This is a genomic window from Actinocorallia herbida, assembly GCF_003751225.1.
GTDB lineage: Bacteria > Actinomycetota > Actinomycetes > Streptosporangiales > Streptosporangiaceae > Actinocorallia > Actinocorallia herbida.
The window spans coordinates 6351681-6466506 of sequence record NZ_RJKE01000001.1 but is presented as its reverse complement, the minus strand read 5'-3'; the positions used below and the strand labels follow the sequence as shown (position 1 = coordinate 6466506).

Below are 114826 nucleotides of genomic sequence, written 5' to 3'. Positions count from 1 at the left end.
CTCAACGTCTTCTGCCTCGTCGCGTCCGCCGGCACCACCTCGATGGGAGCCTTCGACCCGCTCGCCGAGCTCGCCGAGCTCACCCGTCCGCGCGGGATCTGGCTGCACGTGGACGGCGCGCACGGCGCGAGCCTCCTGGTGTCGCCCGCGCACCGCCGAAGGCTGGACGGCATAGCCGAGGCCGACTCCCTCACCTGGGACGCCCACAAGATGCTCTTCGTCCCGGCCCCCTGCACCCTCCTGTTCTACCGGGACGGCACCGCCGCGCGCGGCGCGTTCCGCCAGCGCGCGAGCTACGTGTTCGACGAGGAACCCGACATCTACAGCGCGTTCGACAGTGGCGACAAGAACCTCGAGTGCACCAAGCGGCCGATGATCATGCCGCTCTGGACGCTCTGGTCGGTCTACGGCCCCGCCCTGTTCGCGCGCAAGATCGACCACCTGTGCGCGCTCACGGCGGAGGCCCACCGGATGCTGGCCGCCGAGCCGGACTTCACCGTCCTGCACGAACCCGAGGCCAACATCCTCTGCTTCCGCTTCACCCCGGAGAGCCTGGCGGACGGGGACCTGCACCGGCTTCAGCTCGCCATCCGCAACCGGATCCGCGCCGACGGGCGCTTCTTCATCTCCAAGGTCGACATCGCCGGCGTCGCCGCGCTCCGGGTGGTCCTCATGAACCACCGGATCGACGCCGGGCACCTCGCCCTGCTCATCGCCGAGATCAGGACGACCGGACACCAGGTGCTGCGCGACGGCGCGGCCCGCGACGACAAGGACGGCATCCAGCCATGACCATCACCCAGCCCCGTGCGGCGTCGAAGAGGACGTCCGCCGCGCCCACCGACCTCGCCGCCCGGCTGATCCCCGACGACGAGCTGAACCCGAGGTCGGTCGCGCAGGTCGCCGCGCTGCCCTCGTTCGCCGGCAAGCTCGAAGAGTGCGCCCGCCTCGTCGGCGCGCCCTACTGCGAGGCGCCCCACGACGTCCAGGACGCGCTGGTGCTGCGGCGGCTCCAGCAGATCGTCAACACCGTCCTGCTGAACCCGCTGTGGCGCGAACGGCTGCACTACTACGGCGTCACGTCCGCGCCCGCCGACCTGGCGGAGTGGGAGCGCATCCCGCTGTCGGACAAGGCGGTGCAGCGCGACATGTTCATGGGGCCGCGCGCGGGCATGGTCGTGCCCATCGAGCACGGCGGCTTCGAGATCGTCGCCAGCGGCGGCACCAGCGACGGGCTGCCGCTGGAGATCGTCTACTCGTTGCGCGAGCTGCGCGACACCTACCGGATCTCCGGAGCCTTCATGGGCGCCTACCAGCTCAGCGGGTACTTCCGCGCGCCGGGCCCGCGCTGGCTGTACACCACGCTCGCCGACTACCAGATGTGGAGCAGCGGCACGATGGTCGGCGGCGTGCTCGCCGCGGTGCCCGGCGTCAACTACATCGGGGCGGGGCCGGTCACCGCGCCGGTGCTGGAGCACATGTTCTCCTACCCGGGTGCGAAGGCGCTGATGGGCATCTCCGCGGGCATCGGCTACCTCGCCGAACTCGGCGCGGGCATGCCCGCGCACGCCCGCGAGAGCTTCCGCGTCGCGATGTACGGCAGCGGCCTGCTCCCGCAGACGAAGCGGGAGGAACTTCACGCGGTCTACCCGAACGTGTCGATCCTCAGCTACTTCGCGGCGACCCAGGCCGAATGCATCGGGCTCCAGCTGGACCACGAGCAGCCGGAACTCGCCGCGGTCCCCGGGCTGCACCTCGTCGAGATCGTCGACGAGAACGGCAGGGCCGTCGCCGAGGGGGAGGAGGGCGAGCTCGTCGTCACCCGCCTGCACGCGCACGAGACGCCCCTGCTGCGGCTCAAGCTCGGCGACCGGATGGTCCGCAGGTCGCCCCTTGACGGCGCCGGCCTGCGGACCGGGCGCTTCGAGTTCGCCGGGCGCAGCGGCGACATGCTCCACCTCGGCGACAGCCAGTACTCCGCCCTCCTCGCCCAGGCCGCCCTCCGGGTGGAGCTGCTGCGCGCCACCGGGATCGACCTCGACCGGGTCGCGCTCGACGTCCAGTTCGTCAACCACCGCACGGCCAAGGCGCTGACCGTGCTCGTCGCCGCCGACGACGCCGAAGGGCTCGCCGCGCAGGCGGCGGCCTCCCTCGGCAGGTCCGGGTGGCGCGGCGTGTTCGCCGCGGCCCTTCCGCGCTCGCTATCGCTGTTCAACGACCGCGAAGCGACCCCGGAGTCCATCGAGGCCTCCGGCTACGACTTCCGGCTGGCGTTCGTCCCCCGGGCCTCGCCCGAGATCGAGCGGACGCCCGTCGGCAAGGTCCCGCTGGTCAGGGACCGCATCTGACCCTTCCCGACCCCGCAGAACCCATGATGGGAGAACGAGTGAAACCGAAGGTCAGCATTGTGCTGCTGGTGGACGCCGTCGGCGCGCTGTCGGACCGCACCCTCCACCAGGGCAACCTCGCCCTGGTCGACGACAGCCCCTACGGCAGCCGCAACGGAGGGACCCCCGAGCTGGTGACGGCGGTCCTGCCGGGCCAGGTCGTCCAGTGGACCGCGATCCACGTGGACGTCCAGACACCCGTCGAGATCGAGCAGATCGCGTTCCTCGGACCGGGGGAGGGCGCCGAGCCCGTCACCGGCGCGGCGACGCCCGTCACCCGGCCCGACCCCGGCTACGCGGCCGTGCCCGCCTACGCGTCGGGCGTCCTGCTCGCCGAGCCGGAGGCCCCCGCCTCCCCCTACACCGCCGCGCCGCCCAGCCCTCTGGCCTCCAACGGGCTGGAGAACCACGACCTCCTCGTCTGGGAGGGGATCGTGCCCTTCACCATGGCGCCCGGCGTGCCCTACCGGTACCGGCTCTCGATCCGGCTCCATGAGGGCCCCAACAGCGTCCTGCACGTCGACACGCCCGCGCTGCTGCGCGTGTGAACCCCCGTTAAGCCGCAGGAAGGCAGGCAGATGGCACAGCAGCACGGCATCATCGTCCTCGTCGACGTCGACAACGCGCTCACCGACCGCACCCTCGACGGCAACGCGTTCTGGTTCGACAACATGAAGTTCCTCGGCTCGACCGGGGAGGGCACCGAGCACCTGGTGACCATCGTCCCCGGCACCTACTACAGCGACGGCTCCCAGGCCACCGAGCAGGTGCTCAACTGGCTGCCGGCCTCGCTCGGCGCCGTTCCGCCGACGGTCCCGCGCAACTACCTCGCCGAACAGGCGCTGCAGACCGACCGGGACGCGCTCGCCGACCTCGCCGCCGTCGGCAGCGGCGACGAGGCGGGGATCGGCCGGATCAAGGACCAGGTCGGGGTGAACGCCAAGCAGAGCCGCGCGGCCAAGGGCGTCACCACCGCGAAGGTCCTCGATGCGACGGGCCGGGTCGCCGGGCAGAACGCCGCGGCGACCTACAACTACCCGGCCCCGGTCATCACGGACATCACGGGCCCGGCCGTCGAGCAGCAGATCATGTACCCGGCGCAGTACGGCTCGCCCGACATGATCTACGACGGCTGGTACTGGGCGGCCACGGTCGACACCAGCCGTCCCGGGATCTACTCCTACACGATGCACATCCAGCTCCACGAGCTGATCGAGCGCGAGGACGGCCTCGTCTGGCAGCCGGTGGACCTCACCTGCACGTCCGCCCTGGAGATCATCTCCGACCCCAAGCGCAACGCCTTCACCGGCGCGGGCCTGGGCGTCCTCCCGATCCCCGACCTGCCGCCCGCGCCGTGACCGCCGAGCCCGTCGCGGCGGCCCCGCAGACCCCGGTCCCGCCGAACGCGGGAGAAGAGCCAAGGAGGACCATGCCCCCCAAGCCCCCGTCCCTCGCCGTGCGGCCGGTGACGATCACCGCGGTGATCGACCCCGTCGCGGCGCTCGCCACCGGCGACCTGGACGAGAACCTGTACCTGTACGACACGAACCGCAAGGCCGGGTCGGCCGGCTTCGGCACCCCCGGGCTGCGGACCCGGGTCCGCAAGGGCGACACCCTGCTCTGGAACGTCATCCCGCTGGAGTGCGAGACGTTCGTCGCGCTCTCCGGGATCGAGATCGACCGGCGCGTCGCCGACCCCGTCCGCAAGTTCTACCCCGGCACCGACATCGCGTTCTGGACGGCCACCGTCAAGCGCGACATCGTCAAGCCGGTCTCCTACCGGCTGTCGTTCCTGCTCGGCGGCGTCGCCGACCCGTTCACCGTCGCGGCCGAGCAGGCGCTCCTCGGCGCGGACAAGGAGGCGTGATGACCGTCCAGACCGACCAGCAGTACCAGGCCGCCGACTTCAAGGACCGCGGCCAGCTCAACTCGGTGCAGCTCAACGTCGTCACGCTCGTCGACATGGAGAAGGCCGTCGCGCAGGAGTCCCTCGACGGCTGCCTCACCATGATGGACAACAGCATCGGCGGCGTCGGCCAGGGCACCGACCACCTGGAGACCGTCTGCAAGCAGGGCCAGGTGATCAACTGGATCATCCGCCCCATCGACATGCACCGCCGCCCCGACGGCACCTGGCCCCCCATGCCGAAGATCAACAACCTGGTCTTCCTCGACATCGAGGAGGGCGACGAGGACGACCCCGCCGAGCGCCGCATGATGACCGAGCTCAAGGTCTACGGCGGGCCCGACCGCATGCGCCACAAGTACACCGCCGTCTACTACTACTGGGCCGGCGCCGTCATGACCACCGCCCGCCCCGGTCTCTACCGCTACCGCTTCGTCATCGAGCTGGAGAAGGAGCACTCCACCGAGAAGCTCTACCTCAACTCCCCCCACCACCCCGCCCTCCGCGTCCTCCCCGTCCTCTAACCCCCGAACCGGCGGTGCCGCGGACGCCCCCCTCGCCTCCCGGCACCGCCGCCTTCCCCCATCCGGGCGGCACCCCGAACGGGTCAGAGCCCGATGAGCCGACTGTGGATGTCATCGTCGAGCTCCGCCACGAACGGTGCGGTGCGCCGAGGCCGGAGGCCGAGACGGACCTGGCGGAGCCGTTGAGCGGGGACGCGGCCACGTGCGGCGGCGACGAGGTCGACGCATTCGTGCAGGATGTCCGCGCTGCTCTCGGCCGCGCCGGGGCCCCGGGTGTTCGGCCGCGCCGGCGGGAAGGCACCCGCGGCCGGGTCCCCGGCGGTGTCCTGGTCGAGAGCGTGCCGGGCAAGACCGGCAGTGTGCGGAGACCGGAACCGGGCCCGAGCTCTCCGTCGAGGTCCGGGCGCAGGCGTGCGCGAGGAGGACCTGGTTCTGCCGGCCGGATGCGCAGGCGACGCTCTCCCGGCCGTTCGGCTGGTCCGCGAGTGTCGCGGGAACCACCACCACGAGGCGTGCTCCGGTCTTCTCGGCCGACCGGCGGAGAGCCAGGGCGTCGATGCCGACGGCACCGCTCAGATGGAACGTCGCCGGCGGTCCGGCGAACGGCGGAACGAACTCCCGGAACAGATCGGCGTAGTACTCGGGCGGTGGCGCCCCGTGTCTCGGGTGCCCGTGATCGTCGCGATATGAGACCTCGCGGAGTCGTCAGAGGTTTGTGAGCGGGGGCGTGAAGTGAGCGGTTTGTTCAAGACCGGGGCGGTCTGGGCGGGTGAGGGTGGGGGCATGACGGAGCGGAGTTTCACACCTGCGGCGGGGCGGTTCGCGCCTGCCGGGTTCTACGATCCGGTGGTCGCGTTGACGCGGGAGCGGCTTTGGCGGGCGCTGCTGGCCATGTACGCGGCGCCGCGGGACGGGGACGTGATCGTCGATGTGGGGTGCGGGACCGGGTCGACCTCGCTGCTGCTGAGCCGGATCGAACCCGGGGCCCGGATCGTCGGGGTCGATCCGGACGCCGACGTGCTGGACACCGCCCGGCGCAAGGCCGGAGGCGCCGGTGCGGGGCCGGAGTGGCGGGTCGGGATGGGCGACGCGCTCGAAGAGGTCGTGGGGGCGGGGGAGGCGGACGCCGTGGTGTCCAGCCTCGTTCTGCACCAGTGCCCGGTCGCGATGAAACGGGGGATCCTCGCGTCGATGCACGCGGTGCTACGGCCCGGCGGGCGGCTCGTGATCGCCGACTACGGGCTCCAGCGGACGCGGCTGATGCGGCTCGCGTTCCGCCTCGTGCAGATCGCGGACGGCAAAGCCGACACGCAGCCCAATGCCGACGGAATCCTGCCGGAACTCATCACGGAGACGGGGTTCCTTGACGTGCGGGAGGCCGAGGTCGTCTCAACGGTCACCGGGTCGATCTCGGTGCTCGTCGCGCGGCGCGGCTGACGGGCGCAGGATCGGCAGCACCGAAGACGGGGTCGATCCCATCATGTCGCGCATCTGTCGGGTGAAATGCGCCTGATCGGCGAATCCTCCGGCGATCGGTGCCTCGGCGAGCGACCGGCCCTCCCGCAGCGCCTCGGCCGCGCGGACCAGACGGCGCCAGATGCGCCAGCGCGCGAGCGGCATGCCGAGCTGCTCGCGCGCCAGCGCGCGCAGGCGCTGCGGTGAGAGACCGACCAGGGCGGCGACCTCGGGCATCGCGATCGCCCCGCCGGCCAGCGCGTCCATGGCCTCCAGCAGGCGCCCGTCGAGTTCGCGGGACGGGTGAGTGCCGCCGATCCCGTCCTCGGTGAGGCCGTGCAGCTCCGGTGCCGCGGTGACGCCGGGACCGTAGCGTTCGCGCAGTCCATCGGCGAACGCGCAGTGCGGTTCGACGAAGAAGATCAGCAGATCGGGTGACGCGAGGATCCGGTGCCGCACCATCGGCGGCACGACCAGCGCCTCGGCCCGATGACGGCTCCCGGCCGAGTCCACCATCGCCACCTCGCCCCGCACGGCGATCGCGATCTGGAACGCCGCGTGCGCGTGGGACGAACCGTCCGTCACGAGGCCGCGATAGAGCGCGTACCCCTCCCGGATCGCGAACCTCGGCGCCTCCGCCTCTCTGTCCCGCACCCGTCCGATGGTGCCAGCGCGCGCTGTCGGGGACGAGCCGGGGCCGCCCGCGGAAGTTATCCACAAGCGGGAAACGCGGGGTGGCGTGGGGAGCGCTAAGGTCTGCGCAGGATCGGAAAACGGGCCCCGCGGACAGGGCGGGGCGTGGCATCGGGGGTGTGCGATGGAAGGGAAGAACGTCATGACAGAGGCACAGGCACGCGAGCTGTTCCCCGTGGTGGACACCAACGGGGACGGGCAGATCTCGCGGGTGGAGCTGGCGCGGCTGTACGAGCGTAACGGGACGCCGATCACCGTCGAGGAGAGCGACGCGATCTTCGGCAAGGCCGACACCGACGACGACGGCCTCATCTCCCTGGAGGAGTTCGTCGAGTTCCTGGGTTGAAGAAGGGCCGCCTGCGGTCAAGGGACGGCGTTGCGGCTGGTCAGGGCGTCGGGTGGCGGCTTCCCTCTGAGGAGTGCGGAGACTTCTCGTGGGCGCGGCGGCGGTACTGGCGCTCACCGTGGCGGTGGTGAACACCGTGTTCGGGGCGCCCATCCTGTGGGGGTTGTGGCAGCGGGAGGCGGGTGCGCAGACGGCGCTCCTGGTCTTCCTTCCCTCGGTCTGCTACCTGTGGGCCGTCGCGGCGGCCCTGTGGCGGTGTGTCTCCGGCTCGGGGTGGGGGCGCTGCGGCTGGTTCGCCGGAGCCGCCTACGCCGGGCTCCTGGTCCTCGGGCTGCACACCCGGCAGGAGGGCTTCGGCAGCCCGATCGTCCTCGACGTCGTCTGCGCCTACCTCAGCTCGGTGCCGTTCCAGATCGCCTGCGCGCTGCGGCGCGCCGCCCCGGGGCCGCGGGTCCCGCGGCCCCGGAACGCGCCTCAGCACAGCCGGTCGGCCACCAGGCTCGCCGCCGGGGTCCCGCCGACCGGGTGGAAGTCGGCCTGGAAGCGCCGGTACGCCGCGGCGTGCGCGCTCGTCGTGCCCGCCAGGTCGCCCAGGGCGTCCAGCACCTCGTCCGACGTCATGAGCAGCGGCCCCGGGGCACGCTCCTCGAAGTCGAAGTAGAAGCCCCGCAGCGTGTCGCGGTAGGTCTCCAGGTCGTAGGTGAAGAACAGCATCGGCCGCCCGGTGCCCGCGAAGTCGAACATCGCCGAAGAGTAGTCGGTGATGAGCACGTCACTGATCAGATACAGGTCGGTGATGTCTGGGTAGGCGCTGACATTGATCACGAAGTCGCCATAGGACGGGTCGTACAGGTCGTCGGCGATGAGGTGGTGTCCGCGCACGAGGAACACGTGGTCCTCGCCCATCTCCTTGCGCGCCCGCAGCAGGTCGAGGCGCTGGTCGAACCGGTACCGGCCGCCGCCGTAGAACTGGTCGTCGCGCCACGTCGGCGCGTACAGCACCACCTTCTTGCCCTCGCCGATGCCCAGGCGGGCCCGTACCCGCGCGGCGACCAGCGGCGCGGTGGGGGAGTGCAGCAGGTCGTTGCGCGGGTACCCCGTCTCCAGCATCTCGCCGGTGAACCGGAACGCCTCGCGCAGGATCGGGGTGCTGAACGGGTTCGGCGAGAGCATGACGTCCCACTTGGAGACGTCCTTCTCCAGGTGCTCCAGGTAGGCGTTGCCGCTGGCGAACCGCACCTGCCCGATGTCGAAGCCGATCTTCTTCAGCGGGGTGCCGTGCCAGGTCTGCACGTAGGTCTGGCCGTCACGCTTGACGTAGGAGGAGGGCATGTCGTCGTTGGCGACGACGTACTTGGAGCGGGCGAGCGCCCGGTAGTAGTCCCGGCTCCACTGCCGCACGACTGTCGCCCCGGGCGGTGCCTCGAGGGAGGTGTCGCGCACGACCCAGATGTGCTCGCGGTCGTCTCCGCGTCGGCGCAGCTCGTCGGCGATGGCCCGCGGGTTGTCCGAGCACTGCTTGCCCTTCCAGCTGACGAACACCAGCTGGTCCCGCATGCGCAGGTCCCGGTGCAGCGGGTAGTACCGCTCCTGGAGCTGCCGCTGGGCGTAGGCGCCGCGCTCGTCGGGGCGCGAGTCCGCCTCGACCTCGATGACGGGCGTGTCGTACTGCGAGCACAGGAACCGCAGCCGCTTGCCGTCGAGCACCACGGGCTTCTCGGCGAGGTTGGGCAGGTGCCCGTGGTCGAACTTGGTGTAGATGAGGCGGTCCTCGTGCGGGGCCCCCTCGCGCACCGTGATGTCCCACGTGCCGTCCAGCAGCGGGGCGCGCCGCCCGAACGCCTCGGCCTCGCGCAGCGCCAGCCGCACCTCGAAGCGGACGCCGTCCTGGACGAAGGGGAAGGTGTGCAGGTCTCCAGTGCCGCGCCGGCGCAGCACCGCCTCGAGAGGGCCGGGGCCGCGGTAGGAGCCGCGCAGCACCAGCACCCCCTCGGAGGTCCACTCCTCGGTCTCGATGACGGGCCGGAACGTCCGCTCGGCGATCGAGAGGTTGCCGTCGCGGGTGTGCAGCACCGCTACCTCGCGCAGCCGGTGGGTGAACCGCTCCTCCGCCAGCAGCGCGGTCGCGGCGATCCGGATGGGTTCGCCTCCGTCGAGCCGCAGGTAGGTCTCCCACGAGGCGTAGTCGTCGGCGCTGTCGCTGTCCACGAGGAGGTCGAGCGGCACTCGTGCGGAGCAGACCCCGGCCACGACGGCCGCGGGCAGCTCGTGCGCGGTCGCGCCCCGCTTCACCAGCAGTTCCGCCGACTCCACCGGGCCGGAAAGGCGCGTCGTCAGCTCGAGGTCGTCGCCGTCGAGGCGGAAGCCCGTGGCGATGACCCGCAGCGGCTGCACCGACAGGCAGAGCTGGTCGCCCGACCACCGCGTCACCATGCGCACGTCCCGGCCCAGCTCGGCGTAAGGCGGACGCTGCGGGCGCCCCCGCACGGGCACCGTCAGCGGCGCCGAGCGCACCAGGCCGTGCCCGCGCACGATCACATGGCAGCGCCAGTCCCCCGCCAGCCGCCCCGGGTTCACCGCGCAGGAGAATCCCGACCAGTCGTAGACATAGCGGTCCTGGCCGGAGCGCGCCGTGGCCTCGGCGTGCAGTTCGCTGCGCATCCGCACCACGCGCGGGAGCCTTCCGGGCGCGCGCAGCACGAGGAACTTGGAGGTGTGCCGCCGGTCGTCCAGGTCGCGGTAGGGCACGTAGGCGCGCCCGGCCAGGCGCAGCCTGCCGTCGCGCCAGGAGACCTCGTCGACGCGTGTCACCGGGCGGGTCTCGGCCGAGGTGAGCCGGAAGACGCGCGCGGGGATCGCCTTGTCGCCACGGAAGGGGAGGTCCGCGTACAGGCGCAGGCGCTCGCGCACGACGGGCAGCGCGCCGGGCTTGGCGGCCCGCTGCCAGGCGAGCAGGTCGAGCAGTTCCGGCATCCGGCCCCGCCGGGCGAGGTGGAACCGCAGCTTCTCGCCTGAGGGCAGCGCCCGGTAGGCGCGCCGCGGGACCCGGTCGAGGTAGGCGTTCACCCTGTCGAGGAACAGCGTGCGGTAGTCGTCGTCGACCCTGTGCAGCTCCTTGAAGTACAGGGGCAGGTCGTTGGTGAGCGCCTTGTGGTGGTGGGCGCGGCGCAGCCTGCGCGGCGCGTGCGCGGCGAGGAAGGAGTCGATGTTCAGCAGGGCCGAGATCCGGTCGCGCAGGTTCTCCGGCGCGTCCCGCTTCTGGGTGATCGACGGGTTCCCGCCCGACCGCTCGCGCCACAGGTAGATGGGCTCGGTGATGACGTCGACGCGGCGCGCCAGGCAGTGCAGCCGCACGGCGAGCTGGATGTCCTCGTACAGGACGCCCTCGGGGAAGGAGAGCGTGTGCTCGTCCCAAAGGCTCCGGCGGATCACCTTGTTCCACATGGTGACGTCGTAGAGGAGGCTCGGTGTCTTGGTGATGTGGGTGCGGAGGCGTTCGCCGAGGATCGCGCGGCCGTGCAGGTGGGACGGCTTCGTGCCGAACGTCCCGATCCGCTGGACCCCGCCGGAGACGAGGTCGGAGCCGGTGCGCTCCAGCGTGCGCAGCATCAGGTCGTAGGCGTCCGGCGGCACGACGTCGTCGCCGTCGGCGAAGGCGAGGAACGCGCCCCGCGCGCGGGCCACCCCGGTGTTGCGCGCGGCGCCCGGTCCGCCGTGCTCGCGCCGTATCAGGCGGAAACGTTCATCTCGAACCGTCCACGACTCGGCGATGCGCGCGCCGTCGTCGGTGGAGCCGTCGTCGACCATTATCACTTCCAGATCCGTAACGGTCTGGGCGGCGAGTGAGGAAAGGCAGGAATCGAGGTATTCGGCCACATTGTGAAAGGGCACGACGACACTCAGGATCGGCACAGAAGGAACACCTCTCGTCAAGGCACGCCAAAAGGGGGGGCGGTGTGGCGAGAGGGTGGGTTCAGGCCGATGACCTGCTGCTGACCGCTTACCGTGATCTTATGCCCGGCGACCCTGGTCGAGAAGAACCGTTCGAATCTCGGTTCCGTTGCATTTACCGGCCGTTTGTTACAGGGAGGTAAGGGGCGGGAGGCGGTCACCCCTTCCGCGACGCGACCGCCTCCACCCTTGCTGACGTCCTCACCACCGGCCACCCTGTTCACACTTGTTTTCCCGACCGGATCGTTCCAGCGGTCCCTTCCCTGCCTCCGGTCAGCCCGACATTTCCCCGTACGCCGGTTGAAACCTGAGCGCAACGCGGAGTAACTTTGCTCTTTCCCGGTCCCGAGAGGAGACGTGACGCGTGGGGCTGCTCCAGGGGGTCTTGGACTACGGGGCCTACAAGGAGACGTTCACCCGCCTCGCCGACACCTATCGGCCCGAGCTGGACACGATCGCCGACGAGGGCGTCGCCGAGATCGAGAAGTCGATCCCCGACTACGTGCGGCCGCACGACCCGCGGTACTCGGGCGTCGTGCGCACCGCCGTCGAGTACGCGATCCGGCACTGGTTCGACATGCTCATCGACCCCGACCTGGACTCCGGCGAGACCATCTCCTTCTTCCGTGCCCTCGGGGTCGGCGAAGCCCGCGAGGCGCGCAGCATGGAGTCCTGGCAGAGCGCGGCCAGGATCGGCACCCGCGCGACCATCGACTACATCACGCGGCGCAACACCGAGCGCGGCGAGGACCTGCCCGGGGCGGTCGTCGGCCAGCTCACCAACTCGGTCCTCGTCTACATCGACATCCTCGCCGAAGCCGTCGCCGCCGGGCACGCCGAGGCGGGCGCGCGCGAGGTCGGTGAGTTCCAGGGGCGCCGCCGCAGGATGCTGGAGCTCCTCCTGGACGGGGGCGAGCGGGCCTTCAAGGAGGTCAGGGAACTCGCCGCCAAGACGGGCTGGACCCTCCCGCAGACCGTCGCGGTCGTCGCGGTGCACGAACGGGACGCCGAACCGGCGCGCCGGCCCGCGCTCCCGTCGGAGGTGCTCGTCGGGCTGCACCTGGCCGAGCCGTGCCTCCTCGTGCCCGACCCCGGCGGCCCCGGCCGCCGCCGGATGCTGGAGCACGGCCTGCGCGGCTGGTTCGCCGCGCTCGGCCCGTCGGTGCCGCTGGCTGAGGCGGCCCGCTCCCAGGAATGGGCGAACCGGGCGCTCGACCTCGCCCGGCGCGGCCACCTGCCCGACGACGACCTGGTCATCGCCGAAGAGCACCTGCCGACCCTTTTCATCGTGCCGCACGCCGACCTCGTCGAGCGGGTCGCCGAACGCAGACTCGGCCCCCTGCTGGAACTGCGCCCCAGGCAGCGCCGCGTGCTCGCCGAGACCCTCCTGGCCTGCCTGGAGTCCGGCTTCAACGCCACAGAGGTCGCCCAGCGCCTCCACATGCACGCCCAGACCATCCGCTACCGCGTCCGCCAGCTGGAAGGCCTCCTGGGCGACGAGATCTACCACCCCGCCCAGCGCCTGGAGCTCCACATGGTCCTCCACGGCTGGCTGGCCCTCAACCCCACCCACACCGACGACCCCTCCTGACCCGGCTCCCCGGTGTGGGCGCTCCTTCCTGACCCGGCTCCCCGGTGTGGGCGACCCCGGCCCCACGCGGGTGGCCCCGGCCTTCGTGTGGTTCCTCCGGGGGCGGAGGTACCGAGTCGCGTCCTGTAACGGTGCCCGGGTTCTGCGTGGTGGTGCGCCTGCGTTCGGGTGGGTGACGAGGTCTTCCACGAGCCCGTGCCTCCTGCCCGCGTGCGGCGGGTTGCCCCGTCGTGCGCACGCCATGCGGCGCCCGTCCCGCCCTGCCGCAGAAGGGCCACGACCGATACCGGTCGGCGACGATCTCCGCTCCTTCGGTCAAAGCGTCGTATCAGACCGCATCGCGGTGGGTTCCGGTCGGCGCGATCAAGATCGTGACGGTTTTGATTCCCCGCTCCGTCCCGTGCTGGGCCTCCACATATAGACAGTTATGTCTATATGCTAGCCCGGTCTTGCGGCGCAGGTCGTCGGACGAAGGTTCACGCGGGAGCCGGTGCCGGGTCGGGGACGGGACGCGCTCGGTTCGGCAGGTGCTCCCACCGCGCAGGTGACCAGGAGGAGCTGAACGGCATGGAGCAAGGGGCTGGAGCCGAGGGGCGGTCGCCGTACGCGGGGGATCCGCGGGTGGCCGAGGCGGCGCGCACGGCGGGGCTCGTGGCAGGGGTGTGGGCGGCGGCGGGGGCTGCCCTCGCGTTCGTGATGGTCGTCCAGGCGGTGCTCATCGACGACGGGATGCTGCGCGGGGTGATCCTCATCGGGGCGGCGATCCCGGGGATTCTCGCGGTCGCGATGGGCACGTCGGCGCTGCGGACCTACCGGTGCGAGGCCCACGGGGCGCTGCGGGCCGCGTATGCGCTGCGGCTGTTCCTGGGCCTGCTCGGCCTCATCGTCGTCGGTGCGCTGTCGGACGGGGAGTGGGGATGGGGCCTCGGCGCGCTGGCTCTGGGGGCCGCCGCGCTCGGCACCCAGAGGCTGCTCGCCCAGACCGAGCAGAAGCTGCGGACCGGGAGCTGACGCCCGCCGCTACGCCGGGCGGCCATGGGCGCGCCATTCGATGGCCGGGCACCGGTCCATCACGACGTCGAGGCCCGCGGCGTAGGCGCGTTCCGCGGCCGCCTCGTCGATGACGTCCAGGGGCAGCCACACCGCCTTGGCACCGACCAGGATCGCCTCGTCGACGACCGCGCCCGCGGCGGCCGCGCGCCGGTAGACGCCGACGACGTCGATGGGCTCGGGCACGTCGGCGAGGGAGCGGTGGACCTCCTCGCCGAGGACCTTCTCGGCCGTCGGGTGCACGGGGAAGATCCGCTTCCCGCGCTCCTGGAGCCGCCTGGCCTGGTCGTAGACCGTCCGGTGGGGGTCGTCGCTCAGTCCGACGAACGCCCAGGTCTCGGACTCCCACAGCAGCCGGCGGATGGTCGCGGAGTCGGCGTAGCGGTCCTCGGAACTCATGTCTCCGCCAACTCCCGCGGGCCGCGCGTTATTTCACGGGGTGACGCCGGGGTGGTGCCACGGCAGCGCGACGGGAGCGGCGGGCATCCGGCCTGCGAGGAGGCCGGGGAGCAGCCCCGCGAGCCCCCAGGGCACGACGGACGGCGGCGCGTCGGCGATCTCGGCGGGAGTCCACCAGCGGTGCTCCTGGACGGTCTCGCGCTCGTAGTCGGTGAACCCGCTCGTGTCGGGGGTGAAATGGGCGGTCCGCACGAAGAAGTAGGTGTCGGTGGCCGAGCGGATGACCCCGTCCCAGTCGGCGAGGTAGTAGCCCGACGTGGTCGCGACGACCGCGCCGAGGGAGTCCGGCGCGACGATGAGGCCGGTCTCCTCGCGCAGTTCCCGCAGCGCGGCCTCCTCGACGGTCTCGCCCGGGTCGATCCCGCCGCCGGGGGTGAGCCAGAACTTCTCCTTCAGTCCGTCCAGGAAGAGCAGCAGCCGGTCCTGCTCGTCGACCAGGAGGACGCGGGCGCTCGGGCGGTGCGGAGTGCTCATCGGATGATCGTAGTACTTTTCAAGATCATTCTGGATAGACTCACCCGTGGGGCATGCCGACGTGGGGGGACGGTGCCCGTCGATCAAAATGTGAGATTCCCGTCAGCCGTGCCGGATGGGAACACCCCGGATCGCCTCCGCCGTTTTTCCTGAGTCGGCAAGGAGACTGGAGGCCAGGTGCGGGTGCGGATTCCCAAGAGTGTGGACAAGGCGTGGGACTGGGCGGAGCGCAGGGGGAAGGTGCTGGGCGCGGTCCTTCTGCTCCTCGTCGCCGGGGTGGGCGCCCTGTGGCTGCCCGCGCTGGGCGCCCTGGCCGTGGGAATCCTCGTCGGCGCCCTCGTGGCGCTGTGGCGCACCCGTCGGACCGTGGCTTCGCTGCGCGCCGACAATGACCAGCTCCTGCGGGAGAACGGCGCCATGCGGCACGCCCTGGCGGCGCTGGAGCACGGGGTCAGGCGGCAGGGGTCGGTGGAGACTCAGGTGCTGCCGTTCATCCCGGCCGAGGAGGACTGACGCAGCCCGTCCAGGACGGCCGCGGAGATTTCGGCCAGGGCCTCGACCTGCTCAGGGGTGAGCGCGTCGAACAGGTGCCGCCGGACACTCGCGACGTGCTCGGGCGCGGCGGCGGTGATCACCGTCAGTCCGTCCGGGGTGATCTCGGCGAAGGCGCCGCGGGCGTCCTCCGGGCATTCGGTGCGCACGACGAGCCCGCGCTTCTCCATCCTCGAGAGCTGGTGGGAGAGCCTGCTGCGCTCCCATCGGATCGTCTGGGCCAGCTCGGTCACCCGCTGGCGGCGGCCGGGCGCCTCGCTCAGGCACGCCAGGATGGCGTAGTCGCCTTGGGAGAGCCCGGAGTTGGCCTGGAGATCGCGGGCGACGGCGGACCAGAGTTCGGCGTGCAGGTCCATGAGACCGCGCCAGGCGCGTTGTTCCTGGTCGGAGAGCCATCGAGTCATGGTCTCGAGTTTACTTGACATGTCACCAAAGATGCGTATTCTAAGAGTTGAAAGTTCAACTTCTTCCGAGTCCGAACGAAGACAAGAGGAGCCAAAGATGTCCGACCTCTCCGAGCTCACCGGTACCTACACCCTCGACCCGGCCCACACCCGGATCGGTTTCTCCGCCCGGCACGCCATGGTCACCAAGGTCCGGGGCGCCTTCAACGAGTTCACCGGCACCGCCCAGGTGAACGGCTCGGACCCGTCCGTCTCGTCCGTCGAGCTGGCGATCGCCACCGGCAGCATCGACACCCGCAACGAGCAGCGTGACGGCCACCTGCGCACCAACGACTTCCTCGAGGTCGAGAAGTTCCCGGAGATCACCTTCAAGTCCACCTCTGTGGAGCAGGTGAAGGACGACGTCTTCCGCGTCACCGGCGACCTGACGATCAAGGACGTCACCAAGTCGGTCACCGTGGACTTCGAGTACCACGGCGCGGCCAAGGACCCGTTCGGCAACTCCCGGATCGGCTTCGAGGGTTCGACCACCATCAACCGCAGCGACTACGGCGTGAACTTCAACGCCGCGCTGGAGACCGGCGGCGTGCTGGTCAGCGAGAAGATCAACCTGGAGTTCGAGGTCTCGGCGATCAAGAACGCCTGACCCACGGCTCCGCGCGCCGGACGGGCGGCGACCCCTGTACGGGGCGCCGCCCGTCGGCGTTTCCGCAGGTGGACAAGGTGAGGTGGGCACCTTTCCGCGGTGCCTAGAATGCAGCGGTGCGTCACATTGTGTGGGACTGGAACGGAACCCTCTTCGACGACCTGGACATCGTCCTCGGCGCGAGCGCCGCGGCGTTCCTGGGGACGGAGGCCGAGGGGATCAGCGGCCATGAGATCCGCGCGGCCTACACCCGGCCGATCTGGGTCGCCTACGAGAAACTGCTCGGCCGCCCCCTCCGCGAGGGCGAGTGGGAGCGGATGGACGAGGCCTTCCACGTCAGCTACGAGCAGCTCCTGCCGGCCGCGCCGCTGACCGCCGACGCCCTCACGGCCCTCGACCACGTCACGGGCGCCGGGCGCAGCCAGTCGATCCTGTCGATGGCCAGGCACGACCAGCTCACGGGGCTCGTCGAGGGCTTCGGGATCACCCGCTACTTCACCCGCGTCGACGGGCTCGTCGGCGCGCCGGGCGGCGGCAAGGCCGAGCACCTGGTTCGCCATGCCGCGGCCCTCGGCATCGCCCCCGCCGACCTCACCGTCATCGGCGACGCCGCAGACGACGCACTCGCCGCGGCCCACATCGGCGCCCAGGCCGTCCTCTACACCGGCGGCATGCAGCGCCGCACCGAGCTGGAATCCACCGGCGCCCCCGTGGTGGACACCCTCCTGACCGCCCTCACCCTCGCGGGCCTCTGACCCCCTCCTGAGCGACCACCCGGCCACCACGGCTCCCGAACGAGCCGCCGCGGGCCTCCAACCCCGCAAGGAGGCTGGGAAGCGTCCTACCGGTGGGTGCCCGGCCGGTCTGGCCCGCTACCGCCCCCGGGGCGGGCGGGCGAAATCGCGGGCCTGCCGGCAGCGCTGGTCGCTGCTCCCCCTCCCGGCCTCTCAAGGGAGGCCGGGAGCCGCGCTGGTGTAGGGCGGTCTCACCGTTCTGGCCCGGCTTCGGATGGCCCGGGGAAGCGTTCTGGCGGTGGGCGGCTCCGCCGTCTTGGCCGGCCTCCGATCCCTTCAGGGAGGTCGGGAAGGCGTTCTGGCGGTGGGCGGTCTCGCCGTGCCGGCCCAGCTCCCGACGCCTCAGGGGAGGCCGGGGAAGCCTGTGCGGTAGGCCCAGGCGGCGGCTTGGGTGCGGTCTCGGGCGCCGATCTTGAGCAGGACCGCTTTGACGTGGGTCTTCACCGTCTCCAGGGAGACGCCCAGGGCGTCGGCGATCTCGGGGTTGGACAGGCCGCGGGCGAGTTCGCGGAGGACGGCCGATTCCCGCTCGGTGAGGGGGACCGGTAGAGGGTCGGGTTTGGGCCGGGCGGCGAGATCGCGCAGCAGGCGGCGGGTGACCTGGGGCGACAGGACGGCGTCGCCGCGGGCCACCGAGCGCACCGCCGCGACGATCTCCTCGGGGGTGGCGCGCTTGAGCAGGAACCCGTCGGCTCCGGCGGCGATCGCCCCGTCCACGATCTCGTCGAGGTCGAAGGTGGTGAGGACCAGGATGCGCGGGTGCGGTGAGGGCTGGGCGAGGATCTCTCGGGTCGCCTGCACCCCGTCGGGGCCCGGCATCCGCACGTCCATGAGCACCACGTCGGGGCGGGTCGCCCGCACGCCTTCGACCGCGCGGTAGGCACTCGCCGCCTCGCCGACGACGGTCATGTCGGGTTCGGCCGAGAGCAGCGCCCGGAGGGTGGCGCGGACGAGCGGATCGTCATCGGCGAGGAAGACGCGGATCATGCCGCCTCCGGCAGGACGACGCGGACGGCGAAGCCCTCGGAGGTGGCGCCCGCGTGGAACTCCCCGCCCGCCTCGGTCGCCCGCCGCCGCATCCCGGCCATGCCGCGGCCGGGCTCGGGGTCGGCGAATCCGGTGCCCTCGTTCACGACGTCGAGCCGCACCCGGCCGCCGTCGCGGGCGAGCCCGATCCGGATGCGGCCGGACGCCGAGTGCCGCAGCGCGTTCGTCACCGCCTCCTGGACGATCCGGTGAAGAGCGCGGGCGGTCTCCGCGCCGAGCACCGCGTCGCCGAGGTCGACCTCGAGATCCAGATCCCGCCCGGCGGCTCGCACCCGCTCGGCCAGCGCCGCGAGATCCGGTGGGCCGGATGGCGCGCCGTCGAGCGCGCGCAGCACCTGGTCGAGTTCCTCCAGCGCGCCGCGGCCGAGGGTCTCGATGTGCCGCAGCGCCTCCCGGCCGAACTCGGGGTTGCTCGCGAACACCTTGCGGCCGACCGACGCCTGCATCACCATCACCGTGACGGCGTGGCCGAGCGCGTCGTGCAGCTCCCGGGCGAGCCGGGAGCGCTCCTCCAGCAGCAGTCTGGCCTCGGCCTCTTCGGCGTACGCGCGGCGGCTGCGCAGCGCGTCGCCGCCGACCGTGGCGATGAGGAATCCGACCGCGATGCCCGAGAGCGTCTCACTCGGCTCCCTGTCGAAGGCGAGGAACCCGGCCAGCCCCGCCAGGAACACGCCGACCGCGGCGGCCCGCCGCCGTGGGTCGCCGTACCGCGAGAAGCAGGCGCACAGCGCGATCCACAGCGGCCAGTGCACGAACGTGGCCGGAAACCCCGCCGCGGCGTTCGCGACGAGGACCGAGCAGGTCGCGGCGAACGCGCCCAGCGGAGAGGCCCGCAGCGCCACGAGGGCGAGCATCGAGATCGCGAACAGGACCCAGCCCAGGGGATCGGGTTCACGGTACGGCGGTTCGGCCGGGGCGAGGATGCCCGCGACGACCGCGAGCGTCGCGACACCGAGCCCGGCCGCGATGGGGATGCGCATAGCGGCATCCTGCACCGGAGATCGTGCCCCCGCATCACTCACGTGAGGGAGGCGCGGGCGCCGACGGATTTTCTACCGTGCCGGCATGACGACAGCACATCCGCCCGCGACGCGGGCACGCACCACCGGTTGGTGGTGGTTCGCACTGACCGCGGCGGCGATCGCGGTGTACGCGCCCCTGCCGTATCTCACCGCGTCGCTGGAAACTCTCGCGCGCGACGATGTGGGCCTCGCCGCGCACTATGCGGCGCAGCCCGCCTGGGTGCGCGCCGCGCTCCTCGTCCACGCGGTCGGCGGAGGGGTGGCGCTGCTGCTCGGCCCACTCCAGTTCGCCGCGCGCCTGCGCGAGCGCGCGCCCCGCCTTCACCGGGCGACGGGCCGGATCGTGCTCACCGCGATCGCCGTCGGCGGCGCCGCGGGCCTGCTCCTCGCACCGTTCTCCTTCGCCGGTCCGATGGGCACCGCCGGATTCGGCTCGCTGGCTCTGCTGTGGATGCTCTGCGCGCTCGCGGCCTACCGCACGATCCGCCGGGGAAACGTGGCGGCGCACCGCAGATGGGCGACCCGCCTGTTCGCCCTGACCTACGCGGGCGTCACCCTGCGCCTGTGGGTGCTCGTGCTCATGCCGGTCCTCGCCCGGACAGGAGTGCCCGAGGAGGATCTCTTCGAGCGGGCCTATGCCCTCGTTCCCTTCCTGTCCTGGGTCCCGAACCTCCTCATCGCCGAACTCCTCCTCCGCCGTCCGTCACCCGGCGCCGCCCGGCCTCGAACACCGCGCCCGTCCCACCCTGAACCAGCTCCCCGCACAAGGAACACTCCATTCCTCTGAGACTCCGCACGCCTCGGTCCGGAACCCGCCGGCGATCCCGGGCGAACTCCCCACCAGACGATCGGCCTCCCCCGGCGGACGGGCCCCTCCACCGGCGGATCCCGCGCGGGGATGCGGCCGGTGGCGAATGCCGCGCCCTGCGAGCGCCGCGTCGGGGTGGGTGTCGCGTCGGGCGGGTGTCGCGCGCGATAGCGGGTGCCGTGTCCGCCGGGTATCGGAGTCAGGCGGGTGCTACGTGTGCCGGTGCCGAGTGCGGCTGGGCGCCGGCTCCGGTGGGGGCGGGACCTGAAGTGCGGTCGCCTGAGGGCGGGATCGCGCGAGTGGCGCCGTGCGCGGGCGGAGGGGAGGGGCCGTACGGGAGGGGACCGAGTGGTCGGTCGGGCGCTGGGCAGCGGTGCTGCTCGGAGGCTCGCGGCCGGGCTGCGCGGGCGGTGCGCGGTGCCGGGTCAGGCGCGACGGTAGGTCCAGGTGGCCTTGAGGGTGCCGGAGGAGGTGGTGTCGGTCTGGTGGAGCTTGAGGGAGGTGGTGGAGCAGGTGATCTTGGCGTTGTCAGGGACGCCGGTGAACTCGCCGGCTTTGAGGAGGGCGGCGAGGTTGCGGGGGGCGGGGTCGAGTGAGAGGGGGGCGGTCTGGCGGAGCTTGAGGGTGGCGTTCCCGGAGGCGGAGGAGATGGTGCCGACCAGGCGGGAGCCGGTGATCTTGGCCTTCATCCGCAGGGTGCCGCGGTAGCGCAGCCAGCCGGTGACCGCGGCGCCGCCGGAGGTGCCGGTCTCGGTGAGCCGGGCGGAGCCCGCGTAGCGATGGACCGCCCTGCCGCCCCCGAGAGTGAGGGTCGCGCCCTTGCCTCCCACGATCCGCAGGCGCGTGGTGGACTGCCGGACGGTCAGGTCGGCCTTGGTGAGGCGCCAGGTGCCCGTCGTGCACGGGGCTGCCGCGGCGGCGGGAACGGCGAAGACCGTGCCCGCGAGAGCGAGCACGGTCGTGACGAGCGCCACGTTCCCCTTCAAGGAGATCAGGTGAACTTCAGCAGCACCAGGGCGACGAGATGCGCCGCCAGGGTGATCGAGATCAGGGCGACGAAGACGAACTTCGCAGGCCCGTGCTCGAAGTGCTTGCCCTCGGTCAGCGGTGGCCGTTTGGCCTGCCGGTACGCGATCTCCTCGTCGAGGGAACGACGGTGGAACATGGCTTCGTCAGAGCTTCGGCGGGACGGCGACGACGACGTCGGCCATGATCCGGAAGACGACTCCGAGCACGGCGGCGACGGCCATGACGGCGAAACCGGCGCCGAACATGACCCAGTTGCCGAGCGGCAGGCCGAACCCGGCGATGATGGAGCCGACGAGGGCCACGGCCACGACGACCCAGGACTTGGCCTCTCCAGCGTGCGAACCACCAGCGGACATGTGTTGTGCCTCTTTCGTCATGGTCACGTAAATCTCTTTCAGTGTACCGGCGAGGTTCGGTGTCACCGACTTGACCCACCGGGTGTGCGGCCCTCTAATTGGCAATATGTCCAACAAAATCGTCAAGGGTGACGGCGTCGATCTGGCGGTCCAGGTCCAGGGGAACCCCGAGGGCCCGACGGTCCTCCTCGTGCACGGCTATCCCGACACGCACGCCGTCTGGGACGGGGTCGCCGCCCGCCTCGCCGACCGGTACCGGGTCGTCACCTACGACGTGCGCGGCGCGGGCGCGTCGAGCCGGCCGAAGGGGCGCGAGGCCTACCGGTTCGCCCACCTGATGAACGACCTGCGGGCCGTGGTCGAGGAGGTCGGCCAGGACGGCCCCGTGCACCTCGTCGGCCACGACTGGGGGTCGATCCAGGGCTGGGAGGCGGTGACGACCATGCCTGAGCTGTTCGCGTCCTACACCTCGATCTCCGGGCCGTGCCTCGATCACGCGGGCCGCTGGAACAGGGCGTTCGCGGGGACCGCCAAGGGCCTGCGGCAGGCGCTGCGCTCCTGGTACATCGCGTTCTTCCATCTGCCGGTGCTGCCCGTCCTGGGCTGGCGGACCGGCTTCGCCGCCAAGGTCGTCGCACGCGCCGAGGGGATGCGCACCCCGCATTTCGGCCCGACGATCGCCCTCGACGGCGAGTACGGCGTGCAGCTCTACCGGGCGAACATCCTGCCCAGGATGCGGCACCCCCAGGAGCGGCGTACGGACGTACCGGTGCAACTGGTCATCCCCGAGCACGACGCCTTCGTGACGCCCGCGCTCGCCGCCTCGGCGCTGCCCTTCGCGTCGCGGATCACCCGGGTGCCCCTCAAGGCGGGCCACTGGGCGCCGGTGAGCCGTCCGGCGGAGATCGCCGACCTCGTCGACAGGCACATCGGCACGGTCTGAGACCCTGGCGGAATGAGCGATCTTCCGGCCGACCTGCTCGCCGACTACGCCCACCCCGACGGGCCCTGGCTGCGCGCCAACATGATCGCCAGCGCCGACGGCGCGGCGACGCGCGAGGGCCTGTCGGGCGGTCTCGGCAATGAGACGGACAGGCTGCTGTTCCAGGCTCTGCGCGGGTTCGCCGACGCGATCGTGGTCGGCGCCCAGACCGTCCGGGCCGAGGGGTACGGGCGCGCGCCGGTGCCGATCGCGGTCGTGTCGCGCTCGCTCGATCTCGACTTCGCCTCGCCCCTGTTCGAGGGCCGGACGATCCTGGTCACCGTGGCCGACGCGCCCCGGCTCGCCGAGGCGCGCGAGCACGCCGAGGTGATCGTCGCGGGGGAGGGATCGGTGGACTTCGCCGCCGCCGTCACCGCGCTGCACGGCCTCGGGTTGACCAGACTGCTCTGTGAGGGAGGCCCGACGATCCTCGGCGGGATCGCCGCCGCGGGCCTGCTCGACGAGCTGTGCCTGACCCTCTCGCCGCGCCTCGTCGGCGGGGCCGCGCCGCGGGTCGTGCGGGGCCCGGCGCTCGACGAGGGGATGACGCTCGCGGCGGTAAGGCAGGATGGAGACCATCTCTTCCTGAGATACCGCAGGTCGCGGTGACCGCGGTGACCGCGGAGATGAGGAGATGAGGGGAGTCGGCCGCATGGACGCGCTTCACCCGCCCAGCCTCGTCGAGCTGGTGATGCAGAGGGTCCGGGCCGACATCCTCGCCGGCGCGCTGGCGCCGGGCGAGCGCCTGATCGAGGAGCAGCTCACCGCCCGGTTCGGGATCAGCAGGGCCCCGCTGCGCGAGGCGCTGCGGCTGCTCGGCCAGCAGGGCCTGGTGGAGCACCTGCCCCGGCGCGGCGTGCGGGTGGCGGAGCTGTCGGCCGCGGACGTGGACGAGCTGTTCGGGCTGCGCGACGTGCTGGAGAGGTACGCGGTCGAGATCGCGCTGCCGGGTCCGGTGGTGCTCGCCGACCTGGCCTCGGCGCTGGAGAGCATGGACGCGGCCGCGCGCGCGGGCGATCTGCTCGCCGAGAACGACGCGCACCACAGGTTCCATCTCGCGGTGGTCTCCCTCTCCGGGCACCGCCAGCTCCTGCTGGCCTACGAGCCGGTGATCCTCAAACTCCAGCTGCACATGGCCGCCAACCTGCGGCTGGAGGCCGCGGCGCTGAGCGCTCCGGAGGAGGGCGTCGCGCGGCACCGCCGCCTGTTCGAGGCGATCGCGAGCGGCGACCCCGTCCTCGCGCTGGCCGGCCTGGTCTCCCACGGGGCGCGCACCTACGCCGGCTGACGGCCGGATCCGGCCTGCGGAACCCCTTTAACCCCGACGTAACGGACGACGTCCGTCGCCGACATGTGATTGTCGACAATCGACGATCAGTGGTCCTCGGGGGAGAGAGGAACTGCCCATGAACGCATCAGTAGAGGCCGAGCCCTATGCCTACCGGTTCGACCTCGCCACCACCGCACTGCTGATCATCGACATGCAACGCGACTTCGTCGAGCCCGGCGGCTTCGGCGAGACCCTCGGCAACGACGTCGCCATGCTGCGCCGGGTCATCCCGCCGCTGCGCGAGGTCCTCGACGCCGCCCGCACCCACGGGATGACGGTGATCCACACCAGGGAGGGCCATCTGCCCGACCTGTCGGACTGCCCTCCGGCCAAGCTCAATCGAGGGGAGCCGTCCCTGCGCATCGGGGATCCGGGGCCGAAGGGCCGCATCCTCATTCGCGGTGAGTACGGCCACGACATCATCGACGAACTCAAGCCCCTCCCGGACGAGACGGTCATCGACAAACCGGGCAAAGGCTCGTTCTACGCCACCGGCCTTCAGGACCTCCTGACGGCCAAGGGCATCACGAGCCTCGTCGTGACGGGGGTGACCACCGAAGTGTGCGTCCACACCACCGTCCGGGAGGCCAACGACCGGGGCTACGAATGCCTCGTCCTGTCCGATTGCGTCGGCTCCTACTTCGCGGAGTTCCAGGACGCAGGACTCGCCATGTTCTCCGCGCAGGGCGGCATCTTCGGCTGGACCGCCCCCGCCAAGCAGTTCCTGGAGGCACTGCGATGAGCACCGACACCAAGCCCGCCGAGCCGGCGGAGACCCCCGCGCCGTTCAAACTGCCGTTCTGGGTCGGCGGCGACACCAACGCCTTCTTCGGCCTCGGCTTCAACGTCATGGTCAACGTCCTGGTGCTCACCGGGCTGTGCCTCGGCGTGGTCAACATCCCCGGCAGCGACGTCTACGGGGTGATCCTCCCGGCCCTCGGCATCCAGATGCTGATCGGCAACGTCTACTACACCTACCTCGCCCGTCGTCTGGCGGCCAAGGAAGGCCGCACCGACGTCTGCGCGATGCCGTACGGTCCGTCCGTCCCGCACATGTTCATCGTCACCTTCGTGATCATGCTGCCGATCTACCTGGCCACCAAGGACCCGCTCGCCGCGTGGGCGGCGGGCCTGGCCTGGTCGTTCATCATCGGCCTCATCGTCATCCTCGGCGCGTTCGTCGGCCCGTACATCAGGAAGTACACGCCGCAGGCGGCGATGCTCGGCACCCTGGCGGGCATCTCGATCGCGTTCATCTCCATGCGGCCGACCGGGCAGATGTTCGAGGCGGCCTGGATCGCCCTGCCCGTCCTCATCATCCTGCTCATCGGGTTCTTCACCGACCTGAAGCTGCCGTTCGGCCTGCCCGTCGGGCTCGTCGCGCTGCTCGTCGGCTCGGCCATCGGCTGGATCGGCGGCTACATGGAGCCGGCCGACGTCACCGCGGCCGCCAAGGACATCGCGATCGGCCTCCCGACGCTCCAGATCGACCTGCTGATCGACGGGCTCAAGGAGGTGTCGCCGCTGCTCGCGACGGCCATCCCCCTCGGCATCTACAACTTCACTGAGGGCATGACCAACGTCGAGAGCGCGGCGGTCGCGGGCGACGAGTACAACCTGCGCGCGGTCCTGTTCGCCGACGGTCTCGGCGCGGTCGTCGGAGCCGGACTCGGCTCCCCGTTCCCGCCCGCCGTGTACATCGGGCACCCCGGCTGGAAGGCCGCGGGCGGCCGCACCGCGTACTCGCTGGCCACCGGCGTCGTCATCGCGCTGTTCTGCTTCCTCGGGTTCTTCGCGGTGCTCGGCGCGCTCCTCCCGACGCCCGCGATCGTGCCGATCCTGCTGTACATCGGCCTGCTCATCGGCGCTCAGGCGTTCCAAGAGGTGCCGAAGGCGCACGCCATCGCGGTCGTCATGGCGATCATTCCGAACGTCGCCTCGTGGGCGGTCGGGCAGATGGACAACGTCCTGTCGGCGGCCGGGACCTCCGCCGCGGAGCTGGGCGAGGACGCGCTGGCCGGCGCCGGCGTCGTCTATCACGGCCTCAAGCTGCTGGGCGGCGGCGCGATCCTCGCCGGGCTGGTGCTGGGCGCGATCGTCGCGTTCATCATCGACCGCAGGTTCGTGTGGGCCGCGGGCTACGCCGCGGCGGGCGCGGTCCTGTCGTTCATCGGCCTGGTGCACGCCGAGAAGGTCGAGTGGAACGCCGAGGGCCAGGTCGCGCTCGGTTACCTGCTCGCCGGAGCCGTCCTCCTCCTCTTCGCCTTCCTCGACGGCAGGCGCAAGGCGGAGACCGCGCCGCAACCGGCGCTCGCCGAACCAGAACCCGCCGCTGACGCGGAAGTTACGGCGGCGAAATGAGCGCTCAGTACGGTCCAGTGATGGCGCAGCCTTACGCCTGGCCCTACGACGGGACGTTCACGCCGGACAGGACCGCGGTCATCTGCATCGACTGGCAGGTGGACTTCTGCGGCAAGGGCGGGTACGTCGACACCATGGGCTACGACCTGGAGCTCACCCGCGCGGGCCTGGAGCCCACGGCCCGGGTGCTGGACGCGGTGCGGCCGCTCGGCTTCACCGTCGTGCACACCCGCGAAGGGCACCGGCCCGACCTCGCGGACTGCCCGCCGAACAAGCTCTGGCGGTCCAAGGGCATCGGCGCGGGCATCGGCGACGAGGGCCCGCAGGGCCGCATCCTGGTCCGGGGCGAGCCCGGCTGGGAGATCGTCCCCGAGGTCGCGCCGGTCGACGGCGAACTCGTCATCGACAAGCCGGGCAAGGGCTCGTTCTACGCCACCGACCTCGACCTGCTCCTGCGGACGCGCGGCATCACGCACCTCATCCTCACCGGCATCACCACGGACGTGTGCGTGCACACGACCATGCGCGACGCCAACGACCGGGGATACGAGTGCCTGCTGCTCACCGACTGCACGGGCGCGACGGACGTCGGCAACTATGAGGCGGCGCTGAAGATGATCACCATGCAGGGCGGCGTGTTCGGCGCGATAGCGCCCTCGTCCGCCCTGCTCGAAACCTTGGGAGGCCCATGACCGGCTCGCTGTCGGTGGCGGAGCTGTCCCGGCGCTACGGCGCCGGGACGGCCCGGCCGGAGGACATCGCAGGCGAGATCTACGACCGGATCGAGGCACGGGGCGACGACCACGTCTGGATCACGCTGCGGCCGCGCGCGGAGGTGCTCGCCGAGGCGGCGGCGCTCCCCGACGGGCCGCTCTACGGCATCCCGTACGCGGTCAAGGACAACATCGACGTGGCGGGCCTGCCGACGACCGCCGGGTGCCCCGAGTTCGCTTACACGCCCGGCAAGTCCGCACCCATCGTGGAGCGCCTGCGCGCGGCGGGGGCGCTGCTCATCGGCAAGACCAACCTCGACCAGTTCGCGACGGGCCTGTCGGGCACCCGCAGCCCGTACGGGGCGTGCGAGTCGCCGCTCGTGCCCGGCCTCATCTCCGGCGGGTCGAGCTCCGGCTCGGCGGTCGCGGTCGGCGCGGGCCTCGTGTCGTTCGCGCTCGGCACCGACACCGCGGGCTCAGGCAGGGTCCCCGCGGCGTTCACCGGAACCGTGGGGCTGAAGCCGTCGCGAGGGCTGGTCTCGACCCTCGGCATGGTCCCGGCCTGCGCGTCGCTCGACTGCGCGAGCGTCTTCGCCGGGTCCGTCGCCGACGCCTGGACGGTCCTGTCGGCGGTCGCCGGACCCGTCCCGGGCGATCCGTGGTCGCGCGGCCTGCCCGTCGGGGCGCTGACCCCGTCCGGGCCGTTGCGGATCGGGGTGCCGCGCAGGCTCGAGTTCTTCGGCGACGGGGCCGCCGCCGTCGCCTTCAAGCAGGTGCTCGCCCGGCTGCGCGACCTCGGGCACACCCTCGTGCAGGTCGACTTCACGCCGTTCCTCCAGGCGGGCAAGCTGCTGTACGGGGGCGCGTGGGTGGCCGAGCGGCTCACCGCGATCGGCCCGTTCACCGCCCGCAACCCGCAGGCCGTCCACCCCGTGACGCGGCGGGTCCTGCGGCCCGGGACGTCGATGTCGGCGGCGGACGCCTTCGCCGACGCGCACCGGCTCCAGGAGCTGAGGGCCGAGACCCGCACGGTGTGGAAGCGGATCGACGCGCTCGCCGTGCCGACGGTCCCGACCACGTTCACGCACAAGGAGATGCACGAGGATCCGATCGGCAGGAACAGGACCCTCGGGCACTACAGCACCTTCGCCAACCTCCTCGACCTCGCCGGGATCGCGGTCCCGGGCGGCATGACGCCCGCGGGCCGTCCGCACGGGCTCACCCTGCTCGCGCCCGCGGGCAAGGACGCGCTGCTGGCATCGGCCGCCGCGGCGTTCGGCGGGGAGGCGGTCGCCGGCGCGGAGCCCGACGGGCCGCTGCTCGCCGTCGTCGGCGCGCACCGCGCGGGCCAGCCGCTGCACGGCAGGCTCACCGCGCTGGGCGCCCGCCCGCGCGGCACGGCGCGCACCGCGCCGGTCTACCGGCTGTTCGCGCTGCCCGGAGGGGACGTCCCCCGGCCCGGCCTCGTCCGGACCGGTGACGGCGGCACGGACGTCGAGGTCGAGCTGTACACGCTCTCGGCGGCCGCGCTCGGGCACCTGCTGACCGAGACCGCACCGCCGCTCGGCCTCGGCACCGTCGACCTCGCCGACGGACGGTCCGTGCACGGGTTCCTCTGCGAGGCGTACGCGACGGGCGGCGCGCCGGACATCAGCGGCCACGGAAGCTGGCCCGCCTACCTGGAGGGCGCGCATGCGCAGCAGTGAGCTCAGACGGGGCCGGACCTTCGGCGTCGTCTTCGATCCGGGCGAGGACTTCTTCACCGCCCTCGCCGACTTCTGCAAGGCCAACGAGGTGCGTCAGGGCTACATCCCGATGTTCCTCGGCGCGTTCTCCTCGGTGGACGTCATCGGGACGTGCGAGCGGGTCGCGGACCCGATGGCCCCGGTCTGGACGAAGGTCAACGCGACGAACGTCGAGGCGATCGGCTGCGGGACGCTCGCGTGGGATCCGGCGCAGGACCGGGCGGTGCCGCACGTGCACATCTCGGTCGGGCTGAAGGAGCGGTCGGCGCAGGCGCACACCAGTCACCTGCTCGGCGCGACGGTCCAGTTCGTCGCGGAGCTGCTGGTCGTGGAGGTGGCAGGGCCGGAGATCCGGCGTCCGCCGAACCCCGACATGTACGACGTGCCTCTGCTGGAGTTCCGCGACTGACCCAAAGCGGTCCCAGCACCGATTCAATCAGTGATTGACGCGCCCGGCGCGCCGTGGTCCACTCGGGGGCATGACGATCGCGGACGCGCCGGACCGGCTGCTCGACGCCGCCGGCCTGCTCTTCGCCGAGCACGGGTACGACGCGGTCTCGGTGCGCGCCGTCAACAAGGCGGCGGGCATGAACCCGGCGGCCGTGCACTACCACTTCGGGTCCAAGGAGGCCCTGGCCACCGCGGTGCTGGAACGCGGCCTCGGTGACCTGTGGGGCGGGCGGCTCGCCGAACTCGACACGCTGCTGGCCGGGCCGGGCCCGGTGCGCGGCGAGCGGCTCGCGGCGCTGCTCGTGGAACCCCTCGCCACGCTCGCCCACGACCCCGGGCGGCGCTGGCTGGCGCGGCTGCTCACCAGGATCGTCGCCGCGGGGCATCCGCTGCCCTGGCATTCGGCCTGGTCCTTCCCCGAACCGTGGACCGCGCTCCTCGCCCGTGCCGTCCCCGCGCTACCGCCCGAGGAGGCCGCGCTGCGGTTCCGGCTCGCCCGCGATCTCGTCTTGCACACCTACGGCGACTCAGCCGGCCCCCCGCCGCCCGCGGCGAGCGTGACCGCGTTCGTCGCCGCAGGGCTCACCGCCCCGTTCCCACCCCCCGATGGAGCGCCCCCATGTCCGACGTCCCCGAGGTCTTCGCCCCCGCCCGGCTAGGCCCGCTCACCCTCCGGAACCGCATCGTCAAGGCCGCCACGTTCGAGGGCCGCACCCCCAAGGCCCTGGTCTCCGACGAACTCATCGACTTCCACCGCCGGATCGCGGCGGGCGGCGTCGGCATGACGACCGTCGCGTACTGCGCGGTCGCGCCCGAGGGCCGCACCGAACGCCGCCAGATCCACATGCGCCCCGAGGCCGCCGAAGGGCTGACCCGGCTCGCCGAGGCCGTCCACGCCGAAGGCGCCAAGATCTCCGCGCAGGTCGGGCACGCCGGACCCGTCGCGGACGCCAGATCGAACCGGCTGCCCGCGCTGTCGGCGTCCAAGCGGCTCAGTCCGCTGTCGTTCCAGTTCATCCAGGAGGCGACCGAGGACGACCTCGCCCGCGTCACCCGCGCGCACGCCGACGCCGCCGAACTCGCCGCGGACTGCGGTTTCGACGCCGTCGAGCTGCACTTCGGGCACAACTACCTGGCCAGCTCGTTCCTGTCCCCACTGCTGAACAAGCGCAGGGACGGCAGGGGCGGCTCGCTCGTCAACCGGGCGAGCGTCGCGCGGGGCCTCGCCGAGGCGGTGAAGGCCAGGGTCGGCGATCGGATCGCCGTGCTCGCCAAGCTCAACATGACCGACGGGGTGCGGGGCGGCATGACCGAGGAGGACGGCCTCGCCGTGGCCCGCCTCCTGGAGTCCGACGGCCACCTCGACGCCCTGGAGCTGACGGCCGGGAGCTCCCTGCTCAACCCGATGTTCCTGTTCCGGGGCGGGGCGCCGGTGAAGGAGTTCGCGAACTCGTTCCGGCAGCCGGTGAAGGCGGGCCTGCGGGTCTTCGGCCGCTTCTTCCTGCACGCCTACCCCTACGAGCCCGCCTACCTGCTGCCCATGGCCCGCCGCTTCCGCGCCGAACTCTCGATGCCGCTCATCCTCCTCGGCGGCGTCACCGACATGCCGTCGCTGAACCTCGCCATGTCCGAGGGCTTTCAGTTCGCCGCCATGGGCCGCGCCCTCCTCATGGAGCCCGACCTCCCGAACCGCCTGGCCAAGGACGCCACCACCACCTCGTCGTGCATCCACTGCAACCGCTGCATGCCCACCATCTACCGCGGCACCCACTGTCCCCTTTCCGACACCTTCCAGCCCATGCCCCGCTGACCCCGAGGCCGCGCCGGCACGCGGCCTGCCGAACCTCCGGGCGCCTTCTTCCCGACGCCGCAGCACGGCGGCGTCAGGAAGAAGGCACGTCGCCGAAGACCTCGCCGACCGAGGTCGCGGTGACGCTCTCATCGAGCCAGTGGTGGAGTCGTTCGAGGTCGGTGCAGCCGAGGATGCGCTCTCGGGCGGCGTCGTCGACGGGAACGCCGCGCTTCGCGAGCACCGTGAAGATGGCCTCGGCTTCGGTCCTCTGCCGGACCTCGGCTTCGATCCGGGGGCGGACCTCGGCTTCGATCCGAGGGCGGGCGTCGGCGATGATCTTGGCGGAGAGGGGGAATTCGAGCGTGTCGTCCATGAGGAACTCCAGGGTGGGTCGGATGGCGATCGGGGAAATGTTCCAGCAGGAGTTAGCGTACGCCGTCACCTTTTCCTCGGGAAACGTCTTGAGGGCCTCGACGAAGGCGGAGATGGTTTTTGGGTGGGTTTGTCCGTGGGCTCGGACGCTGAACATGGCGAGTTCGATATGTGCGGCGGCTTCGGCCGGGTCGGTGATGATCGGGACGGTGGCGGGTCCGATGGAGTGCGCGGTGAAGGTGTAGCCGGGCAGGTCGGTCTGGACGGGGGTCGCGTAGTAGCCGGCGGTCTTGTCGTCGGAGGTGAAGACCATGACGTGCACGGGGCGCCGGATCTGGAGCCACATCGAGGCCGCGTAGCGCGCGAGCTGCATGCGCTTGGATTCGACGCGGTTCTGCTGGACCTCGATGATGATGCCGTGGCGGGGCTCCTGGGGCGGCCCCACGGTGATGACGGTGTCGGGGGTGAAGTCCTCGGACGGTCTGGTGTTGAAGTCGTTGGACTCCACCCGGGAGAGGGTGTGCGGTGAGATCGGCACGCCGCACAGGTCGTGCAGTATTTCCTGGGCCAATGCCGGGCGGCTCCGGAAAATGCTGTTCAGGGAGTCGTGGTGCGGAGAAGGCATGGGAGTGAAGTTACCGGTGGTGCGGGGGGCTCACTGGCGCTTTATGGAATTCAGCGGAAAGGTCGGTGCTATGAAATATGTACCATTAGTCCATTCGTCCGGGTGGGAAGTGCGGTCGGGGGCCTGGTGCGGAGGTGGATCGCCATGTGGGCGAGGAAGATGAGGGCCGCGACGAGGTAGGCGTTGGCCCCGATGGTGAGGAGGCCGTGGAGGCCGTACTGGGCGGGGCCTCCGTCATGCGGGGTGAGCCAGGGAGGAGCCAGGAGGAACAGGCAGGCGGCGAAGGCGGCCAGGCGAGGGCCCGTCCGGGCCAGGACGACGAGGGCGGGCAGCGCCCAGACCCAGTGGTGCGTCCAGGAGATGGGGGAGACGAGCAGGCCGGCCACCCCGGTGACGGCTGCGGCGGCGAGCCAGTCACCGCGGCGCGCCCAGGCGACGGCGACGGCCACCCCGGCGACCCCGAGCACGAGGGGGAGGAATCGGTAGGCGTCGGGGATCTCCGCGACCCCGCCGAGGATCCGGGCGGCGGCCCCGATCGGCGACTGGTTGCTGATGTAAGGGACGCCCACCCGGGAGGTGTCGAAGAAGGTCTCCAGCCAGTACGTCCTGGAGGCGTCGGGGGCGACCAGATAGGCGGCGCCCGTGCAGATCAGGAACGCGGCCCCGGCCGTCACCGCGGCCTTGACGCGGCCGGCCGCCAGCAGCAGCACGATGAAGATCCCCGGCGTCAGTTTCACCGCCGCCGCGATCCCCACCCCGATCCCGGCGGGCCGCCCCTCCGCCACGCGCCGCAGATCGGCGAGGACCAGCGCGATGAGGAACAGGTTGACCTGCCCCAGGAACAGGGTGTGCCACACCGGCTCCAGCAGCAGCCCGAGCGCGACGGCCGCGGCGAGGACGGGGCGGGACGGCCGCCGCCCGGCGAGGCGCAGCGCCGAGTCGCAGGCCCACGCGAACGCCGCGACGGACCCGAGCTGCCAGAGCACCCGCGCGACGGTCAGCGGCAGCAGCGACGCGGGCGCGAACAGCAGCGCCATGAAGGGCGTGTTGGTGAACCACAGTCCCGCGTGCCGCGCGGTGTACAGGGCGGTCCCGTCGGTCAGCGCGCCGCCGCCGAGCCAGTAGATGTGATGGTCCAGCGACGGGTAGGCCAGCGCGAACACCAGCACTCCGACGACCTCGACGGCCACACCCGCGTACGCGACCTTCTGCCATGTCTTCCGCACATCGGTACCTCTCGGGAGAACGGCTCGGAACGTCCTCCACGCTGTCCCGAGGGCACCTCCGCGCACATCGGCCCGCGGGCGGCACTCGGCGCGCCCTGGCCTGCCGCCCGACGTACGCCCGCGGGCCACCCCGTGCCTCCGCGGCCCCGGAAGCGCGGGGAGCCCCGTCTTCGGCGGGCGGGGAAAAGGCGGCCAGAACAGCCTCGGGACCGCAGGAACAAGGGCGGTCCATGAATTGCCGGACCTTTTCGAACGATCCGCGGGAAATCGGCAGGCCCCGAAGCCCGGGTCTTCCCTGACGTGTCAGGTGATTCGCCCCGCGAGGCCATCCGAAGTCGGGTACCGGCGGCGACGTGCAAGGGGAGGCCGGCAGGCCCGGAGCGGCGCCTCGCAGGTCCTTCCCGGCACTGTCCGGGGCCGTCCGAGCGCGTCGGTCCGCGTTCCGTTGCAGCGCGCGGGCGGTTCGTCCGCGGAGGGGGGCGGGATCGTGTTCTCCGTCACAGAACACCAGGTCAGGCACCGGTCCGGGGCGTTGTCCGCGGCTTCGACCAGTGCCTTCGCCCGCGGGACCGGCACCGCGCCGGCCTCGGCGGCGGAGGGCCGGGCGCCCGCTCCTGTGATCTTCCTCATCCGGGCCGCGGCGCACGAGTACCGGGCAAGCCGGAACCCACCCGTCCGGCGGCCGCCAAAAGGGTGACGCGGCCTGTTCTCTGTTTCCTTCCGTGTTTCCTTTCTGGCGGGGCCGTCATCGGTTTTCGGACGCGATCTCCCTCATTCCTCAGGCCATGACCGAAAAGTGAGACAGGCGGAAGTCGTGTTCGCCTTCCTGGGGTGAACGGATGTTTCCGCAGATCAGTGCCTGAAACTACCCGTCCGGACTGTCCGGTCTGCCCCGTCCTGGGGGTCGTCGACCGGGGAGGAGTTTCCGGTGTGTTACCGACATGGTGAATTTCGGTCAACCCATTGACCTGTCCCATGGATCCTGCATAGTGTCCCGCTCAAGCGAACGCCGTATCGCTGAACGGAACGATCGACACGAAGGAGGGACGAGTGGGTAGCGCGAGCCGGACACGGACCTTGTGGGAGCCGTTCATCCTGGGCGGGGTGCCCGTGCGCAACCGGGTGTTCGTCCCCGGCCACACCACGAACTTCGGGGCCGACAACAACCCCACCCGACGGCACGCCGCCTACCACGCGGAGCGTGCGCGGGGCGGCGCGGGTCTGATCATCACCGAGGCGATCCGGGTCCACCCGGCCAGCGCCGGACGGCACATCAGCCTCGGCAGCTTCGACGACTCCTCGATCGCCGCCTACGCGGAGATGACCGAGGCCGTCCACGTCGAGGGCGCGCGCATGTTCGCCCAGCTCATGCACGCGGGACGGCAGGCCAGCGGCGAGGCGACCCGCACCGCGGCCTGGGCGCCCGGAGACACCCCGTGGTCGGGATCGGCGCACACCCCGCACGCGATGGGCCCGAGCGACATCGCGGTGATCGTCACCGCGTTCGGGGCGGCGGCCCGCCGGATGGACGCCGCGGGGTTCGACGGCGCCGAGGTCCATCTCGGCCACGGCCACCTGCTCCAGCAGTTCCTCTCTCCGTTCTCCAACACCCGCGCCGACGGCTACGGGGGCGACCTCGACGGCAGGATGCGGCTCACCCGCGAGGTCCTCACCGAGATCCGCGTGAAGGCGCCCCACCTGCCGATCGGCCTGCGCGTCAGCGCCGACGAGTTCCTGCCGGGCGGGCTCACCCCGCCGGACGTCGTGGAGATCGTGGCCCGCCTGCGCGAAGACTTCCCGATCGCGTACGTCCACGTGAGCCACTCCGCCTACCACGGCAGCTACTCCCTGGCCACACAGATGGCCGACATGAGCTTCGGCCACGCGCCGTTCCGGCACAACGCGGCCCTGTTCAAGAAGGAGTTCCCCGACCTGCCCGTCCTCGCGGTCTGCCGGCTGGACTCCCTCGCCGACGCGGCCGACCTCGTCGCGTCCGGGGAAGCCGACCTCGTCGGGCTGGCCCGCCCGCACATCGCCGACCCGCACCTCGTGCGCAAGGCGATGGCGGGGGAGGACCCCGCGGTGTCGTGCCTCGCCTGCAACCAGGGGTGCGTCGGCCGCCTGGAGGCCAGCCTGCCGATCGCCTGCGTGGTCAACCCCGAGGCCGGCGCGGAGGCCGAGTGGGCGGCGGTCTGGGCAGGGCCGCGGGCCGAGCGGCGCGCCGTCCTCGTGGTCGGCGGCGGCCCGGCCGGGGTCGAGGCGGCGCTCGCCGCCCACCGGGCGGGCCACCGCGTCACCCTCGCCGAGGCGGGCGGGGCCCTCGGCGGCCAGATCGCGCGGGCCGCCCACGTCGCGGGCCGCGAGCGCCTCGCGCTGCTCGCCGAGGAGCCCGCCGCGCGGCTCGCCGCCGCGGGCGTCCCGGTCCTGCTCGGCCGCACCGTCACGCCCGAAGACCTGCTGCCCGGCGGCGATCTCGCGGGCTTCGACGAGGTCATCGTCGCGACCGGCTCGCGGCCCGCCCGCCGGGAACTGCCCGGCGGCCCCCCGGTCTACGACCTGTGGGAGGCGGTCGCGGCCCTCGAGGACCCCGACGGCGAGAGTTGCGCCCCGCTGCGCGGCACCGTCGTCATCCGCGACGACGAGGGCGGCTGGCCGGCCGCCTCCGTCGCCGAACACCTGGGCCGCCTCGGCGCCCGGGTCCACCTGGTCACGCCGACGGCCTCGCTGGCGGCGCGGATCACCACCTACTCCAAGCTGGCACTCACCCACCGGCTTGGCGAACTCGGAGTGAAGGCACGGCCGCTCCGCACCGTCGAAGGCGCAGAAGGCGACCGCGTCCTGCTCCGCGACACCCTCAACGGGGACGTCGAGGAGCTGGCCGGGGTCACCGCCGTCGTCGACGCGGGACGGCCGATCGCGGTGGACGAGATCTACCGGGCGCTCGATGGCCTGCCCGACGCACCCACGGTGCTCGTGGCGGGCGACGCCAACGCTCCGCGGACCGCACTGGAGGCCGTCTACGAAGGACGGCTCACCGGGGTGTTCCTCACCGATCCCGTGGACGGCGCCGCGGCGCTGGCCCGGACGGTCTGAGACCCACTCGTCTCTTGAATTGGGAGAGCAATGATCGACATTGAGGACAGGCTGACGCTCGACGAGCAGTCCGCGGTCGACTTCATCCTCACGCTGCGCAAGCGCTGGGCGGACACCGTCTACCCGACGATGGTCGAGGAGTACCAGGCGGGCGGCGCCCCCGAGGAGTCGGTGGAGGCGGCGGCCGAGCGGCTGCGCGACCTCGAGCTGTACCCCTGGTACAGCCACATGGAGCGGGTGCAGCAGAAGATGCTGTGGAAGACCGCCGCCGACGCGGTCATCAGCAGGCGCGAGAGCCTGCTCGCCCAGTACGAGGAGGGCGGCAACGCGGCGGGCACGCTCACGCTCGACGCGTCGCTGGAGCTGCCGACCTGGTACACCGACTACGACATCCACGTCCAGCCGGGCAGCTTCTTCTCCGACGACCTGTCGGCCTACGTGTACGAGTTCGGCGCGCGCATCGTCATGCTGCGCGACAACGACGGCTACAAGTTCCACCGGCTGTTCACCGAGACCGCCCTGCCGGAGACCGCGGCCGCCACCCGCGTCGTCGACCTCGGCTGCGGGTTCGGCAAGAGCACCCGTCCCCTGGCACTGCGCTACCCCGGCGCCGAGGTCATCGGCATCGACCTCGCCGCGCCCGGCCTCCGGCTGGCGCACGCCGAGGCCGAGGCCGAGGGTGTCAAGATCGACTACCGCCAGGCCGACGCCCGCGCGACCGGCCTGGAGGAGGCGAGCTGCGACGTCGTCACCGGGACGATGACGCTGCACGAGATGCCTTCGGAGGCGGTCAAGGAGACCATCGCCGAGGCGGCCCGCGTCCTCAAGCCCGGCGGCACCATGGCGTTCCTGGAGTTCCAGCCGACCGGCGACCCGTTCCGCGACGCGACGATCTTCGAGCACGCCGAGCGCAACAACGAGCCGTTCTTCCACGACCTGTTCGGCACCGACCTGCTCGCGGCCTGCCGCGAGGCGGGCCTCGTCGAGCCCTCCTGGACCCCCTTCGACGAGCGCGCGAACGGCATGAGCCCGCAGGGCTGGGGCGAGCGGCGCGAGTGGCACTTCCCGTGGGCGGTCCTGTCCGCCAAGAAGCCGGAGGCATGATGACCAGCGAGTTCGACTACTTCAAGGACCGGGTCGACGGCAAGCTGTTCGACCTGATCCTCCAGCTCGGCAGCGACCTGCACGTCGCGAGCCAGCGGGTGCACTCCCTGGAGGCGCTGCTGGTCCGCAAGGGCGTCCTCACCGCGGGCGAGCTCGACGCGCTGCGCCCGACCGCCGAGGAGCGTACGGTCCTCGACGCCCGGCGCGACGCGCTGATCGGCCGGATGCTGCGCGTCATCACCGAGGACGGCCCCGCCGAGCACCCGCTGCGCGAGCAGTGGGAGGCGTCGCTGCGCGCCAAGAGCCCGGCGCAGGGGCACTGATGGACGCCTCGCCCGCCGCGCTCGTCGACCGCTACCTGCAACTGTGCGAGGACCGCGCGCTGGACGAGGCCACGGCCCTGCTCGCCCCGGGAGCACGCATCGTGTTCCCGGGCGGGCGGGTGCACACCTCGCTCCACCAGATGGCCGGCGCCGCCTCCGGGCACTACACGTGGGTCCGCAAGCACCGTGAGCGCTACTTCGAGGGGACGGGCGCGGACGGCGCCGTTGTCGTCACCTCGCTCGGCTCGCTCTACGGCGAGGACCTGGACGGCGCGCCGTTCTCCGGGATCCGCTACGCCGACGTGTTCGTGCTGCGCGACGGCCTGATCGTCGAGCAGAACGTCTTCAACGACCTTCCGGAGGCCGGGATCATCCGGATCCCCTCGGCCGGCGGCGCGTCCGCCTGAACCGCCCCGCCCTCTCCCCATCCCCCTGCGCAAGAACGAGGTAGTTCCATGAAGTTCCCCCTGCGCGCCGGCGCCTTGGCGCTCGCCCTCACCACGACACTCGCGGTCTCCGCCTGCGGCTCCGACTCCGAGGGGTCCTCCGGCGGCTCGAACGAGCTGACGTTCGCCGTGGCGTCGGCGGTCATCGGCCCCAAGGAAGAGGTCGCCACCTACGCCGTGGCCGAGGACCAGGGCTTCTTCGCCGAAGAGGACCTGAAGGTCTCCACCATCAACGCCGACGGATCGGTCGCGGCCCTCCAGGCCGTCGCCTCCGGCAGCGCCGACATCACCGCCGCCGACGCGGGCTCGATCCTCGCCGCCCGCGAGAAGGGCCTGAAGATCAAGGCGGTCGGCGGCCTGGTGCAGAACTGGCCGTGGAAGATGGCGGTGGCCAAGGGCAGCCCGATCAAGTCCGCCGCCGACCTGAGGGGCAAGAAGGTCGGCGTCATCAGCCTCGCGTCCGGTTCCGCGCCGTACGCCCGCGCCTTCGTCGCCCAGGCGGGCCTCGACCCGGCCAAGGACGTCGAACTGCTGCCGGTCGGCGTCGGGGCGCAGGCCGCGGCGGCGATGGCCGACGGCAAGATCGACGCGCTCGCCCTGTACGGCCAGGCATACCAGGTCATCGCCAACGCGGGCACGACCTACGACTACCTGGAGAACCCGGACATGTTCCAGGGGATCCGGTCCATCACCTTCGCCGTCCGGGAGGACTCCCTCGCCGACGACAAGGACGCCGTCACCCGCTACCTGCGCGCCGCCTACAAGGGCATGCTCTTCTCCTCCGCGAACCCCGAGGCCGCCATGCGGATCGGCTACAAGGTCTTCCCGGCGATCCTCGCGGGCAAGAACGGCGACGACCAGATCGCGGCGGACACCAAGACCCTCCAGGCCTGGATCGACTCCGCCACCCCGCTGACCGGCGAGCCCGACTCCTTCAAGGACTGGGGCGCCATCGGCGAGGAGGAGTGGACCAAGACCCGCGCCTACACCAAGGGCGCCGGCCAGATCACCTCGGACGTGGACATCGCCGGGGTCTGGGACGCGAGCCTGCTGACCGAGGCCAACGCCTTCGACGCCGCCGCGGTCCTCACCAAGGCCGACGGCTACACCGCGGGCTAGCCGCCCTGCCGGAATCACCGCACCACCGGCACCAGTAGAGAGAAGGAGGGCCTCATGGCCAACAGAACGCTCGGCCGGCCGCGGGCCGCGGCGCAGTCCGCCCCCGTCGACGAGGGATCCTGGATCGAGATCGGCGACCTGCAGAAGGTCTACCGGCCCCGCCGGTCGGCGCCCACCCAGGCGCTCGCCGACATCGACTTCACCGTCAAGCGCGGGGAGTTCGTCTCGGTCGTGGGGCCCTCCGGCTGCGGCAAGACCACCCTGCTGAAGATCCTCGCCGGGCTCATCCCCAGGACCGAGGGCACGGTCCGGATCGCGGGACGGGACGTGCTGAAGCCCATCCCCGAGGTCGGCATGGTCTTCCAGGCGGCGACGCTGCTGCCCTGGCGCACGATCCTGCAGAACATCATGGTCCCGATCGAGGTCCAGGGCCTGGACGCCAAGGCGGGCCGGGCCAGGGCGCGGGAGCTCATCGAGCTCGTCGGCCTCACCGGGTTCGAGGACAAGTACCCCAGCGAGCTGTCGGGCGGCATGCAGCAGCGGGCCGGCATCTGCCGGGCGCTGGTGCACGACCCCGCGGTGCTGCTCATGGACGAGCCGTTCGGGGCGCTCGACGCGATGACCCGCGAGCACATGAACGTGGAGCTGCTGCGGATCTGGCGGGAGAGCGGGCAGACGGTCGTCTTCGTCACCCACTCGATCCCCGAGGCGGTCTTCCTGTCCGACCGGGTCGTCGTGCTGAGCAGCCGCCCCGGCCGGATCGCCGAGATCATCCCGATCGAGCTGGAGCGCCCGCGCGACATCGGCATCGTGTCCTCCGACGCCGCGGGCGTCTACGTGGACCGGATCCGCAAGTACTTCAACGGCGCCGGCGCCATCGACTGACGAGGACGGACCATGACAACGATCGAGAACCCCAAGGTGAAGGCCCCGTCGCCCGCGCCGCAGGGCACCCCCCGCAAGCCGCGGGTGGACCTGCGGGAGCGGCCGGAGATCGTGCTCGTCCCGGCGGTCTTCGTCGTCGTGCTGCTCGGGTGGGAGTTCCTGCTGGAGCCGCTCGGCGTGGAGGAGTTCGTCCTGCCGCGGCCGTCGCAGATCTACGCCTCGCTGGTCACCCAGATGTCCGACGCGATGTTCTGGACGCACCTGTGGGTGACGCTCAAGGAATCCCTGCTCGGCTACGCCATCGGTGTCGCGCTGGCGATGGTGCTGGGCATGCTGATCTCCCAGATCAGGCTGGTCGAGCGCACCCTCATGCCCTACATCGTGGCCTTCCAGACGGTGCCGAAGGTGGCGCTCGCGCCGCTGTTCGTCGTCTGGTTCGGCTTCGGGCTGACGAGCAAGGTCGTGATGGCCGCGGTCATCTCGTTCTTCCCGATGCTGGTGAACGTCATCGAGGGCCTGCGCTCGGCCGACCCGGACCGGATCCAGATGCTCAAGGTGTTCGGCGCGAGCCGGATGCAGGTGTTCCGGATGGTCCGGCTGCCCACCGCGCTGCCGTTCATCTTCGCCGGCCTCGACATCGGCATCGTCTTCGCCATCCTCGGCGCGGTCGTCGGCGAGTTCATCGGCGCCAAGGAGGGCCTGGGCTACCTGCTCCTCCAGACCAACTACAACTTCGACATGCCGGGCATGTTCGCGGTGCTCGTCGTGCTGTCGGTGATGGGCCTCATCGCGCACTTCATCATCCGGCTGATCCAGAAGAAGGTCGCCTTCTGGGCCGACGACAACCAGGTGATCGGCGCGTGAGCGGGATGACGAAGACCGACCCGACCCGCTTCGACGGCAAGGTGGCCCTGGTGACGGGCGCGGGACGCGGCATCGGCGCGGCCATCGCCGCGGTGCTCGCGGGCCGCGGCGCCACCGTGGCCCTCGCCGACCTGGCGCCGCCGGAGTCCTGGGAGGTGCCCCCGCTCGTGGGCGCCCACACCGCCCACCGGGTGGACGTCCGGTCGCTGGAGTCGTGCCGAGCGCTCATTGCCGAGGTCACCGCCGCGCACGGGCGGCTGGACCACCTGGTGAACAACGCGGGCGTCGTCAAGCGCGGACCGGCCGCCACGATGGCCGAGGCGGACTTCGCGGGAGTCCTCGACGTCAACCTGACGGGCACGTTCCGGATGTCGCAGTCGGCCTACCCGGCACTGCGCGACTCCGGATCGGCCAGCATCGTCAACATCGGCTCGACCAACGGGCACATCGCGGTGCTCAACACCCTCGGCTACTGCGTCAGCAAGGCCGGCGTGATGCACATGGCCCGGGTGCTCGCCCTGGAGTGGGCGCCCGACGGCATCCGCGTCAACGCGGTCGGCCCGACCATCGTGCCGACCGCGATGACCGGCGACGTGCGCGCCGACACGTCCTACATGACGGACAAGATGGCGACCATCCCGCTCGGCCGGATGGCCGAGCGCGACGACGTCGCCCAGGCCGTCGCGTTCCTGCTCAGCCCGGCCGCCTCCATGATCACCGGCCAGACCGTCTTCGTCGACGGCGGCGTCACCATCCAGTGACGCGGCCTCCCTCCCACGAATGAGGAACCGCACGTGACATCCCCGATCGACGTCTCCGCCGCGCTCGCCGCGGTGGACGAGCACTTCGACACGTTCGTCACCGAGCTCCAGGAGCTGTGCCGCATCCGCAGCCGGCGTCAGGAGCCGGACCAGATGGCGGCCACCGCCGAGTTCATCGCCGCGTCCGTCCAGCGGTGGGGCGGCACCGCCGAGATCATCCCCTGGGAGCACTCGCACCCGTACGTGCTGGGCGAGATGCCCGGCGGCGACCGCAGGCTGCTGCACTTCACGCACTACGACGTCGAGGTCGAGCCGACCGGCGACGAGGACGCGTGGATCAGCCCGCCCTACGCGGCCGAGATCCACGACGGGCGGCTGTACGCCCGGGGCGTCGCCGACGACAAGGGCGCGCTCATGTCGCGGATCCACGCCGCCGCGGCGTTCGCGCTGGCCGGGCTGCCCGCGCCGGTGACCAGCCGCTACATCTTCGAGGGCAAGGTGCGGCTGCACAGCCCCGGCCTCGGCTCGTTCACCCGCGCCCACGCCGACCGGCTCGCCGCCGACGCGGCGCTGTGGGAGAACTCCTGGCTGGACGCCGCGGACCGGCCGCTGCTGAAGCTGTCGGAGAAGGGCGTGCTGTACCTGCGGCTCGTCGCGACCACGTTGAGCCGCGAGCTGACCAGCCAGAACACGGCGCTGCTGCCGTCGGCGACGGCCCGGCTCGCCGCCGCGCTCGCCTGTCTCCAGGACCCGGACGGCACCGTGCTGGTCCCGGGCTTCGCCGACGACGCCAGGACCCCCACCGACGAGGAGCGGGCCCTGCTGGAGGCGCTGCACTTCGACGGGGAGTTCCTGAAGAACCGCGCGGGCGTGGAGCGTTTCGTCGGCGACCTGGACGACGTGCAGGCCGCGGTGGAGATCCGCACCCGGCCGACCCTGACCGTCACCGGGTTCACCGGCGGCGACAACCGCGACGACGTCACGCTCGGCATCCCCGCGACGGCCTCGGCCAAGCTGGAGATCCGGCTCGTGGCCGGGCAGGACCCCGAGCGGGTGCGCGACGCGGTCGTCAAGCACCTCGCCGACCGGGGCTTCGGCGACCTCGCGCTGGAGACCATGGCGATGAGCCGCCCGCACCTGACCGACCACCGCGACCCGTTCGTCGCGCTCGTCGGCGACGCGGCCCGCCGCGTCTACGGGGTCGAGCCGGTGGTGGAGCCGTACACGCAGTGGATCGGCAACCAGGGCGCGCTGGCCGGCATCCCGATCGTCGGGGTCGGGGTCTCCCGCTTCGACTCGGGGGTCGACGGGCCCAACGAGAACATCCTCCTCGAGGACTACCGCAAGGGCATCAAGCACGTCATCGAGGTCATGGCCGCGATGGCGGGACAGGAGAACGCCCGATGACCTTCGTGACGCACATGAAGGGGGCCTCCGAGCGCGGTTACCTGACGCTGCCCTGGGGCCAGGTCCACTACCGGCACGCCGGGGACCCGTCCGCGCCGCCGCTGGTGCTGCTGCACCAGTCGCCGCTGTCGTCGGCGACGTTCGAGCCCGCGCTCGCGGCGCTCGCCGCGCGCGGCGTGTACGCGGTGGCCGTCGACACCCCCGGGTTCGGCATGTCGGACGCCGCCCCGCGGCAGTGGTCGATCCCCGAGTACGCCGAGGCGGTCTGGCAGATCGTCGACGCGCTCGGCCTGGACCGGGTGCACCTGCTCGGCCAGCACACCGGCGCGATCGTCGCGGCCGAGGCGGCGCTCCAGCGGCGCGACCGCGTGCGCGGCCTGATCCACCAGGGCATTCCGCTGTACAGCGACGCCGAGCGCGCCGAGAAGATCGCCTCCTACGCCCCGGGCTACACCGTTTCGCCGGACGGCGAGCACTTCAAGGTGATCTGGGACCGGGTGCGCTGGCTCTACCCGACGATCTCGGGTGAGTCCGCGAGCCGCCAGGTGGGCGAGTACCTGGCCGTCGGCGAGGACTACGCCGTCGCCTACCGCGCGGTCTTCGACCACAAGCTCGACGTGCCCGCACTCGACGGGATCCCGACCCTGCTCCTGCACGGCGACCAGGACGTGCTGAACCGGATGAACGACGTCGTCACCGCGGCGTTCCCGAAGGCCCCGCTGGTCACGATCCCGGGCGGCACCGACTTCGTGCCCGAGGAGCAGCCCGAGGCGTTCGCCGCGGCCGCGGCCGAGCACGTGCTCGCCCACGCGGAGGCCGCGGCGCCGGGCTTCAAGCCGCTCTACACCGCCTCGGTCGAGGTGACGGGCGGGCGCGGCGGTTCGGCGAGGTCGCTCACCGGCAAGCTGGCGACGCCGCTGGTCCGGCCGGCCGAGCGCAGGCCCGAGGACGAGGGCACGGATCCCGAGGAGCTGTTCGCCGCGGGCTACGCCGCCTGCTTCGACAGCGCGCTCGCGGTGGTGTCCCGCAGGGAGAAGGCGGACCCGGGACCGGTCTCGGTGACGGCCTCGGTGACGCTGGGCGTGCGCCGCGGCGGGGCGTACGGCCTCCAGGTCGTGCTGGAGGTCGCCGCGCCGGAGTGCCCGCAGGCCGAGCTGGAACGCCTGGCCGCCCTGGCCGATCTGACCTGCCCCTACTCCAACGCGGTCCGCGGCAACGTGACGGTCACGATTGAGGCGCACGGCCAGGGCGCTTGACTTGGCAGAGGGCCTGCCTTGACCATGTGACGACGTTGTCGTTTCGCTGTGCGGATCAGCGTTTCCCTTTGAGAGGCCTGCATGGAAATCCTCGACCTGACTCAGGATCTGGCCGATGAGCAGGGCCCGCCCAGATCGGGCATCGCCCGGGTGCTCGCGGTGATGCGGACCATCGCCGACTCCGGCCAGCCCCAGGGCGTGTCGGGGATCGCCAGGGAGACGGGCCTTTCCAAGGCCGTCGCGTACCGGATCCTACGGGAGCTGGTAGGCGGGGAGTTCCTGCGCTTCGACGACGACACCAAGGTCTACCGGCTGGGCTCCGGCGCGCTCGACATCGGGCTCGCCGCGCTGCGGGAGCTCGACGTGCCCGCGGTCGCCCACCGGCACCTGGCGGCGCTGAGCCGCCGCGCCGGGGAGACCGCGACGCTGTCGCTGCGCCAAGGCTGGTCGCGGGTCTACGTCGACCAGGTCCTCGCCGAGCACGAGATCCGCATGGCCGTCGCGCTGGGGACCCGGCACCCGCTGCACGCCGGGTCTTCCTCCAAGGCGATCCTCGCCGCGCTGCCCGACACCGAGGTGGCCGACTACATCGAGCACCACAGGCTCGAGGGCGTCACCGACGCCACGATCACCTCCGCGGCCACCCTGCGCGAGGAGATCGGCCGGATCCGCACCCTCGGATACGCCACGAGCGAGGGGGAGCGGCAGTCCGGCGCGGCGAGCGTGGCCGCCGCGGTGTTCGGCGCGATGGGGCAGGTGCTCGGCTCGGTCTCGCTCTGCGGCCCCCAGGACATGTTCGTCCGGCGCAGGACGGACGAGCTGGCCGGCTGGGTCACCGCGGCCGCCGCGGACGTCTCGGCGGATCTCGGGCACCGCGCCCCGCGCGGCTGACCGGCGCACGCGGATGACAACGAACGACACGACAGAACGGGGAGAGACCATGCAGGACGGACCCCTCGCAGGACTGCGGGTCCTGGACGTCTCGACGATCCTCGCCGGGCCGCTCTGCGCCCAGATCCTCGGCGACTTCGGCGCGGACGTCCTCAAGATCGAGCACGCCGTGAAGGTCGACGGCATGCGCGGGCACGGCAAGTCCAAGGACGGCCACGCCCTGTGGTGGAAGGAGGTCTCCCGCAACAAGCGGACGATCGGCCTGACCCTGTCCGAGCCGGAGGGCGCGGAGATCCTGCTGCGGCTCGCCGAGACCGCCGACGTGCTCGTCGAGAACTTCCGGCCCGGCACCTTCGAGCGCTGGGGGCTCGGCCCCGAGCGGCTGCACGAGGTGAACCCGCGGCTGGTGATCGTGCGCGTCACCGGGTTCGGCCAGACCGGCCCGTACGCGGCCCGCGCGGGCTTCGGCACCCTCGCCGAGGCGATGAGCGGCTTCGCGCACCTGACCGGCGACCCCGCCGGCCCGCCGACCCTCCCGGCCTTCGGCCTCGCCGACTCCGTCTGCGGCATCGCGGCGTCGTCGGCGGTGATGATGGCGCTGTACCACCGCGAGCGGTCGGGTGCGGGCCAGGTCATCGACATGAGCCTGCTGGCGCCGCTGATGACCGCGGTCGGCCCCTCGCCGACGGTCTATCAGCAGCTCGGCGTGGTGGAGCACCGGCACGGCAACCGCTCCACCAACAACGCGCCGCGCAACACCTACGAGACCTCCGACGGGTACTGGCTGGCCATCTCCACCAGCGCCCAGGCCATCGCCGAGCGGGTCATGCACCTCATCGGCAGGCCCGACCTCATCGAGGAGCCGTGGTTCGCCACCGGCCGGGGCCGGGTCGAGCACGTCGAACTGCTCGACGAGCTCGTCGGCGGCTGGATCGGCGCGCGAACCCGGGACGAGGCGGTCACCGCCTTCACCGAGGCGGGCGCGGCCGTCGCCCCCGTCTACACCGCCAAGGACCTCGTGGAGGACCCGCACGTGCGAGAGACGGGGATGCTCACCGAGGTCCCCGACCCGGACCTCGGGCCGCTCCTCCAGCACGACGTGATGTGGCGGATGTCGGAGACCCCGGGCCGGATCCGGTTCACCGGCCGGTCCCACGGCGCGGACACCGACGCCGTCCTGACGGACGAGCTGGGCCTCACCGCCGACGAGGTCGCCGCGCTGCGCGAAAGGAAGATCGTGACCTGACCGGGCTCGGTCGGGGAAGCATCGGAAAGAAGTGAGACGACGACGTGACGCTTGACACCACCACCCTCGGCACCGCCGACCCGCTGCTCAAGGCGGTCCTCGGCGGGGTGACCGTGTACGACCTCGGCCGCACCCTGTACCAGGGCATGCCGCAGTCGCCCAACCACCCCGCGTACACCCACTCGCTGCCGCGCAGGCACGGCGACCGGATGCGCCCGGACGGCGGGTCCGCCGCCAACGACATCGTCGTCATGGGCACCCACGTGGGCACCCACATCGACGCGCTCGCCCACGTCTCCCAGGACGGCCGCCTCTACGGAGGGGTGGACGCCGACGAGGCGCTGCAGGACGGGCGCTACCCCGAGCACGGCGTGCACACCATCGCCCCGATGGTCCGCCGCGGCGTCCTGCTGGACGTGCCGCGCGCCCTGGGCGAGGAGTACTGCGCCGCCGGATACGAGATCACCACCGCCGATCTGGAACGCGCCGAGCAACTCCAGGGCACCCCCGTCCGCGCGGGCGACGTGGTGCTGATCCGCAGCGGCTGGGGCCGCCACTTCGACGACCCGGACCGGAACGTCTACATCGGCGCGGCCTCCGGCGTCCCCGGCGTCGGCGAGGCGGGAGCCAAGTGGCTCGCCGCGCGCGGCGCGCACGCGGTCGGCGCGGACACCATCGCCTTCGAGTGCCTGCCGCCCGGCAAGGGCCACAGCGTGCTGCCCGCCCACCGGGTGCTGCTCGTGGAGCGCGGCGTCTACATCATCGAGGCGCTGGCGCTGGAAGAGGCCGCCGCCGCCGGGGCGCACGAGTTCACCTTCATCCTGTCGCCGCTGCCCCTGCTCGGCGCCACAGGCTCGCCGGTCCGCCCGCTCGCCGTCATCGGGCGGTCCTGATGGCAGAGCCCACCCTCGGCCGCACGCTCGCCGAGTTCGCCACGGCGACCCGCCACCTGCCCCCCGAGGTCGAGACCAGCGTCCGGCAGCGGATCCTGGACGTGCTCGGCCTCTGCGTCGCCGCGCACCGGCTGGAGACCAGCGCCGCCATCGTCGGCTACGTCCGCGACCAGGGCGGCGCGCCGCAGGCCACCGTCATCGGCGGCGGACCTGACAAGGTGCCCGCGCCGCTCGCCGCGCTCGCCAACGGCGTCCTCGCCCACTCCCTGGACTACGACGACACCCACCTGCCATCGGTGCTGCACCCGAGCGCCTCGGTCGTGCCCGCCGCCCTGGCCGCCGCCGAACTCGCGGGCGCGACCGGCGCGGAGACCGTCCGGGCCGTCGCGGTCGGCCTGGAGATCTGCGTCCGGCTCGGCATGGCCGGCTACGACGCCGAGGCGGGGAACTCGGTCTTCTTCGAGCACGGCCAGCACGCCACGTCCATCTGCGGCGCCCTCGGCGGCGCGGTCGCGGCGGGCCTGCTCTTCGGCCTGGACTCCGAAGGGCTGCTCGACTGCCTCGGCGTCACCGCCTCCATGGCGGCGGGGCTCATCGAGGCCAACCGCACCGGTGGCACCGTCAAGCGGCTGCACTGCGGCTGGGCGGCGCATTCGGCCGTCACCGCCGCCGACCTCGTCCGGCGCGGCTTCACCGGACCGCCGACCGTCCTGGAGGGCCGGTTCGGGTTCTTCCAGGCGTTCCTGCGCGGCGAGTACTTCCCCGAGGAGATCACCCGCGGGCTCGGCGACGCATGGGCCGTCCCCGGCATCTTCTTCAAGCCCTACCCCGCCAACCACTTCACCCACACCGCCGTCGACGCCGCCGCGCGGCTGCGCGCCGAGGGCCTCGACCCGGACCGGGTGGAGCGCCTCGTGCTGGGCGTGCCCGCCCCCGTCATCCGGACGATCGGCGAGCCCATCGAGGTCAAGCGGGCGCCCGACACCGGCTACCAGGCCCAGTTCAGCGGCCCCTACGCGGTCGCCACCGGCCTGCTCGGCGGCGGCGGCCTGGGCGCCGGGCTCGACGACTACACCGACGCACTGGCCCGCGACCCGCTGCGCCGGGCGCTCATGGCCAAGGTCGAGGTGGTCGCCGACCCGCAGGCCACCGCGATCTTCCCCGCCCAGTTCCCCGCGATCCTCACCGCGGTCGACTCCGGCGGCCGCACCTGGCGCGCCGAGGTCCTGGCCAACCGCGGCGGCCCCGCCCGCCCGCTGTCCGAGGCCGAACTGGGCCGCAAGTTCCGCGACAACACCGCAGGGCGGCTGACCGAGGAGGCCGCCGCCCTGGTCACCGAGGGCGTCGCCGGGCTGTCCGGCCTCGCGCGCGTCAGCGACCTGCTCCGCCCGCTGGCGGAGTTCCCGACCCCCGCAGCATCGATAGGAGAAGCACGTTGAGTGAGTTCGATCTGGTCGTGAAGAACGTCGCGGTCGTCAGCCATGACCGGGACGAGCCGATTTCCGCGGACATCGCGGTGCGCGACGGGAAGATCGTCGAGGTGGCCCCCGGCATCGACACCGCGGGCGCGCGCCAGGTCGTGGACGGCGGCGGGAAGCTCGCGTTCCCCGGCGTGGTCGACGCCCACCAGCACTGGGGCATCTACAACCCGCTCGCCGACGACACCGTGACCGAGTCCCGCGCCAGCGCGCAGGGCGGCGTGACGACCGCGCTGACGTACATGCGCACGGGCCAGTACTACCTGAACAAGGGCGGGCCCTACACCGACTTCTTCCCCGAGGTCCTGGCCGCCTCCCAGGGCCGCGCGCACGTGGACTACGCCTTCCACCTCGCGCCCATGAGCAAGCAGCACATCACCGAGATCCCCGACCTCGTCGAGAAGTTCGGCGTGACCTCGTTCAAGATCTTCATGTTCTACGGCTCGCACGGCCTGCACGGGCGCTCGGCCGACCAGAGCAGCTTCCTCATGACCCCCGAGGGCGAGCGGTACGACTACGCGCACTTCGAGTTCGTCATGCGCGGCATCCAGGCCGCCCGCGAGAAGTTCCCGCACCTGGCCGACGAGATCTCGCTGTCGCTGCACTGCGAGACCGCCGAGATCATGAGCGCCTACACCAAGATCGTGGAGGAGGAGGGCTCGCTGAGCGGCCTCGCCGCCTACAGCGCCTCGCGGCCGCCGCACTCCGAGGGCCTCGCCGTCTCCATCGCCTCCTACCTGGCGCACGAGACGGGCCTGCCGACGATCAACCTGCTGCACCTCTCCGGCTTCAAGGCCGTGGACGCGGCGGTCCGCATGTCCCAGGCCTTCCCGCACATCGACTTCCGCCGCGAGGTCACCGTCGGGCACCTCCTCGCCGACATCGAGACCGCGAGCGGCATCGGCGGCAAGGTGAACCCGCCGCTGCGCGGCCGCGACGACGTCGAGGCCCTGTGGTCGTTCATCGCCGACGGCACGATCGACTGGGTCGTGTCCGACCACGCCTGCTGCCGCGACGAGGCCAAGTTCGGGTCCGACCGCGAGGACGTGTTCCTCGCCAAGTCCGGCTTCGGCGGCGCCGAGTACCTGCTGCCCGGCATGGTGTCCGAGGGCCGCAAGCGCGGCGTCCCGCTCGGCCGGATCGCCGCCCTCACCTCCTACAACCCCGCCGTCCGGTACGGCCTGCGCGGCAAGGGCGTCCTGGCCGCCGGCTACGACGCCGACATCGCCCTGGTCGACCCGAACGCCACCTGGACGGTCCGGGCCGAGGACTCCGAGTCCACCCAGGAGTACACCCCGTTCGAGGGCTTCGAGCTCGGTGCGAAGGTCACCGACGCGTTCCTGCGCGGCGAGCGGATCCTGGACGCCGGCAAGGTCGTCGGGGAGCCGTCCGGCAAGTTCCTGGCCCGTCCGTATGGCCGGGACTGACCCCGTCAGGTCCGCCCTGTACGTGCCCGGCGACCAGCCGCGCAAGCTGGCCAAGGCCGCCGGGTACGGGGCCGACTCCCTCATCGTGGACCTGGAGGACGCGGTCGCCCCGCCGGCCAAGGAGGCGGCGCGCGAGGCCGTCGCCTCCTGGCTCGCCGGGGGAGGCGCTTCGGGCGGGCCGCAGGTGTGGATCCGGATCAACCCGGGGGAGGCGGGGCTCGCCGATCTGGCGGCCGTCGCCCACCCGGACGTGACGGGCGTCTGCGTCGCCAAGGCCGAGACCGTCGAGGGGCTCGGGGAGGTCGACGCGGCGCTCGCCGGCTTCCCCGGGATCGCGCTCAGCCCGATCCTGGAGAGCGCGGCGGCGGTGCTCGCCGCGCCCGCGCTGGCCCGCGCGCCGCGCGTCGTCCGGCTCCAGCTCGGCGAGGCCGACCTCAAGGCCGACCTCGGCGTCGATCCCGGACCCGACGAGCGGGAGCTGCTGTGGGCGCGGTCGCAGGTCGTGCTCGCCTCGGCGGCGGCCGGGATCGCCGCGCCGCTCGGCCCCGTCAGCACCGCGCTGGCCGACCCGGAGGCGCTGCGCGCGTCGAGCCACGCGCTGCGCAGGCTCGGATTCCACGGCCGCGCGTGCGTCCACCCCGCCCAGCTCCCGGTCGTGCACGAGGTGTTCACGCCGACCGGCGCGGAGCTGGCGCGGGCGCGCGACCTCGTCGCCCGGTTCGCCGCGGCGGGGGAGGGCGTCGTCGTGGACGACCGCGGCCGGATGGTGGACGAGGCGGTCGTCCGGCAGGCCCGCCGCGTCCTCGCCGCCGCCCGCTAGACCGCCGCGTCCGGGCCGACCGGGGCCGTCATGGACAAACGCCCCGGACGGTCACGTATCCGGCCCGGACGCGGCAGGCCGGGGACGCCCTGGGTGAGGGCGTCCCCGGCCGTCCATCCGCCGCGAGGCGTACGCCTCGCGGCGGATGTCCGCCGGGCGCGCCGTCGTTACGATCGAGCGCATGGGAGCGATCGCGCGGTACCTGCGGCGGGGGGCGAACTCGGCGGCCGCCACGGCCCTGCTGGTGGTGTCGGCCGTGGTCTACCCACCTGTGCTGTTCTTCTCCGTGCACTCGGGGCGCTCGGGGTTCGGGCTCGTGGAGGTGGCGCCCTCGGCGGTGCTCACCCTCGCCGTGCTCGCACTGGTCCGGCGGGCGCCGCTGTTCGCGCTCGCCGCGCTCCTCACGGCGTGGACGGCCGCCGCCCTCGAAATGCCCAAACCCGAGATCGCACTGCTCTTCGCCGTCTTCGTCGACGGCGCCGTCGCCGCCATCGCGCTCACCCGGCCGCGGTGGGTGTCGCTCACCGCGCTCGGCGCCGCGATCACCGTCCAGCTCGCGTGCGTGCTCGTGCTCGCCGATCCGGGCCCGGTGCTGACCCTGCTGCTCGCCGTCGCCGCGCTGGCGGTGCCACTGGCCTGGCTGGGCGGGGCCACGGTGCGGCAGAACCGGCGGCACGCGCAAGAGCTCGCCGAGCGGGCCGCGGCCGAGGCCGTCGCCGCCGAACGGCTGCGCATCGCCCGCGACCTGCACGACATGGTCGCGCACAGCATCGGCGTCATCGCCATCCAGGCCGGCGTCGGCGGGCGCGTCATCGACACCCAGCCGGCCGAGGCCCGCAACGCGCTCGCGGCCATCGAGGAGAGCAGCAGGGAGACCCTCGCGGGCCTGCGGCGGATGCTCGGCGCGCTGCGCCGAGCCGACCCGGTCGACGCGCTCACGCCGGGCCTCGCCGGGCTCGACCGGCTCGTGCGCACCACCGGCGACGCGGGCGTCGCGGTGGACGTCCGATGGACGGGGGAGCGGCGCGACCTGCCCGCCGAGGTGGACCTCGCCGCGTTCCGGATCGTCCAGGAGTCCGTCACCAACGTGGTCAGGCACGCGCGGACCGGGAGCTGCCGGGTGTCGCTCGGCTTCGGGGAGGAGGAGCTCGTCGTGGAGGTCGCCGACGAGGGGGCCGGGCCGTCCGGCGAGCCGGCGGGCTACGGTCTGCTCGGCATGCGCGAGCGGACCGGGCTGCTCGGCGGCAGCCTCACCGCGGGCCCGAGGGAGACGGGCGGCTTCCGGGTCGAGGCCCGGCTGCCGCTGGCGGGAACGGCCCGATGATCCGGGTGCTGCTCGCCGACGACCAGCCCCTCGTACGGGCGGGCCTGCGCGTGCTGTTCACCGACACCCCCGACCTCGTCCTCGTGGGCGAGGCCGCCACGGGCCGGGAGGCGATCGAGCTGGCCAGGCGGGAGCTGCCCGACGTCGTCCTCATGGACATCCGGATGCCGGGCACCGACGGCATCGGCGCGACCCGCGCGATCACCGCGGAGCTGCCCGGCACCCGTGTGCTCATGCTCACCACGTTCGACGACGACGAGTACGTGTACGGCTCGCTGCGGGCCGGGGCGAGCGGCTTCCTCGTCAAGGACATGATGCTCGAGGAGATCCTCGCTGCGGTCCGGATCGTGGCGGGCGGCGACGCGCTCCTCGCCCCGGGCGTCACCCGTCGGCTGATCACCGAGTTCGCCGCCCGGCCGCGAGCGGCGGAGCGCCGCGCGGTGCCGCTCCCCACGTCGGTCACCGACCGGGAACGCGAGGTGCTCTCCCTGGTCGCCCGGGGCCGCTCCAACGCGGAGATCGCCGACGAACTCGTCATCAGCCCGGCGACCGCCAAGGCCCATGTCGCCAGGCTCCTCACCAAACTCGACGCGCGCGACCGCATCCACCTCGTCATCCACGCCTACGAGACGGGGCTCATCACCCCGTCACCCTGACGTCAGAGGCCGAAGCGGGCGCGGGCGTGGGTGAGGAAGGCGCGCGCGGCGGGGGAGGGGTTCGGCCGCCAGGCCAGGGCCAGGAGGGCGGGCGTGGAGAGGTCGGAGATCGGGAGCGCGGTAAGGCGGCCCGTGTAGGCGGCGGACATGGAGGGCGTGAGGATCGCCGTCCCGAGGCCGCGGGCGGAGAGGTCGGCGATGGCGTCGGCCGCGGAGGCCGTCAGCGCGACGTGCGGCGTGAGGCCCCGCTCCGCGCACGCGAGGTCGAAGACGGTCCGCAGCCCCGTGCCGGGCGGCATGCAGACGACGGGACCGGCGCACACCTCGGCCAGGGTCGCCTCCGCCCGGCCCGCCAGCGGGTGGCCCGGCGGGACGAGCGCGGCGAGGGGCTCGCTGATCAGCGTCAGTGATTCGAGCCCGTCCGGGAGCACGGCGGTGCCCAGCAGCGCGACGTCCAGGACGCCGGCGCGGACGCCGTCGGCGAGCCGGTCGGAGGCGTCCTCCAGCAGCGCGACCTCGACGCCGGGATGGCCCGCGTTCAGATCGGCCAGGGCGGCGAACAGAGGGGTGACCGTGCAGCCGATGACCATGCCGACGGTGAGGCTTCCCCGGACCAGCCCGCGCACGTCGTCCACCGAGCGGGCGACCTCCTCGGCGGCCTTGAGCACGGCCCGCGCGGGCTCCAGGGCCGCCTTGCCCGCCGCGGTGAGCGCGACGGCGCGGGACGCCCGGTCGAACAGCTCGGCCCCGAGCTCCCGCTCCAGCTGCCGGATCTGGGCGCTCACCCCGGACTGGCTGATCCGCAGACGTGCCGCGGCCCGCGTGAAGTTCCGCTCCTCGGCGACCGCCACGAAGTACGCGAGCTGATGCATCTCCATAACCAGTGATTCTAGTTCCCAGAAGAACAATCTGTTGGACTTCTGGTGCTGGGCGGCGCACCCTGGGAAGTGGGAAGCAACGAGACAGAGGAGACCCATGATGACCGAGGACAAGTACGCCGAGTACACGAAGGCCCAGTGCCCGGAGGACCTCACCCGCCTGTTCGTCGAGCGCTCCAACGAGGGCGACGCCGACGGAGTGGCCGCCCTCTACGCCGAAGACGCCGTGATGGCGTTCCCACCCGGCTCCCAGACCGTCGGCAGGGAGGCGATCCGCGCCCTGTGGGCCAAGGTCCTTGAGGCCCGCCCGCACTTCACCCCGGAGCCGCCGCTCCCGACCCTCGTGAGCGGCGACCTCGCGCTCACCTCCACCCCGCCGTCCGACGGCGCCGGCGCTCGCGCCCAGGTCGCCCGCCGCCAGCCCGACGGCACCTGGCTCCGCGTCCTCGACCAGCCGGAGTTCCAGCGGCCCGGCGGCTGAACCTGGGCGGCGGAGACGGATGTCCCGGCTTCAGGAGGTCCGGTGCCTGCGCGGCGTCCTCCCGGAGTCCCGTTCGCGTCCCGGCGCGCGTCCCCCGGCCCGGGGGACCGGGCGCTCATGACGGGAGGACGCGGCACCGGGCAGAGTCGGGGCATGGGGCTGCGGAACGCGGGTGCGATGGCGGCGCTTCTCGCGTGTGCCGCAGGGTGCGGTTCGTGGGCGCCCGACCCGGACGGCCCGCCTCCCGAGCCGAGCCCCGTCGGCTTCACCCCCGTCACGACGATCTCCGCGCCCTCGGGGGAGTGGCACCTCGATCCCACGGACGAAGTCCGGCCCGAGTTCTACCTCGGGGCGCTCCCGGACGCGGTCCGCGAGGCCGTCACCTACCCGACCACGGCCGTCTACCGGCAGGTCGGCGCGTCGGACGCCCCGGCCACGGTCTTCTTCGGCGGCGTGCTGGCGCGCCGGCCGGACGCGGTGCTCGACCCGATCCGCGAGGCGGCGCGGCCCTTCGGCGTCGACCCCGAGGACGTCGAGATGCCGCCTTCCTCGGGCTCGGGCCTGTGCATCGATTCGTACACCGAAGACCCCCACGTCAGCTGTTTCTGGTCGGACGGCCGCACCCTCGGGATGCTGGTCCGGGTGGGCGAGCCCCGCACGGACGCACTCCGCCCCGACCTGCCCCCGTTCTACCGCGCCCTCACCGAAACCCTCCCCTGACCCCCGTTTTCCCCCACCCTCAGCGAACAGGACCGCACTCCGTAGTGGGCGGGACACCTACGCGGCGACCCTCGGAGAGTGCCCACAAGGGTGCGTTTCATGACGAACCGGGGGATCTCCCATGCGTACCGTGCTCAAGCCCGTCATCCTCACCGCCCTGCTGGCCGGCGCCCTCTCCGCCTGCTCCTTCTCCGCCACCACCGCCAAGGCCGACGAGGAAGCCGTCGAGTCCCAGATCTCCACCCAGCTCGCCCCCCAACTCGGCGGCACCCCCCAGGCCGTCGACTGCCCCGGCGACCTCACCGGCACCCTCGGCGCCACCCTCTCCTGCACCCTCACCACCGCCGAAGGCCAGACCCGCCCCGTCATCGTCACCGTCACCTCCACCGAAGGCGAAACCATCGACTTCTCCATAGAGGCCCCCGCCGTCTGACCCCGCCCCCGTCACCCCTCGGCCTCGGACACAGCCTCGGCGACGACCCGCGCAACCTCCCCGGGCACATCATTTCCCGCCACCCGGCTGACGTTCGCCCCCTCCGCCGAGCCCCCGACGACAAGGAACCGGGTCCCCGGATAAGCCTCCGCCCTCTCACCGACCGCATCGGCCGGCAACCCCGCCGGCGCCACGACGAGATCACACCGCAGCCCGACCAGCGACCCGACGAAGGCCCCCGCCCCCGCAACGGTCTGCGGTCCCGTGACGGCCAGATACTGCACCTTGGCACGGGTCTCCAGGGAGGCCCGCTGCATGCCCTGCCAGACGGGCGCGGCGTCCTTCCCGAGAAGCCCCTCGGCGTCGGTCAGAAGGCAAGCCTTGAACTCGAGATAAGGGCGGGCCCGCGAGTCCCCGTCGTCAGTGCCGAAAGCGATCAGGAACGCGACCGCCGGGACGAGGGCGACGACGCCGGCGGCGATGGCGAGACGCACGCGGGAGGATCGGGGCGGCTTACGTCGCACCCTCTCCCGCGGGGGAGTCGAAAGGGCCAATCCAGTCCTCCACCCGATGCCGCGCCGGTAGTGAATCCGGTCAGAAAGCAGCAAATAGTAGGCGCGGGCGAGGTGGCCCTGTCAAGATCCTCGATCTTTTGTTCATCGTGTGATCAACATCACATCACTGCCGGGAACTGTGAGCGACCGATCTCGCTCCGTCTGATCTTCGCAGGTGATCGGCGGATGGAGGGCCGCTACATCTCGTGCTGAGAGTTCCCTGGGCGCTTTATGAGGATTTTCTAGATCTTGTCAGGGCCCGTGACGCTGCCTTACTTCTAGGTCGTCTGGCATCTGCCATGGCTGGAAGTGGCTCCCCGTGCCGGGGTTGCATGAGTTGCAGAGGTGGGTCAGTGCAGCTGTCACTGTCTCAAAGCGTCATCGGCCTCCTGATCCTCCTCCTCGCCTACCGTCTGGGCAGCGCGGCGGGCGCGGCATGGCCGCGCCTCCGACGCGGCGGGCCTTCGGCCCGGCGCCCGCGCAAGCGCACCGCCCTGCCGCGCCGCGGCGTGGCCTGGGTGCTCCTCGCCGCGGTCACCGTGACGCTCACCGGAGACCCGGCCCGTGCCGTCGGCGAGCTGCCGACCAACCCCACCCCGGCCCTCAGCCTGCCGAGCGGCAGCACCGTCCTGGCATGGCTGGGCGGCGAGCCCGCGCCGGGCTGGAAGAACCTGCCGCGCCAGGAGGGCGACTCCCCCGACGGAGCGCCCCCGCCCGCCACGTCCGAGGACACCCGGTCGGGCAAGGGCAACGGGCACACGCCGAAGCCCGGCAAGGGCGAACTGCCCGCTTACGAGCCGCTCGAGCCGAAGCACGAGAAGGGCCAGAGCGCCAAGGGCGTGGTCGGCTACGTCGCCAAGACCAGCAAGCGGAACTCCGGCAAGTCCACCGCGACCTCGGACTACTACGACAACGCCGACGGCTCCCACACCCGGGTCATGAGCCAGGCGCCGGTGAACTTCCGGGACGGCAAGGGCGAGTGGAAGCCCATCGACCCGACGCTCCAGACCCAGGCCGACGGCGACCTCGCCCAGACCGCCAACGGCGTCGGCACCGAGTTCGCGCCCTCGGCCGCCGATCCCGAACTCGTCAGGATGTCCGTCGACGGCTACGAGGTCACCTACGGGCTCCAGGGCGCCGCCCCGGTCGCGCCCGTCGTCCAGGACACGCGCGCCACCTACCCCGACGTCCTCGCGCAGACCGACCTGGAGCTGGAGGCGACGCGGACGGGCCTCAAGGAGACCCTCGTCCTCAAGAACGCCGACGCGGCCTCGCAATGGGTCTTCCCGCTCGACTCCGGTGGCCTCACCCCCGAACTCGACGCCAACGGCGGCGTCCTGTTCAAGGACGCCAAGGGCGAGGTCGTCACCCGCGTCCCGGCCCCCTACGCCGAGGACTCCAAGTGGGACCCGCGCTCGGGCCACCCCGCGATGACGCACGACGTGGAGTTCCAGCTGTTCGAGCAGGACGGCCGGACCTACCTCGCGCTGACCCTCGACGAGGAATGGCTGAAGTCCCCCGACCGCGCCTTCCCCGTCCGCGTCGACCCGACGTACACGATGTACTCGGTCTCGACCTACGTCATGACGAACTGGGACGGCGACCACTCCGCGGAGCGGACCATCGCCGTCGGTTCCTGGGACAACGGCCCGCACACGGCGCGCTCCTACCTGAAGTTCCCGGACCAGGTGCTGGACGGCTCGGGCGTGACCGTCACCGCCGCGAAGCTGAAGATCTTCAACATCTGGGCGAGCACCTGCTCGGCCCAGCAGTTCGACGTCTTCGAGGGCCTGGAGCCCTGGGAGACGTGGGACGCAAAGATGAGCACCTACGCCACCTCGCCCGGCTTCACCCAGTGGCTCGGATACGGGTACAAGGCGGTGCCCAACGCCTGCGCCAACAACGGCGGCGTCAACCCGGACCCGGCGGTCGGCGACCTGTTCGAGGTCTCCCTCGACAAGAACATCATCAACGGGTGGGCCCAGGGGACCCGCGAGAACTACGGTCTCGTGCTCAACTCCCCGGTCGACGACAACGCGCACTGGAAGCAGTTCGCCTCCTACAACAACCGGGACAACCCGCCGAGGCTCGAGGTCACCTACACCGGGACGCTCCCGCCGCAGGTCCGCAACCAGGCCCCGGCCGACGGGTACGTCGCCGACACGCTCACCCCGGCCCTGTCGGCGACCTCGACGGTCGACGCGGCCGCCACGGTGGACGGGGTCCGCTTCCGCGTCTACGACTCCGCCGGCACCCAGCTCGCCGACTCGGGCAACGTCGTCACCGCCAACAGCAACGAGTCCTGGACCGTGCCGTCCGGTGTCCTGGCCTGGGGCAAGTCCTACTACTGGACGGCGCAGGCGTTCGACGGGGTGAACTACGCCCCGGACTTCGAGACGCTCACCCTGTCCACCCAGGTGCCGCAGCCGGAGATCCTCTCGACCCTGTCCCAGAACGGCGACGAGGGCTACGACCCGGTCAACGGCAACTACACCACCACCGCGACCGACGCGGAGGTCGAGACGGTCGGCCCCGAACTCGCCGTCAGCCGCGACTACAACTCCCGCGACCCGCGCGTGACCGGCGCGTTCGGCGCGTCCTGGTCGAGCGTCTTCGACGCCAAGGTGGCGCTCCAGTACGTCGGCTCCACCACCACGGTGAAGAGCGCCAACGTCACCTACCCCGACGGCTCCGTCGTCGGGTTCGGCAAGAACAGCGACGGGACGTTCTCACCGCCGTCCGGCAGGTTCGCCACGTTCCGGTCCACGAGCGCCACCGACTACACCCTCACCGACAAGATGGGCACCGTCTACCGGTTCGCCCAGAACCTCACCGGGGGTGTCACCGGCATCACCTCGATCACCGACGCCAACGGCAGGGCGCTGAACTTCACCTGGACGGGCGCGGTCATCACCAAGGCGACCTCCGCGACGTCGGGACGATCCCTGTTCCTCACCTGGACCACGCCGACCGGGACCGCGAACCAGCACGTCACCACGGTCAAGACCGATCCGGCGACCGCCGGCCAGGCCGCCACCGCCGAGACCTGGACCTACACGTACACCGGCGACAGGCTCAGCCAGGCCTGCTCCCAGGGCTGCATCCAGTACACCTACGAGTCGGGCTCGAACTACCACAGCCAGGTCCTCGACCAGGGCGCCGACTCGTTCTGGCCGCTCGCCGAGACGTCCGGCGGCGTCGCCTACAGCGCGGCGCTGGAGAACCAGGGCTCCGACAACGCCCTGTACACCAACGTGACACTCGGCGCCGCAGGCCCCCTCGCGGGCGGGCAGGCCACCGCCGCGACCTTCAACGGCACGAACTCCGGGGTGCAGCTGCCCCGCACCTACAAGATCGGCACCAAGCGGCCGCAGGGCGTCTCGCTGTGGTTCAAGACGACGACCGCCGGCCGCGTCCTGTTCTCCTACCAGCAGGAGAACCCGCTCACCACCGCCACCGCGCCCAGCGACTACACGCCCGCGCTCTACATCGACAGCAACGGCAAGCTCAACGGCACGCTCTTCACCAACAACACGGCCACCCAGTACTCGCCGATGGTCAGCGCGGCCGCCGTCACCGACGGGAACTGGCACAACGCCGTCCTCACCGGCGACGGCGCCACCCAATGGCTCTACCTCGACGGCCAGTACGTGGACTACCGCACCGGCCTGCACGAGGTCCCCGGCCAGTGGACCGACATCGTCGGCGCCGGCTACCTCGGTTACAAGTGGCCGAACCAGCCGAACTACTCCACCAGCGTGAAGACCGGCTACGCGTCCTTCTTCCAGGGCTCGATCGCCAACGTCGCCTACTTCGACAAGCTCGTCTCCCCGGCCAACGTCGGGGCCCTGTGGCAGGCGTCCCAGACCCCGACCGCGTTCCTGAAGACGATCACCCGGCCGTCCGGCAAGGCCTTCGCCGCCGTCGACTACGACCTCGTGACCCGCAACGTCACCAAGGTCACCGACGAGAACGGTGGAGTCTGGGAGCTCGAGAAGCCCACGGTCTCCGGCTCCAGCAAGGTCTACCGGGGCTCCGTCCTCGGCTCGGCCCCCGCCACCTACTTCCGGCTCGCCGACGGCGCGGGCGCCTCGCAGGCCACCGACGACCTCAACTCCGGCACCGGCACCTACGGCAATGTCACCCTCGGCGGCCTCGGGCCCTTCCCCGACTCACCCGCCGCCAAGTTCAACGGCACGACCTCCTACGTGGAGCTGCCCGCCAACAACAGCGTCGGGACCAGACCCGGCTCGGTCGAACTGTGGTTCAGCACGTCCTCCGCGGCGGGCGGTGTGCTGTACGCCCAGCAGGAGAACGCGCTGCCCGGCGCGACCTCGGCCGCCGGCGCCGCGGTCCCCGCCCTGTACGTCGGCACCGACGGCAAGCTGCACGGCAAGTTCTGGGACGCCAACGGCACGGGCAGCCCGCTCGTCTCGGCGGGGAAGGTCAACGACGGCAAGTGGCACCACGCGCTGCTGTCGGCCACCGCGAACTCCCAGACCCTCTACCTCGACGGCGCGGCCCAGGGCACCGTCAACGCGGCCCTCGTGCAGACGGTGGCCAACAAGGTCTACGTCGGCGGCGGCTTCATCACCAGCGGCTGGGCGGCGGCTCCGACCAACGTGTACGGCTACCTCAACGGCTCGATCGCCCACGTCGCCTACTACCGCGGCGCCCTGTCCGCCGACGAGGCGACCGCCCACTTCACGGCGGCGAGCCTGTCCGGCGGCCTCGCCCCGGTCAAGTCGGTCCGGGTGAAGGACCCCGGCGGCGCCTACCTCACCCACGAGTACGACCTCGCCAATGGCGGCCGGCAGCTCGCCGTCACCGACGGGCTCGGCAACCGCACCGCGTTCGGCTACGACACCGGCGGCTTCCTGCGGACCACGACCGACCCCAACCGCAACGTCGACACGACCGGCCACGACGCGCGCGGCAACGAGATCTCCAAGACCACGTGCCAGAACCAGGCCGAGAACAAGTGCTCGACCACCTATTACAGCTACTTCCCCGACGCCACGACGACCCAGCTCACGCCCAACCCCAAGAACGACGTGCTGCTGACCGTCCGCGACGGGCGCTCCACCGGCCCCACCGACGACACGTTCCTCACCGTCTACGCCTACGACGCGGCGGGCAACCAGACCCAGATCGTCACCCCGCCCGTCCCCGGCTTCCCCGGCGGCAGGTTCACCAACACCTCCTACACCGACGGCACCACCATCGCCGCCGCCGACAGCGGCTACGCCCCGGCCGGCCTGCCCTACCGCACGGTGTCCCCGTCCGGGGCGGTCACGCTCGTCTCCTACTTCCGCAGCGGCGACGTCGCCTCCGTCACCGACGCGGCGGGCCTCGTCACCCGCTACACCTACGACGGCCTCGGCCGCCCGCTCACCAAGACCACGGTGTCCGACACCTATCCGGCGGGCCTCACCGAGAGCTACGTCTACGACGCCGTCGGCCAGGTCGTCCAGGAGAACGATCCGGCGATCCTCAACCGGGTGACCGGCGCGATCCACACCGCGCGGACCACCACGGTCTTCGATGTCGACGGCAACGTCACCTCCCAGACCGTCGCCGACCTCACCGGCGGCGACGCCTCCCGCGCCACGAGCGCCACCTACAACGCCCGCGGCCAGATGGAGACCAGCACCGACGGCCTCGGCAAGGTCACCTCCTTCACCTACGACGCCTACGGCAACACCGCCACCGAGACCGACGCGTCGGGCGCGGTCACCGCCTACACCTACGACGCCAACGGCAAGCTCCTCACCCAGAAGCTCCAGGCCTACACCGGCGACCCGGGCAACCCGTCTGCGCCGCACGACCTCGTCCAGCAGGCCAACGCCTACGACCCGGCGGGCCGTCTCGCCTCCGTCACCGACGCGATGGGCTACACGACCCGGTACACCTACACGAACAACGACCTCGTCGCGACGGTCACCAAGGTCGACGCCGCGGGCCAGAACCCGTTCGTCGAGCAGGACAACACCTACGACGCCGCGGGCAACGCGATCAAGCAGGTCACCAACAACGGCGCCACCACCGCCCAGTCGACCGTGGACACCGCGAGCCGGGTCCTCTCCACGACCATCGACCCGACGGGCGTCAACCGCAAGACCACCTACGCCTACACGCCCGACGACCTGGTCGCCACCAGCACCCAGTCCGACGCCGGCGGCTACCCGACCGTCACGTCGTTCTCCTACGACCCCATGGGCCGGGTGACCAAGCGGTCGGTCATGAGCGACGACCCGGGCCACCCCGTCGCCTGGTGGAAGCTCGACCAGACCACCGGCAAGACCGTCCACGACGACTCCGGCACCGGCTTCACCGCCGCCGCGGGGACCGGCGTGACCTGGGCGGACTCCGCCGCGGCCCTCGACGGCACCGCGAACGCCACGATCGCCACCAACGGGCCGGTCGTCGACACGTCCCAGTCGTTCTCGGTCTCGGCCTGGGTCAAGCCGAACACCCTCACCGGCGCGCAGACCATCGCCAGCCAGGACGGGGCGCGCCAGAGCGGCTTCGTCCTGAAGTACGAGCCTTCCGTCGGCAAGTACGCCTTCCTGCGCGCGAACACCGACACCGACAACCCCTCGGTCTGGTCGTCGGCGGTCAGCACCACGTCCGCCGCGGTCGGCACCTGGGCGCACCTCGTCGCCACGTTCAACGCCGCCGACGGCTCGATGAAGATCTTCGTCAACGGGCAGCAGCAGGGCACCGCCACCGCCGCGACCCCGTTCAACGGGACGGGCCAGTTCGTCGTCGGGCGCGCCAAGTGGAACGGCTACCTCGTCGACTACGCCAACGCCTCCATCGGCAACGTCCAGGCCTACAACCGGACGCTGTCGGGCACCGAGGTCACCAAGCTGTTCACCGGCGGCCGCGGCGGCGCCACCACGGCCGCCTCCACCGCCGTCACCACGAAGTACACCCTCGACAAGCGCGGCCTGCCGACCCGGATCACCGACCCGAACGGCAACGCCACCGACCTGGTGTACGACGAGGCGGGCCAGTCCGTCGTCGCGACCGGCCCGACCGTCAACGTCGAGACCGCGGGCGGCACCCCGGTCGCGCAGCACCCGGTGACGATGACCGGCTACAACACCTTCGGCGAGCCGACCGAGGCGCAGGACGCCAACGGCAACGTCACGACCACGACCTATGACGCCGAAGGGCAGCAGAAGTCGGTCGTCATGCCGCCGTACACCGCGCCGGGCGCCAGCGCGCCCACCCCGTCGTCGCAGAACTGGACCTATGACGCCGTCGGCCAGGTCACCCAGATCGCCGACGGCCTCGGGAACACGACGTCCTACACCTACGACCAGCTCGGCAACACCGCCTCCGTCGAGGACGCCGACGGCAACGTCGCGACCACGGTCTACGACGCCAACAGCCGCCCCCTGGCCGAGACCTCGCCCACGGGCGCGCGCACCCAGGCCACCTACGACCACCTCGGCCGGACCCTCACCACCACCGAGCTGGAGCGCTACCCCTCGCCGGTCGCCGCCACGACCACCTACTCCTACGCGTCTTCCGCGACCAACCCCGGCGGCGCCTTCCTCGCCTCGGCGACGAGCCCGCAGGGCCGCACGACGACCTACGGCTACAACAAGGTCGGCGAGCAGACCGCCGAGACCGACCCCGCGGGCGCCACCACCACGACCGCCTACGACAAGCTCGGCCGCCCCACCAAGGTCACCGCCCACGACGGCACCGCGGTGAGCGTCGGCTACGACGTCAACGACAACCCGATCTCCACCAAGAAGCTGGGCACCGACGGCACGACCGTCCTGTCCACCGCGACCGCCGTCTACGACGCGGCAGGGCGCAGCGTCTCCACCACCGACGAGCGCGGCTTCACCACCACCTTCACCCGCGACGCGGGCGGCCTCCTGACCTCGCAGACCGAACCCGTCACCGCGACCACGTCGATCGTCACCGGCTTCGGCTACGACGCCAACGGCAACCGCACCCGCACCACCGACGGGCGCGGCAACTCCTGGATCTACGGCTACAACAGCTGGAACCTCCAGGAGTCGACCCTGGAGCCGACGACACCGACGTACACCGCGGTCGCCGACCGGCGCACGCTCATCAGGTACGACGCCGACCAGCAGGCCACCTCCCAGATCCTGCCCGGCGGCGTCACCGTGAGCGCCCAGTACGACGACCTGGGGCGCCTCACGACCCAGTCCGGCTCCGGCGCCGACGCGGCGACCGCCACCCGCACCTACACCTACGACGACGACGGCAGGATGCTCACGGCCGCGACCGCCTCCATCGGCATCACCGTCGCGTCCACGAGCGAGACGTTCACCTACAACGACCGCGACATGCTCCTCACCGCGGCGGGCTCGGCGGGCAGCAGCAGCTTCGCCTACGGCACCGACGGGCTCCTGGCCTCCCGGACCGACGCCGCCGGCACCACCGCCTACGGCTATGACACCGCGGGCCGCCTGTCGACCCTCGACGACCCGCTCACCGGCACCCGACTCACCTACGGCTACGACACGATGTCGCAGCTGACGTCGATCGCCTACGGCACCGCCAAGACCCGGTCGTTCACCTACGACACCAGGCACCGGCCCACCGGCGACACGCTGAAGACGAGCGCGGGCACCACCATCGCGTCCGTCGCCTACGGCTACGACGACAACAGCAACGTCACGTCCAAGACGACGACGGGCGTCAACGGCGCGTCGGCCAACACCTACACCTACGACCGGGCCAACCGGATCACCGGCTGGAACAACGGCACGACGACGACCGCCTACGCCTACGACGCCTCGGGCAACCGTGTCCAGGTCGGCGCCGAGGTCTACACCTACGACGCCCGCGACCAGCTCACCTCGGACGGCCACACGACCTACGCCTACACGGCCCGCGGGACGCTGTCGGCGCAGACGGGCACCTCGTCGGGCACGTACACCAGCGACGCGTTCGGCCAGCAGATCACCCAGTCGGCCGGAGCCGCCGGAACACAGACCTATCTGCTCGACGCCCTGGGCCGCGTCATCACCAGCGGCGGCCCCAACCCGCACACCTTCGCCTACTCCGGCATGGAGAACACCGTCGCCTCCGACGGCTCCAACACCTACAGCCGCGATACGGGCGACGGCCTGGTCGGGATCGGCCTGACAGGCTCTCCATCGGCGTCGGTGCTGGCCTGGACGGACCGGCACGATGACGTCATCGGGAACTTCACCACGGCGAGTACGGGCCTGACGGGTTCGACCACGTATGACCCGTTCGGCAAGAAGACCGCGAGCGCGGGCATGGCGGGCAACGTCGGCTTCCAGTCGGGCTGGACGGACGCCTCCGCCGATCGCGTGAACATGACGGCCCGCTGGTACAACCCGGCGACGGGCCAGTTCCAGAACAAGGACACCTTCGACTCCACGCCGACCCCGAACTCCGCCAACGCCAACCCGTTCGCCTACGTCGCCGACAACCCGGTGACCGGCACGGACCCCTCCGGCCACTGCTGGATCTGCGGTGTGGCGAAGAAGGCCACCAGTGCGGTGTCGACCGCCTACAACTACACGACCACCGCGGCCTCCACGGCGTGGAAGAACACGACGAGCTACGCGAATTCCGCCTGGAACTACACGGTCCGGACCGCCAAGACCGTCGTCCACAAGGTGAAGGACGTCAAGAAGAAGGTCACCAAGGTAGTCAAGAACTACTACCAGAAGGCAGTGAAACGCGTCCGCGAGATCAAGAAGAAGGTCGTCACCGTCGTCAAGAAGGCGACGAAGAAGATCGCCAAAAAGGTGAAGACGGCCGTCAAGAAGGTCAAACAGGCCGCGAAGAACGCCAAGAAGGCCGTCAAGAACGTAGCCAAGAGCACCAAAAAATGGGCGAAGGCCAACGCCTCCAAGATCGCCACAGTCGTCTCGATCGTAGCCTCTGTCGCGGTCTTCGCCGGCTGCGCCGCGGCCCTGGGCGTGGCCACGGGTGGCATCGGTGCCATCGCCGGCGCCGCGGCCTGCGGCGCGGTGGCAGGCGCGGTCGGCGGCATGATCGAGCAGGGCGGCAAGTGCATCGAGGGCCAGAAGGGCGCCTGCTCCACGGGCTCCTTCATCAAGTCCGGCGTCCTGGGCGGCGTCACGGGCGCGGTCGGTGGTGCGATCGGCGGCGGCATGGGCGGTCTCCTTGCGAAGTCCGCCTTGAAGAACTCCCTGCCCAAACTCGTCGGCAACGTCCTGGACGGTGCCGTCACAGGCGCGGTGAGCGGGGCGGCGGAGAACACCGTCACCTACGGCATGACCTGCGGCAGCTCCAAGGCCGGTTGCTCCTGGTCCGGCGCGGGCCAGTCCGCCAAGGACGGCGCGGTCACCGGCGCCCTCTTCGGCGGCGGCGGCGCCTACCTGGGCAACAAGTTCTCCAAGTCCAAGCCCGGCAAGCAGTCGGAAGCAGACGACGGCATGGGCGCCTCCTGCCCGATCAAGCACAGCTTCACCGGTTCGACCAAGGTCCTGATGGCCGACGGCTCGACGAAGAAGATCAGCGACATCAAGGTCGGCGACAAGATCAAGAACGCCGTTCCCGCAATCGAAGGCAAGACCCAAAACCACAAGGTCTCTCGTCTCATCGTCACCCCGGACGATCGCGACTTCATCGACCTGCGCATCTCTTCGGCCAAGTCCCCTCGCGGTCCGCCGGCCCTCCTGACGACGACCGCTCACCACCCCTTCTTCAGCTTCACCCAGCAGTCGTGGGTCGACGCCGCCGACCTCCGCCCCGGAGACCAACTCCAGCAGATCGACGGCACCCGAGCCCTCGTGGAGACCACCCGGTCCTACCAGGCCACCGGAGTAACCACCTACGACCTCACCATCAACACCCTCCACACCTACTACGTCCTCGCAGACACCACCCCCATCCTCGTCCACAACTGCGGAGATGATCCGCAGAGCGCGCCTGGGGGGAAAAGGGGCCCTGCGGTAAGTATCAAGAAGCTGAAAATGGCGCTGGGTCGTGCTGGTATGGGCGTATCTGATTATGATATAGTGCACGTTTCGGAAATCAGTATCGGTGGTACTCCGGCGTACGGGGTCAGTCCGCATACGGGTTCGGGCATGCCGCAACTGGGGCCCAGAGGGCGGCCGCTGATCAATATTTCGGACATGGGTCTATCGGATATGCAGACTGCGGTGACGACCGTGTTCCACGAGATTCGCCACCATCAGACCTTCAGGCTGAGAGGTCCTGACAGCGTGGGTGGCACTGAAGCGGCTGCAGAGGACTACGGAGTCATGATGTGGCAGCAATTCACGAGGAGGGTGAAATAATCGGTGCGGCGTCAACCTTTCTCTGCAGATGAGCTTGCCGTTCTGGGTGCGGGTCCTTCCTTCCTGGACGATCAAAGTGAGCGCGTATGTCCCGGGTGCGGGCAGATCTCGATAAGGGCATATGCGCGGAAGTCTGCCCGAGCTGGGAAACTGTCCTTGGTGACATATGTTTGGTGTGCCTCATGCGGCCGATTCATAGGATCGACGGGGCCCTATCCACGAGGGCTGGTAATCCATGATCGGTGGATGAGATCGGATCCCGATGGCTGGAACGAGTTCGACGTGAGTTTGACCCGGATGCTGAGTGCGCTCAATCGGCTTTGGTCGGGGGGTGTTTCGCCGCAGAGCTTTTCCTGGGAGTGAGCGGCTTGTGCCCGCTCTGCCGGACCCCCACCCACTACGTGCTCGCCGGTCACACAACAGTCCTCGTTCACAACGCCAACAGCAATTGAGCCAGGGAAAATGACGCTTCGTAAACAGATGGAAGACCTGGTGGCAGCTGGCCCGCTTCCGCGTGAAGACTCAGCCACTCCTGATGATCTCGAAGGTCGAGAGAGCCTTTTGGGGCAGATTGTTGCTCCAATCTCTGACGAGGAGGCGAAAGCTCTTCTTTCGGTCTTCGGTCCGGATGGGTGTTTCGGCCTGGCATGGACAGTCCTCCACCTGATCGAAACTGCTCCGAGCGCCCTCACAGCGGATTACTCCCAGTTTTCCGAGAACGAGTGGGTTTAGCTTCTCGAAGAGCGCCGCCAGGGCTGATCCAGCAATTCGGCGGGACGGAGGCAGCCAGGGCGCATGGCGCTGAGGCGGCCCCGCTGGGGGCTGGGGATCGCCTCCGTTGCCGTTGGCGTTGCCGTCAGGCCGCTTTCCGCTGGTGAGCGGGAGATTCTGGCCGGTCGGACGCCGGGGTTGCTGGATTGCCTGGCCGGGGTTCCCGATCCGCGGGACGCGCGTGGGGTGCGGCATCGGCTGGTGTCGCTGCTGGCGGTGACGGTTGCGGCGGTGGTGGCCGGGGCGCGGTCGTTCGCGGCGGTCGCTGAGCGGGTCGCGGACGCGTCCCCGCAGGTCATGGCTTCCTTGGAAGTGCGGTGGGATCCGCTTTCCCGCAGCTGGGAGCCTCCTGGCGAAGCGACGATCCGCCGGGTGCTGGAACAAGTCGATCCCGAGGCGTTCGATGCCGCCGCGGCGTCATGGCTGGTCGGGCAGCTCACCGGGCCGGCGACCACGCCCCGGCCGACCGGACGGCGTGTGCTGGCCGTTGACGGCAAGAGCCTGCGCGGCACCCGCCACTACACCGCGAAGGGCACCGCGACCCATCTGCTGTCGGTCCTGGACCAGGCCGCGCAGGCCACACTCCGGCAAGTGGAAGTCGACGGCAAGAGCAACGAGATCACCGCGCTCCGGCCCCTGCTCCAACCCCTCGATCTGGAGGACGTCATCGTCACCGCGGACGCCCAGCACACCCAACGCGACGCCGCCACGTTCCTGGTCGAGGAGAAGAACGCGCACTGAGGTGATCTCACCGAGTTTCGGGTAGGTGGCCGTGTTCGAAGTGGGTGAGGACGAGGGCGGCTCGGGTGATGTCGGTGATTTTGCTGGGGCTGGCGGTGATGTGCTGGAGGGTGCGCCATCGGGTCTTGAGCAGGGCGAATCCTCGTTCTCCGAGGCAGCGCAGTCCGCGTAGGAGCCGGTTGTAGGTGCGGTTGCCGATGCTGAGCCGCTGTCCGTCGGTGGGGTTTTTGATGGGGGTGAGAATGCCGATTCCGGCGCCTTCGTATCCGCCGTCGGCGAGGGTGGGCAGGCCGTTCGCGGCGGCTTTGTAGAGAGCGCCGAGCAGGTGGGCGCGGGCGGCGGTCAGGTCGTGGACGGAGCCGGGTTCGACGTCGGAGACCCACAGGGGCAGGCCGCCCGGGGAGGACAGGGCCTGGATGTTGCCGGCGTGGTGGTGGGCCTTGCCGGAGTACCACAGGTCGATCAGCTCGCCTTTGACGCTGAGGGTCTGCTCGGCGCACCGGTCCGCGGACATCAGGGTGCCGTCCATGATCAGGTAGGCGTGGCCGTCGGCTCGCGCGCGGTCGAGCGCGTCGTGCAGATCGGGTGCCTGATCTGCGAGAACGTCGATTCCCTCGTCCACGTAGCGGTAGCCGGTGGCCCGCGAGATGCCGTGGTCGCGGCCGAGGCCGGGGATGTCCATTTCCCCGCGGAACCAGCGCAGGACCCCGACCGCCTGCCAGAACGGGGTCAGCGCACGGCTGCCCTTCGGCGTTCCACGTCGCCGCCGCTCGGCCCCCAGCAGCCGGGCAACCTGCAGAACCAGGTCACGGGAGACGTCGAGCATGGCACGATGGGCAATCACGTGGAGCCTTCCGGAGGCGAAGACGGAGCTGTGGTGGCCCTCTTCCTACCGAGGCTCCACGTCTCATTTCCGGCCTTCGACGAACCCTCCAGAAAAGCCCGGAACACCCGCCTCCTGCCCAGAAAAACCAGCTGACCGGCCTATTCCTCTGAGATCACCTCATTATGCAGGCGCGCTCCCCAAGGTTGATTTCTATGAGGGGATGACCTTGATCGCGAACCTGTTCAGGTAGGAAATTTAATGGAAGTTGTCCAGGTCGGCCTGCCGATCTCCTTCGGCAGGCCCCTTTTCCTCAAGTGCTATGAAAAGAGCCATAGTCAACTACTTCTATGTGTCGGCCCGGAGAGGGAAAAGCCGACCAGGCTCGAAGTACTGTTTAAGGACGTGGTGTACATCGGCCTGCGGGAGGAGACTCCGAACGCGTCGCTTCGTTTTGCTTCAGGCGACGAGGAGGGGGTGATCCAGTCTACGGTGGCGCCGTTCAATTGGAGAGGGAGGTGAGCCTTCCTCTTCGGACCATCGCTCGCAGAAGGGATTGTAATCGCGCGAGGTGTGGTGTGGGCGGAAGATTCTCGTGCGTTTGGTGAGCCAAGTTCGCTTATGACGGGACTTTATGAACCCGAGCCTGAGCGGGTTTTTGGCGCAGTGGAATGACCTCAAGGTCGCAGTGTGGCGCTGACGGTGCCCCTCGTTGCCGTCAGTGTTGCCGTCAAGCCAAAGCGGTCGTTGTAGGTTTCCTACAAAGCGGGTGAGCTGGGCAGATGCGTTCTGTCGTCAGTCTGGCTTTCGGCAACGCGCGGACGCTGGTGGTGGGGTCCGCTCGTCGCTGGGCGGGGCAGCGTTTCGGGTTCGGCTCGCCGCTCGAGCACCCGGCGGTGTATGGGGCTGGATCTTGTTGCCGGGCGGGCTGCCGGGCCGGAGGCAGGAGGCGTGCCCGTCCCGGGCGGGCGTAGCCCGCGGCGCGCGTCAGCGCGCTCTTGATACTTGTAGAGAAAGTTTCAGCCAGCTCGTGTGACTTCTGATGACTCTGCGTGCGTTCTGGTGAGTTGGGTGTCTCCGGTATCGGCGAGCTGAGTGATCGGTTTGGGCAGGGGCGGGGGCCCGTACGCTGGCCCGGCGTATCGGGCGGGCCTGGCCTGCCCGCTGAGGCCCGATCAGGGCTCCTGCGAGGGTTCCCTGCCCAAACCGATAGCTTCCGTCTCCTCGCCGATCTCGGCCGTCCGATGATTCAATCCTTGGCGGGCCCGGGTGGCCGGCTCCTCGTGTTGCCTGCGGTGTGGGTGTCCCGGTGACACCTGCCGGTCCTGCTCGTTCGCCCGGGTTGCCGTCACCGTTGCCGTCAAGACCTGTGCCCGGACGGGCACGCTTTGGAACGCAGCAGGTCGGGAGCCAGTCATGGCCCGCCGTGATCTCCCGTTCGGCCTGATCGCCGCACACCTACTACGTCCTCGCAGACACCACCCCCATCCTCGTCCACAACTGCGACGTCCCTCTCTTCCGCGGCACTTCCAAGGGACATAAGGGAAGCGCAGGAACCCAGCGGGTCGGTGTGACGCCGACATCAAGTGACCCGGGAGTCGCCACGATCTTCGCAACCCACTCTGAGGTACGTCCTCGCCGGCACGACACTGGCGCATGGTGCCGAATAGCACACCGATTCAGAACATACATATTCAATGAGAACGGAGATGCGGTCGTTCACTTAGTTTTCAAGGACCATGGGACTGGCGGCCCCTCGTGGCCACGTCTTCACGACGCCGGGAGCCGTGCAGGGCCACGGACGCGGCGCACCGCATTTTCTGGAAAGAAGGATCCCCGTAAGATGGAACCTGAGGTCGCCACGGTAGTGAAGGATTGAGGTGGGATCGTGAAACTCGAAGAAGTAGATGTCGATTCCTTCCTCGAGAGGTTCGACAATTTCGAGGATGGTGTCATTACCGGGATTAGCATTGTTCTTCCAAGGTATCCGAACATTGATTCCAGGAAAGTGACATTCGAGATACAGGCGAGGGACGCTGAAGTGTCCGGCGACTGGCGGATGGTCCATATATCAGTTTTCGGACTGAAGGACTATCGAATAGTCGAAGATGCTGCCAGGTATTCCCTGCTCGTCCTTTCTGACGGTCTGCGAATTTGCGTCGCTGACGATTGGTGCCTATTGGATTTGGACCCGGGTCCGGGTGATTGGAGTCCATCGAATTATCTTGAGGATGGTGAGTATTCGCGACAGTTCGCAATAGGAAATTTCTGTAATTATGACGTCCTGGACGGTCCGTACATCTAATAACTGGATGGTTATTCAAAGCCGCCGGCCTCCGCCCTGAGGCCGACTCCAGCAGACAGACGGCACCCGAGCCCTCGTAGAGACCATCCGCTCCTGCCAGGCCACCGGAACCACCACCTACGACCTATTGCGCCACCGCGCTGAACAGTGCGCAACCTTCCTTGTCCGCCCCATCAACCCTGCCTGCCGCCGATGAGGTCGGCCGGGATTCAATGGGTACGTGGACGTGGTCGCAGCGAACGGTGACGGTCTAATTGCAGAGCGGACCCCATCACTCGACTGAGCTTCCCCCGTTTGACGGCCAGGGTGATGTTCACCCGTTTTGGCGGGCACCACGGTCGAGAGAGATACGAGTGGAACTTCTGAAGTTGCTGGGTCCAGAGCACTCGCGAAGTTTGCGGATCAGCATGGGAGTGTGTAAGCCTCCTGTTGATCCGTCGTTGTAGAGGAGTGGGCGTGGTTTGGTTCCGCGGGCGGTCAAGAGCCAGAACGGACGAGAACTGGATTGCGGGTGCACTGGTTCTCCGGGCGATGAGAGAGATTCGAGCTCTTTCGTCACCGGCTGACCGGGATCCCAGGGGAAGCTGCGTGCCGGAGAATCTGGACCGGATCTGGTTGCTGGCCGGTATCTGTGAGAGCCTTCCCATCGTCGCAAGGTCTTCTCCCAGACGCCTGTTCTTGAGTGAACCAGGATGGGCTGGCAGAGATGCCATGTGTCGTCCGGTCGGTTACCTGTGGCGCAATTCGGAACCAGAGGTTCGCGCGTGGATCTTGGACCAGGTACGGAAGACTCACATCAAATGGGTTCCCCCAGAGGACTGATCGGCGCCTGAGTTCGCCGTCAAGCCGCGATCCTGCTCGCAGGAAGCCTACGAGCCCCGTGAAACCGGGCGGGTGCAGCTGTCGTCAGCGGGTCCTCCCCAGATCTCGGGTTCGAGCGAGGCCATGGCAGGCCCTTCGCAACATCGCGATGGTGCGGGGTTGATGCTTTCTATCTCGGATATTGCTACAGGAGTGCGGAGTGCCGACCCTGGATCCGTCACTGGATTGGCAGACACGGAGATTAACCGCGTTCGCGAGCGGTGGGGCGTTCGCGGGATTCCTGGACGGTATGTAGAGTTCCTGTCTTTGATGGGGCGCGGTGCTGGTGGGATTCTCCGTGGGGTCCCCGAGATCCTCGATATGCGACGAGCGTCTGATGCGTACTTCGCCGGTACCGAGTACGGCACCCAAAGGCTTCGCGTGAGATAAACCATCGGGCCTTCCAGATCCGATGGCGGTCACGGGCGCCGGCGGCTGCCGGGGCTCGCGAGGAGAATCCGCGGGGGCTGTCGTGGGGGCCGGGAGGGCGCGGAAGGCGGCCCGCGTGGGGCGGGCCGCCGGGGGGAAGGGGTCAGGCGGGTTGGAGGGGGGAGAAGGCGGAGGCGTCGCCTTCCAGGGGGGTGCTGGGGGTGCCGTTGATGCCGAGGGGGATGTCGCCGGCGATGGTGATGCGGTGGAGGCGGCGGGGGTGGTCGCCGTAGTCGGCGACGGCGTAGTGCTGGGTGGAGCGGTTGTCCCAGATGGCGAGGTCGCCGGGGGACCAGGTCCAGCGGACGGTGTGCTCCAGGCGGGTGATGTGGCGCTGGAAGAGGCCGAAGAGGTCCTGGAAGTCGGCGGTGGACAGGCCCGGGATGGACTGGGCGAAGTGGCCGAGCAGGAGTGACGGCTCGCCCGTCTCCGGGTGGATGCGGACCAGGGGGTGCTCGGTCTTGAAGACGGTGTTGGCGAACTCCGCGCGGTACTTCTCCTCGCGCACGTCGATGCCGCCGATGGCCGTGGGGCGCTCCAGCGCGTAGTCGTAGGCGTTGGTGTGCACGAAGCGGAGGCTGTCGGCGAGCGCCTTGAGCGCCGGAGCCAGGTTCGTGTAGGCGGCGACGGTGTTGGCCCAGACCGTCGTGCCGCCGTAGGGCGGGAGGGTGATGGCGCGCAGGACGGAGATGGCCGGGACGCGGTCGACGAAGGTGACGTCGGTGTGCCAGCTGTTGGCCTTGCCCTGCTCGGAGTCGATCGGCAGGATCGCGTGCCCGTCGCCGCGGACGGTCGGGTGCGGGAGGGTGACCTCGCCGAGCTGGGCGGCGAAGGCGTACTGGTCGTCGTCGGTGGCGTGGTGCTGGTCGCGCAGGAAGACGACCCGGTGCTTCAGCAGGGCCGCGCGGAACTGCGCGACGGCGGTCGGGTCGAGGTCGGGGCCGATGCGCAGTCCGGCGACGACGGCGCCGATCGCGCCGCCGACCTTGGTGACCTGAAGTTCGCTGCTCGCGCTGGTCATCGGTACCGCTCCTTTCCGGAACCCTCCGGCGGTGAAGGACTCCGAATCCCTACTTACTTGACTTAAACAGTAGGAATAACATACAAAAGCGCCACGGAGAACCCCCGCGAGACCGTCCCTGTGGCACGATCCGAGCCTGCGTTCATGCCGCCCGTCCTCGGTGGCCACGCTGACCCGGGTGGCGCGCATTCCCGCCCGCCACGTCTCGCGCACCCCTTCCTCGCGGGCTTCGGGGTGATCGTGGCATCCGGCATTTCGGACATTACTATGTAAAGGCCGTGCCTTGGGCGGGCGCCCAGTTGATTGCAGAATCCGGCGGTTCTCCGGATATTGGTGATCTTCTTCTCCAGAATGGGCCGCATGGGCAGAGGGCGGGTGCGGGACGTCGCGTTGGCGGTGGGGCTGCTGTCGCTGGCGGCGTCGGTGGGCGTCGTGCTCCAGGTGCTGCGCGACAAGGGGCTGGACACCGCCGCCGACGTCGGACAGGTGGTCGGGGTGGCGCTCGCGGCGGGCGTGCCCGCGGCGCTGCTGGGGCTCTGGTGGTGGCGTGGGCGCGCGGCGGCCGCGGTCACCACCGGCCAGGTGGCGTCCGCGGCGGACGTGCTGGCCCGCTCGGTCGCCGAGCAGTGGCGGCGGGAGGCCGTGGCACGGCAGCTCGACGACCCCGATCCGATCCCGGTCCGTTGGCGGCTCACCGACCGGCCGCTGATGGATCACGGCGCGAGCGTCGCCGCCGACGGGAGACCCGTATGGGAGGGGTCGTCGGACGGGATCGACGTGCTCGCCGACCGGTTCAGGGCGCTGCGCCGCAACCGTCTCGTCCTTCTCGGCGGGCCCGGTGCGGGCAAGACGACCCTCGCCGTCCAGCTGGTGCGGGAACTGCTCAAGAGCCGCAAGCCGGAGGAGCCCGTACCGGTGCTGCTCTCGGCGGCCTCCTGGGACGTCGAGGCGACACCGGACGTGTGGGAGTGGACGGCCGATCAGCTCCGCCTCGGTCATCCGGCGCTGGCGGGGCGGGAGTTCGGCGGCGAGGGAGCCCGGCACCTCGTCGCGGACCGGATGGTCGTGCCCGTCCTCGACGGCCTGGACGAGGTGCCCCCGCAGGCGCGCACCGCGATGCTCGCGGCCCTGAACCGGCACCTCGGCGACGCGGGCGGGCTCATCCTCACCTGCCGGACCGACGAGTACACCGAACTCGTCGAGGCGGCGGGGGACGTGCTCACCGGCGCCGCGGTCGCCGAGCCGGACCTCCTCACCCCGGCCGCGGCCGCCGGCTACCTGCGCCGCTGCCTCCCGCCGGTCCCGTCCCAAGCCTGGCGGGACTGCCTCGACGCGCTGGAGAGGGGCACCGCCCCGGTGCTCGCCGAAGTGTGCGCGACCCCTTTGGGCCTGTGGCTGATCCGGGTCACCCAGATCAGGCCGGGCGGCGACCCCGCGCACCTCACCGACCCGGCCGTCCACCCCGGCGGCGCCCACCTGCGCGCCCATCTCTTCGACGGCCTCGTCGCCGCGCTCATCGAGAGCCGCCCGCCCACCGGAGACGCCGCCCTGTTCCGTCCGCGCCGCGCGCACGACCCGGCCGCGGCCCGGCGCTGGCTCGCCTACCTGGCCCACCACCTCACCGGCACGGTGGCCGCGCCGACCCGTGACCTCGCCTGGTGGCGTCTGGCCGCCACGGTGATGCCGCTCGACCGCTTCCGGCGCGACGTCGTGTGCGTCCTCGGGCTCGGCGGCGCGCTCGCGGTCGGCGCCCTGGTCTGCGTGTCGCAGGATCCGGTGCGCGGCGCCGCCGTCTTCCTGTCGTCGGCGCTCTTCTGCGTTCCGCTGCTCTGGGCGGACGCGAGGGAGTGGCCGGGCGAGGAGCCGGGCCGGAGTTCGCTGGCTCCGCTGCGGCGCACGCGCTCGGAGCTGCGGGTCGTGCGCCGTGATCTCGGCGCCATCGTGGAGACCTCCGTGCTCGCCGGGGTCGTCACCGGGCTCTGGGGTGCCGGGGCGGCTCTGTTCATGGGAGGGAACGCGCCGATGGTCGGCGCGGCCGCGGGCTTGGTGGGCCTGGTCATGGCGGGTGCCGTGGCGGTGGTCTCCAACGCGGCCCCGATGGACGGCGGCCGCGCAGCCGCCCCACGGGATGTCTGGCGGGCCGACCGGGCGCTGACCGGCACCGTGGCGTTCAGCATGGGCGCAGGCGTCCTCACCGTGGCGGTGCTCGTGACGATGGCGAGCGGGACGGACCTGAACGTGCCCTTGCTCGCCGTCACGTGCTGCTTCCCCGGCGCGGTGATGGGGGTCGTCTTCCTCAAGCCCCATCGCGCCTGGCCCGCCTACCTGGTCATGTCCCACGAGCTGCGGCGGCGGAGGCTGGCGCCCCGGGACCTCATGGGGTTCCTCGACGACGCGCACCGGCTGGGCCTGCTGCGGGCGGTCGGGCCGGTGTACCAGTTCCGGCACGCCGACTTCCAGGACCACCTGGCGACGCGGTGGGCGCAGGGTGCGCTGCGCGCCGGGCCCGGGGAGCACGGCCCGGCGCGCGGCGAGGTTCAGTAACGGGAGCCGGTCGCCTGGGCGGCCAGGGTGCCGAGGCGGGCGAGGTCTTCGGCGGTGAGGGCGACGTCGGCGGCCGCGGCGTTCTGCTCCAGGTAGGTGGGCCGCTTGGTGCCGGGGATGGGCACGACGTCGGCGCCGCGGGAGTGCACCCAGGCGAGGGCGACCTGACCGGGCAGGACGCCCCGGGCGGCGGCGATCTCGCGGACGACGGCGACGATGGCCTGGTTGGCGTCGACGGCCTCGGCGGTGAAGCGGGGGTTGGAGTTGCGCATGTCGTCGGCGGAGAACTCGGCGGTGGTGACGGTGCCGGTGAGGAAGCCGCGGCCGAGCGGGGAGAAGGGGACGAGGCCGATGCCGAGGCGGCGCAGCGCGGGGAGGATCTCGGCCTCGATGCCGCGGGTCCACAGGGAGTACTCGCTCTGGAGCGCGCTGATGGGGTGGACGGCGTGGGCGCGTTCCAGCTGGTCGACGGTGACCTCGGACAGGCCGAGGTAGCGGACCTTGCCTTCGGTGACGAGTTCGGCCATCGCCCCGACGGTGTCCTCGATCGGCGTGTCCGGGTCGACCCGGTGCAGGTAGTACAGGTCGATCCGGTCGGTGCCGAGACGCGTCAGGGAGTCCTCGCAGGCCTGCTTGACGTACTCGGGGGAGGCGCCGAGCTCGAACTTCATACCGTTCACGACGATGCCCTTGATGCCGCACTTGGTGGCGATGACCGCTTCGTCGCGGCGGCCGCGCAGGGCGTAGCCGAGGAGCCTCTCGTTGGCGCCGAATCCGTAGATGCCGCCCGCGCCGTAGATGTCGGAGGTGTCGAAGAACGTCACGCCGAGTTCGAAGGCCCGGTCGATGGTGGCCAGGGAGACCGTGTCGTCGGCGACGCCGTAGGACTGGCTCATTCCCATGCAGCCGAGTCCCTGTGCCGACACCTTCAGCCCCTGCGAGCCCAGATCGACGGTGCGCATGGTCCCTCCCGAAAAGATCGTTTTACCGAACTCTAGAGGTTCCGCACGGTTCGTGCCGTTCCGGCGCGCGTGCGCAGTGCGGCGAGCAGCATTCCTGCGGCGAAGCAGCCGCCGACGCCTTCGCCCGCGCGCAGCCGCAGGTCCAGGAGGGGTTCGAGGCCGAGGGCGCGCAGCACGGGCGGGTGGCCCTGTTCGCGGCTGCGCTGCCCGGCGATGAGGTGGGCGGCGACGCCGGGCATCATCCGGACGGCGGCGAGCGCGGCGACGGAGGTGGCGAGCCCGTCGAGCACGACCGCCGCGCCGCGGGAGGCCGCGCCGAGGACGACGCCGGTGAGGACGGCGAACTCGCCGCCGCCGAGCGCGGTGAGCAGTTCGAGCGGGCTGCGGTCGCGGTCGCCGACCCGGGCGAGCGCCGCGGCGACGACGGCGCGCTTGCGGTCGACCATCGCCGCGTCGGATCCGGCGCCGAGCCCGACGGTCTCCTCGGCGGGCAGCCCGAGGAACGCCGCGGCGAGGGCGGCGGCGGGGGTGGTGTTCCCGATCCCGGCTTCGCCGAGGACGACGAGTCCGCCGTCCGCGGCCTGCTCCCCGGCCACCCTGCCGGCCTCCAGCAGCAGGCGGGCGGCGACGTCGGTGAGCGCGTCGGTCTCCACGAGGTCGCCGCGAGGCCCCCCGGCCCGGACGGCGTCGGCGAGTTTCCGGTCGAGGCCGGACTCGGCATGAGGGGGGCCGGGCAGCACTCCGGCGTCGAGGGCGAGCACGCCGAGCCCCGCGGCGCGGGCCGCCGACGCGCCCTGCGAGACGCCCGCGCGGGTCGCGTCGAGGATCTGCCGGGTCACCGAGGCGGGGAAGGCCGAGACCCCGTGCCGGGTGACGGGGTGGTCGGCGGCGGCGAGGACGAGGCGGCCTCCGGTGAGGCCGTCGGACCGGATCGCGCGGATCCGGTCGAGTGCGGCGTCCAGGACGCCGAGGGAGCCGGGTACGGCGAGCAGGTCGTCGGCCTCGTCGCGGGCGGCGACGACGGCGGCGGGGGCGGGCGCGGCGAGGTGGTCGGGCGGGGAGGCGGGGTCGGATTCCGGCCAGCGGTCGGCGAAGACGATGTCGTCGAGGGGCAGCCGGTGGGACCAGCCGCGGCGTTCCAGGCCGGGGGAGGGCGGGAGTTCGTCGGGCCAGCCGAGGCAGAGCCAGCCGAGGGTGGTGACGCCGTCGGGCAGGCCGAGGAGGGCGCCGAGTTCGTGGGGCTGGAAGAGGGTGACCCAGCCGAGGCCGAGTCCTTCGGCGCGGGCGGCGAGCCAGAGGTTCTGGATGGCGGCGGCGCACGACCAGAGGTCGGCGTCGGGGAAGGTGGCGCGGCCGAGGACGCCGGCGGCGGGGGTGCGGCGGTCGCAGCAGACGACGACGCCGAGGGGCGCGGCCCGGATGCCTTCCAGGCTGAGGTCCCGCAGCCGCCGGCCGCGTTCCTCGCCGAGCAGGTCGGCCTGGGCGAGTTTCTCGCGTTCGGCCATGAGGGCCGCGGCGTCGCGGAGCGCGGGGTCACGGACGATCAGGAACCGCCACGGCTGGCTGTGCCCGACGGACGGGGCGGTGTGCGCCGCGGCGAGGATCCGGCGCAGGGTCTCCTCGGGGACGGGATCGGGCCGGAAGCGCCGGATGTCGCGCCGGGCTCCGGCGACGGCGTAGAACGCCTCACGTGCGGGAGCGTCGAAGGCCCAGGCGGCCGGATCGGCGGCCCGGTCGACCGCCGCGGAGGTATCCCCAATGAGGGGTATAGGGCGGTTCCAGGTCTTCTGATCCGAACGTGACATGCATCCGAAGATATGCCTGTCTGTTTCCTTATCGCCCCACTGGGCACGGGACCCGGTATGAGGAAGCGCATTCTGATCGTCGGCGGCGGCTACGTCGGCCTGTACACCGCGCTCAGACTCCAGCGGAAGCTGCGCGGTCCGCTGAAGCGCGGTGAGGTCGAGATCACCGTCGTCGATCCACACGGTTACATGACCTACCAACCCTTCCTGCCCGAGGCCGCGGCGGGCAACCTGGAGCCCCGGCACGTCATCGTCCCGCTGCGCCGCGTGCTGCGGCAGTGCAAGATCATCAACGGCCACGTGACCTCGATCGCGCACGCCCGCAGGACCGCCACCGTGGAGATCGCGGCGGGCGAGGCGTGGCCCGTCGACTACGACCTCCTGGTCCTCGCGGTCGGCTCGGTCTCCCGGACGCTCCCGATCCCCGGCCTCGCCGAGCACGGCATCGGCTTCAAGACCATCGAGGAGTCCATCCAGCTGCGCAACCAGGTGCTCGGCCTGCTCGACCGGGCCGCCTCCACCCGGGACGAGGAAGAGCGCCGCCGCTGCCTCACCTTCGTGTTCGTGGGCGGCGGATTCGCCGGCGTCGAGGCGCTGGCGGAGCTCCAGGACATGGCGCACGACTACCTCAAGTGGCTGCCCGAGATGGAGGCCCGGCCCCGCTGGGTCCTCGTGGAGGCCACCGACCACATCCTGCCCGAGGTCGGCGCGGAACTCGGCGTCTACACCGTCGAGCAGCTGCGCCGCCAGGAGATCGAGGTCCTGCTCGACACCCGCCTGAACTCCGCGGTCGGCGGCCGGATCGAGCTCTCGGACGGCCAGGTCTTCGAGGCCGGGACCCTGGTGTGGACCGCGGGCGTCAAACCGAATCCCCTGGTCAACGCGACCGACCTGCCCAAGGACGACAAGGGCCGACTGAAGGCGAACGCGACCCTGACCCTCGAAGGCCACCCCGACGCCTTCACCGCGGGCGACAACGCCGCCGTGCCCGACCTGACCACCGAGGGCGCCTTCACCGCCCCCAACGCCCAGCACGCCGTCCGGCAGGCCAAATGCCTCGCCGACAACGTCGTGGCGACGCTGCGCGGCGAGGAGCTCAAGCCCTACAAGCACGCCTACGTGGGGTCGGTCGCCAGCCTCGGCCTGTACCGGGGAGTCGCCCAGCTGTACGGGGTGAAGGTGCGGGGACTCCCGGCGTGGTTCATCCACCGCACCTACCACCTGACGCGCCTGCCGACGCTCAACCGCAAGGCACGGGTCCTCACCGACTGGACCTTCGCGCTGTTCTTCCGGCGGCAGTTCGTCGCCCTCGGCTCGATGCGCGACCCCTACCGGGAGTTCGACATCGCGACCGGGCGCAGGGATCAGCCGAGCGCGGCCGACACCAGGGCGCGCGCCTCCTCCTGAACCCGGGCCAGGTGCTCGGGGCCGTGGAAGGACTCGGCGTAGATCTTGTAGACGTCCTCGGTGCCCGAGGGGCGGGCGGCGAACCAGGCGTTCTCCGTCTGCACCTTCAGGCCGCCGATCGGGGCGCCGTTGCCGGGCGCGGCGGTGAGCACCGCGGTGATGGGCTCGCCGGCCAGCTCGGTGGCGGTGACCTGCTCCGGGGAGAGCTTGGCGAGGACCGCCTTCTCCTCCCGGGTGGCCGGGGCGTCGACGCGGGCGTAGGACGGGTCGCCGTACTTGCCCGTCAGGTCCCGGTACAGGGCGCTGGGGCTCTGGCCGGTGACGGCGAGGATCTCCGAGGCCAGCAGGGCCAGGATGATGCCGTCCTTGTCGGTGGTCCACACCGAGCCGTCGCGGCGCAGGAACGACGCGCCCGCGCTCTCCTCGCCGCCGAAGCCGAGGGAGCCGTCGAGCAGGCCGGGCACGAACCACTTGAACCCGACGGGCACCTCGACCAGGCGGCGGCCGAGCCCGGCGGCGACCCGGTCGATCATGCTGCTGCTCACCAGGGTCTTGCCGACCCCCGCGGCGCCGGGCCACTGCGGCCGGTGCGCGTACAGGTAGGAGATCGCGGTGGCCAGGTAGTGGTTGGGGTTCATCAGGCCGCCGTCGGGCGTGACGATGCCGTGCCGGTCGGAGTCCGCGTCGTTGCCGGTGGCGATGTCGTAGGCGTCCTTGTTCCCGATGAGGGAGGCCATGGCGTAGGGGGAGGAGCAGTCCATCCGGATCTTGCCGTCCCAGTCCAGCGTCATGAACCGCCAGGTCGGGTCGGTCGCCGGGTTCACGACGGTGAGGTCGAGCCCGTGCACGTCGGCGATGGCGCCCCAGTACTTGACGCTCGCGCCGCCCAGCGGGTCGGCGCCGATCCGGACGCCCGCGCGCCTGATCGCGTCGAGGTCGACGACGTTCGGCAGGTCGGCCACGTAGGTGGTGAGGTAGTCGTACGCCTCGGCCGTGCCGATGGCCTGCTGGAACGGGATCCGCTTGACGCCCTTGAGCCCGTCCTCGATGAGGACGTTCGCCCGGTCCTGGATCCAGGAGGTGGCGTCGGTGTCGGCCGGGCCGCCGTTCGGCGGGTTGTACTTGAAGCCGCCGTCGCGCGGCGGGTTGTGCGACGGGGTCACCACGATCCCGTCGGCCAGATGCGAGGTCCGGTCCTTGTTGAACGCCAGGATCGCGTGCGAGACCGCGGGGGTGGGCGTGTAGCCGTTCTGGTAGCGGACCGTGACGTCGTTGCCCGCGCACACCTCGAGGGCGCTCACCCAGGCCGGGTCGGACAGCGCGTGGGTGTCCGCGCCCAGGTACAGCGGCCCGTCGGTGCCCTGCGCGGCCCGGTACTCGCAGATGGCCTGCGTGGTGGCGAGGATGTGCGCCTCGTTGAAGGCCGCGTCCAGCGCCGAGCCCCGGTGCCCGGAGGTGCCGAAGGAGACTCTCTGCCCCGCCTGCGAAGGATCCGGCTTGATCGCGTAGTAGGCCGTGACCAGCCACGCGACGTCGATCAGATCCTCGGGCCGGGCCGTCTTCCCGGCGCGCTCGTTCACCATGAACTGATCTTAGACGGCGGCCTGACAGCGCGGGCACCAGAAGAGGTTGCGGGACTGGACGGCCTCGGTGCGGACCTCGGTGCCGCAGACCAGGCAGGGCAGGCCCGCGCGGCGGTACACGTAGACCTCGCCGCCGTGGGCGTCCTCGCGGGGCGGACGGCCCATCGCCTCGGGCATGTGCTCGGGGCGGACCGTGTCGATGCGGCCTCCGGCGACGCCGTCGGCCATGAGGACGACGAGGTCCTCCCAGATGGCCTTCCACTGGACGTCGGTGAGGTCGCGGCCGGGCAGCCTCGGGTCGAGGTTGTGCCGGAACAGCACCTCGGCGCGGTAGATGTTGCCGACGCCGGAGATCACCTTCTGGTCCATGAGCAGCGTCGCGATCGGCTGGCCGCTGCGCGCGATCATCGCGCGGGCCTTGTCGGCGTCCTCGTCCGGCCGCAGCGGGTCGGGGCCGAGCCTGGCGTGCAGGAGGTCCTTGTCCGCGGGGGTGAGGACCTCGCAGACCGTCGGGCCGCGCAGGTCCGCGTAGTTCGCCGCGTTGGCCAGGCGGAGCCGGATCTGCCCGACGGGCGCGGGCACCGGCGGCACGCCCCAGGCGACCTTCCCGTACAGGCCCAGATGGACGTGCAGCCACCCGGCGGGGAACTCCACGAACAGGTGTTTTCCGTGCGCCTCGGCCCCCTCGGGGGTCTGGCCGTCGAGGAGGACGGCCCCGTCGGCGAAGCGGCCCTGGGGGCTCTCGGCCACGACCGGACGGCCGCCGAAGGCAGCCCCGTAACGCCGGGCGAGCCGGTGGATGACATGACCTTCGGGCACGCGCCGACGATACCCGGAGCCGGATGGCGTCGGGGACCGATCGCCCCGTAACGTAACGGGAGTGACCGCCGCGACCAGCAGACGAGACCCGGACCGCCGCCGGGCGCTGCTGGAGGCCGCCGACACGGTGATCCTGCGGGAGGGGCCCGAGGCGTCGATGGCGGCGATCGCGGCCGAGGCGGGTGTCAGCAAGCCGATCCTCTACCGCCACTTCGGCGACAAGAGCGGCCTCCTGCAGACCCTCGCCGAACGGCACAGCCGCGTCCTCATCGAGGCGATCCGCGCCGCCATGCGCAAGGACGCCGGCATGCGCGAACGCGTCCACGACGGCATCGACACCTACCTGGCGATGATCTCCGCCAACCTGTACTTCTACCGCTTCCTCATGCACCGCGCCCGCGCCGAGGACACCGCCACGCACAGCGTCATGTCCACGGTCATGCAGAGCCTCGGCCGGGAGATCGCGGAGATCCTGCTGACCGAGGCGGGCCTCACCGACGAGCCCCGGGCCCAGGTGTGGGGGCACGCGATCGTCGGGATGGTGCAGAACGCCGGCGACTGGTGGCTGGACCGCCCCGAGGTGCCGCGCGCGGTGGTGGTGGCCGCGCTCACCGACCTCGTGCTCAGCGGGCTGCCTGCGGCGGCTTCTGTCGCTTCTTCTTGACGCGCTGCCTCTCGGCGCCCGTGAGGTGCGCGTAGATGATCACGTTGTCGCGGAAGTGGCCGCGCCGGTCGTCGAACTTGCCGCCGCACGTGACGAGGCGCAGGCCCGCGTAGCCGACCCGGCCGTAGACGCGGCGGGTGGGGAACAGGGCCTTGTGGACCTGCTCCAGGGCGTCGACCTCGAAGACCGCGGTGGTGCCGTCGGCGCGGTCGACGTAGACGCGGTCCTTGGCACGGATCTTGTGCGCGTCGTAGAAGACGGCGCCGCCCTTGTCGTCGTCGTAGTGCCCGACGATGATCGACGACCCGCGGGTGCCGGGCAGGACGCTGCCGTCGTACCAGGACGCCTCGTCGGCGCGGTGGGCCGGGGGCACGGCGATGCCGCCCTCCTCGGTGTTGCCGACCCTGCCGATCTCGGCGTCGACCTTCGCCGACGGGATGCGCAGCCGTTTCGGGTCCGCGCGGCCGAGCGCCTGGCCGTCGGGGATGTCCCAGATGGCCTCCGGCCCGCCGAACGTCCGGTACTTCGGCGGTTCCTTGTGCTCCCAGCCTTTCGCCGCGAGTGCGACGCCCGCTATCGCGAGGACCCCGGCGACGACCGCCGTCGGGTTAGGCACGGGCCCTGCGCGCCCGCTGCACCGCGTACAGGGCGCCCGCGGCGCCCACCAGCCCGATCCCGGCCACGCCCAGGGCGGTCGGGCCGCTGCCGACCGAGCCGCCGAACCCGGTCTCCGGGCCCTGCTGGGAGCACTTGCCGTGCCACTGGCCCCACTCGTCCTGGTAGCAGCGGTCGCCGTCGGGACTCGACGACTTGGCCCGCTTGACCGTCACCGCGCCCTCGATCTTGCGCTGGGACGGCGCGCAGGTCAGCGTGATCATGTGCGTCTCGAAGGACGCGTCCTGGGAGATCGCGACCGCGACGTTGGCCTCGCCCTGCGCGACGGTGGTGTCGACGGTGTCGAACGCCGAGGAGGCCACGGAGGCCTGGCCGTCGGTCTCCCGGCAGTTGTCCGCGGTGGAGATGCCGACGGTCTGGCCGCGCTTGGCGTTGCTCGGATTCACCTCTAGGCCGCCGTCGGCCCATGCGGGCGGCGCCGCCAGCAGCAGGAACCCGCCGACAGCCAAACCGAGCACAGCGCCGCGCATCGACCCACCCCCGTGTTCCGAGAAGTCCGTGATCTCGAACAGACGAGAGGGGTCATTCCCGGTGACTCTCCGTGAACGACCCCTGCGCGGTGTGTCTTTGCCGGTTCTTTGCCGGAGGCGGTCAGCCGCCGGTGATGTCGTCGGAGATGTCCCGGCTTCCGTAGCCCTCCGGCGCCGCGACCTCGGTGATGGGGTCGTCGCGGTCGTCGAACTCCAGGCGCAGGGCCTTGGTCATCGTCGCGTGCATCTCGTACAGGGCGGTCGTGTAGGTCAGCTCGAGGATCTGCTCGTCGGGCAGGTGCTTCTTGAGAACGGCGAAGACGTCGTCGTGGACCCGGCCGCCGCCCAGGACCAGCGCGTCGGTGTAGGCCAGGACGGCCCGCTCCAGCTCGTCGAACTGGTCGCTGACCTCCCAGGCGGCCACCGCGGAGATCTTCGCCTCGGGCACGCCCAGCGCGCGCATCTGCTTGCAGTGCTGGGAGAACACGAACTGGCTGCCGCGGCTCCACCCGGCGCGGGTCTGGCCGAGCTCGCGCAGCACCGGGTCGAGCTTGACGCCCCGGTAGACCTGGAAGCCCTGCACGCAGTGCTTGAAGATCGCGTGGTCCAGCGCGAAGACCGTCCACCAGGTGCCCGGCGTGCCCGTGGCGGTGCCCGGCCCGTCGACGGGGTCGACGCCCTCGCCGAACAGACGGTCGTAGAAGAAGCGGACGAGCTTGTCGTCGGTCTCTTCGCGGTGGACCTGGCGCAGTCTCGGCAACGTGTGTTCCTCTCGGGGATGGGGTGCTGATGCGTCGGGGTGGTGGGTCAGACCGTGCGGTCGGCCGCGGTCTTCGGCTCGTGCCGAACGTCGCTGGGCCGGTCCAGTTCACGGGTCCAGCCCGCGAACTCCACGAGGATGCCGTCGGGGTCCTTGAAGTACAGGGACCTGACGAACACGTCCTCGGTCCACTTCCCGGCGACGCCGAACTCGCTGTCGTCGTGGTTGAGGATGAGGCCCACGTCGACGCCCTTGGCGACGAGCTTGTCCCGATACTCCTCGATCTTCTCGGGCGCGACGTCGAAGGCGACGTGGTTCATCGACGCGACCGCCGAGAGCAGTTCGCCCCGGTCGGGCACGGTGATCGGGTTGGTGATGCCGGGGACGGCCTCGGGCGCGTCGCGGAACCAGAAGAACGCCAGGGCGTTGCCGCCGCCGACGTCGAAGAAGAAGTGCTGGCCCCAGCCGTTCGGCAGCTCGATCGTCTTGATCAGCGGCATGCCGAGGACGCCCTGGTAGAAGTCGACCGTCCGCTTCATGTCACTGCACACGAGGGCGAGGTGGTTCACCCCGCGGAGCTCGAACTCGGTGTTGATCCTGTCCAAGGCCGTGTCCTTCACGCGAGTAAGTGATCGCTTTCCGCTATCTTCCCAGTAATCCGGGCGTAACAGAACCCCTGTTGGACACGGCGTTCACTTTGAATTCGCCGCCTCCGCTCCGGTACGCTGCCCTCATCATGCGAACCGGATCGAGCACCCAGTGGTGGTGGCGCTGCTGAGGCGGCGCCGGTTCAGCGTGTTCTGACCAAAGCGACCGCCCCTCTGGGCGGTCCTTTTGTGTTTTCCGCCCCGAGTCGTCGGACCAGAAGGAGACCAGGGTGGACAGCAAGAACACGGAAACGACGGTCACGCGGTACACGACCCGCGGTGGCGTCGGCGTGATCAGGACCGGGGTGCCCGTCGCCGCGGAGAGCGAGGCGCACCTCCTCGCCCAGCTCGTCACCGCGGTGGAGCGGCGCAGAGGCGGCGTGCTCAGCTCCGGCATGGAGTATCCCGGCCGCTACAGCCGCTGGGCCATGGGGTACGTCGACCCGTCGCTCGAACTCGTCGCCCGCGGGCGCACCCTCACCGTCCGGGCGCTCAACGCGCGCGGCGAGGTGCTGCTCCCGCTCGTCGCCGACGCGATCCGCGGCACCGGCGAGGTCACCGCCGAGATCCCCGGCAGCATCGAGGTGCACGTCCCGCAGAGCCAGGAGGTGTTCACCGAGGAGGAGCGCAGCCGCCAGCCCACGGTCTTCACCGCCCTGCGCGCCGTCGTCGACCTCTTCCAGCCCGCCGACGACGCCGACGGCGACCCGCACCTCGGCCTCTACGGGGCTTTCGGCTACGACCTTTCCTTCCAGTTCGAGCCGATCCGGATGGTCATCGACCGGGCCGCCGAGCAGCGCGACCTCGTCCTTCACCTCGCCGACGACATTCTCGTCATCGACCGCAAGCGCGAGTCCTACACCCGCTACTCCTACGACTTCACCACCCCCGCCGGATCCACCGAGGGACTGGCGCGCGGCACCGAGCCCACCCCCGTCCCCGTACCCGCCGAGGTCCCGCCGCCGCCCGTCCCCGGCCTGTACGCCGAGGTCGTGCGGAACGCCAAGGAGAAGTTCATCCGCGGCGACCTGTTCGAGGTCGTGCCCGGCCACGTCATGCACGGGCCCTGCCCGTCGCCCGCCCGGTTCTTCGACCGCCTGCGCGACACCAACCCGGCCCCGTACGAGTTCTTCTTCAACCTCGGCGACGGCGAGTACCTCGTCGGCGCGTCCCCGGAGATGTTCGTCCGGGTCAACGGCGACCGGGTCGAGACCTGCCCGATCTCCGGCACCATCCAGCGCGGCGCCGACCCGCTCGAGGACGCCGACAACATCCGGACGCTCCTGTCCTCCCTCAAGGAGGAGTCGGAGCTGACCATGTGCACCGACGTCGACCGCAACGACAAGTCCCGGGTGTGCGTGCCCGGCAGCGTCAAGGTCATCGGCCGCCGCCAGATCGAGATGTACTCCCGCGTCATCCACACCGTCGACCACATCGAGGGCAGGCTCCGCCCCGGCTTCGACGCCCTGGACGCCTTCCTCTCCCACATGTGGGCCGTCACCGTCACCGGCGCCCCCAAGGCGTGGGCGATGCAGTTCATCGAGGACCACGAGGAGACCCCGCGCCGCTGGTACGGCGGCGCCGTCGGCTTCATCGGCTTCGACGGGTCCATGAACACCGGCCTCACCCTGCGCACCGCCCAGATCCGGGACGGCGTCGCCGCGGTCCGCGCCGGCGCGACCCTCCTGTACGACTCCGACCCCGACGCCGAGGAGCGCGAGACCCTCCTCAAGGCGCGGGCCCTGCTGGAGGCCCTGTCGTCGTCCCAGACCGAGCAGGCCGAGCCCGTGGCCGAGCCGGAGCCGGAGATGCCGGGGGTCGGCCTGAAGGTCCTGGTCGTCGACCACCAGGACTCCTTCGTCAACACCCTCGCCGACTACTTCCGGCAGGAGGGCGCGGAGGTCACCACCCTGCGGTTCGGCTTCCCCGAGCGGATGCTCGACGAGATCGCGCCCGACCTCGTCGTCCTGTCGCCCGGTCCGGGCCGTCCCGCGGACTTCGACACCGCCGGGCTGCTCAAGGCATTGGACGCGCGGAACCTGCCCGCCTTCGGCGTCTGCCTGGGCCTCCAGGCGATGGTCGAGTACGCGGGCGGCGAACTCGCCGTGCTGGACTACCCCCAGCACGGCAAGCCCGGCCGCGTCCGGACCGAGGGCTTCCCGGCCGGCGCCGTCCTCGCGGGACTGCCGGAGGAGTTCACCGCGGCCCGCTACCACTCGCTGCACACCACGTCCGACCTGCTCGGCACCGGCGGCTTCACGATCACCTCGGCCACCGCCGACGGCGTCGTCATGTCCATCGAGGACCCGGTCCACCGCCGCTGGGCCGTCCAGTTCCACCCGGAATCCATCCTCACGGCCTCGGGCGGCAACGGCCACCTGATCGTCCAGAACGTCCTCCGCCTCGCCAAGCAGCCCTGACCCGGTAAGCACCTCTGAACTGCGGGTACTGCCCCGTCGGCGTCAACGACGGGATAGGCTGACAGACGCCCCGGAGCCGATGGCTTCCGGGGCGTTCGGATGCCAAGGGGGAGAGCGACCCCCTGGGAGAAGGGGAGTCTGTGAAGAGCGTCGAGCCCGAGGTGTACCTCCTCGCCAAGCCGCAGCTGGACTACGACGAGGTGGCCCGCTACCTCCGTGAGGTCGGCGGCGAATCCTGGCTGGAGCGCTTGGACCGCGGTGACCTGGACTCGCATCTCAACGACCCCCAGAACCTCGCCGAGTTCGCGGGCCGCCTGTGCTACCGCTCCTGGGAGCCGGGCCTGAACCCGAACGTCACGCGGGTGCGCACCGACCAGACCGAGTACCTCCAGAACATCCTTGCGAGCCTCCACGGCTCCGTCCTGGAGCACGTCTCCTTCTCCTTCGCCCTACACAACGTGAGCCGAGTGTGCTGTTACGACTCGGACACTGAGGTCCTGACCGACCGCGGCTGGGTGCCGTGGCCGAAGATCGAGGGTGACGAGACCTTCGCGACCCTCAACCCGGTAACCCGCGAACTGGAGTACCAGCAGGCGACCGAGGTCTTCCACGCCGACTACGACGGGCCGATGTACCGGGTGGCGTCCGAACAGGTCGACCTTCTGGTCACGCCGAACCACCGCATGTGGATCCGCAGGTTCGACACGCAGGCGGCTCGGCGGGGTGAGCAGGACTTCCAGGTGGAGTTCGCCGAGGACATCCTCCACAAGCGCGTTCAGTACCAGAAGTCGGCGGTGTGGCAGGGGCACACGCCAGAGCGGGTGGAGATCCCGGCGACGACCCGGTCCTACGTTCGGTCCGACACGGGCACCGAGGTCGAGAGAGACTACGAGGGAGCGTCCTTCCCGACGCTTCCCTTCGCCCGTTTCCTCGGGTACTTCATCGCAGAGGGAAGCATTAACGGGCACCAGATCGTCATCGCCCAGAACCGCGGTCCGATGCTGGAGAAGATCCGGGCGACCATTGAGGAGATGGGCCTCAAGGCCTACGTTCCCGAGACCGGGCATGGCACAGTCCGGACCTCATGCGTCGCGCTACGGGATTTCCTGGCCGTTCTCGGGCACTGCCACGAGAAGTACGTGCCGGAGATGGTTCACGGATGGGGCCCGGAGGCCATCGCCGAATTCCTCGATGCGATGGTCGAAGGCGACGGTACCGAGCACAAGACAAGCGGACACCGGGTGATCTATACGGTCTCCCCGCAGTTGGCCGACGACCTGCAAGTCCTCGCCATCAAGGCGGGGCTGTCCGCCAACGTCCGGGTGGACGACAGGGTCGGCCTGGAGAGGGTTCTTCCGAGTGGGCAGCGCTTCAACAACCTTCGTGCGTGCTACGTCGTCTCGCTTCTCACCAAGCGGCTCACACCGCTCGTCAACACCGGGCGCAAGGTGCCGAGCCGCTACTGGAACGAGGACGGATACAACGACCGGATCGAGCAGTACACCGGCCAGATCCACTGTGTGAAGGTTCCCAATGGGCTGCTGTGGGTCCGTCGCAACGGCAAGCCTGTCGTCTCAGGAAACACCCATGAGCTGATCCGCCACCGTCCGGGTGTGGCGATCTCGCAGGAGTCGCTGAGGTTCGTCCGGCTGGATGAGCTGCCGTTCTGGTTCCCCGAGTGGGCGCAGGAGGATGCGGAGCTGATGGAGAAGGCGACGGCGCTGCTGGAGCAGATGGAGCAGTTCCAGGGCTGGATGGCCGGGCACTTCGGCCTCGACGCCGAGGGCGTGCCCTTCAAGGAGAAGAAGCACCGCACCTCCTTCATGCGCCGCTTCGCCCCTGAGGGCGTCGCCACCGGCCTGGTCTGGACCGCCAACGTCCGCACCCTCCGCCACACCCTCGAGGCCCGCACCGCCGAAGGGGCCGAAGAGGAGATCCGCCTCCTGTTCAACAAGATCGGCGAAGTCCTCAAGGCCGAAGCCCCCGCCCTCTTCGGCGACTACGAAGTCGTCGACGGCGCCTGGACCCCCCGCTGGCGCAAGGTCTGACCCCACGCACTCGGTGGGGCCTCAGGTGTGCTTCTTCGGCGACGGCCAGATCTCATGCCGAGGGTCCCACCACACGACGTGGAAGACCTGATCGACCAGGAATCCGTACAGCCTGCCCGCACCGGACAGGCGTAGCCGCGAAATCCTGGTCATGTCCGCGAGGCGCAGGTCGTCGAGTCGTTTGAGTGCGGTCTCGTTAGGCAGGCGCTCGGTCTCGTAGTGCTTGCCCGGATGGCCACCCTGGCTGAACAATTCGTCGATTCGCATCGATTCGAACGATCTGAGCTGGCCGAACATCCACGCGAGCGTTGTGCCGTCGAGCCGGTCGAATCCCCAGGGGCCGTCATGGTCGACGTGGGTGAATCGCCAGCAGATGCGCTGAGTCGAGGTCTCCGCGCCGGGGAGGGAACCGGGTCGCGGTACTTCCTTCGCCTGAAGGGGCGGGGTGGAGACTCTCCTCTTAGGCTTGCCCATCGGCGGCCGACAGGGCGTCGAAGTACTCGGCGATCTCGTCGTCGCGGAGTTCTTCGCTGCTGCGCTCCAGGTCGTGGGCGTCGTCCCGTTGGCGGGCGGACACCCATGGGCCCGATTCGTGGGTCATCGTCGAGAGCTGGTGGGCGGTGAGCTCGCCGAGCCCTTCGATGACCAGGTCGACGGATTCGCGCTCGCCCGCGTCGAGGGCGTCGGGATCGCCGGGGATCTCGCCCGGCTGGAGGTGGAACCGGCCACGATGGCAGCCGTACAGGACCGGGGAGACGGGGCCGTTCGCCCATGCCTCGAACCGTTCGGGGAACAGGCGGCGCTCTTCCCAGATCAGGTGATAGCCGTAGGCGAAGTACGCGAGCTTCTGGAGCTTCATCGCCGTCATGGGGCCGCGCCTGCGGAGGATGTGGGCCGCGACGTCCTTGATGGTCGCCATGTGGTCCGGGCCCCCTGCCGGTCGCTGTCTGCCGAGCGTTCGTTCCGGTCGGCGGATCCTCACGTTCGTACCTACCTTACGGTAATGGGCCTTGAGTACAGAGGCCGATCATCACCGCTTCGGCTGATGGCTATCAGCCGTTTCGCCTTTCCAGCATGGACCGGCACACGGTCCGTTGCTGAGCGGTGCCTTTGGGCCGTTGGCCGGTCGGCGGCCGCAAGGGTGTGCGAACATGTGTTCTATATTACCTGGTGGAGGGGGCTCGAAGTGAAGCGGATGGGTGCGGGGGCGGGGGTGAACGGTTGGACACCGGCGTGATACCACTGGAGCGTTAGAACTTGGTTCTAGAAGGAGGCTTCGGTGGAGGTCACCGGCGTTGCGCAGAAGCAGGCGTGGCTCGACAAGGTGCTGCCGCCTGTCGAGCAGGTGCGGCCGGGGTTGTGGTCGGTGCCGGTGCCGTTGCCGGACAATCCGTTGCGGTATGTGCTGGTCTATGTGTTGGAGGGGCCGTCCGGGGTCACGCTGATCGACGCCGGATGGGACACGCCTGAGGCGTGGGATGCGCTGAACGCCGGGTTGAAGACCGCGGGCTACGCCATGACGGACGTCAAGGGTGTGCTGGTCACGCATATGCACCATGACCACTGGGGGCTTGCGGCGCGGGTACGGGAGGCGTCGGGGGCATGGGTCGGGCTGCATCCCGAGGACGCCAGGCTGATCGAGGAGCGGCATCTGGACCCGGGTGGGATCGCTCGGGCGATGATCCGGCAGATGGCCGAGCACGGGGTGCCCGAGGACGTCGCGGGGACGCTCGCCGACGCGTCGCGGCAGATGCTCGCGATGGCCGGGCACGCCATGCCCGACCTCATGCTGGAGGACGGCACGGCGCCGCCCGTCGAGGGCTGGGACCTGCGCACGGTCTGGACGCCGGGCCACTCCCCGGGCCACGTCTGCTTCCATGACGTCAAGAACGGCCTGCTGATGTCCGGCGACCATGTGCTGCCGCGGATCACCCCCGCGATCGGGCTGTTCCCGCGCGCGCACGCCGACCCGCTCGGTGCGTTCTTCGCGTCCCTGGAGAAGGTCAGGGACCTGCCGGTCGGCGAGGTGCTGCCCGCCCACGAGTACCGGTTCGCCGGGCTCGACAGCCGGGTGGCCGCGCTGCTCGCCCACCACGGCGACCGCCTCGAGGAGATCATCAAGGCGATCCCCGACGGGACCGGGTCGCCCGCCGAGGCCCCGACCACCTGGGAGCTCGCCCAAGAGCTCACCTGGTCGCGGCCGTGGACCGAGATCCAGCCGTTCATGCGGCGCACGGCGATGCTGGAGACGCTCGCGCACCTCATCGTCCTGGAGAAGACGGGCCGGGTGGCGCGGACGACGGGCGCCGACCCGGTGCGGTGGACCGCGGTCCCCGTCAGGGCGGTGTGAGCAGCGGCCCGGCGCCGATGTAGCCGGACAGGTGCGGGCAGGCCACCCTGCCCTCCAGGTGCAGCGCGTCGTGGTGGACGCGCTCGGGCGGCAGGCCCAGCGCGCTGAGCCTGCCGACGGTCTCGGCGACCATCTCCGGCGGCCCGGAGACATACGCCTCGCGGTCGGTGAAGTCGCCGATCTCCTCCAGGACGTCGGAGACCCGGCCGTGCAGCCCCTCGTAGGAGGTGTCGTCGGCGACGACCGGGACGACCCGCAGCCAGGGCTGCTCGGCCGCCAGGCGCAGGAGGTCCGGCAGGTCGTACAGGTCGTCGCCGCGGCGGGCCCCGACGACGAGGTGCACGCGACGCCGGCCGCCGTCGGCGGCGACCTGCTCGACCAGGGCCTTGAGCGGGGCCAGGCCGGTGCCGCCGGCGACGCACAGCAGATCGCGGTCGCTGTCGCGGGCCAGCGTCATCGCGCCCATCGCGGGGCCGAGCAGCACCGAGTGGCCGACCTCGGTGTCGCGGACCAGCGCGCTGCTGACCCAGCCACCGGAGACCGCCCGGACGTGGAAGCTGACCCTGCCGTCCGCGCGCGGCGCGTTGGCGATGGAGTACTGCCGCCACATCCGCGGCCACCGCGCCACCTGGAGGGTGACGTGCTGGCCGGCCTCGTACGGCAGCGGCTGGGCGGGCCGCACGGTGACGACGGCGAGGTCGATGCCGCGCCGTTCGTGCCCGACGACCTCGCCGATCCACCAGGGCGGCGCCATCAGTGCGTCGGCCACCGCGGCACCGTGCATGACCTCGGCGGCGATCCGGTAGGCCGCGGCCCAGCTCTCCTCGATCTCCGGCGTCCAGCGGTCGCCGAGGAACTTGCGGAGGGTGGCGAGCAGCGCGGCGCCGACGGCCGCGTAGTGGGCCTCCGACACGCCGAACTTGCGGTGGTCACGGCCGAGCCCGCTGAGGTAGGTGGTGAGCGCGTCGGGACTGTCGAGGCTCCACACGACCGTGGTGAGGGCGTGGAAGAGCCGGTTGCGCTGGACGTCCATCGCGGGCGGAAAGAGCGCGCGGAGGTCGGGGTGCTCGGCGAACAGCCGACCGTAGAAATAGGCGGAGGCCCGCGGCGAGTCCGGTTCCAGGAGTGCGAAGCTCTCTTTGACGAGCCGGGGATTCAATGACATGTGGCAATCTCGCCCCCCTTGGCAAAACTGTCAAAACTGGCAAACTACAAAAAATCTGACGGTGACGGCGGAGTCGGCAGCCGGTCCGGACGTCACCCGCGTCCCCCCTTGGCCGCGGATGTCGGCACGCTCGGTGCCGGAAGCCTTGCTCGGAGTGTTACACCAGGGGTGGTGAAGCTCAACCGTTTCACGATAAGACGCCCCACTATCTACGATGGGTGACGGGGCATGCTCATGGGGTGATCATCGGAGGGGAAGGAATACCAACCGGTAGCCGTTGCTTATCGGGATGATCGGGCCTTTTCGGAGGGGGTACACCGCAGATCGCATTCCGCGCGGCAATCGCACGGCGGGATATTTCTTCTACTCCGGAAGAACATGCTTCTACGGGGAATTGGTCTCGGTCTGGTATGGGCCGGGCGATGGGAGACGCGTCCCGGGGGCTGTGCTCGCGCCGCGAGTTGCGGCAAGCTACTTCCGGGACCAGGGAGGGTGCGGATGACTCGTCCATTGATCGGTGTCACGACCTACCAGGACGCCGCCCGCTGGGGCGTGTGGGTCCGCGAGGCGGCCCTGCTGGCGGTGACCTATCCGCGCTCGGTCGAACGGGCGGGGGGCGTCCCCGTCATGCTGCCCCCGCTCGCCGAACTCGACGCGGTGCCCGGCCTCGTCGCGCGGCTGGACGCCCTCGTCATCGCGGGCGGTCCGGACGTCGACCCGTCCCGGTACGGCGCGGCTCCGCACGAGCGCACCGGCGTGCCCAACCAGGCCCGCGACAGGTACGAGTCGGCGGTCCTGCGCGCGGTGGTCGAGGCGGACAAGCCGTTCCTCGCGGTCTGCCGGGGCATGCAGTTGCTCAACGTGGTCCGCGGCGGCACCCTCATCCAGCACCTGCCCGACGAGGTCGGGCACGAAGGCCACGCGCCGGTGGTCGGCAGGTTCTCGCGGCACCGGGTGCGGATCGACCCGGGGAGCCGGACGGGCCGGGCGATGGGCGAGATCGCGGACGTCCCCACCTACCACCACCAGGCGATCGATCGCCTGGGCGGCGGCCTCGTCCCGGTGGCCTGGGCGGGCGACAAGGTCATCGAGGCCGTCGAGCTGGAAGGCCACCGCTTCGGCGTCGCGGTCCAGTGGCACCCGGAAGAGGGCGAGGACCTGAGCCTCTTCGAGGCCCTGGTCGCGGCGGGCGCCGAGGGCTGAACGGCGGCTCGGCCCTTCGGGGTGCGGGGAGCACTCCGAAGGGCCGGGGGAGACGGTGGCGGGCGCCGGTGTGCGGTGGGCGCCGGAACCGGACGGTCTGTGCGGGACGGCCGGGTCCGTACCTGCTCGTGTGGTGTCGGCGAGATCAGTAGGACTTCGGCAGACCCAGGTCGTGCTGGGCGATGTGGGCGAGGACGAGCTCTTCGGCGACGGGGATGTTCTTGCCGATGCGGGCGTCGCGGAACATCCGGGCGACGGGGTACTCCAGGGAGTAGGCCATGCCGCCGTGCGTCTGGAAGGTGCGGTCGGCGGCCTGCCAGGCGGCCTCGGAGGCGGTCAGCTTGGCGATGTTGGCCTCGGAGCCGCACGGCTCGCCGCGGTCCCACAGCCAGGCGGCCTTGTAGGTCATGAGCCGGGCCAGCTCCGTCTGCGCCTTGATCTTGGCGAGCGGGAAGGCGATGGCCTGGTTGGCGCCGATCGGCTTGCCGAAGGGCGCGCGGTCGATGGCGTAGGACACCGCGACCTTGAGCGCGGCCTCGGCGCCGCCGACGCCGGACGCCGAGGCGAGGATGCGCTCGGGGTTGAGGATGTCCCACAGCACCGCGAAGCCGCCGTCGACGGTGCCGAGCACGTCCTCGTCGGTGACGCGCAGGTCGTCGAGGAAGACCATGCTGGAGGCGACGGTGTTGGTGCCCATCTTGGGGATCGGCTGGTAGGTGAGGGTCCCGGCTTCGACGGCGGCCTTCACGTCCACGACGAAGACGGTGAAGCCGTTCGCGCGGGGCTTGGCCTCGGCCGCGGGGGTGGTGCGGGTCACCAGCAGCATGTGGTCGGCGCGTTCGACGCCGGAGATCCAGATCTTCTGACCCTTCACCAGCCAGCCGTCGCCGTCGCGGCGGGCGTGCGTGGCGATGTTGATCGCGTTGCTGCCCGCGTCGGGCTCGGTGAGCGCGAAGCAGGTCTCGATCTCGCCGGAGGCCAGGCCGGGCAGGAACCGGCGCTTCTGCTCCTCGGTGCCGTGCCGCATGATGGTGAGCCCGCCGAAGCCGGGGCTCAGCAGGTAGATGAAGGACGCGGCCGCGCCCGCGCCCGATCCGGCGAGGGACTCCAGCGCCACGGCGAGCTCCAGGAGGCCCTGGCCGCCGCCGCCGTACTCCTCGGGGATCGCGAGGCCCAGCCAGCCGCCCTCGGCGAGGTCGCGGTAGACCTCCTCGGGCCAGCGGTGCTCGCTGTCGCACCTGTCCCAGTAGTCGTAGCCGTACTTGGCGGTGACGGCGGCGATGCCGTCCCGGACGGCGAGCGCGCTCTCCGGCAGGGTGAAGTCCACCGGTCGCCTCCTTAGGGTTCAGTGCGTTTCCAGATGAACGCACTTTAACCGATCGCGGTAAGTAATCACTGACCAACCCGGTCCGGCCGGGTGTAGACGTTGAACGTGGGCGGGCGCAGGAAGCCCACCAGGGTCAGCCCGGCCTCGGCGGCGAGCGACACCGCGAGGGACGAGGGGGCCGACACCGCGGCCAGGACGGGGATCCCGGCCATCCACGCCTTCTGCGTCAGCTCGAACGAGGCGCGGCCGCTCACCAGGAGGACGTGCTCGCGCAGCGGCAGCAGCCCCTCCTTGAGGGCGTGGCCGACGATCTTGTCGACCGCGTTGTGCCTGCCGACGTCCTCGCGCAGGCAGCGCAGTTCGCCGTCGGCGCCGAACAGGCCCGCCGCGTGCAGGCCGCCGGTGCTGGAGAACACCTTCTGCGCCTCGCGCAGCACGTCCGGCAGCGCGGTCAGCACCTCGGGGGAGACCCTGAGCGGATCGGCCGCGACGTCGAAGGGCGCGCGCCGGGCGAGGTCGCCGATGGTGTTGGTGCCGCACACCCCGCACGCCGACGTCGTGGTGAAGGCGCGGACCGGCCCTTCATAAGGACGGTCGAGCGCGACGTCGACGATGTTGAACTCGTCGTCGCCGCACGACTTCATCGCCTTGAGCTCGGCGGGGCCGGAGATGACGCCCTCGGCCAGCAGGAACCCGGCGACGAGGTCGAAGTCGGCCCCGGGCGTCCGCATCGTGACCGTCAGGGGGCGGCCCGCGATCCGGATCTCCAGCGGCTCCTCCACCGCGAGCACGTCGACCCGCTCGGTGCTGCCCTGTCCCGTCCAGCGGTCGATCCGCCGCCGCTCGGTCACCCGTCCCACGTCGCCCTCTTCTCCGGCCCGCCGTGCCGCCCGGCGGGGCCGGGACGCGGCGCGACGTGCGCGTTCGCTTCTGGGACCAGCGTAGAGGTGCGCGGAGCCGGGTGGCCGGGGTCGGCCTCGGTGTGCGCACAACCGTGCGGGGCGGAGGGGCAAGTGGTAGTCCTGGTGCCCTGAATCCTCCGCCTTCCTCCATCTATTGGATGAAAGGTCTTGTGGCTCGAGTGTGACGCGCGTTACGGTACCAAGCGCTTGGTCTGTAAACGGATCATTACTCCCGAGGGGTGGCCCATGGCGAGTGTGCCCGTGATGGTCACCGCACGAGTGCGCGGCGTGCTCACCCAGATAGGTGAGCTGTTCACCATCGCGCTCGAAGGACTGCGACGCACGTGGGACGTCCGGAACTGGTTCTGGGAGTTCGTCGAGCAATGCTGGTTCCTTGCGAGGGTGACCACGCTCCCGGTCATCCTCATCGCACTACCGCTCGGCGCCACGGTCGCGCTCCAGGTCGGTGACCTGGCCGGCCAGCTCGGCGCCCAGTCCGCGACGGGCGGTGCGGTCGTCGTCGGCCTCGTCCGCGAGGTCGCACCGATCGCCGCCGCGCTCATCATCGCGGGCGCCGGCGGCTCGGCCATGACCTCCGACATGGGCGCGCGCCGCATCCGCGACGAGCTGTCGGCCATGGAGGTGATGGCCGTCAACCCGGTCCACCGGCTCGTCACGCCCCGCATGTGGGCCGCGAGCCTGGTGTCGACGATGCTGTCGTCACTGGTGATCCTGTCCGGCGCGGTAGGCGGATTCTTCTTCAACGTCCTGCTCCAGGGCGTCACGCCGGGCGCCTATTTCGACGGCGCGCTCGGCCTGCTCCAGATCTCCGACCTCGTGGTGACCCTGTTCAAGGCGTGGCTCTTCGGCCTCATCGCCGCGATGGTCGCCTGCTACAAGGGCATGACCTGCGAGCAGAGCCCCGTAGGGGTAGGCCGCGCGGTCAACCAGGCGACGGTGGTCGCGCTGCTGCTCGTGTTCGGCTTCAACTACGTGATCACCACGATCTACGTGATCGCCTTCCCCCCGAAGATCTGAGGCTGGATGCTGACGAACGTTCCACGCAAGGCCGCGCTCGGCGCGGTCCGCGGCTCCACGGTCGCCGTCGAGCGGTTCGCGGGGCTGTCCGGATGGCCGCTGTTCCTCGGCCGCGTCCTGCTGTACTGCATCCGCGACATCGTGTTCCGGTTCAAGTACGCCAAGACGGTCGCCCACCACGTCAGCGACATCGTCATCGGCGTCGGCGGCACCGTCGTCGGCGGCGGCATGGTGTTCGTGACGTTCACGATGTCGCTGTTCGTCGGCACCGAGGTCGGCCTCCAGGTCTACACGGGGCTCGAGGTCATCGGCGCAGAGTCCTTCATGGGCTTGGTCGGCAGCTTCATCAACGTCCGCGAGATCACCCCGATCATCGCCGCGATCGCGCTCGCCGCCCAGTGCGGCTCGGCCTTCACCGCCGAACTCGGCGCGATGCGCATCAGCGAGGAGATCGACGCGCTGGAGGTGATGGGCATCAACTCCTTCGCCTATCTCATCTGCACCCGCGTCGTCGCCGCGCTGATCGCCCTGGTGCCCCTGTACCTGATCGCCCTGTTCGCCAGCTTCTTCGCGACCCGGTTCGTCTCGACCGAGTTCTTCGGGCTGGCCCCCGGCGTCTACGACTACTACTTCCACCTCTACCTGCCGCTCAAGGACCTGGCGTTCAGCGCGGTCAAGGTCGCGGTGTTCTCCTTCGCCGTCATCTCGATCCACTGCTACTACGGCTACAACGCCACCGGCGGCCCGGTCGGCGTCGGCACCGCGGCGGGCCGTGCCATCCGGCTGTCGATCGTCATGATCGTCACGCTCAACCTGCTGCTGTCCTTCGTCTTCTGGGGCCAGGGCGGAACAGTGAGGCTCTCCGGATGACCGAACACTCCCTGGGCCGCAGGACGGCCATCGCGGCGCTCACCGTCGTGCTCACGGCGCTGCTGCTGTTCGTCCTCATCACCAAGCCCTACAAGACCGTGGGCGACACCTTCACCGCCGAGTTCGGCACCGCGGGGCAGGGCCTCGGCACGACCTCGCCGGTCAAGGTGCGCGGCATGCACATCGGCAGGGTCAGCTCGATCGACCTGCTGCCGAACGGGCGGGCCCGCATCACGATGACCATGAACCCGGGCGTGCGCGTCCCCGACACCGCGACGGCGTCGCTGGAGCCGGAGTCGGTGTTCGGCCCGAAGTTCATCAACCTCCTGCCGGGCGACCACGAGAAGGGCGGGCCGTACCTGAAGGCCGGCACGGCGATCGGGAAGACCTCCGACCCGCGCGACCTCAACGACCTGCTGTCCGACGCCAACAAGGCGCTCGCCGCGCTCGATCCGACCGAGCTCGCCATCATCGTCGACGCGCTCGCGGGCGGCCTCGCGGGGCAGGGCACCACCCTGCGCGAGACGCTCGAGAGCGTCGAGGTGATCGTCGGGGTCGCGCACGACAACCGGCACAACGCCGAGGTGTTCCTCGCCGACCTGGCCAGGCTCGCCCGGATCCAGGGCGCGGGCGACGACATCGCGACGATCGTGGCGGGCACCAACGCCGTCATCGCGACCGCCTCCCAGGGTGACGGCCGGCTGCGCGCGTTCGCCGACGCGCTGTCGGACATCTCGGGCCTCACCGCGCACGGTTTCGCCGCGCACGGCGGAGACCTGCGCGAGGGCTTCCACTCGGCGGAGCGGGCCGTGGGCGTCATCGACGCCCAGCTCGGCAGGCTCGGTCCCGGCCTCCGCACCATCGTCAACCTCCTGCCGGTCTACCGCGCGGTGAGCTGGCCGAGCGCGCCGGGCGACCACCGGCTGCTCGCGGTCAAGGTGCTCATCCCCGCGAACCCCTGCGCGATCATCATCGGCGTCTGCCCGAGCGACGCCACGGGCAAGACCGCGCAGAAGCCGGGCAAGGGCAAGAACTCCAAGAAGGGAGCCCGGTGATGGCCGCCGTCAACGAGATGCGCCGGCAGCGCCGGTCGACCTTCGTACGGCTCGCCACGTTCTTCGCGATCACGGGCCTGCTCACCTTCCTCATCGGCAGCCAGATCGCCCGCATCTCCTTCGGGGGCGGGTACCAGATCGTCGCCGTCTTCGACGACGCCACCGGCCTCATGCGCGGCGACGTCGTCAAGATCGCGGGCGCGCCGGTCGGGCAGGTCGACTCCATCGAGGTCGAGAAGGGCAAGGCCAGGGTCGAGCTGACCGTGGAGGAGCGCTACCGGGTCCCGGCCGACAGCGAGGTCGCCATCCGCTGGCGCAGCGCCGTCGGCCAGCGGGTCGTCTACCTGATCCCCGGCACCGCGCCGGAGAAGATCAAGGACGGCGCGAAGATCACCAAGACCCGTTCGGTCGTGGACATCGGCGAGCTCGTCGACCAGATCGCGCCGCTCGCGCGCAGCCTCGACCCCGAACGGCTCAACCAGATCCTCACCGCCATCTACGAGGCGCTGAACGGCAACAGGACGGAGATCACCCAGCTGATCTCCGACGTCGACCAGCTGTCCTCGACGATCGCCGCGCGCCGCACGACGCTCAAGCAGATGCTCCAGGACTACACCGACATCACCGAGGTCCTCGCCCGCAGGGACGGCCAGATCCGGCAGATGACCGACAACCTCGTGGAGCTCTCGGACGCGTTCGTGCGCAACCGCGGGCTCCTCGACGACGCCCTGGTGGAGCTGTCGAAGACGTTCCAGACGTCCGACGCGCTGCTCACCGGCAACAGCGAGCAGCTCGACCAGGTCATCGGCGGGCTCGCGATCGTCGCGGCGGGCGTCCAGCACAACCTCGGCACCGTCGACGACGTGCTGAAACTGACCGGGCCGAAGCTGCAGCGCCTCTTCTCGGTCTTCAACGACGGCGAGTTCGCCAAGGGCGGCGTCGCCTGTCTGAGCCTGGTGCCGGGCCAGTGCCCCTACCCGGTCGTCCTCAAGGACTACCAGGGCAAGCCGCAGAGCCCCGACCTCCTCCGCAAGATCCTGATCGGGGGCAGCTGATGGCGCTCAAGTCCTTTCGCGACAGGTCGCCGATCACCGTCGGCCTCGTCTCGCTGCTCGCGGTCGGCACGGCCATCGCCGTGACGTTCGCGGTCGGCACGATGGGCCTGCTGAAGAAGCAGTACTCGATGAGCGGGATCTTCGCCGACACCGGCGGCCTGCGCGACGGCAACAACGTGCTCGTCGCGGGCGTCCTGGTCGGCGAGATCACCGGGGTCGAGCCCGACTTCCGGGCCGGGCACGTCCTGGTCACCTGGAAGGTCGACTCCGGGGTGGACCTCGGTCCCGAGACCCGGGCCGAGATCCGGATGACCAACATCCTCGGCGGCCGGTACCTGCGCCTCACCGGGCCGGTCTCCGACTTCGGTCCGTACCTAGAGGACAAGGACGAGGACGCCCGGCGGATCCCGATCGAGCGCACCCAGATCCCCACGACCGTCAACGACGTGCTCCAGGTGGGCACCGAGACGCTCAAGGAACTGGACGCCGAGACGTTCGGCAAGGTCCTCGACGAGATCGGCGGGCTGCCGAAGAAGACCCGCACCGAACTCGCCGACGCCCTGGGCAACCTCGCCGACATCGCCGAGGAACTGGAGGGCGACGACGTCAAGATCGGTGAGCTGCTCGACAACAGCCAGCAGATCATCGGCACGGTCCGCGAGAAGGAGCACACGCTCTCCAACCTCGTCGACAACGTGATGACGCTCATCTCCACCCTGCGCCAGCGCCGCACCCAGCTCACGCTGCTGCTCGGCTCGGGGTCCGACACGGTCAAGTCGCTGGACACGCTGATCGAGGGCCAGCAGAAGGACCTCATCAGCGTCATCGGCGACCTCAACAAGACGACCGGCGCGATCGACCCCCGGATGAAGGACCTGAACACCGCCCTGGCGTGGGCGGGCCCGGCCCTCACCGCCTTCAGCAACTCCGGCAACACCGGCAACTGGGTCGACACGATCTTCACCCAGATCGGCCAGCTGTCGCCCGGCGACCTCGCCAAGTTCAACGCGAAGATGAAGGAGGCGCGCAAATGAGACGGGCCCTCCCCGTGTGCGCCGCGCTCGTCCTGACGCTGACGGCCGGCGGCTGCTCGGTCGTCGGAGGCGGCGGCACTTACACGCTCACGGCCGACTTCGCCAAGAGCCCCTCGCTGTACGAGGGGTCGAGGGTGAAGGTGATGGGCGCCAACGTCGGCACCATCGACAAGATCGAGGTGGACAAGGCGACCGGCGGCGTCCGCGTCCAGGTCAGCGTGCGCTCCGATGTGCCGGTCCCCGCCGACGCCCGGGCCGCGATCCTCGCCACCAACACCATCGGCGAACGCAACATCGTGCTCTACCCGGCGTGGAAGCCGGGCATGCCGGAGATCGCCGACGGCGCGGTGATCCCGCGCGAGCGCACCGACCTGCCCGTCGAGATCGACGAGGCGCTCGAGGCGTTCAGCACCCTCGCCGAGTCGGTCGACCCCGGCACGCTGCACGACGCCTTCGAGGGCGGTGCCGACCTCGTCCGCGGCAAGGGCGACGCCATCAACAACGGGCTCCAGACCGTCGGTGACCTCACCGGCGACATCGCCGCGCAGGACGACAGGCTGATGTCGGTGGCGTCCGACCTCAACGACCTCGCCGCCTCGCTCAACCGGCGCGACGAGAAGCTGAAGGCGCTGTTCACCGCGTTCAACGACGCGGGCGGCCTCCTCGCCGACGAACGCGACACGCTGCGCGGCTTCATCGGCGGCCTCGAGGCGGTCATCGAACGCGGCGACGTGCTCATCGAGGCGTACCACGAGAAGCTGCCGCAGACCGTCGCGGACGCCTCCGAGATCGTCATGTCGATGAAGGCGAGCACCGGCTCCCTCGCCGACGCGATCGCCAAGCTCGCCGAGTTCACCGACATGGTCGTGCGGTCCTACGACCCCAAGCGCAAGATGATCATCGTCCGGCTCCAGATGAGCGGGATCGCCAGGACCTGGCTCCAGCCGCTGTGGACGGCGATGGGCTGGGGCGCGGTGCCCTGCCTGGACAAGCCGCTCGGCAACTGCCCGAAGACGATCGACAAGACGGCCGACGGGCCGAAGAGCCAGAAGCCCAAGAAGCCGAAGACCAAGAAGGCGGGTGGCTCGTGAGGAGACCCCTGCTCGCCGCGGCCCTCGCCGTCGCCTGCACCGCGTGCTCGGTGCAGACGCTCGGCGCGCCCAAGGGCGGGTTCGAGTTCGAGGCGGAGTTCGCCGACGTGCAGGCGCTCGTGGTCGGGCACAGCGTGCAGATCTCCGACGTGCGGGTCGGCACCGTCACCGACATCGAACTGACCGACGACTTCAAGGCGCACGTGACGATGGAGCTGGAGTCCGGCACCGCGCTCCCGCAGGGCGTCACCGCCTCCATCGCCAAGACGTCCCTGCTCGGCGAGAACTACGTGCGGATCACCATCCCCGAGGGGAGCGCCATCGGTCAGGGGCCCGCCCTGGCGGAGGGCGCCGTCATCACCCAGACGTCCGTGCAGCCCGACCTGGAGAGCATCTCCGAGAAGGTCGGGCCGGTCCTCGCCGCGTTCGGCGGCCAGAACCTCGGCGAGATCGTCGACGCGGTCGCCACGGCGCTCAAGGACAAGGGTCCCGAGCTGAACAAGCTCGTCAAGGACATCTCCGATATCAGCGACAGCTACGCGTCCGCGGCGGGCGACCTCCAGGACACCATCGACGGCCTGGCCAGGCTCGGCGCCTCCCTGGAGTCCAAGCGCGGCGACCTCGACGAGCTCCCCGGCCGGATCATCGTCGCCACCGACCGGATCGAGGCCGACCGTAAGGAGCTCAAGAGCGCCGTCCAGGAGCTCGTGGAGCTCGGCAAGCAGTTCAACGACAAGATCGAGACGCGGCACGCGGCCCGGCTGAAGACGCTGCTGACCAAGCTCGACCGCATCCTCAAGAAGATGGTCAGCGGCCGGGAGACGCTCAAGCAGCTGCTCAAGGGCCTCAACACCGGGCTGCTCGGGGCGCCGTCGCTCACCTACAAGAGCCAGGGCCTCATGCTGGTGTGGCTCGCGGGCATCGTCGGGTTCGACGTCGATGCCAGCCACGTCACCTCCAACCAGGGCGCCGGCGATCCCGTCGACCTCTCGACCGGCGCCGATCGGGCCCTGTCGCCCGTCGGCCACAAGGGGGACTGATGCGGCCCAGAATCCTGATCAACCTCGTGTCGTTCGTGGTCCTCGGCGTCGTCCTCATGGTCTGGGCGCTGACCAGCATCGTCACCGTCGACGCGTTGCGCAGGCCGTTCACGGTCGAGGCCGAGTTCGCCTCGTCGCCGGGCCTGCGCACCGACCTGGAGGTCGCCTACCTCGGGGTGCGGGTCGGCTCGGTCGACAGCGTGCGGCTCGAAGAGGGCAAGGTCGTCGTCGCGATGCACCTGAACCGCGGCGTGGAGGTGCCGTCGAACTCCGGCGCCGCGGTGCTGCGCAAGTCCGCGATCGGCGAGCCGTACATCGAGATCAACCCGCCGCCGTCGTCGCCCGCGCGGTCGCTGCAGGAAGGCGACGTCATCCCGCTGGACCGCACCGAGGTCGCGGTGGAGTACAAGCGGCTGTTCGACGGCGCCGGCGACCTGCTGGCCGCCGTCGAGCCCGAGGACGCCCAGACGCTCGTTCACGAACTGGCGACCGGCCTCGAAGGCCGCGACACCACGATCCGTGACCTGCTCGGCGACGCCCACCAGCTCACCGGCACCCTCGCCGACAACGCCGAGACCCTCGACAGCCTGTCCGAGGAGCTCACCGAGCTGACCGGGATCCTCGCCGACGGCGGCCCCGAACTCGCCTCCGGGCTCGACGGGCTCGCCGCCGCCACCGGCGCGCTGTCGGACCGGCGCGAGGAGCTGAACTCGATCCTCGAAAAGGGTCCCTCGTTCCTCCGCCAGGTCGACGCGCTGCTGAAGGAGTCGCGGCCCGGCCTCAGCTGCCTGCTGACGGCCCTCGGCACGCCCTCCCCGCCGCTGTTCACCCCCCAGTCGAGCAAGAACCTCGGCCACGCGCTCGGCCTCATGACCGACCGGTTCCCCAAGATCGTCGACGAGGTCATCGAGAAGGGGCCGGGCGGAGACTACGCCCGCGTCACCATGGTCATCACCGGCGGCGGACCCGTCCCGGCGGCCAAGGAGTACAGCAAGCCCGCCGCGGGGCCGAAGACCCCGCGCCTCTACTACTGCACCAAGGCCTACAAGGCCGATGACCTGGACGCCAAGACCGCGGCGCCCGACACCGGCAAGACGACCGGCCGGCCCGTCGCGACGGGTCCGTTCACCTCGGTGGAGGTGCCCGACAAGGCGCAGGCCAAGCCCGCGTCGGAGTCCTCGGCCGCCGGCCGCTGGCTGACCCTGATCCCGATCATCCTGGCCGCGGTGATCCTCGCCGTGACCGCCCGCCGCACCCTCCGCGTCGTCCGCAGGCGCGGCGGCCGCTAGCTTCCAGGAGGCCCGATGAGCCACACCGCACAGCAGACCGAGACCGACGCCGAAGAAGCCGTCGCGTCCACCGCGCCCGAAGCGGGGCCGGAGGAGGCGGAGGCGAGTGCGGTGGAGGTCGAGCCGTCCGACGCGGCCGAAGAGGCCGTGCCGGACGACGTCGACGCGGCCGAGGCGAAGGAGGCGGCGCCGGAGAAGTCCGAGACCGCCGACGAGCCTTCGGCGGCAGACAAGGCCGTGAAGACCGATGAGCCTGAGACGGCCGATGGGCCCGTGAAGGCCGAGGAGGACACGGAAGGCAAGGCGCCCCGCAAGCGCCGCATTCCGCGCATCTCCCTGGACGGCCGGGCCACCGCGATCGTGGTGCTGCTCGCGCTGACCGTGTCGATCGTCACCGCGGCGTTCCTGTGGCGCGCGTACGCGGGGGCCTCGGACGAACTCGCCGAGCAGCAGCAGGTGCGGACCCGGTCCGCGGAGGCGGTCACCGCCTTCCTGCGCTATGACGTCGACGACCTCGAAACCTGGGACAAGACCCTGACGGCGCTGGCCGTGCCGGACTACCGGTCCACGATCAGCAACGCGCTCAAGGTCCAGTTCCCGGTGATCACCCAGCTCCAGGCCACCTCGGAGGTCACGGTCCGCGACGTGTTCGTCAACGACTTCGACGGGCCCGTCGCCAAGGCCGTCGTGGTCGCCGACAGCCGGATCGTCAGCAAGGAGTTCATCCGGTCGGTCACCGGCATGCGGCTGCTCGTCGAGCTCGAGCGGCAGGGCGACGGAAGCTGGCTGATGAACGGCCTCGGCGTCCTCGGCATCGACGAGGAGGGCTTCACCGACGCCCAGGGCAACCCCATCGACGCCCCCGCCGACGTCGAGGTCCCGGCCGTCCCCGGCACCGACACCAACGAGGACGGCTCCTGACCGTCCGGCTCTTCCCCGGCCGCGCGCTCGACGTCGACGTCTAGCGCGCGGCCAGTTCGCGTTCCGGGGCGGTCCGCTCCGGTGCGGGGCGGGCCGTCAGGCGCTTGCCCCAGCGCTGGAACGGCAGCTCCACCCAGCGGTGGGTCGTCCAGCTCACCGCGAGGACCGCGGCGGTGAACGCGAGCAGCCACAGCGGGCGGGTCGGTCCGACGACCAGGTGCTCGTGCACCGGCAGCAGCAGGATCGGGTGCACCAGGTAGACCGAGAAGCTGATCGCGCCGAGCCGTGACAGCGCGGCGGGGACCCGGCGGCGGCGCACCGCCCAGCCGCCCGCGAAGCTGAGCAGCGCGGCGGCGAGGGGCACGATCCAGTTCGCGGCGAACTCCCGCACCAGCGTCTCGCTCAGGGCCGGATAGCCGTGCAGCAGCCCCGCCGTGACGGTGCACCCCACCACCGCGACGGTCGCGGCGACGGCGGGCCACCGGCGCGGCCCGTGCTCGGCCCGGTACAGCGCGGTGCCGAGGAACATCACCGCGAGGATCGAGATGCTCTCCCAGAGGCCCGCGCGGCTGTCGCCCAGCAGGAGGACGAGGCCGAGCAGGCCGCCCAGGACCGCACCGGCGCGGGCGAGCCCGGCCCGGCCCGACACCGAGGCGGCGATGGCGAGGACCATCACGCCGAACGCCCCGAACACCACGGGCGCGATCCCCACGGCGTCGGACAGCCACTGCTGGGTCAGGACCCCGCCCAGGGCGAGCGCGCCGACCGCGAAGGCGATCGCCGTCGTCGCCGACGCCCGGTGCAGGCCCGCGACGAACAGGGCGGCCACCAGGAAGTAGAAGACGAGTTCGTAGGACAGGGTCCACAGCACGTTCAGCGCGCTGGGCACGGCGAGCAGGTCCTGGAACATCGTGAGATGCGCCACGACGGCAGCCGCCGCGCCGCCGTCGTCGATGCCGCCGTGCAGGCGCCACGCGCCGAAGGCGGCGGGGACCGCGGTCACCGCGAGGCAGACCAGCAGCAGGGGGTAGATCCGGGCCGCCCGGCCGATCCAGAACGCCCGCAGGTCGCCGTGCCGTTCCAGGGACGCCGGGATGATGTAGCCGCTGATGAGGAAGAAGAGAAGGACGCCGTACTTGCCGGGGTTGACCCAGGAGTTCACCCAGGTGGCCTCGGTCGGGGTGAGATAACCGGCCCCGTGGTGCACCGCCACGATGAGTGCCGCGATTCCGCGCAGCAGGTCGAGCCAGCCGAGCCGGACGGATGAGGGGTGAGCCGTCGCGAGAGGCATCCCGACACCCTAGGCGCTCGGAGAGGCCACAGGAAGGCGACCGCGGAAATTCTCAGATCGGCGGAAGATGCGCTTCGGCGCGGTCCGCCTACGGGAAGCGATCGGTCTCCACTCCGCACTGGGATATTTTTGAGACATGCGCGCCGAGGCAGGAATCCAGGACCGGATCTCATCCGGATACGCCGCCCTCGTGGCGCTCTACCAACTCTTGCAGGCCCGCGGCCTGGAGCCCGGCGCGGCCCCGTCCGTCGACTGGGCCGCCCGGCTCGCGGTGCTGCGCGTGCTGCGCGAGGCCGACCTGCCGGGCGACCGCGCGGCCCTCGCCGGCGCGCTGCTCGACCCGGCCGCGCGCAGCGTCGCCGACGTCGCGGTGAGCACCCGGCCGGAGCGTCTCGGCGAACTCGTCGCCGAAGCCGTGCGGCTGGGCGAGCGGGTCCTGTTCTTCGGCGCCCCCGAGGCGCTGCCGGAAGATCTCCTCGCGGTCGGGCCGGACGGACGGCCCGTCGGCGTCGCGTGGGCGCGGGAACTCGAGGCGCTGGGGGAGGGCTTCGCGGTGCTGGACCGGCTGCACGCCGACGCCGACGCGCTCGGCAGGGCGCGGGCCGACCGCGAGACCGACGAGCGGGCCGCCGCCGAGGGACGGATCGGGCTCACCGCGGCCATCGACGCCGCGCTCGGGGAGAAGGCCCAGGCCAGGGCCGCGGCCGACCACGCCACCCGGGCCCTGGACGGGGCCGTCGCGGAAGAGGGCGAGGCGGCGGCCGAATCCGCCGCCCGGCTGGAGTCCTTCACCGCGGCCAAGGCCGTCGCCGACGAGGCGGCCGACACCGCGGCGCGGGCCGCCCAGGCCGCGCAGGCGGCCCAGCAGCGCGCGGTCTCCCTGGAACAGCGCCTCGCCGCCGCCAGAGCCCAGGTCGCCGGCGCGGAGCAGGCCGAGGTCGACCTCGGCCGCCGCCTCGACCAGGCGCGCGAGCAGCTCCCCGCGGCGACCGCGGAGGCCGAGCGCACCTCGGCCGCCGCGACCGAGGCCGAGGCGCTCGCGCACGCCACCTACTACCGGCTGGCGGGCGCGGAGTCGGCGCTCGCCGCGGTGCGCAAGCGGCAGAGCCTCGGCCAGCGCCTGCACCTCGCCCCGGCCGGCTCGGAGCTGGCCGACAAGCGCGCCGCGGTCTCCTCGCACCGGCTGGAGAACGAGCAGGCCCAGGCCCGCGCCGTCGAACTGCACGCCGCGCGGCAGCGCGCCGAGGGCGAGCGCGCGGGCATCGCGGCGTTCCTGGAGGGCGGCGACCGCGAGATCGGCGCGGCCCGTGAGGCCCGCCGCCGTGCCTCCGAGGAGATCCCGCGGCTGGAGGAGGGACTCCTCCCCGCCCGCGCCGAGCACGAGGCCCTCGCCGCGACGGCCGCGGAGACCGCCGGACGCGCCCGCGCCGCCGCCGAGCCCGCCGACGAGGCCCGCCGCCACGGCATCGCCGCCGAGGAGCGCCTGGCCGCCGCGCGCGCCGCGCTCGCCGCCGCGGAGAAGAACGCGGGCGAGACCGCCCAGGCCGTCGCCGTCACCACGCAGACCCTCGTCGACGCCGAGGCGGCCCTCGCCGACCTGGAGAAGACCATCACCGCCGACGCCAGCCGGCTGCGCCGCGCGGAGGAGACCGCCCGCGAGGCGGTCCAGGCGAGCAGCGAGGCCGCCGCCGCGGTGCTCGGCGACACGCCCGAGGACGCCTGGCGCGCCACCGCGGAGGCCCGCCGCGCACTTCTCAGCGACCGCCCCGGCGAGGCCGCCAGGGTCACCTGCGCGGACCCGGACCACGTGCCGCCCGGCACCTGGGACGTCCTGTTCGTCGCGGACGCCGCCTCCTTCACCGACGGCGACTTCCTCCTCGGCGCGGTCCGCACCCGCCGCCAGGTCCTGAGCGCGTCCCTCACGGCCGCCGACCCCGCACCGGACCCGGCCCTCCGCCCGTTCCTCGCGGCCCTGGCCGTCCTCTTCGGCCTCCGCCAGGACCCCGACCCCGAGACCGCAGCCGAGGCCGCCCGCCTCACCGCGTCCGGCCTCTGGGAGACCCTCTACGCCGAGCCCTACGCCAAGATCGTCCGCCGTCTCACCGTCCTCGGCCTCGATCCCGCCGAGGCCCTGGAGGCCGCCCTCACCGACCGCCTGGAGACCTCGGTCTTCGCCCGCTGCCTGTCGGTCGCCGCGCCCTGACCTCAGGACTCGCCGCGGGCGGCGCGGACGAGCGCGGCGAACAGGCCCTGCTGCGCGGCGTCGGTCTCCGCGGTGTCCTCGGGGTGCCACTGGACGGCGAGGAACCACGCCGACGCGTCGCTGAACTCGACGGCCTCGACGGTCCCGTCGTCCGCGCGCGCGGTCACCGAGAGCCCCGTCCCGAGGTCCTCGACCGCCTGGTGGTGGAAGCAGGACACCGACAGGGCCTCGTCCGCCGTCTCCTTGGCCAGCAGCGAGCCGGGCGCCGCGGCGATCCGGTGCGCGAACGCCATGTGGTCGGGTTCCAGATGCTGGCGGAGGGTCCCGCCCGCGGCCACGTTGACGACCTGGAGCCCCCGGCAGATCGCCAGCGTCGGGAGGCCGGCGGAGAGGGCGTGCCCGGCCGCGGCGAGATCGAACGCGTCCTGGGCGTCGTCCACGTCGTACACCCGAGAGTGCGCCTCGGCGGCCCCGTACCGGTGCGGCGCCACATCACCTCCGCCGGGCAGCAGCAGCCCGTCACACCTCCGAAGCAGCGCGGCGGCCTCCCGCGGCGCCCCCGGATACATGACGTAGGGCTCCCCGCCTCCGCGCCACACCGCCTCGACGACCGCACGAGCCGCCACCACCCCCGCGTACCGCAGCGCCGTGGCCCCCGCGGAGAACCGCGCGGGAATCGCAATGAGAGGACGTTCCGCCATGACGGCCGAACCTACGCGGACCCTTCCGCGCGCGGGTCCCGAAGCCCCCGGGCGTCCCACCCCATGGCACGCCGGTCCCCGCCTCGTCGTCGACTGCCCGGCGCCTGGCGGCCGCTTTGTTCATACACTCGTACTGGAAAAGATGCACGCAACACGAGTGTGTGAAAAAGAGCGCGCCGGCACACGCCGTGCTTTGGTGTGCGCCGGGTCGGGTTGCCCGGGGGAGGGCGGGGAGGGCAGGCTCAGAGCATGATCGATCCGCGGGAGGCCGCCCGTGAGCTGGCCGACGACCTGTTGTTCCCCGACGCGGCGCGGGTGGACCGGCTGGACCGGGTGCCGGAGGAGCACTTCACGGCGCTCGCGGAGCGCGGGCTGTACGGGCTCGCGGTGGACGCGGCGCCGGAGGTGCACCAGGAGGTCGTCGAGATCCTCGCCGGAGGCTGCCTCGCCACGGCGTTCGTGTGGCTCCAGCACACCGCGCTGACGAAGGCGGTCGCCGGATACGGGACCCATCCCGAGCTGCTCGCCGACCTGCGCGCGGGACGCGTCAAGGCGGGGGTGGCGCTCGGCGGGCTGTGGCCGAACGCCCCGCTGCGCGCCCGCCGGGACGGCGACGGGCTCGTCCTGGAGGGGTCCTCGCCGTGGTTCACCGGGTGGGGCGTCGTCGACGTGTTCCTCCTCGCCGCCCGCGACGAGGCCGACCGGATCCGCTGGCTGTACCTGGACGCCCGGCCCGGTCCGGCATTGCGCGCGGAACCCCTCGACCTGACGGCCGCGCGAGCCAGCGGCACCGTCCGCCTCGTCTTCGACGGCCTGAGGGTCCCCGCCGCGCGCCTCCTGGGCGACGACCCGTCCGAGGGCCTCGCCGAGCGCGACCGGGCGGGCCTCCGCACCAACGGCTACCTCGCCCTCGGCGTCGCCGCCCGCTGTGCCGCCCTGATCGGCCCGAGCCCCTGGGACGCCCGCGTCGCCGCCGTCCGCACCCTGCTCGACACGGCCGAGCCCCCCGCCCTCCCCGCCGCCCGCGCGGCGGTGTCCGACCTCGCCGTCCGCGCCGCGGCGGCCCTCGCCGTAGCCCAGGGCAGCACCTCGGTCCTGCGCGGCTCCCACCCGGAACGCCTGGCCCGAGAAGCCGCCTTCCTCCTGGTCTTCGGCACCCGCCCCGCCATCCGCGACTCCCTGGCCACCCGCCTGGGCGACTGACCCCCGTCCTTCCACCAGACCCGGCTCGGCCGTTCACGCCGGCCGGTGGTCCTGCCGCAGGCCGTGTCGTCCTGGGTATCGTCGTGGTATGCCCGAACTGGTCGCGCCCACCACGCGCCTGCATTCCCCGTGGCTCGAGGCGCATCGCGAATGGGGTCCGGGCCTGCACGAGGACGGGTTCGGGCTGGGGGAGTCCGATGAGGTCGACTCGCCGGGCGGGTTCGCGGCCTGGCTGGCACGCCTGAGGGAGGAACCGGTGAGGGCCGGCGGGATGCGGCACGTGTACCGCTGGATCGTCGAGGACGACCGGGTGCACGGCGGGATCGCGCTGCGGCACGGGCGCGACGACCACGTCCTGCGGTTCGGCCACATCGGGTACGGCATCCGGCCGTCGTCCCGGCGGCGCGGCCTGGCCACCTGGGCGCTGGGCCGGATGCTCGGCGAGGCGCGGACGCTCGGCCTGGACCGGGTGCTGCTCGTCTGCGAAGACGGCAACCTTCCCTCGGCCAGGACGATCGAGCACAACGGCGGCGTCCTCGAAGGCGTGGAGCAGACCCTGTACGGCCCCGCACGCCGCTACTGGATCACGACCTGACCCGGTGCGGCGCGGCCGTTCCGCGGTGCCGGGACGGGTCAGAAGCGGGCCGCGGTGGGTACCGCGGCGGCGCGGGCGTCGAGGGCGCGGATCATGGCGTCCTGCGTGAACGAGGCGAGGAGGCGGCCGTCCCGGGTGAGGATCTGGCCGCGTACATGGGACATGCCTGCGCCGACGTAAGCGCTCTCGTGGTGGTAGCGGATCCAGCCGTCCCACGAGATGGGCTCGTGGAAGTGGACGGAGATGGTCAGGGGCGCCGTCGAGAGGGTGCGGTGGGCCTGCGAGAGGCCGACGCCGGGGTGGGCGCGCAGGGTCGTCGCGATGGACAGGTGGCCGGTGAAGTGGGCGAGGAGGGCGCGGCGCAGGTCGTCCCGTTCGGGCACCGGGTCGTAGTGCAGCCAGGCGTCGAGGTGGGGAGGACCGACCTCGTCGGGGTCGCCGCGGTCGCGGACGCCCTCCAGGCGCAGCTCCCGGCCCGGCAGGGGCATGGGGGAGGGGAAGGCGGAGTCGGGGCCTTCCGGGGGAGGGCCCGTCCACCCGTCGTGCCTGACGACGTCGGGCCGCGGGCGGTCCAGCAGGAGGGTGACCGTGGTCTTGGCCGCCCCGTCCTGCGTCGCGGTGACGGTCGCGAAGACGAACGACCCGCCTGCGCGGACGGGGGTGACGGTCAAGGTGAACGGCCTGTCCGGGTGCGCGGCGGAGGCGAACATCGCGTGCGCGGTCCGGACGGTGAGGCCGGGGAACGCCTTGGCGGCGGCCACGACCGCCGTGGCGAGGACTTGGCTTCCGTCGACGATCTGGCGCCCGCCTCCATCCGATGGGGCGGCCTCGAAGACGCGGTTCTCCGAGTCCACGGGAGAGACGTCGAAGGCTGAGAGGAGTTCTGCGAGCGTCATCGGTGCGTCCCCGTGTAGGTGCCCTTGCCGATCGAGACGGTCACCTTGTCCTGGTCGAACGCCAGGTATCCGGCGATCCGGGCGACCTCCGGGAAGGGGTCGGGATAGCTCCACGCCACCCACTCCTCGTCGCCCTCGACGGCCCGCCAGTACACCGCCTCGCCTTTGAAGGGGCAGACGCTCCGGAGGCCGATCTCCTCGAGATGGGAGAAGTCGATCGAGTCCGGCGGGAAATAGACCGCGAGCCCGTGGTCCTGCTCGTCCACGATCAGGCAGGCCGCGCTGCGCGCCAACGGGACCCCGCCGACGGTCGCGGTGATGACGTTCGTCCTGGCCAGGACGTCGACGCGGTAGTCCGGCCGCTCCGTCCACTTGGACCGTACGGTGTGCGCA

The 114826-nt window shown here is 71.1% G+C and carries 100 protein-coding genes and 3 pseudogenes (2 of these 103 only partly in view); 70 read left to right on the top strand and 33 right to left on the bottom strand.

Annotated features, from left to right (window positions below):
* The 7 genes from EDD29_RS29470 to EDD29_RS29440 form a co-directional block, all read left to right on the top strand.
* Positions 1-792, top strand: the 3' portion of a protein-coding gene (locus EDD29_RS29470; protein WP_123667578.1) for a pyridoxal phosphate-dependent decarboxylase family protein. Its footprint begins 771 nt before the window's first position; only the last 792 of its 1563 coding nucleotides appear in the window; its start codon lies beyond the left edge, outside the window; the stop codon is at positions 790-792.
* Positions 789-2348: a phenylacetate--CoA ligase family protein gene (locus EDD29_RS29465; RefSeq protein ID WP_123667577.1), complete on the top strand. Its 1560-nt coding sequence runs from the start codon at positions 789-791 to the stop codon at positions 2346-2348. Before EDD29_RS29470 ends, EDD29_RS29465 begins: the two co-directional genes overlap by 4 nt.
* 38 nt (positions 2349-2386) lie before the next feature.
* The gene (locus EDD29_RS29460) at positions 2387-2935 is read left to right on the top strand and encodes a hypothetical protein (RefSeq protein ID WP_148086136.1); all 549 of its coding nucleotides are present in this window, start codon (positions 2387-2389) and stop codon (positions 2933-2935) included.
* A gap of 30 nt (positions 2936-2965) precedes the next feature.
* Positions 2966-3745, top strand: coding sequence for a hypothetical protein (locus EDD29_RS29455; protein WP_123667575.1), 780 nt, complete (start codon positions 2966-2968; stop codon positions 3743-3745).
* Positions 3746-3816: 71 nt separating this feature from the next.
* Entirely contained in the window at positions 3817-4254 is a 438-nt protein-coding gene (locus EDD29_RS29450) for a hypothetical protein (RefSeq protein WP_123667574.1), read from the top strand.
* Positions 4254-4817, top strand: coding sequence for a hypothetical protein (locus EDD29_RS29445; protein ID WP_123667573.1), 564 nt, complete (start codon positions 4254-4256; stop codon positions 4815-4817). Before EDD29_RS29450 ends, EDD29_RS29445 begins: the two co-directional genes overlap by 1 nt.
* A gap of 783 nt (positions 4818-5600) precedes the next feature.
* Positions 5601-6254, top strand: coding sequence for a class I SAM-dependent methyltransferase (locus EDD29_RS29440; protein WP_123670749.1), 654 nt, complete (start codon positions 5601-5603; stop codon positions 6252-6254).
* Here EDD29_RS29440 and EDD29_RS29435 read toward each other — a convergent pair.
* On the bottom strand, positions 6207-6926 hold the full coding sequence (locus EDD29_RS29435; protein ID WP_246053069.1) for a helix-turn-helix domain-containing protein: 720 nt from the start codon (positions 6924-6926) through the stop codon (positions 6207-6209). The genes EDD29_RS29440 and EDD29_RS29435 overlap by 48 nt on opposite strands.
* A gap of 181 nt (positions 6927-7107) precedes the next feature.
* Here EDD29_RS29435 and EDD29_RS45810 point away from each other — a divergent pair, with 181 nt between their 5' ends.
* On the top strand, positions 7108-7311 hold the full coding sequence (locus tag EDD29_RS45810; protein WP_170201636.1) for an EF-hand domain-containing protein: 204 nt from the start codon (positions 7108-7110) through the stop codon (positions 7309-7311).
* 474 nt (positions 7312-7785) lie between these two features.
* Here EDD29_RS45810 and EDD29_RS29425 read toward each other — a convergent pair whose 3' ends face one another.
* A complete protein-coding gene (locus tag EDD29_RS29425; RefSeq protein ID WP_281281038.1) occupies positions 7786-11202 on the bottom strand; it encodes a bifunctional glycosyltransferase/CDP-glycerol:glycerophosphate glycerophosphotransferase in 3417 nt (1138 codons plus the stop codon).
* Positions 11203-11626: 424 nt separating this feature from the next.
* Between EDD29_RS29425 and EDD29_RS29420 the strand changes: the two genes are divergently transcribed.
* A complete protein-coding gene (locus EDD29_RS29420; protein WP_123667571.1) occupies positions 11627-12853 on the top strand; it encodes a PucR family transcriptional regulator in 1227 nt (408 codons plus the stop codon).
* A 567-nt stretch (positions 12854-13420) separates the two neighbouring features.
* Positions 13421-13864 carry a hypothetical protein gene (locus tag EDD29_RS29415; protein ID WP_123667570.1) on the top strand — a complete coding sequence of 148 codons (444 nt, stop codon included), beginning with the start codon at positions 13421-13423 and terminating at the stop codon, positions 13862-13864.
* Positions 13865-13873: 9 nt separating this feature from the next.
* On the opposite strand, the gene EDD29_RS29410 is transcribed toward EDD29_RS29415, so the two are convergent.
* Together EDD29_RS29410 and EDD29_RS29405 are read right to left on the bottom strand one after the other, a co-directional pair.
* Positions 13874-14302 carry a CoA-binding protein gene (locus EDD29_RS29410; protein ID WP_123667569.1) on the bottom strand — a complete coding sequence of 143 codons (429 nt, stop codon included), beginning with the start codon at positions 14300-14302 and terminating at the stop codon, positions 13874-13876.
* A gap of 33 nt (positions 14303-14335) precedes the next feature.
* Entirely contained in the window at positions 14336-14836 is a 501-nt protein-coding gene (locus EDD29_RS29405) for an NUDIX hydrolase (protein WP_123667568.1), read from the bottom strand.
* 183 nt (positions 14837-15019) lie between these two features.
* Here EDD29_RS29405 and EDD29_RS29400 point away from each other — a divergent pair, with 183 nt between their 5' ends.
* Positions 15020-15349 carry a hypothetical protein gene (locus EDD29_RS29400; protein ID WP_148086135.1) on the top strand — a complete coding sequence of 110 codons (330 nt, stop codon included), beginning with the start codon at positions 15020-15022 and terminating at the stop codon, positions 15347-15349.
* On the opposite strand, the gene EDD29_RS29395 is transcribed toward EDD29_RS29400, so the two are convergent.
* Positions 15313-15792 (bottom strand): MarR family winged helix-turn-helix transcriptional regulator, encoded by a 480-nt coding sequence (locus tag EDD29_RS29395; protein WP_123667566.1) that lies wholly within the window; start codon positions 15790-15792, stop codon positions 15313-15315. The two genes, EDD29_RS29400 and EDD29_RS29395, sit on opposite strands and share 37 nt — an antisense overlap.
* A gap of 97 nt (positions 15793-15889) precedes the next feature.
* On the opposite strand from EDD29_RS29395, the gene EDD29_RS29390 reads away from it, so the two are divergent.
* Both EDD29_RS29390 and EDD29_RS29385 read left to right on the top strand, forming a co-directional pair.
* The gene (locus EDD29_RS29390; RefSeq protein ID WP_123667565.1) at positions 15890-16438 is read left to right on the top strand and encodes a YceI family protein; all 549 of its coding nucleotides are present in this window, start codon (positions 15890-15892) and stop codon (positions 16436-16438) included.
* Positions 16439-16554: 116 nt separating this feature from the next.
* Entirely contained in the window at positions 16555-17193 is a 639-nt protein-coding gene (locus EDD29_RS29385) for an HAD family hydrolase (RefSeq protein ID WP_123667564.1), read from the top strand.
* Between the two features lie 381 nt (positions 17194-17574).
* On the opposite strand, the gene EDD29_RS29380 is transcribed toward EDD29_RS29385, so the two are convergent.
* Both EDD29_RS29380 and EDD29_RS29375 read right to left on the bottom strand, forming a co-directional pair.
* Positions 17575-18219, bottom strand: coding sequence for a response regulator (locus EDD29_RS29380; protein WP_123667563.1), 645 nt, complete (start codon positions 18217-18219; stop codon positions 17575-17577).
* A complete protein-coding gene (locus tag EDD29_RS29375; protein WP_123667562.1) occupies positions 18216-19259 on the bottom strand; it encodes a sensor histidine kinase in 1044 nt (347 codons plus the stop codon). Before EDD29_RS29375 ends, EDD29_RS29380 begins: the two co-directional genes overlap by 4 nt.
* 85 nt (positions 19260-19344) lie before the next feature.
* Here EDD29_RS29375 and EDD29_RS29370 point away from each other — a divergent pair, with 85 nt between their 5' ends.
* On the top strand, positions 19345-20088 hold the full coding sequence (locus EDD29_RS29370; protein ID WP_123667561.1) for a DUF2306 domain-containing protein: 744 nt from the start codon (positions 19345-19347) through the stop codon (positions 20086-20088).
* Positions 20089-20534: 446 nt separating this feature from the next.
* Here the strand turns inward: EDD29_RS29370 and EDD29_RS29365 are convergent, their stop codons facing one another.
* From EDD29_RS29365 to EDD29_RS29360, 3 genes are read right to left on the bottom strand one after another with little or no spacing between them, the layout of a single operon-like run.
* Positions 20535-21095, bottom strand: coding sequence for a hypothetical protein (locus EDD29_RS29365; RefSeq protein ID WP_148086134.1), 561 nt, complete (start codon positions 21093-21095; stop codon positions 20535-20537).
* 5 nt (positions 21096-21100) lie between these two features.
* Positions 21101-21274 carry a hypothetical protein gene (locus EDD29_RS45805; RefSeq protein ID WP_170201634.1) on the bottom strand — a complete coding sequence of 58 codons (174 nt, stop codon included), beginning with the start codon at positions 21272-21274 and terminating at the stop codon, positions 21101-21103.
* 7 nt (positions 21275-21281) lie between these two features.
* Positions 21282-21494: an HGxxPAAW family protein gene (locus EDD29_RS29360; RefSeq protein ID WP_123667559.1), complete on the bottom strand. Its 213-nt coding sequence runs from the start codon at positions 21492-21494 to the stop codon at positions 21282-21284.
* A 106-nt stretch (positions 21495-21600) separates the two neighbouring features.
* Here EDD29_RS29360 and EDD29_RS29355 point away from each other — a divergent pair, with 106 nt between their 5' ends.
* The 10 genes from EDD29_RS29355 to EDD29_RS29310 all read left to right on the top strand — a co-directional run bounded on the left by EDD29_RS29355 (position 21601) and on the right by EDD29_RS29310 (position 30885).
* The gene (locus EDD29_RS29355) at positions 21601-22437 is read left to right on the top strand and encodes an alpha/beta fold hydrolase (RefSeq protein WP_123667558.1); all 837 of its coding nucleotides are present in this window, start codon (positions 21601-21603) and stop codon (positions 22435-22437) included.
* A 12-nt stretch (positions 22438-22449) separates the two neighbouring features.
* Positions 22450-23085, top strand: a complete 636-nt coding sequence (locus tag EDD29_RS29350; RefSeq protein ID WP_123667557.1) for a dihydrofolate reductase family protein — start codon at positions 22450-22452, stop codon at positions 23083-23085.
* A gap of 43 nt (positions 23086-23128) precedes the next feature.
* On the top strand, positions 23129-23764 hold the full coding sequence (locus EDD29_RS29345) for a GntR family transcriptional regulator (RefSeq protein WP_211359993.1): 636 nt from the start codon (positions 23129-23131) through the stop codon (positions 23762-23764).
* A 118-nt stretch (positions 23765-23882) separates the two neighbouring features.
* Entirely contained in the window at positions 23883-24548 is a 666-nt protein-coding gene (locus EDD29_RS29340; RefSeq protein WP_123667555.1) for a cysteine hydrolase family protein, read from the top strand.
* Positions 24545-26167 (top strand): SulP family inorganic anion transporter, encoded by a 1623-nt coding sequence (locus EDD29_RS29335; RefSeq protein WP_123667554.1) that lies wholly within the window; start codon positions 24545-24547, stop codon positions 26165-26167. The genes EDD29_RS29340 and EDD29_RS29335 overlap by 4 nt, the downstream gene beginning before the upstream one ends.
* A 20-nt stretch (positions 26168-26187) precedes the next feature.
* A complete protein-coding gene (gene biuH / locus EDD29_RS29330; protein WP_211359991.1) occupies positions 26188-26859 on the top strand; it encodes a biuret amidohydrolase in 672 nt (223 codons plus the stop codon).
* Complete coding sequence (atzF, locus tag EDD29_RS29325) at positions 26856-28586, top strand: allophanate hydrolase (RefSeq protein WP_123667552.1); 1731 nt, start codon at positions 26856-26858, stop codon at positions 28584-28586. The genes biuH and atzF overlap by 4 nt, the downstream gene beginning before the upstream one ends.
* The gene (locus EDD29_RS29320) at positions 28573-29034 is read left to right on the top strand and encodes a PPC domain-containing DNA-binding protein (protein WP_123667551.1); all 462 of its coding nucleotides are present in this window, start codon (positions 28573-28575) and stop codon (positions 29032-29034) included. Before atzF ends, EDD29_RS29320 begins: the two co-directional genes overlap by 14 nt.
* 70 nt (positions 29035-29104) lie before the next feature.
* Positions 29105-29734, top strand: coding sequence for a TetR/AcrR family transcriptional regulator (locus EDD29_RS29315; protein WP_123667550.1), 630 nt, complete (start codon positions 29105-29107; stop codon positions 29732-29734).
* A complete protein-coding gene (locus EDD29_RS29310; protein WP_123667549.1) occupies positions 29695-30885 on the top strand; it encodes an NADH:flavin oxidoreductase in 1191 nt (396 codons plus the stop codon). Before EDD29_RS29315 ends, EDD29_RS29310 begins: the two co-directional genes overlap by 40 nt.
* Positions 30886-30958: 73 nt before the next feature.
* On the opposite strand, the gene EDD29_RS29305 is transcribed toward EDD29_RS29310, so the two are convergent.
* Positions 30959-31864, bottom strand: a complete 906-nt coding sequence (locus EDD29_RS29305) for a hypothetical protein (protein ID WP_148086133.1) — start codon at positions 31862-31864, stop codon at positions 30959-30961.
* Positions 31865-31932: 68 nt separating this feature from the next.
* Positions 31933-33090, bottom strand: coding sequence for a glycosyltransferase 87 family protein (locus EDD29_RS29300; protein WP_123667547.1), 1158 nt, complete (start codon positions 33088-33090; stop codon positions 31933-31935).
* Positions 33091-34140: 1050 nt separating this feature from the next.
* On the opposite strand from EDD29_RS29300, the gene EDD29_RS29295 reads away from it, so the two are divergent.
* From EDD29_RS29295 to EDD29_RS29210, 18 genes are all read left to right on the top strand, one after another.
* Positions 34141-36183, top strand: coding sequence for an oxidoreductase (locus tag EDD29_RS29295; protein WP_211359989.1), 2043 nt, complete (start codon positions 34141-34143; stop codon positions 36181-36183).
* Positions 36184-36213: 30 nt separating this feature from the next.
* On the top strand, positions 36214-37287 hold the full coding sequence (locus tag EDD29_RS29290; protein ID WP_123667545.1) for a class I SAM-dependent methyltransferase: 1074 nt from the start codon (positions 36214-36216) through the stop codon (positions 37285-37287).
* Positions 37284-37610 carry a hypothetical protein gene (locus EDD29_RS29285; RefSeq protein ID WP_211359987.1) on the top strand — a complete coding sequence of 109 codons (327 nt, stop codon included), beginning with the start codon at positions 37284-37286 and terminating at the stop codon, positions 37608-37610. Before EDD29_RS29290 ends, EDD29_RS29285 begins: the two co-directional genes overlap by 4 nt.
* The gene (locus EDD29_RS29280) at positions 37610-38017 is read left to right on the top strand and encodes a nuclear transport factor 2 family protein (protein WP_123667543.1); all 408 of its coding nucleotides are present in this window, start codon (positions 37610-37612) and stop codon (positions 38015-38017) included. The genes EDD29_RS29285 and EDD29_RS29280 overlap by 1 nt, the downstream gene beginning before the upstream one ends.
* A gap of 48 nt (positions 38018-38065) precedes the next feature.
* Positions 38066-39175 (top strand): ABC transporter substrate-binding protein, encoded by a 1110-nt coding sequence (locus tag EDD29_RS29275; protein ID WP_123667542.1) that lies wholly within the window; start codon positions 38066-38068, stop codon positions 39173-39175.
* 54 nt (positions 39176-39229) lie between these two features.
* On the top strand, positions 39230-40060 hold the full coding sequence (locus tag EDD29_RS29270) for an ABC transporter ATP-binding protein (RefSeq protein WP_123667541.1): 831 nt from the start codon (positions 39230-39232) through the stop codon (positions 40058-40060).
* A gap of 12 nt (positions 40061-40072) precedes the next feature.
* Positions 40073-40924: an ABC transporter permease gene (locus EDD29_RS29265; RefSeq protein ID WP_123667540.1), complete on the top strand. Its 852-nt coding sequence runs from the start codon at positions 40073-40075 to the stop codon at positions 40922-40924.
* Between the two features lie 5 nt (positions 40925-40929).
* Positions 40930-41685, top strand: a complete 756-nt coding sequence (locus EDD29_RS29260) for an SDR family NAD(P)-dependent oxidoreductase (protein WP_123667539.1) — start codon at positions 40930-40932, stop codon at positions 41683-41685.
* Between the two features lie 33 nt (positions 41686-41718).
* On the top strand, positions 41719-43092 hold the full coding sequence (locus tag EDD29_RS29255; RefSeq protein WP_211359984.1) for a M20/M25/M40 family metallo-hydrolase: 1374 nt from the start codon (positions 41719-41721) through the stop codon (positions 43090-43092).
* On the top strand, positions 43089-44348 hold the full coding sequence (locus EDD29_RS46515; RefSeq protein WP_211359982.1) for an Ohr family peroxiredoxin: 1260 nt from the start codon (positions 43089-43091) through the stop codon (positions 44346-44348). The genes EDD29_RS29255 and EDD29_RS46515 overlap by 4 nt, the downstream gene beginning before the upstream one ends.
* Positions 44349-44429: 81 nt before the next feature.
* Positions 44430-45239 (top strand): IclR family transcriptional regulator, encoded by an 810-nt coding sequence (locus EDD29_RS29245; RefSeq protein ID WP_123667538.1) that lies wholly within the window; start codon positions 44430-44432, stop codon positions 45237-45239.
* Between the two features lie 49 nt (positions 45240-45288).
* Positions 45289-46485 (top strand): CaiB/BaiF CoA transferase family protein, encoded by a 1197-nt coding sequence (locus EDD29_RS29240; RefSeq protein ID WP_123667537.1) that lies wholly within the window; start codon positions 45289-45291, stop codon positions 46483-46485.
* A 44-nt stretch (positions 46486-46529) separates the two neighbouring features.
* Positions 46530-47378 (top strand): cyclase family protein, encoded by an 849-nt coding sequence (locus EDD29_RS29235; RefSeq protein ID WP_123667536.1) that lies wholly within the window; start codon positions 46530-46532, stop codon positions 47376-47378.
* The gene (locus EDD29_RS29230) at positions 47378-48817 is read left to right on the top strand and encodes an MmgE/PrpD family protein (RefSeq protein ID WP_123667535.1); all 1440 of its coding nucleotides are present in this window, start codon (positions 47378-47380) and stop codon (positions 48815-48817) included. The genes EDD29_RS29235 and EDD29_RS29230 overlap by 1 nt, the downstream gene beginning before the upstream one ends.
* Positions 48814-50283 (top strand): dihydroorotase, encoded by a 1470-nt coding sequence (locus EDD29_RS29225; protein ID WP_123667534.1) that lies wholly within the window; start codon positions 48814-48816, stop codon positions 50281-50283. The genes EDD29_RS29230 and EDD29_RS29225 overlap by 4 nt, the downstream gene beginning before the upstream one ends.
* Positions 50270-51103, top strand: coding sequence for an HpcH/HpaI aldolase/citrate lyase family protein (locus EDD29_RS29220; protein WP_123667533.1), 834 nt, complete (start codon positions 50270-50272; stop codon positions 51101-51103). The genes EDD29_RS29225 and EDD29_RS29220 overlap by 14 nt, the downstream gene beginning before the upstream one ends.
* A 181-nt stretch (positions 51104-51284) precedes the next feature.
* The gene (locus tag EDD29_RS29215) at positions 51285-52427 is read left to right on the top strand and encodes a sensor histidine kinase (RefSeq protein WP_123667532.1); all 1143 of its coding nucleotides are present in this window, start codon (positions 51285-51287) and stop codon (positions 52425-52427) included.
* On the top strand, positions 52424-53083 hold the full coding sequence (locus tag EDD29_RS29210; protein ID WP_123667531.1) for a response regulator transcription factor: 660 nt from the start codon (positions 52424-52426) through the stop codon (positions 53081-53083). The genes EDD29_RS29215 and EDD29_RS29210 overlap by 4 nt, the downstream gene beginning before the upstream one ends.
* Before the next feature lie 2 nt (positions 53084-53085).
* Here EDD29_RS29210 and EDD29_RS29205 read toward each other — a convergent pair whose 3' ends face one another.
* A complete protein-coding gene (locus EDD29_RS29205) occupies positions 53086-53961 on the bottom strand; it encodes a LysR family transcriptional regulator (protein WP_123667530.1) in 876 nt (291 codons plus the stop codon).
* A gap of 100 nt (positions 53962-54061) precedes the next feature.
* Between EDD29_RS29205 and EDD29_RS29200 the strand changes: the two genes are divergently transcribed.
* The 3 genes from EDD29_RS29200 to EDD29_RS29190 all read left to right on the top strand — a co-directional run bounded on the left by EDD29_RS29200 (position 54062) and on the right by EDD29_RS29190 (position 55595).
* On the top strand, positions 54062-54442 hold the full coding sequence (locus tag EDD29_RS29200) for a YybH family protein (protein ID WP_123667529.1): 381 nt from the start codon (positions 54062-54064) through the stop codon (positions 54440-54442).
* Positions 54443-54595: 153 nt separating this feature from the next.
* On the top strand, positions 54596-55162 hold the full coding sequence (locus EDD29_RS29195) for a hypothetical protein (RefSeq protein WP_148086132.1): 567 nt from the start codon (positions 54596-54598) through the stop codon (positions 55160-55162).
* Positions 55163-55283: 121 nt separating this feature from the next.
* Entirely contained in the window at positions 55284-55595 is a 312-nt protein-coding gene (locus tag EDD29_RS29190) for a DUF4333 domain-containing protein (protein WP_123667527.1), read from the top strand.
* An 11-nt stretch (positions 55596-55606) separates the two neighbouring features.
* Here EDD29_RS29190 and EDD29_RS29185 read toward each other — a convergent pair whose 3' ends face one another.
* The gene (locus EDD29_RS29185) at positions 55607-56089 is read right to left on the bottom strand and encodes a type 1 periplasmic-binding domain-containing protein (protein ID WP_123667526.1); all 483 of its coding nucleotides are present in this window, start codon (positions 56087-56089) and stop codon (positions 55607-55609) included.
* Between the two features lie 413 nt (positions 56090-56502).
* Here EDD29_RS29185 and EDD29_RS47820 point away from each other — a divergent pair, with 413 nt between their 5' ends.
* Both EDD29_RS47820 and EDD29_RS29175 read left to right on the top strand, forming a co-directional pair.
* A complete protein-coding gene (locus EDD29_RS47820) occupies positions 56503-67449 on the top strand; it encodes a LamG-like jellyroll fold domain-containing protein (RefSeq protein WP_123667525.1) in 10947 nt (3648 codons plus the stop codon).
* Positions 67450-68244: 795 nt separating this feature from the next.
* The gene (locus EDD29_RS29175) at positions 68245-68961 is read left to right on the top strand and encodes an ISAs1 family transposase (RefSeq protein ID WP_123667524.1); all 717 of its coding nucleotides are present in this window, start codon (positions 68245-68247) and stop codon (positions 68959-68961) included.
* A gap of 7 nt (positions 68962-68968) precedes the next feature.
* Here EDD29_RS29175 and EDD29_RS29170 read toward each other — a convergent pair whose 3' ends face one another.
* On the bottom strand, positions 68969-69805 hold the full coding sequence (locus EDD29_RS29170; protein ID WP_425454991.1) for a transposase family protein: 837 nt from the start codon (positions 69803-69805) through the stop codon (positions 68969-68971).
* Between the two features lie 240 nt (positions 69806-70045).
* Here EDD29_RS29170 and EDD29_RS29165 point away from each other — a divergent pair, with 240 nt between their 5' ends.
* Both EDD29_RS29165 and EDD29_RS45010 read left to right on the top strand, forming a co-directional pair.
* A complete protein-coding gene (locus EDD29_RS29165) occupies positions 70046-70306 on the top strand; it encodes a hypothetical protein (protein ID WP_123667522.1) in 261 nt (86 codons plus the stop codon).
* A 1366-nt stretch (positions 70307-71672) separates the two neighbouring features.
* On the top strand, positions 71673-72089 hold the full coding sequence (locus EDD29_RS45010) for a hypothetical protein (protein WP_148086131.1): 417 nt from the start codon (positions 71673-71675) through the stop codon (positions 72087-72089).
* A gap of 1393 nt (positions 72090-73482) precedes the next feature.
* Here the strand turns inward: EDD29_RS45010 and EDD29_RS29160 are convergent.
* Positions 73483-74400, bottom strand: a complete 918-nt coding sequence (locus EDD29_RS29160) for a TauD/TfdA dioxygenase family protein (protein ID WP_123667521.1) — start codon at positions 74398-74400, stop codon at positions 73483-73485.
* A 360-nt stretch (positions 74401-74760) separates the two neighbouring features.
* On the opposite strand from EDD29_RS29160, the gene EDD29_RS29155 reads away from it, so the two are divergent.
* Entirely contained in the window at positions 74761-76944 is a 2184-nt protein-coding gene (locus EDD29_RS29155) for an NACHT domain-containing protein (RefSeq protein ID WP_123667520.1), read from the top strand.
* Here the strand turns inward: EDD29_RS29155 and EDD29_RS29150 are convergent.
* On the bottom strand, positions 76938-77906 hold the full coding sequence (locus tag EDD29_RS29150) for an aldo/keto reductase (protein ID WP_123667519.1): 969 nt from the start codon (positions 77904-77906) through the stop codon (positions 76938-76940). The two genes, EDD29_RS29155 and EDD29_RS29150, sit on opposite strands and share 7 nt — an antisense overlap.
* A gap of 32 nt (positions 77907-77938) precedes the next feature.
* On the bottom strand, positions 77939-79711 hold the full coding sequence (gene bluB / locus EDD29_RS29145; RefSeq protein WP_123667518.1) for a 5,6-dimethylbenzimidazole synthase: 1773 nt from the start codon (positions 79709-79711) through the stop codon (positions 77939-77941).
* Positions 79712-79768: 57 nt separating this feature from the next.
* Between bluB and EDD29_RS29140 the strand changes: the two genes are divergently transcribed.
* Positions 79769-81118: an NAD(P)/FAD-dependent oxidoreductase gene (locus EDD29_RS29140; protein ID WP_123667517.1), complete on the top strand. Its 1350-nt coding sequence runs from the start codon at positions 79769-79771 to the stop codon at positions 81116-81118.
* On the opposite strand, the gene pgm is transcribed toward EDD29_RS29140, so the two are convergent.
* Together pgm and EDD29_RS29130 are read right to left on the bottom strand one after the other, a co-directional pair.
* Positions 81076-82701 carry a phosphoglucomutase (alpha-D-glucose-1,6-bisphosphate-dependent) gene (gene pgm, locus EDD29_RS29135; protein ID WP_123667516.1) on the bottom strand — a complete coding sequence of 542 codons (1626 nt, stop codon included), beginning with the start codon at positions 82699-82701 and terminating at the stop codon, positions 81076-81078. The genes EDD29_RS29140 and pgm overlap by 43 nt on opposite strands.
* Before the next feature lie 9 nt (positions 82702-82710).
* Positions 82711-83520: an Fpg/Nei family DNA glycosylase gene (locus EDD29_RS29130; protein WP_123667515.1), complete on the bottom strand. Its 810-nt coding sequence runs from the start codon at positions 83518-83520 to the stop codon at positions 82711-82713.
* A 61-nt stretch (positions 83521-83581) separates the two neighbouring features.
* Between EDD29_RS29130 and EDD29_RS29125 the strand changes: the two genes are divergently transcribed.
* Entirely contained in the window at positions 83582-84184 is a 603-nt protein-coding gene (locus tag EDD29_RS29125) for a TetR family transcriptional regulator (protein ID WP_123667514.1), read from the top strand.
* On the opposite strand, the gene EDD29_RS29120 is transcribed toward EDD29_RS29125, so the two are convergent.
* From EDD29_RS29120 to EDD29_RS29105, 4 genes are all read right to left on the bottom strand, one after another.
* Positions 84144-84800, bottom strand: a complete 657-nt coding sequence (locus EDD29_RS29120) for a class F sortase (RefSeq protein ID WP_123667513.1) — start codon at positions 84798-84800, stop codon at positions 84144-84146. The two genes, EDD29_RS29125 and EDD29_RS29120, sit on opposite strands and share 41 nt — an antisense overlap.
* Positions 84793-85329 (bottom strand): hypothetical protein, encoded by a 537-nt coding sequence (locus EDD29_RS29115; RefSeq protein WP_148086130.1) that lies wholly within the window; start codon positions 85327-85329, stop codon positions 84793-84795. Before EDD29_RS29115 ends, EDD29_RS29120 begins: the two co-directional genes overlap by 8 nt.
* A 121-nt stretch (positions 85330-85450) precedes the next feature.
* Positions 85451-86089, bottom strand: a complete 639-nt coding sequence (locus tag EDD29_RS29110; protein WP_123667511.1) for a carboxymuconolactone decarboxylase family protein — start codon at positions 86087-86089, stop codon at positions 85451-85453.
* Positions 86090-86136: 47 nt separating this feature from the next.
* Entirely contained in the window at positions 86137-86694 is a 558-nt protein-coding gene (locus EDD29_RS29105) for a VOC family protein (protein WP_246053068.1), read from the bottom strand.
* Positions 86695-86966: 272 nt separating this feature from the next.
* Here EDD29_RS29105 and EDD29_RS29100 point away from each other — a divergent pair, with 272 nt between their 5' ends.
* The 4 genes and pseudogenes from EDD29_RS29100 to EDD29_RS29090 form a co-directional block, all read left to right on the top strand.
* Positions 86967-89156 (top strand): anthranilate synthase component I, encoded by a 2190-nt coding sequence (locus tag EDD29_RS29100; protein ID WP_123667510.1) that lies wholly within the window; start codon positions 86967-86969, stop codon positions 89154-89156.
* Between the two features lie 140 nt (positions 89157-89296).
* Positions 89297-89638, top strand: a pseudogene (locus tag EDD29_RS29095) (FAD-dependent thymidylate synthase); the annotation flags it as partial.
* A gap of 147 nt (positions 89639-89785) precedes the next feature.
* Positions 89786-90214: pseudogene (locus EDD29_RS48245) on the top strand (LAGLIDADG family homing endonuclease); the annotation flags it as partial.
* Between the two features lie 525 nt (positions 90215-90739).
* Positions 90740-91204 (top strand): annotated as a pseudogene (locus tag EDD29_RS29090) (FAD-dependent thymidylate synthase); the annotation flags it as partial.
* 21 nt (positions 91205-91225) lie between these two features.
* Here the strand turns inward: EDD29_RS29090 and EDD29_RS45005 are convergent.
* The gene (locus tag EDD29_RS45005; protein ID WP_148086129.1) at positions 91226-91678 is read right to left on the bottom strand and encodes a hypothetical protein; all 453 of its coding nucleotides are present in this window, start codon (positions 91676-91678) and stop codon (positions 91226-91228) included.
* Positions 91665-92123 carry a Panacea domain-containing protein gene (locus EDD29_RS29080; protein ID WP_123667508.1) on the bottom strand — a complete coding sequence of 153 codons (459 nt, stop codon included), beginning with the start codon at positions 92121-92123 and terminating at the stop codon, positions 91665-91667. The genes EDD29_RS45005 and EDD29_RS29080 overlap by 14 nt, the downstream gene beginning before the upstream one ends.
* Positions 92124-92483: 360 nt before the next feature.
* Between EDD29_RS29080 and EDD29_RS29075 the strand changes: the two genes are divergently transcribed.
* Complete coding sequence (locus EDD29_RS29075) at positions 92484-93554, top strand: MBL fold metallo-hydrolase (RefSeq protein ID WP_123667507.1); 1071 nt, start codon at positions 92484-92486, stop codon at positions 93552-93554.
* On the opposite strand, the gene EDD29_RS29070 is transcribed toward EDD29_RS29075, so the two are convergent.
* Complete coding sequence (locus tag EDD29_RS29070; protein WP_123667506.1) at positions 93541-94719, bottom strand: globin domain-containing protein; 1179 nt, start codon at positions 94717-94719, stop codon at positions 93541-93543. The two genes, EDD29_RS29075 and EDD29_RS29070, sit on opposite strands and share 14 nt — an antisense overlap.
* A gap of 498 nt (positions 94720-95217) precedes the next feature.
* Between EDD29_RS29070 and EDD29_RS29065 the strand changes: the two genes are divergently transcribed.
* Positions 95218-95922: a gamma-glutamyl-gamma-aminobutyrate hydrolase family protein gene (locus tag EDD29_RS29065; RefSeq protein WP_123667505.1), complete on the top strand. Its 705-nt coding sequence runs from the start codon at positions 95218-95220 to the stop codon at positions 95920-95922.
* Between the two features lie 145 nt (positions 95923-96067).
* Here the strand turns inward: EDD29_RS29065 and EDD29_RS29060 are convergent, their stop codons facing one another.
* Positions 96068-97249: an acyl-CoA dehydrogenase family protein gene (locus EDD29_RS29060; RefSeq protein WP_123667504.1), complete on the bottom strand. Its 1182-nt coding sequence runs from the start codon at positions 97247-97249 to the stop codon at positions 96068-96070.
* 65 nt (positions 97250-97314) lie between these two features.
* On the bottom strand, positions 97315-98109 hold the full coding sequence (fdhD, locus tag EDD29_RS29055; RefSeq protein WP_123667503.1) for a formate dehydrogenase accessory sulfurtransferase FdhD: 795 nt from the start codon (positions 98107-98109) through the stop codon (positions 97315-97317).
* Positions 98110-98397: 288 nt separating this feature from the next.
* On the opposite strand from fdhD, the gene EDD29_RS29050 reads away from it, so the two are divergent.
* Genes EDD29_RS29050 through EDD29_RS29010 form a run of 9 tightly spaced genes read left to right on the top strand, consistent with a single transcriptional unit; the run spans position 98398 to position 107544 of the window.
* Positions 98398-99189, top strand: coding sequence for an MlaE family ABC transporter permease (locus tag EDD29_RS29050; RefSeq protein ID WP_123667502.1), 792 nt, complete (start codon positions 98398-98400; stop codon positions 99187-99189).
* A 6-nt stretch (positions 99190-99195) separates the two neighbouring features.
* Positions 99196-100059, top strand: a complete 864-nt coding sequence (locus EDD29_RS29045; RefSeq protein ID WP_123667501.1) for an ABC transporter permease — start codon at positions 99196-99198, stop codon at positions 100057-100059.
* Complete coding sequence (locus tag EDD29_RS29040; RefSeq protein WP_123667500.1) at positions 100056-101114, top strand: MCE family protein; 1059 nt, start codon at positions 100056-100058, stop codon at positions 101112-101114. The genes EDD29_RS29045 and EDD29_RS29040 overlap by 4 nt, the downstream gene beginning before the upstream one ends.
* A complete protein-coding gene (locus tag EDD29_RS29035; RefSeq protein WP_123667499.1) occupies positions 101114-102169 on the top strand; it encodes an MCE family protein in 1056 nt (351 codons plus the stop codon). The genes EDD29_RS29040 and EDD29_RS29035 overlap by 1 nt, the downstream gene beginning before the upstream one ends.
* On the top strand, positions 102169-103203 hold the full coding sequence (locus EDD29_RS29030) for an MCE family protein (RefSeq protein ID WP_123667498.1): 1035 nt from the start codon (positions 102169-102171) through the stop codon (positions 103201-103203). Before EDD29_RS29035 ends, EDD29_RS29030 begins: the two co-directional genes overlap by 1 nt.
* A complete protein-coding gene (locus tag EDD29_RS29025; RefSeq protein ID WP_123667497.1) occupies positions 103200-104294 on the top strand; it encodes an MCE family protein in 1095 nt (364 codons plus the stop codon). The genes EDD29_RS29030 and EDD29_RS29025 overlap by 4 nt, the downstream gene beginning before the upstream one ends.
* Positions 104291-105334, top strand: coding sequence for an MCE family protein (locus EDD29_RS29020; RefSeq protein ID WP_170201633.1), 1044 nt, complete (start codon positions 104291-104293; stop codon positions 105332-105334). The genes EDD29_RS29025 and EDD29_RS29020 overlap by 4 nt, the downstream gene beginning before the upstream one ends.
* Positions 105334-106623, top strand: coding sequence for an MCE family protein (locus tag EDD29_RS29015; protein WP_123667495.1), 1290 nt, complete (start codon positions 105334-105336; stop codon positions 106621-106623). Before EDD29_RS29020 ends, EDD29_RS29015 begins: the two co-directional genes overlap by 1 nt.
* Positions 106624-106638: 15 nt before the next feature.
* On the top strand, positions 106639-107544 hold the full coding sequence (locus EDD29_RS29010; protein ID WP_123667494.1) for a hypothetical protein: 906 nt from the start codon (positions 106639-106641) through the stop codon (positions 107542-107544).
* A gap of 40 nt (positions 107545-107584) precedes the next feature.
* Here EDD29_RS29010 and EDD29_RS29005 read toward each other — a convergent pair whose 3' ends face one another.
* A complete protein-coding gene (locus tag EDD29_RS29005; RefSeq protein ID WP_123667493.1) occupies positions 107585-108835 on the bottom strand; it encodes an acyltransferase family protein in 1251 nt (416 codons plus the stop codon).
* A gap of 136 nt (positions 108836-108971) precedes the next feature.
* On the opposite strand from EDD29_RS29005, the gene EDD29_RS29000 reads away from it, so the two are divergent.
* Positions 108972-111038 (top strand): hypothetical protein, encoded by a 2067-nt coding sequence (locus EDD29_RS29000; protein WP_123667492.1) that lies wholly within the window; start codon positions 108972-108974, stop codon positions 111036-111038.
* A gap of 2 nt (positions 111039-111040) precedes the next feature.
* Here EDD29_RS29000 and EDD29_RS28995 read toward each other — a convergent pair whose 3' ends face one another.
* Positions 111041-111739, bottom strand: a complete 699-nt coding sequence (locus EDD29_RS28995; protein WP_123667491.1) for a gamma-glutamyl-gamma-aminobutyrate hydrolase family protein — start codon at positions 111737-111739, stop codon at positions 111041-111043.
* Between the two features lie 249 nt (positions 111740-111988).
* Here EDD29_RS28995 and EDD29_RS28990 point away from each other — a divergent pair, with 249 nt between their 5' ends.
* Positions 111989-112942 carry an acyl-CoA dehydrogenase family protein gene (locus EDD29_RS28990; protein WP_123667490.1) on the top strand — a complete coding sequence of 318 codons (954 nt, stop codon included), beginning with the start codon at positions 111989-111991 and terminating at the stop codon, positions 112940-112942.
* 88 nt (positions 112943-113030) lie between these two features.
* Positions 113031-113537, top strand: a complete 507-nt coding sequence (locus tag EDD29_RS28985) for a GNAT family N-acetyltransferase (RefSeq protein WP_123667489.1) — start codon at positions 113031-113033, stop codon at positions 113535-113537.
* Between the two features lie 38 nt (positions 113538-113575).
* Here the strand turns inward: EDD29_RS28985 and EDD29_RS28980 are convergent, their stop codons facing one another.
* Complete coding sequence (locus tag EDD29_RS28980; protein ID WP_123667488.1) at positions 113576-114433, bottom strand: acyl-CoA thioesterase; 858 nt, start codon at positions 114431-114433, stop codon at positions 113576-113578.
* Positions 114430-114826, bottom strand: partial view of a DUF427 domain-containing protein gene (locus EDD29_RS28975; protein ID WP_246053443.1) — the 3' portion only. It continues 5 nt past the right edge of the window; only the last 397 of its 402 coding nucleotides appear in the window; its start codon lies beyond the right edge, outside the window; it ends in the stop codon at positions 114430-114432. The genes EDD29_RS28980 and EDD29_RS28975 overlap by 4 nt, the downstream gene beginning before the upstream one ends.

Bases quoted from the DNA above. Each gene is read 5' to 3' on its own strand.
- EDD29_RS29200 (WP_123667529.1), top strand. From the start codon at position 54,062: ATGACCGAGGACAAGTACGCCGAGTACACGAAGGCCCAGTGCCCGGAG.
- EDD29_RS29450 (WP_123667574.1), top strand. From the start codon at position 3,817: ATGCCCCCCAAGCCCCCGTCCCTCGCCGTGCGGCCGGTGACGATCACC.
- EDD29_RS29405 (WP_123667568.1), bottom strand. From the start codon at position 14,836: ATGAGCACTCCGCACCGCCCGAGCGCCCGCGTCCTCCTGGTCGACGAG.
- EDD29_RS29160 (WP_123667521.1), bottom strand. From the start codon at position 74,400: ATGACCAGCGCGAGCAGCGAACTTCAGGTCACCAAGGTCGGCGGCGCG.
- EDD29_RS29285 (WP_211359987.1), top strand. From the start codon at position 37,284: ATGATGACCAGCGAGTTCGACTACTTCAAGGACCGGGTCGACGGCAAG.
- EDD29_RS29230 (WP_123667535.1), top strand. From the start codon at position 47,378: ATGGCAGAGCCCACCCTCGGCCGCACGCTCGCCGAGTTCGCCACGGCG.
- EDD29_RS29065 (WP_123667505.1), top strand. From the start codon at position 95,218: ATGACTCGTCCATTGATCGGTGTCACGACCTACCAGGACGCCGCCCGC.
- EDD29_RS29215 (WP_123667532.1), top strand. From the start codon at position 51,285: ATGGGAGCGATCGCGCGGTACCTGCGGCGGGGGGCGAACTCGGCGGCC.
- EDD29_RS29010 (WP_123667494.1), top strand. From the start codon at position 106,639: ATGAGCCACACCGCACAGCAGACCGAGACCGACGCCGAAGAAGCCGTC.
- EDD29_RS28985 (WP_123667489.1), top strand. From the start codon at position 113,031: ATGCCCGAACTGGTCGCGCCCACCACGCGCCTGCATTCCCCGTGGCTC.
- EDD29_RS29175 (WP_123667524.1), top strand. From the start codon at position 68,245: ATGGCGCTGAGGCGGCCCCGCTGGGGGCTGGGGATCGCCTCCGTTGCC.
- EDD29_RS29205 (WP_123667530.1), bottom strand. From the start codon at position 53,961: ATGGAGATGCATCAGCTCGCGTACTTCGTGGCGGTCGCCGAGGAGCGG.
- EDD29_RS29355 (WP_123667558.1), top strand. From the start codon at position 21,601: ATGTCCAACAAAATCGTCAAGGGTGACGGCGTCGATCTGGCGGTCCAG.
- EDD29_RS29165 (WP_123667522.1), top strand. From the start codon at position 70,046: ATGGAAGTTGTCCAGGTCGGCCTGCCGATCTCCTTCGGCAGGCCCCTT.
- EDD29_RS29445 (WP_123667573.1), top strand. From the start codon at position 4,254: ATGACCGTCCAGACCGACCAGCAGTACCAGGCCGCCGACTTCAAGGAC.
- EDD29_RS29465 (WP_123667577.1), top strand. From the start codon at position 789: ATGACCATCACCCAGCCCCGTGCGGCGTCGAAGAGGACGTCCGCCGCG.
- bluB (WP_123667518.1), bottom strand. From the start codon at position 79,711: ATGTCACGTTCGGATCAGAAGACCTGGAACCGCCCTATACCCCTCATT.
- EDD29_RS29410 (WP_123667569.1), bottom strand. From the start codon at position 14,302: ATGAGTTCCGAGGACCGCTACGCCGACTCCGCGACCATCCGCCGGCTG.
- EDD29_RS29395 (WP_123667566.1), bottom strand. From the start codon at position 15,792: ATGACTCGATGGCTCTCCGACCAGGAACAACGCGCCTGGCGCGGTCTC.
- EDD29_RS29415 (WP_123667570.1), top strand. From the start codon at position 13,421: ATGGAGCAAGGGGCTGGAGCCGAGGGGCGGTCGCCGTACGCGGGGGAT.
- EDD29_RS29030 (WP_123667498.1), top strand. From the start codon at position 102,169: ATGGCGCTCAAGTCCTTTCGCGACAGGTCGCCGATCACCGTCGGCCTC.
- EDD29_RS29000 (WP_123667492.1), top strand. From the start codon at position 108,972: ATGCGCGCCGAGGCAGGAATCCAGGACCGGATCTCATCCGGATACGCC.
- EDD29_RS29340 (WP_123667555.1), top strand. From the start codon at position 23,883: ATGAACGCATCAGTAGAGGCCGAGCCCTATGCCTACCGGTTCGACCTC.
- EDD29_RS29315 (WP_123667550.1), top strand. From the start codon at position 29,105: ATGACGATCGCGGACGCGCCGGACCGGCTGCTCGACGCCGCCGGCCTG.
- EDD29_RS29070 (WP_123667506.1), bottom strand. From the start codon at position 94,719: ATGTCATTGAATCCCCGGCTCGTCAAAGAGAGCTTCGCACTCCTGGAA.
- EDD29_RS29155 (WP_123667520.1), top strand. From the start codon at position 74,761: ATGGGCAGAGGGCGGGTGCGGGACGTCGCGTTGGCGGTGGGGCTGCTG.
- EDD29_RS28980 (WP_123667488.1), bottom strand. From the start codon at position 114,433: ATGACGCTCGCAGAACTCCTCTCAGCCTTCGACGTCTCTCCCGTGGAC.
- EDD29_RS46515 (WP_211359982.1), top strand. From the start codon at position 43,089: ATGACCTTCGTGACGCACATGAAGGGGGCCTCCGAGCGCGGTTACCTG.
- EDD29_RS29370 (WP_123667561.1), top strand. From the start codon at position 19,345: ATGACGACAGCACATCCGCCCGCGACGCGGGCACGCACCACCGGTTGG.
- EDD29_RS29265 (WP_123667540.1), top strand. From the start codon at position 40,073: ATGACAACGATCGAGAACCCCAAGGTGAAGGCCCCGTCGCCCGCGCCG.
- EDD29_RS29080 (WP_123667508.1), bottom strand. From the start codon at position 92,123: ATGGCGACCATCAAGGACGTCGCGGCCCACATCCTCCGCAGGCGCGGC.
- EDD29_RS29115 (WP_148086130.1), bottom strand. From the start codon at position 85,329: ATGCGCGGCGCTGTGCTCGGTTTGGCTGTCGGCGGGTTCCTGCTGCTG.
- EDD29_RS29275 (WP_123667542.1), top strand. From the start codon at position 38,066: ATGAAGTTCCCCCTGCGCGCCGGCGCCTTGGCGCTCGCCCTCACCACG.
- EDD29_RS29320 (WP_123667551.1), top strand. From the start codon at position 28,573: ATGCGCAGCAGTGAGCTCAGACGGGGCCGGACCTTCGGCGTCGTCTTC.
- EDD29_RS29005 (WP_123667493.1), bottom strand. From the start codon at position 108,835: ATGCCTCTCGCGACGGCTCACCCCTCATCCGTCCGGCTCGGCTGGCTC.
- EDD29_RS29290 (WP_123667545.1), top strand. From the start codon at position 36,214: ATGATCGACATTGAGGACAGGCTGACGCTCGACGAGCAGTCCGCGGTC.
- EDD29_RS29375 (WP_123667562.1), bottom strand. From the start codon at position 19,259: ATGCGCATCCCCATCGCGGCCGGGCTCGGTGTCGCGACGCTCGCGGTC.
- EDD29_RS29380 (WP_123667563.1), bottom strand. From the start codon at position 18,219: ATGATCCGCGTCTTCCTCGCCGATGACGATCCGCTCGTCCGCGCCACC.
- EDD29_RS29045 (WP_123667501.1), top strand. From the start codon at position 99,196: ATGCTGACGAACGTTCCACGCAAGGCCGCGCTCGGCGCGGTCCGCGGC.
- EDD29_RS29025 (WP_123667497.1), top strand. From the start codon at position 103,200: ATGAGACGGGCCCTCCCCGTGTGCGCCGCGCTCGTCCTGACGCTGACG.
- atzF (WP_123667552.1), top strand. From the start codon at position 26,856: ATGACCGGCTCGCTGTCGGTGGCGGAGCTGTCCCGGCGCTACGGCGCC.
- EDD29_RS29240 (WP_123667537.1), top strand. From the start codon at position 45,289: ATGCAGGACGGACCCCTCGCAGGACTGCGGGTCCTGGACGTCTCGACG.
- EDD29_RS45805 (WP_170201634.1), bottom strand. From the start codon at position 21,274: ATGTTCCACCGTCGTTCCCTCGACGAGGAGATCGCGTACCGGCAGGCC.
- EDD29_RS29360 (WP_123667559.1), bottom strand. From the start codon at position 21,494: ATGTCCGCTGGTGGTTCGCACGCTGGAGAGGCCAAGTCCTGGGTCGTC.
- EDD29_RS29195 (WP_148086132.1), top strand. From the start codon at position 54,596: ATGGGGCTGCGGAACGCGGGTGCGATGGCGGCGCTTCTCGCGTGTGCC.
- pgm (WP_123667516.1), bottom strand. From the start codon at position 82,701: ATGGTGAACGAGCGCGCCGGGAAGACGGCCCGGCCCGAGGATCTGATC.
- EDD29_RS29140 (WP_123667517.1), top strand. From the start codon at position 79,769: ATGAGGAAGCGCATTCTGATCGTCGGCGGCGGCTACGTCGGCCTGTAC.
- EDD29_RS29190 (WP_123667527.1), top strand. From the start codon at position 55,284: ATGCGTACCGTGCTCAAGCCCGTCATCCTCACCGCCCTGCTGGCCGGC.
- EDD29_RS29280 (WP_123667543.1), top strand. From the start codon at position 37,610: ATGGACGCCTCGCCCGCCGCGCTCGTCGACCGCTACCTGCAACTGTGC.
- EDD29_RS29335 (WP_123667554.1), top strand. From the start codon at position 24,545: ATGAGCACCGACACCAAGCCCGCCGAGCCGGCGGAGACCCCCGCGCCG.
- EDD29_RS29270 (WP_123667541.1), top strand. From the start codon at position 39,230: ATGGCCAACAGAACGCTCGGCCGGCCGCGGGCCGCGGCGCAGTCCGCC.
- EDD29_RS45810 (WP_170201636.1), top strand. From the start codon at position 7,108: ATGACAGAGGCACAGGCACGCGAGCTGTTCCCCGTGGTGGACACCAAC.
- EDD29_RS29455 (WP_123667575.1), top strand. From the start codon at position 2,966: ATGGCACAGCAGCACGGCATCATCGTCCTCGTCGACGTCGACAACGCG.
- EDD29_RS45005 (WP_148086129.1), bottom strand. From the start codon at position 91,678: ATGGGCAAGCCTAAGAGGAGAGTCTCCACCCCGCCCCTTCAGGCGAAG.
- EDD29_RS29210 (WP_123667531.1), top strand. From the start codon at position 52,424: ATGATCCGGGTGCTGCTCGCCGACGACCAGCCCCTCGTACGGGCGGGC.
- EDD29_RS29305 (WP_148086133.1), bottom strand. From the start codon at position 31,864: ATGCCTTCTCCGCACCACGACTCCCTGAACAGCATTTTCCGGAGCCGC.
- EDD29_RS29345 (WP_211359993.1), top strand. From the start codon at position 23,129: ATGGACGCGCTTCACCCGCCCAGCCTCGTCGAGCTGGTGATGCAGAGG.
- EDD29_RS29440 (WP_123670749.1), top strand. From the start codon at position 5,601: ATGACGGAGCGGAGTTTCACACCTGCGGCGGGGCGGTTCGCGCCTGCC.
- EDD29_RS29310 (WP_123667549.1), top strand. From the start codon at position 29,695: ATGTCCGACGTCCCCGAGGTCTTCGCCCCCGCCCGGCTAGGCCCGCTC.
- EDD29_RS29260 (WP_123667539.1), top strand. From the start codon at position 40,930: ATGACGAAGACCGACCCGACCCGCTTCGACGGCAAGGTGGCCCTGGTG.
- EDD29_RS29220 (WP_123667533.1), top strand. From the start codon at position 50,270: ATGGCCGGGACTGACCCCGTCAGGTCCGCCCTGTACGTGCCCGGCGAC.
- biuH (WP_211359991.1), top strand. From the start codon at position 26,188: ATGGCGCAGCCTTACGCCTGGCCCTACGACGGGACGTTCACGCCGGAC.
- EDD29_RS29040 (WP_123667500.1), top strand. From the start codon at position 100,056: ATGACCGAACACTCCCTGGGCCGCAGGACGGCCATCGCGGCGCTCACC.
- EDD29_RS29390 (WP_123667565.1), top strand. From the start codon at position 15,890: ATGTCCGACCTCTCCGAGCTCACCGGTACCTACACCCTCGACCCGGCC.
- EDD29_RS29245 (WP_123667538.1), top strand. From the start codon at position 44,430: ATGGAAATCCTCGACCTGACTCAGGATCTGGCCGATGAGCAGGGCCCG.
- EDD29_RS29050 (WP_123667502.1), top strand. From the start codon at position 98,398: ATGGCGAGTGTGCCCGTGATGGTCACCGCACGAGTGCGCGGCGTGCTC.
- EDD29_RS29150 (WP_123667519.1), bottom strand. From the start codon at position 77,906: ATGCGCACCGTCGATCTGGGCTCGCAGGGGCTGAAGGTGTCGGCACAG.
- EDD29_RS28990 (WP_123667490.1), top strand. From the start codon at position 111,989: ATGATCGATCCGCGGGAGGCCGCCCGTGAGCTGGCCGACGACCTGTTG.
- EDD29_RS28995 (WP_123667491.1), bottom strand. From the start codon at position 111,739: ATGGCGGAACGTCCTCTCATTGCGATTCCCGCGCGGTTCTCCGCGGGG.
- EDD29_RS29035 (WP_123667499.1), top strand. From the start codon at position 101,114: ATGGCCGCCGTCAACGAGATGCGCCGGCAGCGCCGGTCGACCTTCGTA.
- EDD29_RS29015 (WP_123667495.1), top strand. From the start codon at position 105,334: ATGCGGCCCAGAATCCTGATCAACCTCGTGTCGTTCGTGGTCCTCGGC.
- EDD29_RS29350 (WP_123667557.1), top strand. From the start codon at position 22,450: ATGAGCGATCTTCCGGCCGACCTGCTCGCCGACTACGCCCACCCCGAC.